At 54.0% G+C, this 115,343-nt stretch carries 81 protein-coding genes and 1 riboswitch (2 of these 82 cut by a window edge); of the genes, 59 read left to right on the forward strand and 22 right to left on the reverse strand.

Going from position 1 to position 115,343, the window contains the following annotated elements:
* Positions 1–1,502, forward strand: the 3' portion of a protein-coding gene (locus tag BN3795_RS10750) for a glycoside hydrolase family 127 protein (protein WP_408635024.1). Its footprint begins 505 nt before the window's first position; 1,502 of the gene's 2,007 nt are visible here — the last part of the coding sequence; the start codon falls outside the window, past its left edge; it ends in the stop codon at positions 1,500–1,502.
* A gap of 51 nt (positions 1,503–1,553) precedes the next feature.
* On the opposite strand, the gene BN3795_RS10755 is transcribed toward BN3795_RS10750, so the two are convergent.
* The gene (locus BN3795_RS10755; protein ID WP_332835604.1) at positions 1,554–2,081 is read right to left on the reverse strand and encodes an MFS transporter; all 528 of its coding nucleotides are present in this window, start codon (positions 2,079–2,081) and stop codon (positions 1,554–1,556) included.
* Between the two features lie 115 nt (positions 2,082–2,196).
* Between BN3795_RS10755 and BN3795_RS10760 the strand changes: the two genes are divergently transcribed.
* The 8 genes from BN3795_RS10760 (at position 2,197) to BN3795_RS10795 (ending at position 16,399) form a co-directional block, all read left to right on the forward strand.
* Positions 2,197–5,913, forward strand: a complete 3,717-nt coding sequence (locus BN3795_RS10760; RefSeq protein ID WP_068784684.1) for a WIAG-tail domain — start codon at positions 2,197–2,199, stop codon at positions 5,911–5,913.
* Between the two features lie 378 nt (positions 5,914–6,291).
* Positions 6,292–8,550 (forward strand): FMN-binding protein, encoded by a 2,259-nt coding sequence (locus BN3795_RS10765; RefSeq protein ID WP_068784685.1) that lies wholly within the window; start codon positions 6,292–6,294, stop codon positions 8,548–8,550.
* Between the two features lie 158 nt (positions 8,551–8,708).
* A riboswitch (cyclic di-GMP riboswitch) is annotated at positions 8,709–8,794 on the forward strand.
* A 141-nt stretch (positions 8,795–8,935) separates the two neighbouring features.
* Positions 8,936–11,032 (forward strand): chemotaxis protein CheA, encoded by a 2,097-nt coding sequence (locus BN3795_RS10770; protein WP_068784686.1) that lies wholly within the window; start codon positions 8,936–8,938, stop codon positions 11,030–11,032.
* 24 nt (positions 11,033–11,056) lie between these two features.
* Positions 11,057–11,551 (forward strand): chemotaxis protein CheW, encoded by a 495-nt coding sequence (locus tag BN3795_RS10775; protein WP_068784687.1) that lies wholly within the window; start codon positions 11,057–11,059, stop codon positions 11,549–11,551.
* A 21-nt stretch (positions 11,552–11,572) separates the two neighbouring features.
* A complete protein-coding gene (locus tag BN3795_RS10780; protein ID WP_110945131.1) occupies positions 11,573–13,387 on the forward strand; it encodes a methyl-accepting chemotaxis protein in 1,815 nt (604 codons plus the stop codon).
* 3 nt (positions 13,388–13,390) lie between these two features.
* Positions 13,391–14,206 (forward strand): CheR family methyltransferase, encoded by an 816-nt coding sequence (locus BN3795_RS10785; protein WP_068784688.1) that lies wholly within the window; start codon positions 13,391–13,393, stop codon positions 14,204–14,206.
* A 24-nt stretch (positions 14,207–14,230) separates the two neighbouring features.
* Positions 14,231–15,286, forward strand: a complete 1,056-nt coding sequence (locus BN3795_RS10790) for a protein-glutamate methylesterase/protein-glutamine glutaminase (RefSeq protein ID WP_068784689.1) — start codon at positions 14,231–14,233, stop codon at positions 15,284–15,286.
* A 156-nt stretch (positions 15,287–15,442) separates the two neighbouring features.
* Complete coding sequence (locus BN3795_RS10795) at positions 15,443–16,399, forward strand: 3'-5' exoribonuclease YhaM family protein (protein WP_068784690.1); 957 nt, start codon at positions 15,443–15,445, stop codon at positions 16,397–16,399.
* 27 nt (positions 16,400–16,426) lie between these two features.
* On the opposite strand, the gene BN3795_RS10800 is transcribed toward BN3795_RS10795, so the two are convergent.
* A complete protein-coding gene (locus BN3795_RS10800; protein WP_198524693.1) occupies positions 16,427–17,260 on the reverse strand; it encodes a M15 family metallopeptidase in 834 nt (277 codons plus the stop codon).
* Between the two features lie 195 nt (positions 17,261–17,455).
* On the opposite strand from BN3795_RS10800, the gene BN3795_RS10805 reads away from it, so the two are divergent.
* From BN3795_RS10805 to BN3795_RS10840, 7 genes are all read left to right on the forward strand, one after another.
* Positions 17,456–18,646, forward strand: a complete 1,191-nt coding sequence (locus BN3795_RS10805; protein WP_068784691.1) for a GntR family transcriptional regulator — start codon at positions 17,456–17,458, stop codon at positions 18,644–18,646.
* Between the two features lie 795 nt (positions 18,647–19,441).
* Positions 19,442–20,770 carry an ABC transporter substrate-binding protein gene (locus BN3795_RS10815; RefSeq protein WP_068784693.1) on the forward strand — a complete coding sequence of 443 codons (1,329 nt, stop codon included), beginning with the start codon at positions 19,442–19,444 and terminating at the stop codon, positions 20,768–20,770.
* Between the two features lie 28 nt (positions 20,771–20,798).
* Positions 20,799–21,686, forward strand: a complete 888-nt coding sequence (locus BN3795_RS10820) for a carbohydrate ABC transporter permease (RefSeq protein WP_068784694.1) — start codon at positions 20,799–20,801, stop codon at positions 21,684–21,686.
* Entirely contained in the window at positions 21,683–22,609 is a 927-nt protein-coding gene (locus BN3795_RS10825; RefSeq protein ID WP_110945133.1) for a carbohydrate ABC transporter permease, read from the forward strand. Before BN3795_RS10820 ends, BN3795_RS10825 begins: the two co-directional genes overlap by 4 nt.
* A gap of 27 nt (positions 22,610–22,636) precedes the next feature.
* Positions 22,637–23,725: a glycoside hydrolase family 76 protein gene (locus BN3795_RS25540; protein WP_068784695.1), complete on the forward strand. Its 1,089-nt coding sequence runs from the start codon at positions 22,637–22,639 to the stop codon at positions 23,723–23,725.
* Positions 23,725–24,828, forward strand: a complete 1,104-nt coding sequence (locus BN3795_RS25545) for a glycoside hydrolase family 76 protein (RefSeq protein WP_068784696.1) — start codon at positions 23,725–23,727, stop codon at positions 24,826–24,828. The genes BN3795_RS25540 and BN3795_RS25545 overlap by 1 nt, the downstream gene beginning before the upstream one ends.
* A 21-nt stretch (positions 24,829–24,849) precedes the next feature.
* Positions 24,850–26,118, forward strand: a complete 1,269-nt coding sequence (locus tag BN3795_RS10840) for a glycoside hydrolase family 125 protein (RefSeq protein ID WP_068784697.1) — start codon at positions 24,850–24,852, stop codon at positions 26,116–26,118.
* Positions 26,119–26,431: 313 nt separating this feature from the next.
* Here the strand turns inward: BN3795_RS10840 and BN3795_RS10845 are convergent, their stop codons facing one another.
* Complete coding sequence (locus tag BN3795_RS10845) at positions 26,432–26,773, reverse strand: cupin domain-containing protein (protein WP_068784698.1); 342 nt, start codon at positions 26,771–26,773, stop codon at positions 26,432–26,434.
* Positions 26,774–27,025: 252 nt separating this feature from the next.
* Between BN3795_RS10845 and BN3795_RS10850 the strand changes: the two genes are divergently transcribed.
* Positions 27,026–27,199, forward strand: coding sequence for a hypothetical protein (locus BN3795_RS10850; RefSeq protein ID WP_198524694.1), 174 nt, complete (start codon positions 27,026–27,028; stop codon positions 27,197–27,199).
* Positions 27,200–27,342: 143 nt separating this feature from the next.
* On the opposite strand, the gene BN3795_RS10855 is transcribed toward BN3795_RS10850, so the two are convergent.
* The 3 genes from BN3795_RS10855 to BN3795_RS10870 form a co-directional block, all read right to left on the reverse strand.
* Complete coding sequence (locus BN3795_RS10855) at positions 27,343–28,830, reverse strand: UxaA family hydrolase (RefSeq protein WP_068784700.1); 1,488 nt, start codon at positions 28,828–28,830, stop codon at positions 27,343–27,345.
* A complete protein-coding gene (locus BN3795_RS10860; protein ID WP_068784701.1) occupies positions 28,818–30,263 on the reverse strand; it encodes a tagaturonate reductase in 1,446 nt (481 codons plus the stop codon). Before BN3795_RS10860 ends, BN3795_RS10855 begins: the two co-directional genes overlap by 13 nt.
* Positions 30,264–31,770: 1,507 nt before the next feature.
* Positions 31,771–32,649, reverse strand: a complete 879-nt coding sequence (locus tag BN3795_RS10870; protein WP_068784703.1) for a helix-turn-helix domain-containing protein — start codon at positions 32,647–32,649, stop codon at positions 31,771–31,773.
* A 116-nt stretch (positions 32,650–32,765) separates the two neighbouring features.
* Here BN3795_RS10870 and BN3795_RS10875 point away from each other — a divergent pair, with 116 nt between their 5' ends.
* From BN3795_RS10875 to BN3795_RS10890, 4 genes are all read left to right on the forward strand, one after another.
* The gene (locus BN3795_RS10875; protein WP_068784704.1) at positions 32,766–35,804 is read left to right on the forward strand and encodes a glycoside hydrolase family 2 TIM barrel-domain containing protein; all 3,039 of its coding nucleotides are present in this window, start codon (positions 32,766–32,768) and stop codon (positions 35,802–35,804) included.
* Between the two features lie 245 nt (positions 35,805–36,049).
* Positions 36,050–36,487: a MarR family winged helix-turn-helix transcriptional regulator gene (locus tag BN3795_RS10880; RefSeq protein WP_068784705.1), complete on the forward strand. Its 438-nt coding sequence runs from the start codon at positions 36,050–36,052 to the stop codon at positions 36,485–36,487.
* Between the two features lie 16 nt (positions 36,488–36,503).
* Positions 36,504–38,147 (forward strand): DHA2 family efflux MFS transporter permease subunit, encoded by a 1,644-nt coding sequence (locus tag BN3795_RS10885; RefSeq protein ID WP_068784706.1) that lies wholly within the window; start codon positions 36,504–36,506, stop codon positions 38,145–38,147.
* 523 nt (positions 38,148–38,670) lie between these two features.
* Positions 38,671–39,837, forward strand: coding sequence for a response regulator (locus BN3795_RS10890; protein ID WP_068784707.1), 1,167 nt, complete (start codon positions 38,671–38,673; stop codon positions 39,835–39,837).
* Positions 39,838–39,860: 23 nt separating this feature from the next.
* Here the strand turns inward: BN3795_RS10890 and BN3795_RS10895 are convergent, their stop codons facing one another.
* Complete coding sequence (locus BN3795_RS10895; protein ID WP_068784708.1) at positions 39,861–42,956, reverse strand: ATP-binding protein; 3,096 nt, start codon at positions 42,954–42,956, stop codon at positions 39,861–39,863.
* A gap of 133 nt (positions 42,957–43,089) precedes the next feature.
* Here BN3795_RS10895 and BN3795_RS10900 point away from each other — a divergent pair, with 133 nt between their 5' ends.
* The 15 genes from BN3795_RS10900 to BN3795_RS10970 all read left to right on the forward strand — a co-directional run bounded on the left by BN3795_RS10900 (position 43,090) and on the right by BN3795_RS10970 (position 67,545).
* Positions 43,090–43,449: a response regulator gene (locus BN3795_RS10900; protein WP_068784709.1), complete on the forward strand. Its 360-nt coding sequence runs from the start codon at positions 43,090–43,092 to the stop codon at positions 43,447–43,449.
* Positions 43,450–43,461: 12 nt separating this feature from the next.
* Entirely contained in the window at positions 43,462–44,553 is a 1,092-nt protein-coding gene (locus tag BN3795_RS10905; RefSeq protein ID WP_110945134.1) for a GGDEF domain-containing protein, read from the forward strand.
* Positions 44,554–44,558: 5 nt separating this feature from the next.
* A complete protein-coding gene (locus BN3795_RS10910; protein WP_068784711.1) occupies positions 44,559–45,389 on the forward strand; it encodes a GGDEF domain-containing protein in 831 nt (276 codons plus the stop codon).
* Positions 45,390–45,501: 112 nt separating this feature from the next.
* A complete protein-coding gene (rbsK, locus tag BN3795_RS10915) occupies positions 45,502–46,809 on the forward strand; it encodes a ribokinase (RefSeq protein ID WP_198524695.1) in 1,308 nt (435 codons plus the stop codon).
* 427 nt (positions 46,810–47,236) lie between these two features.
* Positions 47,237–49,543: a helix-turn-helix domain-containing protein gene (locus tag BN3795_RS10920; RefSeq protein ID WP_068784712.1), complete on the forward strand. Its 2,307-nt coding sequence runs from the start codon at positions 47,237–47,239 to the stop codon at positions 49,541–49,543.
* A 205-nt stretch (positions 49,544–49,748) separates the two neighbouring features.
* Positions 49,749–50,681, forward strand: coding sequence for an ABC transporter permease (locus tag BN3795_RS10925; RefSeq protein ID WP_068784713.1), 933 nt, complete (start codon positions 49,749–49,751; stop codon positions 50,679–50,681).
* A 13-nt stretch (positions 50,682–50,694) separates the two neighbouring features.
* Complete coding sequence (locus BN3795_RS10930) at positions 50,695–51,579, forward strand: carbohydrate ABC transporter permease (RefSeq protein WP_068784714.1); 885 nt, start codon at positions 50,695–50,697, stop codon at positions 51,577–51,579.
* Between the two features lie 38 nt (positions 51,580–51,617).
* Positions 51,618–53,159 carry an ABC transporter substrate-binding protein gene (locus BN3795_RS10935; protein ID WP_068784715.1) on the forward strand — a complete coding sequence of 514 codons (1,542 nt, stop codon included), beginning with the start codon at positions 51,618–51,620 and terminating at the stop codon, positions 53,157–53,159.
* Positions 53,160–53,286: 127 nt separating this feature from the next.
* Positions 53,287–57,087 (forward strand): Ig-like domain-containing protein, encoded by a 3,801-nt coding sequence (locus BN3795_RS10940; protein WP_068784716.1) that lies wholly within the window; start codon positions 53,287–53,289, stop codon positions 57,085–57,087.
* A 553-nt stretch (positions 57,088–57,640) separates the two neighbouring features.
* The gene (locus tag BN3795_RS25860; protein ID WP_232729904.1) at positions 57,641–58,546 is read left to right on the forward strand and encodes a hypothetical protein; all 906 of its coding nucleotides are present in this window, start codon (positions 57,641–57,643) and stop codon (positions 58,544–58,546) included.
* The gene (locus BN3795_RS10955) at positions 58,525–61,611 is read left to right on the forward strand and encodes a glycoside hydrolase family 2 protein (protein WP_232729905.1); all 3,087 of its coding nucleotides are present in this window, start codon (positions 58,525–58,527) and stop codon (positions 61,609–61,611) included. Before BN3795_RS25860 ends, BN3795_RS10955 begins: the two co-directional genes overlap by 22 nt.
* Positions 61,523–62,239, forward strand: a complete 717-nt coding sequence (locus tag BN3795_RS25865; RefSeq protein WP_232729906.1) for a hypothetical protein — start codon at positions 61,523–61,525, stop codon at positions 62,237–62,239. The genes BN3795_RS10955 and BN3795_RS25865 overlap by 89 nt, the downstream gene beginning before the upstream one ends.
* Positions 62,240–62,493: 254 nt before the next feature.
* Entirely contained in the window at positions 62,494–64,872 is a 2,379-nt protein-coding gene (locus BN3795_RS10960) for a GH36-type glycosyl hydrolase domain-containing protein (protein WP_068784718.1), read from the forward strand.
* 36 nt (positions 64,873–64,908) lie between these two features.
* Positions 64,909–66,066, forward strand: coding sequence for a glycoside hydrolase family 88 protein (locus BN3795_RS10965; RefSeq protein ID WP_068784719.1), 1,158 nt, complete (start codon positions 64,909–64,911; stop codon positions 66,064–66,066).
* A gap of 201 nt (positions 66,067–66,267) precedes the next feature.
* A complete protein-coding gene (locus BN3795_RS10970; protein WP_198524696.1) occupies positions 66,268–67,545 on the forward strand; it encodes a BNR-4 repeat-containing protein in 1,278 nt (425 codons plus the stop codon).
* 62 nt (positions 67,546–67,607) lie between these two features.
* On the opposite strand, the gene BN3795_RS10975 is transcribed toward BN3795_RS10970, so the two are convergent.
* The 5 genes from BN3795_RS10975 to BN3795_RS10995 form a co-directional block, all read right to left on the reverse strand.
* Positions 67,608–68,282, reverse strand: coding sequence for an SOS response-associated peptidase (locus tag BN3795_RS10975; RefSeq protein WP_068784720.1), 675 nt, complete (start codon positions 68,280–68,282; stop codon positions 67,608–67,610).
* Between the two features lie 55 nt (positions 68,283–68,337).
* Complete coding sequence (locus BN3795_RS10980) at positions 68,338–69,420, reverse strand: sensor histidine kinase (RefSeq protein ID WP_068784721.1); 1,083 nt, start codon at positions 69,418–69,420, stop codon at positions 68,338–68,340.
* Positions 69,417–70,133, reverse strand: a complete 717-nt coding sequence (locus BN3795_RS10985) for a response regulator transcription factor (protein WP_110945136.1) — start codon at positions 70,131–70,133, stop codon at positions 69,417–69,419. Before BN3795_RS10985 ends, BN3795_RS10980 begins: the two co-directional genes overlap by 4 nt.
* Positions 70,134–70,203: 70 nt before the next feature.
* Positions 70,204–71,139, reverse strand: coding sequence for an ABC transporter permease (locus tag BN3795_RS10990; RefSeq protein WP_068784722.1), 936 nt, complete (start codon positions 71,137–71,139; stop codon positions 70,204–70,206).
* Positions 71,136–72,062 (reverse strand): ABC transporter ATP-binding protein, encoded by a 927-nt coding sequence (locus BN3795_RS10995; RefSeq protein ID WP_068784723.1) that lies wholly within the window; start codon positions 72,060–72,062, stop codon positions 71,136–71,138. The genes BN3795_RS10990 and BN3795_RS10995 overlap by 4 nt, the downstream gene beginning before the upstream one ends.
* A gap of 245 nt (positions 72,063–72,307) precedes the next feature.
* Here BN3795_RS10995 and sigK point away from each other — a divergent pair, with 245 nt between their 5' ends.
* Complete coding sequence (sigK, locus tag BN3795_RS11000) at positions 72,308–73,006, forward strand: RNA polymerase sporulation sigma factor SigK (protein WP_059044522.1); 699 nt, start codon at positions 72,308–72,310, stop codon at positions 73,004–73,006.
* Between the two features lie 93 nt (positions 73,007–73,099).
* Here the strand turns inward: sigK and BN3795_RS11005 are convergent, their stop codons facing one another.
* Positions 73,100–74,344 carry an MFS transporter gene (locus tag BN3795_RS11005; protein WP_068784724.1) on the reverse strand — a complete coding sequence of 415 codons (1,245 nt, stop codon included), beginning with the start codon at positions 74,342–74,344 and terminating at the stop codon, positions 73,100–73,102.
* A 34-nt stretch (positions 74,345–74,378) separates the two neighbouring features.
* Positions 74,379–75,284 (reverse strand): serine hydrolase domain-containing protein, encoded by a 906-nt coding sequence (locus BN3795_RS11010; protein WP_068784725.1) that lies wholly within the window; start codon positions 75,282–75,284, stop codon positions 74,379–74,381.
* Between the two features lie 383 nt (positions 75,285–75,667).
* On the opposite strand from BN3795_RS11010, the gene BN3795_RS11015 reads away from it, so the two are divergent.
* From BN3795_RS11015 to BN3795_RS11065, 11 genes are all read left to right on the forward strand, one after another.
* Positions 75,668–76,678, forward strand: a complete 1,011-nt coding sequence (locus BN3795_RS11015; RefSeq protein WP_068785355.1) for a LacI family DNA-binding transcriptional regulator — start codon at positions 75,668–75,670, stop codon at positions 76,676–76,678.
* Positions 76,679–76,710: 32 nt separating this feature from the next.
* A complete protein-coding gene (locus tag BN3795_RS11020) occupies positions 76,711–77,460 on the forward strand; it encodes an alpha/beta hydrolase (protein WP_068784726.1) in 750 nt (249 codons plus the stop codon).
* A gap of 135 nt (positions 77,461–77,595) precedes the next feature.
* Positions 77,596–78,468, forward strand: coding sequence for an ABC transporter permease (locus BN3795_RS11025; protein WP_110945174.1), 873 nt, complete (start codon positions 77,596–77,598; stop codon positions 78,466–78,468).
* A gap of 17 nt (positions 78,469–78,485) precedes the next feature.
* Positions 78,486–79,373: a carbohydrate ABC transporter permease gene (locus BN3795_RS11030; RefSeq protein ID WP_068784728.1), complete on the forward strand. Its 888-nt coding sequence runs from the start codon at positions 78,486–78,488 to the stop codon at positions 79,371–79,373.
* Positions 79,374–79,439: 66 nt separating this feature from the next.
* Positions 79,440–81,074, forward strand: a complete 1,635-nt coding sequence (locus BN3795_RS11035) for a type 2 periplasmic-binding domain-containing protein (RefSeq protein ID WP_068784729.1) — start codon at positions 79,440–79,442, stop codon at positions 81,072–81,074.
* Positions 81,075–81,155: 81 nt separating this feature from the next.
* Positions 81,156–83,345, forward strand: coding sequence for a beta-glucosidase BglX (bglX, locus tag BN3795_RS11040; RefSeq protein ID WP_068784730.1), 2,190 nt, complete (start codon positions 81,156–81,158; stop codon positions 83,343–83,345).
* A gap of 45 nt (positions 83,346–83,390) precedes the next feature.
* A complete protein-coding gene (locus BN3795_RS11045) occupies positions 83,391–86,753 on the forward strand; it encodes a GH36-type glycosyl hydrolase domain-containing protein (RefSeq protein ID WP_068784731.1) in 3,363 nt (1,120 codons plus the stop codon).
* Positions 86,754–86,778: 25 nt separating this feature from the next.
* Entirely contained in the window at positions 86,779–87,672 is an 894-nt protein-coding gene (locus tag BN3795_RS11050; RefSeq protein WP_068784732.1) for a metallophosphoesterase family protein, read from the forward strand.
* A 131-nt stretch (positions 87,673–87,803) separates the two neighbouring features.
* Entirely contained in the window at positions 87,804–88,661 is an 858-nt protein-coding gene (locus BN3795_RS11055) for an ABC transporter ATP-binding protein (RefSeq protein WP_068784733.1), read from the forward strand.
* Complete coding sequence (locus BN3795_RS11060; RefSeq protein ID WP_068784734.1) at positions 88,654–89,310, forward strand: ABC-2 transporter permease; 657 nt, start codon at positions 88,654–88,656, stop codon at positions 89,308–89,310. Before BN3795_RS11055 ends, BN3795_RS11060 begins: the two co-directional genes overlap by 8 nt.
* Positions 89,307–89,672 carry a GntR family transcriptional regulator gene (locus BN3795_RS11065; protein ID WP_068784735.1) on the forward strand — a complete coding sequence of 122 codons (366 nt, stop codon included), beginning with the start codon at positions 89,307–89,309 and terminating at the stop codon, positions 89,670–89,672. The genes BN3795_RS11060 and BN3795_RS11065 overlap by 4 nt, the downstream gene beginning before the upstream one ends.
* A 191-nt stretch (positions 89,673–89,863) precedes the next feature.
* On the opposite strand, the gene BN3795_RS11070 is transcribed toward BN3795_RS11065, so the two are convergent.
* From BN3795_RS11070 to BN3795_RS11095, 6 genes are all read right to left on the reverse strand, one after another.
* Positions 89,864–90,862 carry a LacI family DNA-binding transcriptional regulator gene (locus BN3795_RS11070; RefSeq protein WP_068784736.1) on the reverse strand — a complete coding sequence of 333 codons (999 nt, stop codon included), beginning with the start codon at positions 90,860–90,862 and terminating at the stop codon, positions 89,864–89,866.
* 43 nt (positions 90,863–90,905) lie between these two features.
* Positions 90,906–91,994 (reverse strand): glycoside hydrolase family 172 protein, encoded by a 1,089-nt coding sequence (locus tag BN3795_RS11075; protein ID WP_068784737.1) that lies wholly within the window; start codon positions 91,992–91,994, stop codon positions 90,906–90,908.
* Between the two features lie 30 nt (positions 91,995–92,024).
* Complete coding sequence (locus BN3795_RS11080) at positions 92,025–92,858, reverse strand: carbohydrate ABC transporter permease (protein ID WP_068784738.1); 834 nt, start codon at positions 92,856–92,858, stop codon at positions 92,025–92,027.
* A 1-nt stretch (position 92,859) separates the two neighbouring features.
* Positions 92,860–93,735: a carbohydrate ABC transporter permease gene (locus tag BN3795_RS11085; RefSeq protein WP_068784739.1), complete on the reverse strand. Its 876-nt coding sequence runs from the start codon at positions 93,733–93,735 to the stop codon at positions 92,860–92,862.
* A gap of 104 nt (positions 93,736–93,839) precedes the next feature.
* The gene (locus tag BN3795_RS11090) at positions 93,840–95,189 is read right to left on the reverse strand and encodes an ABC transporter substrate-binding protein (RefSeq protein ID WP_068784740.1); all 1,350 of its coding nucleotides are present in this window, start codon (positions 95,187–95,189) and stop codon (positions 93,840–93,842) included.
* 68 nt (positions 95,190–95,257) lie between these two features.
* Positions 95,258–96,721 carry a glycoside hydrolase family 32 protein gene (locus BN3795_RS11095; protein ID WP_068784741.1) on the reverse strand — a complete coding sequence of 488 codons (1,464 nt, stop codon included), beginning with the start codon at positions 96,719–96,721 and terminating at the stop codon, positions 95,258–95,260.
* Between the two features lie 197 nt (positions 96,722–96,918).
* Between BN3795_RS11095 and BN3795_RS11100 the strand changes: the two genes are divergently transcribed.
* The 7 genes from BN3795_RS11100 to BN3795_RS11130 all read left to right on the forward strand — a co-directional run bounded on the left by BN3795_RS11100 (position 96,919) and on the right by BN3795_RS11130 (position 106,139).
* On the forward strand, positions 96,919–97,794 hold the full coding sequence (locus tag BN3795_RS11100) for an ROK family protein (RefSeq protein WP_068784742.1): 876 nt from the start codon (positions 96,919–96,921) through the stop codon (positions 97,792–97,794).
* A 320-nt stretch (positions 97,795–98,114) separates the two neighbouring features.
* Positions 98,115–99,722 carry a response regulator transcription factor gene (locus BN3795_RS11105; RefSeq protein ID WP_068784743.1) on the forward strand — a complete coding sequence of 536 codons (1,608 nt, stop codon included), beginning with the start codon at positions 98,115–98,117 and terminating at the stop codon, positions 99,720–99,722.
* 9 nt (positions 99,723–99,731) lie between these two features.
* On the forward strand, positions 99,732–101,516 hold the full coding sequence (locus BN3795_RS11110; RefSeq protein ID WP_068784744.1) for a cache domain-containing sensor histidine kinase: 1,785 nt from the start codon (positions 99,732–99,734) through the stop codon (positions 101,514–101,516).
* A 177-nt stretch (positions 101,517–101,693) separates the two neighbouring features.
* The gene (locus BN3795_RS11115; protein WP_068784745.1) at positions 101,694–103,103 is read left to right on the forward strand and encodes an ABC transporter substrate-binding protein; all 1,410 of its coding nucleotides are present in this window, start codon (positions 101,694–101,696) and stop codon (positions 103,101–103,103) included.
* Between the two features lie 119 nt (positions 103,104–103,222).
* Positions 103,223–104,122, forward strand: coding sequence for a carbohydrate ABC transporter permease (locus BN3795_RS11120; RefSeq protein WP_110945175.1), 900 nt, complete (start codon positions 103,223–103,225; stop codon positions 104,120–104,122).
* A complete protein-coding gene (locus tag BN3795_RS11125) occupies positions 104,119–104,952 on the forward strand; it encodes a carbohydrate ABC transporter permease (protein WP_068784747.1) in 834 nt (277 codons plus the stop codon). The genes BN3795_RS11120 and BN3795_RS11125 overlap by 4 nt, the downstream gene beginning before the upstream one ends.
* Before the next feature lie 29 nt (positions 104,953–104,981).
* Positions 104,982–106,139 (forward strand): glycoside hydrolase family 172 protein, encoded by a 1,158-nt coding sequence (locus BN3795_RS11130; RefSeq protein ID WP_068784748.1) that lies wholly within the window; start codon positions 104,982–104,984, stop codon positions 106,137–106,139.
* 916 nt (positions 106,140–107,055) lie between these two features.
* Here the strand turns inward: BN3795_RS11130 and BN3795_RS11135 are convergent.
* Positions 107,056–109,356 carry a hypothetical protein gene (locus tag BN3795_RS11135; protein ID WP_068784749.1) on the reverse strand — a complete coding sequence of 767 codons (2,301 nt, stop codon included), beginning with the start codon at positions 109,354–109,356 and terminating at the stop codon, positions 107,056–107,058.
* Positions 109,357–109,484: 128 nt separating this feature from the next.
* Positions 109,485–110,345, reverse strand: coding sequence for an AraC family transcriptional regulator (locus BN3795_RS11140; protein WP_068784750.1), 861 nt, complete (start codon positions 110,343–110,345; stop codon positions 109,485–109,487).
* 195 nt (positions 110,346–110,540) lie between these two features.
* Here BN3795_RS11140 and BN3795_RS11145 point away from each other — a divergent pair, with 195 nt between their 5' ends.
* The 4 genes from BN3795_RS11145 to BN3795_RS11160 form a co-directional block, all read left to right on the forward strand.
* On the forward strand, positions 110,541–111,863 hold the full coding sequence (locus BN3795_RS11145; RefSeq protein WP_110945137.1) for an ABC transporter substrate-binding protein: 1,323 nt from the start codon (positions 110,541–110,543) through the stop codon (positions 111,861–111,863).
* Positions 111,864–111,955: 92 nt separating this feature from the next.
* Positions 111,956–112,831: a carbohydrate ABC transporter permease gene (locus BN3795_RS11150; protein ID WP_068784752.1), complete on the forward strand. Its 876-nt coding sequence runs from the start codon at positions 111,956–111,958 to the stop codon at positions 112,829–112,831.
* A gap of 16 nt (positions 112,832–112,847) precedes the next feature.
* Positions 112,848–113,705, forward strand: a complete 858-nt coding sequence (locus BN3795_RS11155) for a carbohydrate ABC transporter permease (RefSeq protein ID WP_068784753.1) — start codon at positions 112,848–112,850, stop codon at positions 113,703–113,705.
* A gap of 306 nt (positions 113,706–114,011) precedes the next feature.
* Positions 114,012–115,343 carry the 5' portion of a glycoside hydrolase family 172 protein gene (locus BN3795_RS11160; protein ID WP_232729907.1) on the forward strand. 21 nt of this gene lie beyond the right edge of the window, so 1,332 of the gene's 1,353 nt are visible here — the first part of the coding sequence; its start codon is at positions 114,012–114,014; the stop codon falls past the right edge of the window.

Consider the following 115,343-nt stretch of genomic DNA (forward strand, 5'->3'; position numbering starts at 1 on the left):
GGGCCACGGGAAAAAGAAAGCTGCTGGACGTGGTTGCCAAGTTCGCAGATTACATCGACAGCGTGTTTGGCGCCGAGGCCGGCAAGCTGCCCGGTTACGATGGCCATCAGGAAATCGAGCTGGCGCTCGTCAAGCTGTACGAGGTCACCGGACAAGAGCGGTATTTGCGCTTAAGCCGTTATTTTCTCGATCAGCGGGGTCAGCAGCCTTCCTTCTTCGAGGAGGAGCTCCAACGACGGGGCGGCAAGACGCACTGGGCAGGGAGTGCCAAACACATCGATCACGCTTACCATCAGGCGCATCTTCCGGTGCGAGAGCAGGAGACCGCTGTGGGTCATGCCGTTCGGCTGTTGTACATGTTAACCGGAATGGCCGATGTAGCGGCATTGACCGGGGATGAGTCGCTGCTTGCGGCCTGCTGCAAGCTGTGGGACAACATCGTCGGCAAGCAGATGTACATTACCGGCGGGGTGGGTTCGATGCCGCAGGGCGAGGCGTTTTCGTTCGATTACGATCTGCCGAATGACACGGTATATGCGGAAACCTGCGCCTCGATCGGGTTGATTTTCTTCGCCCAGCGGATGCTGCGGATTTCGCCGGAATCCAGATACGCCGACGTGATGGAGCGTGCCTTGTACAATACGGTTGTCGGCGGAATGGCCCGGGACGGCAAGCATTTCTTCTACGTGAACCCGCTGGAGGTGGATCCGAAAGCTTGCGGAGGCGCGAATCACAAGGTGGACCATGTCAAGCCGGTCCGTCAGGAATGGTTCGGCTGCGCCTGCTGTCCGCCGAATATCGCCCGGCTGCTGGCTTCCTTGGGCGAATACATTTATTCAGTCCAAGGCGACACGGTATATGCGCATCTCTATATCGGCGGAGAAGCTGAACTAGAGACCCGCGGCGGCAAAGTGAAGTTGACGCAAACGACGGATTACCCATGGGACGGCAGCGTACGTTTCGAAGTGGAGCCGGAAGGAGAAGGCCGGTTTACGCTGGCGCTGCGGCTGCCGGATTGGTGCCCGGAGGCGGGACTGAAGGTGAATGGGGAGGTCGTGGCGCTGGATCCTGCTTCGATTCAGGACGGATATATCCGGCTGCAGCGACAATGGAGTACGGGAGACCTCGTGGAGCTCAAGCTGGCGATGCCGGTAGAGCGCATGTATAGCCATCCGCTTGTCCGGGCAAACGCCGGAAAGGTAGCGCTGCAGCGCGGACCGCTTGTCTACTGTCTGGAGCAGGCGGATAACGGCGCGAACCTGCACGAGCTGGTGTTGCCGAGGGAGGCGGAACTTCGCGCCGAGCGCGAAGCCGGCCTGCTGGGCGGCGTCGTCACAGTGCAAGCCGAGGCCATCCGGCTTACCGGACCGGATTGGGAAAGCGAGTTATACAGACCCTCAGCCCCCCGGATCGAGGAGCCGGCGATGGTCAAGTTCATTCCTTATTACGCCTGGGCCAACCGCGGTGAAGGTGAAATGACGGTCTGGGTGCGCGAGCGCTGATCGAATAAGCGTCCGGCTCCAATCGGGACAGCCGGCGCGAGCTCCGGCACCTTACTGAACCTTCCATAGGCGGGTCCGCACGTATACGACTAAGGCGACCAGATTCCATACGACACAGGCGAGCGGCTTATTGGCGCAGAAGGCGCGCCACCCCTCCAGAAACTCCGCGGTGAATTGGGTCCGCGGGGTTTCTTTTTCCTCGTCCGCATTCAGCTTCATAAACAACCCCATGCAGATGAAATAACAGGCCGATGTGAGGAGCAATCCGTCAGAGATGTCGGGCAACATCAGGATCAATCCGGACAAGGCGGGTCCCATGATGCCGACGAAGGTCTCCGCGAAGCTTAGCTTGGCATTGGCTGCCGTCAGCTCACGGTTCGGGACGCTCAGCTTGATGAGGCTGATCTCGGCGTTGAAGTATCCATAATTGAACGTCATCAGCATAAAGCCAATCGCATAGTAGACCGGCAGGTTATGAACCCCGCTCCGAAACAGGAAAGCAAAGGCCAGGAGCAAAATCGCCTGCAGCCCGATGGCGTACGCGCTAAAAAACGGAAGAGTTCGGCGGTTAAATTTTATCTTTTTTTAGGTTCCGACAAGCTGCCGAGATCCCGCCCCAAAGCAGTGACATGAGCCTACACGCCCGCATATGATACCGCAGATGTTCATCTTTTGGCAAAGGAGAGGGCGGCTCTTGAAGAGACGAAAGCCAACAAAAGCAAACAGACCGCGGAAAACGCTCTATTTTGTAGATAACCCGGATATTAATGAATTAACGCTGTTGGAGGAACGAAAGAACTCGTCGCCATCCGGGGACGGGGAGCTCCGGCTGCATGAAATCGCAATGCCCGCGCTGCCGGAACAAGACGAAGAGCGCGCGACCTCAGCGCCGGGGGCAGAGCCGGAGCACGAGAAGGTTGACGTAAATCGGGCGCTGCAGGATCTGTTAGTTGAGAAAACCGCTCCGCAGCAAGAACAAGGCATCATTTATACCGACGATATCATTGATGAGGCGGTGACCCGGGAGAAAATCGCTCCATTCACCATCGACGCTTCGCGGATGAGGCGAGGCACGATCGACACCGCCTGGATCGCCGATTATGCCGTGGAGACGATCAAGCTGGCCGACCGGTCGGTAACTTCCTCCAAAATCGCTCCTTCCTCGGTGAACGGCAGCCATTTGGTGGACGGCTCGATCGAGGGACGTGCAATTCGGGAGCACTCCATTGGCGGGGAGAAACTGGTGGACGGCAGCATTACACCGGAGAAGCTGGCCGACCGGGCGATCACCGGGGAGAAGTTGGCAGAGGGGACGGTGGAGAGCCGCCATTTGGCAGAATGGATCGTCACGGCCGATCTGCTTCAAGATCATGCCGTCACGGGGGATAAAATTCACAGCGGAGCCGTGAATGCGCATCACCTGGCAAACGGGGCGGTCGACACCTCCAAGCTGGGAGAGGCTGCGGTGACGACGTCGAAGCTGCGCGACAGCTCCGTGACGGGGGAGAAGCTGGCGGAAGGAGCGGTGGAAAGCCGCCATCTGGCGGATCAGACTATTATGTCCCATCACTTGACGCCGGGACTGATCGGTCAAGAGCTGCTGGCTTGGTCCAGTGTTGGTGCGGAGCAACTGCAGGAGGGGATCGTCACGTCAGCTCACTTGAGCGGGGCGGTGGTAGAATCCCGCCATCTTGCACAAGGCGCGGTAGGTAGTGAACATGTTCAGCCGGGCAGTATTGGACAGGAGCATATCGCCGACACGGAGATCAAAGCCCGGCATCTCGCCGATAAGTCGATCCCCTCCACGAAGCTCGCCGACCAGTCGGTGGGGACCTTGCAGATCGTCGAGCAGGCGGTGACCTCCTCCAAAATCGCTGATCAAAGCGTGCTGCCGGGGAAAGTTGCCGATGAAGCTATATTGACCCGGCACCTGGCCAAAGGCGCTGTCCAATCGACGCAGCTTGCCCGAGGGGCGGTTACGAGCCAACATCTGACCGAAGGGGCGGTGCATAGCGGTCACCTAGCTCTGGAAGCCGTGCAGGAATGGCATTTGGCCGATTCCGCAGTGACCCGGGAGAAGCTGGCGTTCGCAGAGGTGATCGCGGAACATCTGGCCGAGGAAGCCGTTGGAGCGGATCATCTGCAGCCGGAGAGCGTCACGGCCGAGAAATTGGCTAAAGGCAGCGTGACGGCTTGGGCCATCGCACCGGGGGCGGTGACGGAAGCCGCCATCGCCGCACAGCAAATTACGGCGGAACATTTGGGCCCCGGCATCGTACAGACCCGGCATTTGGCGGAGGGCTCCATTACCCGCAGCCAGATCGGAGCCGGCGCCGTTCGTGAGGAGCATCTGGGCGTTGGCGTCGTCTTCTCGCCGCATCTCCAGGATCATGTGGTCACCAGCTTGAAGCTGTCGCCGGAATGCGTAACGACGGATAAGCTTGGCGATCTGGCGGTAACCGCCGCGAAGCTGGCGGAGAGCAGCGTGACCGGGCCAAAACTGGCGGCGCAAGCGGTGGACGCCGGGCATTTGGCACCCGGTGCCGTCGGGGCCGAAGCGCTGGCCGCCGGCTCCGTGCAGGCGAGTCATTTGGCTGCCGGCGCGGTGGGCGGTGCCCATTTGGCCGAAGGCAGCGTGACCGATCGCCACCTCGGCGTGGCCGTGATCGGCTCTTACCACATTGCTGCGGAAACGATCAGCGCCGCCCACATGACGCCCGCTCTGCGCCAAAGCGGTCTGCTGCCCGCCGCCGGAGTCGATGGGGAAGCGCTGCAGTCGGCCTCCATCACGAGCCGTCATCTGCAAGCTGGCGCGGTTGGCGCCGAAGCGTTGGGCGAGCAGGCGGTCGGCAGCGTTCATCTCCAGGCGGGATCGGTGCAGAGCGGACATCTGGCGGAAACGTCCGTCCAAAGCCAGCACCTGGTTGAAGGTGCGGTTCAGAGCAAGCATGTGGCCGAGGGCAGCATTACGTCCCAGCAGCTTGGGGAGGCGGCGATCGAGTCCCGCCATCTTGCTCCCAAGGCCGTAAATGTAGGGCATTTGTCCGCTGAACTGCAGCAGCGCGGCCTGTTGCCCGCCGCCGGCATTAGCGGGGAGGTTCTGCAGCCGGCGTCCATTACGAACCGACATTTGCAAGTCGGCGCGGTGAACGCCATCGCCCTGGGCGAGCAGGCGGTCAGCAGCGGCCATTTGCAGAGCGGTTCCGTGTACAATCGCCATCTGGCGGATGCCTCCGTCCAAAGCCGGAATCTAGATGAGGGTGCGGTGCAAGGTGAACATTTGGCTGAAGGCAGCGTCAACTCCCGACACCTTGGAGAGGCGGTGGTTGGGTCCCGCCATCTTGCCCTGAAGGCCGTAAATGCAGGGCATTTGTCCGCTGAACTGCAGCAGCACGGTCTGTTGCCTGCCGAGGGTATCGGCGGCGAGGATCTGCAGTCCGCCTCCATTACCAGCCGTCATCTGCAAGCCGGCGCGGTGAACGCCATCGCCCTGGGTGAACAAGTGGTCGGCAGCGGACATCTACGGGGCGGTTCGGTGCAGAACCGGCATCTCGCAGACGCGTCCGTCCAAGGCCGAAATCTAAGCCAAGGCGTAGTGCAGGGTGAGCATTTGGCCGAAGGCAGCGTTGGCCCTCGTCAACTCGGGGGAGCGGCGGTTAGCACCCGCCATCTGCAGGAGGGTTCCGTGCAAAGCGGCCAACTGGCTAATGCGGCTGTCCAAAGCCGGCATCTGGCCGAAAATGCCGTGCAAGCAGCGAATTTGGCTTCGGACAGCGTGGAGTCCCGCCATCTGAGCGATGCGGCGGTAAATGCCCATCACCTCTCTCTCGAAGCCGTCAATGTCTGGCATTTGTCCCCTGAGATCCAGCAGTACGGTCTGCTGCCGGAGGAGGGGATCGGCAGTGAAGAGATCCAGCCGTCCGCCATCGGGCGGGGGCATTTGCAGCCTGGTGCAGTGGATGCCGGGGTATTGGCCGCGGGAGCGGTGGGGGCGGATCATCTGCAAGCCTTGTCCGTCGGGAACCTCCATTTGGCACCAGACGCGGTTGGCAGCAACCAATTGGCCGAGGAGGCCGTTGGAACCCGTCACTTGCAGCCGGGTTCTGTCGGGGTGGAGCAGTTAAGCTTTGCTCCGGTTCAAACGTCGTTCGGCCAGCCCGCGGAGTTGCAATTCGGCATGATTGCGTTTCTGTTGAAGCATCATGAGGAGGAAACGACAGTCACAATCAACTTCGATTCGCCGTTTACTTCGTCCAACTACGTGGTGGTCGCGATGACCAACCATTCCGCGTATTATGCCTCGCTGAAGGAGCAGTCGGCTGAATCGGCAGTCGTCACGATCTCCAAGCTGAAGGACAGTAGCGTCAACTACGGCTTTGTGACGTGGATGGCGATCGGCAGCATGCGATAATACTCTCATTAATACACCAGCCGCCGGGAAGGATTCCGGCGGCTGATGATTTGCTGCAATCCGGCGGGGAAAGTGACATATCTTTCAGGCTGTGTGATTTTGCGTACAGCATTTTTGCGACTAATTACCTAGTATTTACTCGAAACCGCAGCAATGAACTTATTTTAATCTGCATTCATGTGAAATAATTCACAATAAAGTGAATTGCGGTTTCCGGGATTGATATCGTGCAAGAGGGAGGGGCGCGATTGCTTGGAAAGGGATTTATCGGTTCTCGGTTCTGAGCACAGTCGAAAAACAAAGAGAAGGAAGCATTAGGAAGAAGCGGGTTATGTATCTTACATAGCTTGGTGAATTTTACAAGGGAGAGGATCGCATTTGAAAAAACTAATTAGCCTTACCGTAAGCGCAACGCTGGTGTTATCGTCCTTGTCGCTTACCGTTGGTACATCCGGTTTCAAGCTGACTGGCATTGATGTGGTGTCTGCCGCATCGGAAACCGAAGTGCCGTTGAAGGAATCGGCGCCAAGCAAGACCACGACACCAAGCAAGACAACAACACCAAGCAAGTCGACAACAACGCCAAGTAAATCGACAACGCCAAGCAAGACCACCACGAAGACGCCTAGTAAGACGACGGCTCCAACGACGACGCCGACGAAGCCGACCAAGACAACGACGACGCCTGCGAAGTCTACAACGAAACCGGCAGCAACTCCAGCGAAAACGACAACCCCCGTCGTAAAGCAAGCTGAGAGTCCTTATGCCGACGGCGTATATGTTACGTATGGCAATGCCTATTCGAAAGGGACGGAAGGGGCCAAAGTCACAATTAAGGACGGGAAAGTTGCTGCCCTCGAATTGCTACGAACAAGCCCCAAGCTGATTGACAGAGACGTGCGCAACAATTACAGCGGTCTCTGGAATGCTTATGAAACGATGAGAACTAACCTGCTCGGCAAAACGCAGGAAGAGGTTGCCAAAGTGGACGTGGTGTCCGGCGCGACTCGTTCCAGCGAGGGCTGGAAGTTGTCCGTTGATCGCGCTTTCCAAAGAGCCTTGAAGGAGAAGCCGAAGGAGGTAACCTATTTTGCCGGGGAGCATATGGGGGTAGATCCGGAAGGCAAATATATGGTCTTCGTAACCTTTGACGCTACGAAGCGTACGGCTGTGAAGGTATATCCGCTGGATGCCAATGGCAATGCCGTCGAGGAAGCCAATCTGACCGAAGAGCAATCCGCATCGGCGAAAGCCATTGCAGCCGAGCTGTTGGCCAAAGGTACGGACGCTGTAAGCCCTAAAGGCCAGGAAGCTGAATTCAAAGCGGCAGTGAAGGCCTATTGGGATGCGGAGCAAAATGCAAAGGTCAACAACGACTCGAAATATATCGACGGGTTCTACTCTGCCTACGGCGCAGCCCGTGATAAGGGTGTGGAAAGAGCCGATGTCTACATCCGCAACGGCAAGCTGGTTGACGTGAAGCTGTATCGGCTGGGCTCTAACCTGATTGACCGGGGCGACACGGCGTATGCCGATGTGGTAAAGGCCAATGCGCCGATGACCGCCAAACTGCTTGCCAACGGTTCCTACCTCGCGAACTACAGCGATGACGTCGATGCGATTGCCGGCGCAACCGAAAGCAGCCACAGCTGGAATTTGGCCGTGGAGAGAGCTTTTGAGAAGGCGCTGAAGGCTCCGGGCAAAGCGAAGTATTTTGAAGGCACGTTCGCCGGGGTTGACAACCTCTCCCAATTACTGGTGCTGGCCGATATCAAGGCGGACCAAGTCTCGAACGTCAATGTGAACCTGTTTGGCGCGGACGGGAAATTAATCGCCGCCGACAAGTTGACGGAAGAGCAAAAAGCTCTCGTTGCCCAATTAAACGAAGGGTTGACGCAAAAGGGTGCCAACATGACGCCGATCGTATGCCAAGAAGGCTTATCGCTTGCGGCCAGAGCGGCGTTTGCCGACCTGTTGAACAACGCCTCGAAAACGCAAGGCGCATACAAGGATGGCACTTACACGGCTTATGGCGACGCTTATGACAAAGGGACGAACCGTGCCGATGTCACGCTGCGCAACGGCGTCATCGTCGGATTGAAGCTGTATCGTGTTGGCGTGAATATGGTGGACCGCGGGGCCTCGGCATATGCCGATGTGATCAGAGCGATCCCGATCCTGACCCGCGACATGCTGTTTGCCGGAACGAGAGAACAAGCGGCTAAAGTGGATGTGGTCACCGGGGCAACGAGCAGCAGCACCGCTTTGAAAGCAGCTGTGGAAAATGCCTATAAGAAAGCAGAGATTACCGAATCGTATAAAACGGCTTATATTAACGGTATTTTTGCCGGGATCAATAAGGACAAATCCGTTTATGTCATGGTCACCGTTCAAAACAACATTCCGTTCAAAATGGAAGTGTTCTATCTCGACGCCTCCGGTAAAATCAAGACCGAAGATCAATTATCCGCTGACGAGAAGACCGTCAAGACGGAGATTGAGACCCCAACAACCGAAGGTTCCCTGCATAAGTACGGGTATCGTCCGGCTGCCTTCGGGGAAACCGATGGCGTGAAGGCCGTATCGGCCCAAGTGATCGACGCAGTGAAGAATGCATTGGAGAACGCCGGAAGATAATCGGATTTCCCAAATCCGCGAGCCCTAAGACCTGGTTCTAAAGCCTCTCAGATTCGTTCTGAGGGGCTTTGATTTTTGCCGCCGGATACGCTTCAAAATTCCTTGTTTACAACTTCTGTCCTGACATGCTAGTATGAATTAACTAAAAAATAGCAATTTTACTAGAAAGGCAAACTTGCCGAAAGTCAAGGACGCAAAGCCACGGGCCTAACGTAACATCTATCAGGGCGGCCGGGTTTCATGGTAACTTGTGGCTACGATTCGATCTTTCATAGGTTCTCTTTCATCGAAAATCAAGCTGTCTCGAGAAAGAGTTTTTTTATGCGATAAATTTGTCGAAATAAAACTAAATTTGTCGAACTTTGTATTATAGGGGAATCATGTCATGGCAGAATTCGGTACTTCGGATCCTTTATTGGAGATCTATCTTCATGAAAACTCGCAGCTGTTAGAGCAACTGGAGCAGAGCATTTTGGAATGCGAGGAAGCCAACGTGTTTTCCTCCGCCGCAGTCGATGTCATTTTTCGCATTATGCATACGATTAAAGGGTCCTCTACGATGATGAGCTTTGACAATATTGCGGCATTGTCACATGTCATTGAAGATCTCTTTGCGTTTATCCGCGAACATCAACCCCGACTGACCGATTATTCGGCCTTATCCGATTTGGTGCTCCAGGGCGGTGATTTTATCAAGCTTGAGCTATATAAAATCAGACAAGGCGATATGCCTGACGGCGACAGCTCGCCGCTGGAGAGCAGCATTCATCTCTACTTGGAGGAGCTTAAACGTCGGCACGTTAGCCGGGAGGATGCTCCCGACTCCGAACCCCTTGACCGCGGCATCCTGGACGGGAGCCTCGCCCCTGCTGCCCAGGCTGTCCATTTGAAAGCGGTTCTGTTCTTCGAGGATGACTACAACATGGAAAATGTTCGTGCCTACCAGGTGGTGCATAGCCTGAAGGACTTGACCGAACATTTCAGCTACTGGCCTGAAGAGATAGACAGCAACCCGGATACTGCAGCAACGATTAAGGAGCAGGGGTTTCATCTGTTTTTTCGCAATGGGGAAAGTGTTGAAACCATCACCTCGCTGCTATCGCAAGCTCCTTGTCTCAAGCATCTTGAGGTCAGTGAACAAACGGCGGCAACCGAGGGACGGGAGCTGTCTACCGAACCTAAAGCGACGGTTGAGCCCGTCTCCGTCACAGAACAATCGTCTGTTGCTAAGCCCGAGGAACCTTCGCGTCCTTCTGAACAAAGGTCATCCTCGCCCGCCAAATCAACCCTCTCCGAACCGGCGGGTACTCAGCAGTCCAGTTTCATCAGCGTAAACCTGGCCAAGCTGGACGAGCTGATGGATCTGGTCGGGGAACTGGTGATCGCCGAATCTATGGTCACGCAAAATCCCGAGCTGGAGGGACTTGAGCTGGAGCAATTCCGGAAGGCGGCTCGGCAACTGCGTAAAATTACCGGAGAGATTCAGGATAAGGTCATGTCCATCCGTATGGTTCCGCTGGTGAATACGTTTCAGAAAATGCACCGTATCGTCCGCGACATGTGTAAGAAACAGGAGAAGCTGGTCCGGCTCCAGCTTGTTGGCGAGGATACGGAAGTCGATAAGAATATCATCGAGCACATCTCCGATCCGATTATGCACTTGGTGCGTAATGCAATCGATCACGGCATCGAAGCGCCGGGCGAGCGGGCGGCCGCCGGAAAGCATGAAACCGCAACGCTGACGCTGGAGGCTAAAAATGTCGGCGGCGAAGTCTTAATCCTCGTTCGCGACGACGGCCGTGGATTAAACCGGGAGAAAATCATGGAGCGAGCCCGGGACCGTAATTTGATCTTCCGAGACGAAGCGGAGATGAGCGACCGGGACATCTACAATCTGATTTTTTTGCCGGGGTTTTCAACCAAAGAAGTGATCACCGAATTCAGCGGTCGTGGCGTGGGGATGGACGTTGTGCTCAGGAATATTGAAAGCGTTGGCGGCAGTGTATCCGTGGACAGCGCCGAAGGCGAGGGAACCACGATCACGATCCGCATCCCGCTTACGCTGGCGATCATTGACGGGATGAACGTCAAGGTGGGGAAATCCCGCTATACGATCCCGACGACGGCGATCAAGGAGTCGTTCCGTGCTGACCGCTCCAGCGTTGTGGTGGATCCTGATGGGAACGAAATGGTGATGGTGCGGGGACAGTGTTATGCCGTGCTTCGCTTGTACGATCGATTTAAAGTTGCGACCGACGTCAAGGACATGGAGGAGGGAATATTGATCATGGTGGAGCAAGATAACCAGACCTTCTGCATTTTCGCTGATGAATTGATCGGTCAGCAGCAGGTTGTTGTCAAAAGTTTGCCCTCCTACATCCGAAGGATTCGGAACATTCGGGGATTGGCCGGCTGCACGATGCTTGGGGACGGAAGCATCAGCCTGATCCTGGAAGTAGGTGGACTTGCCTATATATCTTAGAATGGAAAAGGAGAGAATCAGGTCATGACAGACCCAACCGCACAGCTGCAGAACGAGCAAGAGGATGATACGCAAACCGGAAAGTTCCTTACTTTTCTGATTGGGACCGATGTCTATGGCATCGAAATCCGGTATGTCACGGAAATTATCGGGATTCAGGCGATTACGGAGGTGCCGGAGCTTCCGGAACACATTCGGGGGATCATTAATTTGCGCGGCAAAATCATTCCGGTCATGGACGTCAGGCTGCGTTTTAAGAAGCCGTTCCGCGAGTATAACGACCGGACCTGTATCGTTGTCGTGGATTTAAGCGAGGTGTCCATCGGTTTGATCGTCGACAGCGTGTCCGAGGTCGTCCAGATCGCCGAGGAGGACATCGTCCCGCCGCCGGACATCAAATCCGGGAACCCGCAAGGGTTCATCAAGGGGGTTGGGAAGGTAGGAGGAGAAATTAAGCTGCTGCTGGACGGTGACAAGCTGCTTCAGCATGAAGAAGCTGAGCATTTAGGTCATCTATGAAATCCTAACGGGGGTATACACATGTTGAAGAAGCTGACGATTCGAACACGCTTAATTTTATCCTTTTCCATGATGGTGATTGCGCTGGTGGGACTTGGTCTGTACTCGATCAATTCGCTCAGCAAGGTTAATCATCAATCTACTTTAATCAGCGACGAATGGATGCCGGCGATGGACGCGGCGCATACGTTGAATACATTGACCTCCGATTATCGCATTTCCGAGCTTCGCTATGTTATGGCGGGAGAAGACGCGGACCAGTTAGCCCAGATGAAGGAGCAGCTGGGAGAGGAAGGCCAATTGTTGGAGCAGCAGATCGCGGACTATGAAACAAGGTTGCAAGGGGAAGAAGATAGGCAATTATATGAGAAGTTTAAGCAGCAATGGGGCGAATACACGAATTCGGGCGAGCAGGTACGCTCTTTCATGGCTCAACGCAAGATCCAAGAAGCGATGGATTTAATGACCTCCGAGTCGAAAACCCAATTTGATGAGGCCTCGGATACACTCGTGAATCTCGTCAAGTTTAATCAGACCCGCGCGGAAAAAGAAAGCAAAGATGGCGATAAAATGTACAGCAGAACCTTTGACGTCCTGCTTACAGTCATCATCGTGATGGCGCTGGTGGCCATAGGCTTGGCGATATGGATTGTGCAGAGCATTACGCGACCGATCGGCAAGTTGTCGAAAGCGGCCGAAGCTCTCGCACTTGGGGACGTTAACGTCAACGTAGATACGACCAGTCGGGATGAAATCGGCCATTTGATGCTGGCTTTCTCCCGCATGATCGCCAGTATTCGCGACCAGGTTCGGGTCGTGGAGCAGGTGGCCAACGGCGATCTGACCGTTCAGGTGAAGGTGAGATCGGAGCAGGATCTGATGGGGATCAAGCTGCAGGAGATGGTGGAGCGCAACAACGAAATTCTCGCCAGCATCAATACGGCGGCAGATCAGGTGGCTTCCGGATCGAAGCAGGTGTCCGATTCCAGCATCTCGTTGTCCCAGGGCGCCACTGAACAAGCCAGCTCCGTCGAGCAGCTCACCGCTTCCCTGGAGGAAATCTCCACGCAGACGAAACAAAATGCGCAATACGCCAATGAAGCCAATAAACTGGCGGCCGATTCCAAGCAAAGCGCACTGCAGGGCAATGAGCAGATGAAAGATATGCTGGGAGCGATGCGTGAAATTAACGAAGCATCCAGCAGCATCTCGAAGATCATTAAGGTGATCGATGAGATCGCGTTCCAGACCAACATTTTGGCTCTGAATGCTGCGGTAGAAGCGGCGCGGGCCGGGCAACACGGCAAGGGCTTCGCGGTCGTCGCCGAAGAGGTCCGCAATCTGGCGGCTCGCTCGGCGAATGCCGCTAAAGAGACCACCGATATGATTGAAGGCTCGATTAACAAAGTGCAGGAAGGCACTCGTATCGCAGACCAAACGGCCGATGCGTTGAAGTCGATCGTAGGGGATATCGAACGGGTGGCCGGCTTAGTCGGGGACATCGCGATGGCTTCCACGGAGCAAGCGGCTGCAATCACGCAGATCAATCAAGGAATATCCCAGGTATCCCAGGTCATTCAGACGAATTCAGCGACTTCGGAGGAAAGCGCTGCGGCGAGCGAGGAATTGTCGAGTCAAGCCGGGCTGCTGAAGCAGCAGGTGGCGAGATTTAGGCTGAAGCGCGGCGGATTTGCCGATTATACCGCCAAGGAGGATATGAATCCCGAGGTTCTGCGCGTATTGGAACAGATGAATGAGCCCCGGAAATCCGAGTTTGCCAGCGGAACGGGCGCCCCGAAAATATTGCTCAGCGACTCGGAGTTCGGAAAATATTAAGCGATGATTGCCATTACGAGTGAGGAGTTTCGGCAGCTGTCGGACTATATTCGCCATCATTACGGGATCAATCTGAAAGACGAGAAGCGCGCGCTCGTGATGGGCAGGCTGCAGCAGGTTCTCGTCAGCAAGCAATTCTCCAGCTTTAAGGAATACTATCAATATGTTATTTCGGACCGTACCGGAGAAGCGGTCATGACGCTGGTAGATAAGATTACGACCAACCATACGTTTTTTATGCGGGAATATGATCATTTCGAGTTTCTGCGGGACCGCGTCCTGCCTTATCTGGAAGCCGTGGTGAAGGACCGGGATTTACGGATCTGGAGTGCGGGCTGCTCATCGGGTGAGGAGCCTTATACACTGGCGATGCTGCTGGACGAATACTTCGGCGCAAATAAGCCGCTTTGGGATGCCAAGGTGCTGGCTACAGACATTTCGACGGAAATTTTGGCCAAAGCGCAGCGAGGGGAGTATGGCATTGACGATATCTCGGCATTGCCCTCCTCGTGGCGAATGCGGTACTTTAATGCCCGGGACCGCGATCGGTTCACCGTCCAGGATAAGCTGAAACGGGAAGTCATTTTCCGCAAGTTTAATTTGATGGAGCCGTCGTTTCCGTTTAAGCGCAAATTCCACGTCATTTTCTGCCGGAATGTGATGATCTACTTTGATAATCCGACAAAAGAAGCGCTGGTCGATAAGTTCTATAAGCATTTGGAGCACGGAGGCTACTTGTTCATCGGCCATTCCGAATCGCTGCAGCGGGAAACGACGCCGTTCAAGTACGTCAAACCGGCGATCTATCGGAAGGAATAGCAGGAGAACGGAGGAGGGAAGTTTATGGGGGACAACCGGGCCTTACGCGTGCTGATCGTCGACGATTCCATGATGTACCGCGAGGTATTGGCGTTAGGGTTGGCTTCGGATCCGTCCATTGAAGTTGTGGGTAAAGCGGTGGATCCGTTTGATGCCCGGGACCAGATCTTGCGGTTTCATCCGGACGTGATGATCTGCGATGTGGAAATGCCGAAGATGAACGGAATCGAATTCCTCCGCCGTTTGCTTCCGCAGTATCGGCTTCCGGTCATTGTTGTCAGCACGATCAGCAACGCCGTCTTCGAGGCTATGGAGGCGGGGGCTGTTGACTTCGTATGCAAACCGGATCCAAGGTCGCCCCAGAGTGTTGAAGGGTTCATTCGTGATTTAATCGATAAAGTAAAAATGGCAGCCAAGACAAACGTGGCTTCCCGCAGCTATCCAGCAGAGCCGATGAACACGGTCTCGCCGATGCCGGAGCGCCGATTTGACGCCGACCGAATCGTTGCTATAGGCGCCTCTACCGGTGGAACTGAAGCGATCTCCTATTTGCTGAACCGATTGCCTTCGTCGTTTCCCGGAATCGTAATCGTTCAGCATATCCCGCCAATTTTCTCCCGGATGTTCGCGGACCGCTTAAATCAGACTACTCCTTTTACCGTGAAGGAAGCGGCTTCCGGCGACATGGTCGAACCGGGGAAGGTGCTGATTGCTCCGGGGGACCGCCATATGCGGCTGCGCAAGGCGGGTGGACGCTATCGAATCGATTGCTTTGAAGGTGAGAAGATCAACGGACATTGTCCGTCGATCGATGTCTTGTTCGAATCGGTATCGAGGGAATGCGGCCCGCGGGCAGCTGGAATCATCCTAACCGGCATGGGGTATGACGGGGCTAAGGGCTTACTGGCGATGCGCCGTAAAGGTGCACGGACCCTGGGTCAAAATGAAAGTTCCTCGGTCGTGTACGGCATGCCCAAAGTTGCTTACGAGTTAGGTGCGGTGGAGAAGCAGATTTCGCTGGAGCTGATGCCGCGGGCTTTATGCTCCTTATTGCTAGAGGAACCCAAGCGGGAATCATAAGATGGTGTAAAGGGAAGGACGCTGGCTCCGTGGTCGTCACGGGGGCGGCGTTCTTTTTTTATACTTTGCTAAGCAGGCAGAGGTGGTGAAAAGACGCTGAGGTTTTGGCGGTCCCATAGTATAATGGGTCTATCAAGGGATTTGGAGGAATTTTGGGTGACGCAAATTAATCAATTAAGAAACCAGGATGAATTCGTTGGCTTTTATTTGCTTAAGGAGCTGGAAGTGAAACAGACCAACGCCAATCCGCCTAAGGATTATTTGGATATCGTGTTATGCGATGCAACCGGCGAAATGCCGGCTAAGTTCTGGGATGCCTCGCCAACCGACAAGGAAACGTTCTTCCGGATGGGGCTGGTCAAGGTGCGGGGGATCGTGCAAACTTACCGGGAGAAGCTGCAGGTCAAGGTGATGCAGATCCGGCTGGCCAAGCCGGAAGACGGCGTGAGCCTGACGGAATTCATCCGCTCTGCGCCGATTTCATCCGAAGCGCTGATTCATACGATCCAAGGGGTTATCAACGATATCGCCGATGCGGAGATCCAGGCGATTGTCCGTTATTGCGTGGGCAAGGTGGAGGAGAAGCTGGCCCATTATCCTGCCGCCAAAACGCATCATCACGCCTATTTCGGCGGACTGGCTTATCATATGGTGCGAATGCTGGAAATTGGCGATTTTCTGTGCGGGCAGCGTTCCTTCTTGAACCGGGACCTGCTGAAGGCTGGGATTATCCTCCACGATATCGCCAAGCCGGAGGAAATGGTGGCCGAGCTGGGCATCGTGTCCGAGTACAGTACGGCGGGCAAGCTGCTGGGACACATCTCCATGGCGTCACAGTGGATCACCGAAGCGGCGATTCGCCTTGGCATCGCGTTAGACTCGCCGAAGGTGCTGGGGCTGCAGCATTTGGTGTTGTCCCACCACAACTTGGGGGAATGGGGCAGCCCGGTGCAGCCGCAGACGCCGGAGGCGGTCGCCCTGCATCATATCGACGCGTTGGACGCCAAGCTGCAGATGGTGGAGGACGCTCTGGCGACAACGCCGGAATCCGAAGCGTGGACTCCGTTGATTCGGGGGCTGGAGAACAAGGGGATCTACCGCTTGAAGTGGTAAACGATAGCCCGGCGAAGGCGCGGCGGGTTACTCCACGTCAAAATCGAAATAGGTCGACGGGTAAGGCTCGTTCTTCAGCGTATAATGCCACCATTCCTTACTGTAAGGCTTGAAGCCCTGCTTGACCATTGCGGTCTTCAGAATGTACCGGCCCGTGCGTTGGGACTTCGTTAAGCCCTTCGCTCCATGCGCTGAAATCGGGCCGAGAAAATCAACCCGGCTGCCCATGTCGACCTCTTCGCCGGTTTTCTTATAAACCAGGGTAAGGTCCACCGTACTACCGCGGGAATGGCCGGATTTGGAGGACAAGTAGCCTTGCTTGAACAGATTTTTCTTGTCCACTTCAGGGTAGAACCGTTCCTTCATCTCGGTATCCAGCGGATCCTTGGACCAGCGGGCAAAATGATCAACCGCTGTCTGCGGGCGGTAAGCATCGATAATTTTCAAGCGGTAACCTTGGCTGTCCAAGTCATCGTTGACTTTCTTTAAGGCGCGGGCCGCCCGCAGGGTCAGAATCGCGAACGGGCCATTGTATCCGTCGATCCGCTCTCCGATGAAGTTGTCGCCGGTATAATAACGCAGATCGTAAACGGCATCCGGGATCACCTCGTCAAGATATACGAAGCCCTTCCCCTTGGGAAGTTGAGATTTTTTGGGGATTTCACCAGTACCGGCAGGGTTGGCCGGCGGCACGGTAGGCTTGGAGGCGGCCGCGGAAGAAGCGGGGCCAGTCGTGCTCACGCAGGCGAACAGCAGCAGGGCGGCCAGGGTGAGGAGAACTAATCTCCGGCTTGTCTGAGATAAACGGTTACTGGACTTCGCAGGCGCATCGTGCGCAGGTTTGCGGTTAAGAGAAGGCAACAGGATCATGCTCCTTACATAGATAGGATGAAGAATAAGATACAGCGATTGAATTCTATGATTATAGCATAGCATATTCTCAATCTTCGAAGGTGAGAATTCGATGCGGATCACACAGGATTCGACAATCGCGATATATCATGATATATTATAATATATATCATGTCCTTTTGCAGGGAACGTGGGAGGAACGTCATGAGTGAAAGTACCTCATCTAAACCGATGTACGAGAAGATTTTCGATGATGTGAAACGGCAAATTCTGGACCAAAACTATAAGCCCGGGGACCGGATTCCGTCGGAGAAAGAGTTGGCGGAGGAATATCAGGTAAGTCGGATTACGAGCAAGCGAGCGCTGGAGCTGCTGGCCGCCGAGCGGATCATCGTGCGAAAACCGGGGCGCGGCTCATTTGTGACCGACCCGGAAGCGGATGGGATCGGCACGGTGGAACAGGGTCATGCTCGGCCGGATGGCGTCTTCGGCGGGGACGGAACGAGCCGGGAAGCAGCCGGGAAGCTGATTGGCGTCGTGCTGACGGATTTCGCCGGCAGCTACGGAACCCGGCTGATCTACGGGATGGAGGATGCCGCGCGGGAGCAGGATTGCTTCCTCGTCCTGAAGCGGACGTTTGGGATTCAGGAGAACGAGGAAGCGACCATTCGCAAGTTGCTGCAACTGGGGGTCGACGGGTTGATTGTATTCCCCGCTCAAGGGGAGTATTTCAACGCCGAAATCCTCAAGATGGTGATCGAACGTTTCCCGCTGGTATTGATCGACCGGGAGCTAAAAGGCGTAGCGGCGGCATCCATCAGTACGGATAATGTGAAAGCGGCGCAGGAGGCAACGGAATACTTGTTTGATCTTGGGCACGCCCACATTTCCTTGTTATCCCCACCGCCGATAGATACTTCGGCTGTTGAAGAGCGGATTGAAGGGTTCGTGCAAGCGCACGCTGGCCGTGGCATCGCTGCAGAGCGGGAGCTGTGGATCAGCGACTTGACTTCCACGCTGCCGGACTCTTTCTATGACGAGAACATCGAACGAGACATTCACAAAATCATGCTCCATTTGCAGGCCCATCCTTCGATTACGGCCTTCTTCGCCATCGAATACAATATCGCGCTGTTGGCCAAAGCCGCGGTCACGCGGCTCGGGCTTCGCATTCCCGAGGACGTGTCGATCCTCTGCTTCGACAGCCCGCAGTTTCGGATCGGCGAGGGCTACGCCTTCACCCATATGCGCCAAAGCGAAGAGGACATGGGCAAGCTGGCTGTGGAGAATGTGCTGGCTTTGCGCGAGAACCGGCCGGCAGCGAACAAAATCAAGCTGCCCGCCGTGCTCGTTCCCGGGGAGTCCACCGGCCCCGCGCGGGAGGCGCGCACGTAGCGAGCCTCCCGCCTGCAGGGACGGCTTCGTGCCGCCACAGGCGGCGGATGCCCTTGCCGCCTCGCGGGGCAAAGGCAAACGCCGGCGCGCGGTGCGTCGCCGCTCCGTGGGAATGGCCATCTGCGGCTACACGGTGCTGGGCTGGGGGTGCCGTTCGCGGCGCAGTAAGGCGCCTGCCGCCCCGTGACGGAGGCAACCGCAGCTATGCGCGCGATGGCGAGTGCCGTCTCCGCAGTGCGATGGCAGCCGCTCGTTTGCGTATTAAGGTAACTTCCACCACCCCCCCACATGCCGAGTCCCAACTGCAAAAGTGCAGTTGAGTCTCGGCATTTTTACGTTCGTGGGCCTTTGAGATGTAAAAGTGCATCTGATTGACGACAATTTGGCTGAAAAAGGCGATTTGAGCAAATTTGAACTGCACATTTACATTTGAAGTCTCTTTCGAGAGCCGTTTAGGGCAAATCAACTGCACTTTCGCATTTGAGCACACTAGTCGAGCATTTTGCTGTATATCAACTGCACTTTCGGCTTTTGCATTTTGGCGGACGGACGAGGGAGAAATCATATCGAAATTTCCGAACATGAAGCCCATATTCAAATTTCCGAACAAGGCCCCTGTACAAAGGGGTTTTTTGTCGTACAAAAAAGTAGAAGAGGACGTTTGATATGTATGTTATATATCAGCAATATCGACCATTTTCCTTATTGACATAATGATATGATGCCAATATACTATGCTTATTGAAAACGCTTTAATTACTATGTTGATCGAAACGAAAAGGGGAGGTTTACGAAATGAAAAAGTGGATGCTGGTGATGCTGGTGACCGTCCTGTTTGGTGCGATGCTGGCTGGTTGTGGAGGAGGCGGCAACGGCGGCAGTGCAGGTGATGGCAGCAGTGGTAGCAGTGGCGGCAAGAGCGGTGGCAGCGACGACAGCGGCAGTACCCAAAAAGTGAAGCTGACGTTCTGGGGCGACTGGGGCGGAGAAGGGCAGAAGCAATTCGAGACCATGGTTAACGCCTTTAACCAGTCACAGGACAAAATCGAAGTCAAATACGTGCTTCAGCAGGACATGGTCACGAAGTTCCTGACAGCCGCAACAAGCGGCGGTGCGCCGGATATTTTGTTCTGGGATCGCTGGAGAACGGCGCTGTACGCCCCGAAGAACGTACTTCGTCCGATTGATGAATATATGGAGCGCGACGGGGTGAACAAAGGCGATTTTTACGAAGAGTCCTTGAAGGAATTGACCAATAGCGATAAATTGTACGGCCTGCCGTTGACGGTGGATGCCCGCGCGTTGTTCTACAACAAGAAGATGTTTGCGGATGCGGGTCTGGAGGCGCCGACGACGTGGGATGAACTGGAGCAGGCTGCCAAGACGCTGACGAAATGGAATGGCAGCAAGCTTGAAACCGCCGGTTTCTCCATGGCCGACCCGGGTCTGTTCAACATGTATCTGCAGCAAGCCGGCGGGCAAATGCTCAGCGACGATGGCAAAACCAACTTCAACAATGAACAGGGCAAACAGGTTCTGGAGTTTTGGCAGCGCTTACTAAATGAAGACAAAGTGTACAAAGTCGGGTTTGAAAAAGGTCTCGGCGAAGGCACCGACGCGTTTGTGACCGGCAAGGTAGCCATGCTGTATACCGGACCGTGGATGATGAGCACCTACAATAAGTACGGCAAGGATCTGGAATACGGCATCGTTCCGCCGCCTGCAGGACCTAACGGAGATAAGGGCAGCGTCATGGGCGGCTTCGGGCTCGTCATCCCGCAAGGATCCAAGCACCCGGATGAAGCGTGGGAGTTCATCAAGTGGTGGACGGCGAACAAGGATAACGCGTTGCTGTGGGCCAAAACAAGCTTGAACCTGCCAGGCTTCAAGCCGGCACTGGAGGATCCATTCTTCACTGAGGATCCGTTGTGGAAGCCGTTCACCGAAACGCTGGAATTCGCCAAGACGCGTCCGACGCATCCGGGATATTCGGTGATGGAGGAGAATGCGCTGATTCCGAATCTGGAGCTGCTGCTGCAGAACAAGCAATCGATCGACGATACGTTGAGAAAATCCCAAGAGCAAGGCGACAAGCTGCTTGCGGAAAACGCGGTTGTGAAGTAAAAATCGGCCTCTGAAAGGGGAGCGAAGAATGGCATCCGTCCATAAGCTCGAACGGCATCAGGCCCGAATGGCCTATCTGTTCATTACACCAACCATGCTGTTGTTTGCCGTATTCATGGTCATCCCCGTTGTGATGGCCCTCTACCTCAGCTTTACCAACTATGACGTGCTAAGCAGCAACGATTGGGTCGGGCTGGACAATTACCGCCGCCTGATCGGCGACACGCTGCTCTGGCAGACTTTTGTGAATGTGTTCTACTACGCGGTTGTTTTCGTGCCACTCAATCTGTTGATTTCCTTGCTGCTGGCGATGCTGCTGAACAAAAAGAAAGGCGGGGTCAAGCTGTTCCGCACGTTTTATTACCTGCCGACCTTGACCTCGGCCGTCGCTGCGGCCACCGTGTGGATCTGGATGCTGCATCCCGAATACGGGCTGATCAACGGATTGCTCTCGTATATCGGCATCACCGGCCCGGCTTGGGTGTCGCAGACGGAAACGGCCATGCTGTCGATCATCGTCATGACGTTATGGCAGTCGGTCGGCTCCAATATGATCATTTATTTGGCCGGCCTCCAGGGCGTGCCGGATTACCTGTACGAATCGGCCCGACTGGACGGGGCGTCACGGTTCGCGTGCTTCCGCTATATCACTTGGCCGCAGCTTCGCCCGACGACGTTCCTCGTCAGCGTCCTGTCGATCATCGGCGCCTTGCAGCTATTCGACCAGGCGTTCGTCCTGACGCAAGGCGGGCCGGCCAACGTCACCAAAACCCCGGTGTACCTGATCTACCAGCAGGGCTTCAATCAACTGCAAATGGGGTATGCTTCGGCACAAGCGTTTGTGCTGGCGATGGCGATTCTCGTATTTTCACTCGTTAGCATGAAAATCACCAAAGCGGAGGAGCCGATCGTATGACCAATCAAGAGACGACAAGAACAAGCGTCGGCACCCGTCATGTGCAACTCGGCGTACCGATGCAGAAGCGATTGGCGAATGCGTTGTTTTATACGGTTGGCGCCATCATCGCTGTGATTATGTTTTTGCCCTTTTACTGGAGCGTGCTGACCTCCTTCAAGCCGGATGAAGAGATGTTCTCCATGCCGATTAAATGGTTCACGACGAACCTCACTTTCGAGCATTATTACAACGCGTTTACGACCGTGCCTTTTGGATTGTATTTCTGGAACTCCTTTTTGCTGGCGGCGGTCGGGGTGCTGTTCAACCTGTTCTTCGGCTCGCTGAGCGGTTATGCGTTCGCCAAACTGAATTTTCGGATGAACCAGCCGTTCTTCCGCATCTTGCTCGTTTCCATGATGGTGCCGGGGATCGTTACGATGATCCCCAGCGTATACGTGCTGCGCCATATCCCGCTGGTCGGGGGGAATGACCTGTTTGGGAGCGGCGGGAACGGGTTGATGAACTCGTTTTGGGGGATTATTTTGCCGGGGGCGTCCGGGACGTTTGCGGTGTTCTTCATGCGCCAGTTCTTTCTGACCCTGCCGAAAGACATGATGGAGATGGCGAGGATCGAAGGCTGCGGCGAATTCAAAATCTTCTGGCGCATTTATCTGCCGCTGACCAAGCCGGCGCTGGCTACGCTCGGAATCTTCACGTTCCAAGCCGGCTGGAACGGCTTCCTGTGGCCGATGATCGTGCTGAACGATCCGGCGAAGGCGACGATTCAGATGGGGCTGCAGGCTTTTTCGTACAACTATCAGACGGATTACGGGCCGATGATGGCGGGGGCGCTGGTGGCGATCCTGCCGATTCTGGTGTTGTTCCTGCTGCTGCAGCGGTATTTTATCCAGGGCATTGCGTTTAGCGGAATCAAGGGATAGGACAGAAGGACAGATGGGAGAGATCACATGAATACCACCACGAGGGAAACCGACGTGCGGCGGCAGCGGGCAGATCTGGCTCAAACCGCGCTGGATGAAGGGTTCTGGAACGAAACGATCCAGATGTACAATATACAAACGCCTTGCGAAAACGGGGCGTGCAACGAGATTTTTCATTATTGGTGGATGGCGCATGCGGTTGACGTGCTGGTTGACGGACTGCAGCGTACGGGAGATTTGCGGTATGCCCGGCGGTTGGAGGGGCTGTACGACGGCCTCCTTCGACGCAATGGCGGCGCTTGGCCCAATGAGCTGTACGACGATATGGAATGGATGGCGCTCGCTTGGCTGCGGGCTTATCAGGCTACGGGCGAACCGCGTTACAAGGAGGCCTCCCTGCTGCTGTGGCAGGACATTCAAACCGGGTGGAACGAGCAGATGGGCGGCGGAATCGCCTGGCAGAAATCGCAGCTGGACTATAAAAATACCCCGGCCAACGCTCCCGCCGTCATCCTGGCGTCCAGGTTGTACCAAGCGTTTGGAGATCCGGACGATTGGGTTTGGGCGCAGCGGATTTACGACTGGCAGGCGGCGAACCTCGTCGATCCGGCCACCGGGCTGGTGTGGGACGGCATGAACCGAACCGGTGACGGGGCGATCGATAAGGATTGGAAGTTCACTTACTGCCAAGGCGTCTTCATCGGAGCTTCCGTCGAGATGTACCGGGTAAGCGGAGAGAAGTCCTATCTGGAAGCGGCGCTTCGCACGTTTCGCATCGTCCTCCAGGAGTTCACCGATAGCGAGACCGGTCTGCTGCCGGAGGAAGGGGACGGCGACGCCGGGCTGTTCAAAGGCATCCTGATCCGCTATTTGGTGCAGCTGGCTAAAGCGGCCCCGGACCATCCCGAAGTCGCCGAGTACGTGAGCCTTCAGGCAGCGCAGGCGTGGAGCCGGCTGGCCGCTCCGCAGCAGCCGCGGTTCGGCACGGATTGGAGCCGCGGCCCGGCACCGGAGGCGACCGTGTCGCTCAGCTCACAGCTAAGCGGCGTCATGCTGATGGAGGCGGCGTTCTCAAGCTTAACGCCGGATGACACGCCTGAAGAGGTGACGCCGTGATGGACCGCCGCGAACTAGGCTGGGCCCATCTGGCCGAGCGTATGCACCGCGACTTATTCGAGCGCTACGGGAATGAGGAAACCGGCATCCTGGACCAGTGGTATCCGCGCACGGCGGGCCAGGCAGGCGAGAATTTCTACTACTGGTGGCAAGCCCACGTCCTCGACGTGCTGGTGGACGCCTACGAGCGGACCGGCGACCCGGCGCTGCCGGGGCAGATGCGGCAGTTCTGCCGCAGTCTGGAACGCGTGAACGGCGAGACGTTCCTGCACAATTATTACGACGACATGGAATGGACGGCGCTGGCGCTGCTGCGAGCTTATCGGGCGACCGGCGAGACGTGGTACGAGGAGAAGGTTCAGGAGTTGTGGGCGGATATCCAAACCGCCTGGAATGAGCATTGCGGCGGGGGGATGGCTTGGAAGAAAGATCAGCTCGATTACAAAAATACCCCGGCCAACGCGCCCGCTGCAATCCTTGCGGCCCGGCTCTTCGGCTTGTTCGGCCGACCTGAGGATCTGGCCTGGGCCAAGCGGATTTACGAGTGGAACCAAACCCATCTGGTGAATCCCGATACCGGCTTTGTCTGGGACGGCATGAACCGCACCGGGGACGGGGCGATCGACAAAGACTGGCGATTTACTTATTGTCAGGGCGTCTTCATCGGGGCGGGGGTTGAACTGTACGTTTGCACCGGTGAACCGGTGTACTTGGGAGATGCCCGACGGACCGCTTCCGCCTGCTTCGAAGAGCTGGGCGAGCCCGGCACCGGGCTGCTTCCCGACGAGGGGATCGACGATACCGGCTTATTTAAAGGGATCCTGATTCGCTACCTCGTCCGTCTTCTGGAGATCGATCCGGCATGTCCGCACGTTCGGGAAGTTATTCTCGCCAATGCGGAGAAGCTTCGTTCTGACGGGCTGCTCGAGGACCCTCTCTTGTGCGGTCCGTCCTGGAAGGAGCCGCCGACCTTGCCGGTCCAGCTTAGCGTCCAACTGAGCGGCTTGATGCTGCTGGAAGCGGCGGCAAAGCTGGAAGCGCAGGGCGAAGAAGAGGCCGCACGGAAGACCCCCGAACTCTCGAACGAACTTAACGACCACTAGACGACACGGAGGAGATTAACCATGACTGAGCAACTGACTCAAACCGACATTATCGCCCTGGTTGAGGCGAACATGAAGCACCGCCCGAAAATCGTGGAGATGTTCAAACGGTGTTACGAAAATACGCTGGAAACTACGATCCATCGCCATGAGGACGGGACGGTGTTCATGCTGACCGGCGACATTCCCGCCATGTGGCTGCGCGATTCCGTGAACCAGCTCCGGCCGTATCTCATTCCGGCGGCGAGTGATGCCGGCTTGCGCGAGATCATCGAAGGCGTACTGAGGACGCAATGCCAATCGATCCTGCGGGATCCGTATGCGAATGCGTTTAACGAATTCGAGAATTTTCGCGGCCATCAAACGGATTTGACCGAAATGTCCGGCTGGATTTGGGAGCGCAAATACGAGGTGGACTCGTTATGTTATCCTGTGCAGCTAGCGTACCTGTATTGGAAAAATACCGGGGAGACCCGCCACTTTACGCCGGAATTCAAGCAAGCAGCCGAATTGATCCTGCAAACCTGGCGGATAGAGCAGCACCATGAGGAACGCTCGAAATATACGTTCGTCCGGGAGGACAGCGGGGAAACGGATCGGCTCCCCGGACCGGTGGGATACACCGGCATGACCTGGTCCGGCTTCCGCCCGAGCGATGATGCCTGCAAATACGGTTATCTCGTTCCGTCGAATCTGTTTGCAATCGTGGTGCTGGGCTACTTGCTGGAGATCAATGAGCGGTTTTACGGGGATGACGATTTTGCCGGGGAAGTGGGTGCGCTGCGGGAGGACATCCGACAGGGGATCGAACGGTACGCTATCCTCGAAGACGAGGAGTTCGGGAAGGTGTATGCATACGAGGTTGACGGCCTCGGCGGGGTGAATCTGATGGATGACGCCAATGTGCCTAGCCTGTTGTCGCTGCCTTATCTCGATTACTGCAGCAAGGACGATCCGATTTATCTGAACACGCGCCGGATGATCCTTAGCCGCCGCAATCCTTACTATTATGAAGGAACCTATGCCAAAGGGATCGGCAGCCCGCATACTCCCCCGGACTACATCTGGCATATCGCCTTGTCCATCCAGGGGATCACTGCACGCGAAGAATCGGAGAAACTGGACATTCTGGGCATGTTCGAACGAACCGATGCCGGAACGAATCTGGTGCACGAAGGTTTCCATAAGGATAACCCTTCAGAATACTCGCGGGAATGGTTCTCCTGGTCCAACGCGATGTTCGTTGAATTTGTGCTCAGTTTATGCGGTCTGGAGATTGCCATGCGTTAGCTTGGTTGGGTACAAAAAAGTGAATTCATAAATGAAAGTTTGCCCGCCGTGAACCGGAATTAGAGAATCCGCTGGGAGACCTCGTTAAATGTTTTGCGCATATTCCGGCGAAGGGACTTTGGTCAGCATGACGTACAGGCTGGCGGGTTCTGTTTCGTTTTTGCGGGAGGAGAAAGCTTCCGCTCCCTCCCGATGCAGCACNTGCGGTCTGGAGATTGCCATGCGTTAGCTTGGTTGGGTACAAAAAAGTGAATTCATAAATGAAAGTTTGCCCGCCGTGAACCGGAATTAGAGAATCCGCTGGGAGACCTCGTTAAATGTTTTGCGCATATTCCGGCGAAGGGACTTTGGTCAGCATGACGTACAGGCTGGCGGGTTCGGTTCCGTTATTGCGGTAGGAGAAAGCTTCCGCTCCCTCCAGATGCAGCACTTCGCCTTGAACGAGCGGCGAGGTGGCTCCGTCCACTGTGACAGCCCCGCCGCCTTGCAAGGCAAGGATAAACACATCGGTATTCGGGTGCGTATGGGTCGGCAGCTCTTGCCCCGGCATAAAGTTGAGGACGAATACGACACTGTCCCCTTTTTTAAAGGCGATGCGCTTGGTGAATTTCTCCGCCTGGTAGTCTTGAAGCTCGGATAACGTTAACTTTTCCATGGATAGGTTCCTCCTTGATCGTCCGTGCGGACCGTAATATGTCTTGGGTTATTGTGCATTCTTGTCTGAATTACCGTCTTCTTGTCTCCTATGTTAACATCCATCCGCCGACTTATTCTTGATCCAGATCAAGTTTGTGAAAAAATACTCGCTATTTCAAAACTCCATGAAACGGCCTCTACTGCAAAATGAAGTAAATTGGAGTAAGGTCAATGGATGTTTTTTGAAAATGTGGTGAAAGGAGTAACGCTCGTGAAACGTTATCCGGGGATGGATCAAGAAGCGGTCATGATGGAGATCAAGCGGCTTAAACAGAAAGCCGACCGGCTGCTGGCCATGTCGATCCGGCTGGATCAACCCAGCTTGGCGGACGAGGCAGAGCGGTTATACCAGCAAATCGACAGGTTGGCTTTGCTCACCGGTTGACTTGGCGATCGTACACCTATATGAAGGCGCGTTCATACGAGGCGGCTTGCCTAATGACATACAGAATCACAAAGCCAGGGACTGACCGATGACGGCAGACCCTGGCTTTTTTTCTTGGACGGCAAATGAATTGTCAGGTAGGGCTACAACGTGACCCCGGTTTTGAAGATTGCCAACTCGCGGACCTCGTTCTGTTCATTGCGGGTGTTCTGACCACTCGCCACCGCGATGACGTAGGCGATAAATTCCTCCAGCACATCCTCCATCGGCGTATCCAGCAAAATGCCGGCGTTGAAGTCCATCCAGTGCTGCTTGCGAGCGAACAGCTCGTTGTTGGTGGCGACCTTTACCGTTGGAACAAAGCTGCCGAACGGGGTTCCGCGGCCGGTTGTGAAGAGGACCAACTGGCAGTCAGCCGCAGCCAGCGCGGAGGAAGCCACCAGGTCGTTGCCCGGGGCCTGCAGCAAGCTGAGGCCTTTCTTGCGCAGTTTCTCACCGTATTTCAGGACGTCGACTACTGGAGCGGTCCCGGCTTTTTGCGTGCAGCCGAGCGATTTGTCCTCCAGCGTACTGATGCCGCCGGCCTTGTTGCCCGGCGATGGATTCTCATAGACGGGTTCCCCATACGACAGGAAGTACTGTTTGAAATCGTTGATGAGGGAGACGATTTGCTCGAACACCTCCGGGCTCTCCGCGCGAGCCATCAGCATCTGCTCGGCTCCGAACATTTCAGGAACCTCGGTTAAGATCGTGGAGCCGCCCTGGGAAATGAGGAAATCGGAAAAAGCGCCAAGCAGCGGATTGGCCGTAATTCCCGAGAATCCATCGGAGCCGCCGCACTTGAGCCCAACGTTCAGCTCGCTGAGCGGCACCGGCTCCCGGCGGTCGTCCCGCGCGGCCTCAACCAGCTCTTCGAGCAGCGCCAGCCCCGCCTCCAGCTCGTCTTCGACCTCCTGGGCGACGAGGAATTTGACGCGTTGCTCGTCGTAGTCGCCGAGCCGCTGGCGAAATTCGGCTACGATGTTGTTCTCGCAGCCCAGGCCAAACACCAGCACGCCGCCCGCATTGGGATGCAGTACGGCATCCGCGAGGATGCTGCGGGTCATGAGATGGTCTTCGCCCAACTGCGAGCAGCCATAGGGATGTTTCAGCACGGTGATATTGTCGAAGGGACCAAGATCCGGATGCTCCGCCTTAAATGCGCGGATCATTTGCTCGGCAATCCCGTTTACGCAGCCGACGGTCGGCACGATGTACAGGTCGTTGCGGATGCCTGCCTTCCCATTGCTCCGTCGGTATCCCTGAAACGTTAGCGAACGTTTCGGATAACTCACGGGATGCAGGTTGGGTTGATATTCGTATTGCTCTTCGCCGGCCAAATTTGTCTTTACATTATGCGTATGCACCCAGTCTCCCGGGGCGATGGTTGTAACGGCATGGCCGATCGGGTAGCCGTATTTGGTCACGAACGAATGGGCAGGAATCTCGGTTAATGCGATTTTGTGTCCCTGCGGAATGTCCTGTTTAGCCTGAACGGTTATCTCATCCAACTTAAGGGTCTCGCCGGCTGCGATGGGTCGCAGAGCGACCGCAACGTTGTCGCGCGGATTCATTTTCATTAATCGCCGCATGGGCTGCCGCCTCCAATCGATTGTAACGTGGCCCGGGCGCCGAAAGCGTCCAACTTCCGGACATATTGCTCCAGGGTGTTGACCAGTTCTGGGATGCCGGACAGATCTTCGCCCCACAATTTGACCTCCTGCATAAGGGTTGGAATCACCTCAGCGGGCTGCTGTGCCCAGGCCTTGTCGAAGTGGCTCAGCACATCCGGACTGTCCTTCCGCTGCAGGCGATCGCCCCGGTAGCCGACCAGCAGCGCCGCCAAAGCCAGGGTGATCCGCTTCGGCAGTTCGCCGCGTTCCCGCTGGTAACGCAGAAGCACAGGCAGCAGCCGAGTCTGGAATTTGGCGATGCTGTTCAGCGAGATCGAAGCTAGCTCGTGCCGTATAAACGGGTTCATGAACCGTTCCCGCACGGCCTCGGCGTAGGCTTGCAGCCCGGCCTTGGGCAAATCCAACATCGGAATGGTCTCCTCCTCCATCAGCTCCCTGACGAACACGGACAAATCCTCGTCCTTCATGACGTCCTCCACGGTCTCTAAGCCGGCGAGCAGGCCTAAAGCGGCCATCGCCGTATGGGGGCCGTTCAGCAGGTGAACCTTTTGCTCGCGATACGGGTGCAGATCATCGGTAAAAATGACGTTCAGTCCCGCCTCGGCCAGCGGCAGCCGCTCGGAAAGCCCTGTCGGCCCTTCGATGACCCACAGCAGGTACGGCTCAGCGGTTACTATCAAGCGGTCTTGGTAGCCGAGCTCCTGCTCGAGCTGCTCCGCTTTGTCCTGAGGATAGCCGGGGACGATGCGATCCACGAGGCTGCAGCAAAACGTATTATCCCGTTCGATCCACTTGGCGAATCCGTCGCCGAGATCCCAATCCGCCGCGTGGCGCAGCACGATCTCACGCAGCTTCTCCCCGTTGCGGTCGATCAGTTCGCAGGGGAGGATTGTGAATCCCTGTTTTCCCAGTTGATATCGACGATAGAGCAAGGCGGTCAGTTTGCCGGGAAAGCTGCGCTGCGGTCGGTCTGTGAGGCGGTCGTCCGGGTTGTAGACGATGCCGGCCTCGGTGGTATTCGAGGTGATGAACTCCAGCGAATCCTGCTCAGCCAGAGCGAGGAATTGCTCGTACTCGGTATACGGGCTGATCAGTCGGCTGACGGAGGACAGGATCTCGTGTTCGCGGACGACTCGCTGCTCGGCAATCCCGTTAATGAGCACCGTGTAGAGGTGATCCTGCTTGGCGTAATGTTCGGATACCGGGCTGGCCTGCGGCTTGATCATGACCACGCTGCCTTCAAACTGGCCCCGCTTGTTCATCTGCTGTACCTGCCAGGTAGTGAAGGCGCGCATAAAGTTGCCCTCGCCGAACTGGATCATTCGTTCCGGGTAAGTAGGCAAATCGGGGAATAAAGTTCGGGATAAGAGCGGATGATGCGGCGTATTCATCGAAACGTCAGCTCCTTTATAAAATGATAGTTGCAGCCAATCCCATTTATGCACACGTGAACAAAAAAGGATGAAACGATGCGCCCCCAGGCTCAGGAGAGAAGTTCAGGCGAACCTGAAGGAAGGCGGATGCACCGGGTTAGTCGGAAGTTGATCAAGTTAGATTTGAAGGCGGATGTGTGGGCTAAGATGAAAGTTGATCAGGTTGGACTCGAAAGCGGATGTGCTGGCTAAGATGAAAGTTGATCAAGTTAGACTTGAAGGCGGACGCGCAGGCCATCGAGACGGATCCGATGCGGGCGCAATGGTGAGCTAGTACTGACGGGTGGCCGGTGGATGTGAACCCGAAACAAGGGCGGATTGGACTTCTTCTAGATGCGACAGCGATGAGATAGTTGCTATAATGCACCTAATTTCTCCTAATTCGCCATTTTTGGGGAAATAACGCCCAGAGTGCATCTAATTTAGTCAAATTCCTTGGTTTTTGCGATATCGAGCCGAATTAACTGCATCTCTGCAACTAATTGCCAAGAACCCGCCGAATTCCCGAAAATAACTGCATTATAGCCCTTATTAATATGCCGGGGGCATAACTTCGACGGTATGACCGCTGGCCGCCGCCGACAATCGCCCGCAGACTCGGCCACCATTGGCAACTGCTCGCAGATCTCGGCTGTCGCCGACAATCACCCGCTAGATCCCAGTCGCTGCCAGCGTCAGTCTGCTAGACCTCGGCCTCTGCCAACGGACCTGGATGTGGGCGACAAGCGTGAGCTAGTACGGGCGTCCGCGGTCGGTGGATGTGAGCCCGAAACAAGGGCGGATTGGACTTCTTCTTCTAGATGCGACAGCGATGAGATAGTTGCTATAATGCATCTAATTTCTCCTAATTCGCCATTTTTGGGGAAATAACGCCCAGAGTGCATCTAATTTAGTCAAATTCCTTGGTTTTTGCGATATCGAGCCGAATTAACTGCATCTCTGCAACTAATTGCCAAGAACCCGCCGAATTCCCGAAAATAACTGCATTGTAGCCCTTATTATCATGCCGGCGGTATAATTCCGACACAATGACCGCTAGCCGCCGANAAAACTCCGAAACTCCGAAACTCCAAAACTCAGAAACTCCAAAACTCAGAAACTCCAAAACTCCAAAACTCAGAAACTCCGAAAATAGGAAAGCCCAAAAATCCGAATATCCCAATATCCTAATATCAAAAAAAACGAAAGTCCAAAAAACCGAAACCCCGAAACCCCGAAACTCCAAACCCCAAAACCCCAAAACCCCAAAATCCCAAAATCCCAAAATCCGAAAAGCAGTCCCGGCCCAACTACTCAAGCAGGAGACGGCTGACGGATTTGTGCTGGAGGCGTTGCTGCTGGATTTGACGGACGGGAGCTCGTCCCGGTGAATTTGGCCAAGCCGCTGCCGGAGGAAGGCCGGGGACGTACCCGTTGGGTCTGTTCAATCATTCATTCGCACCGTGGAAATGATGGCAACGGCCGCCTAGCGCTCGCCGCGAAGCTCCTCTGACGGCAGACGGCGGAACTCGCGTTTATACAGCCGGGCGAAATAAACCGGCTCCAGGCCGACATAAGCGGCTGCTTGCCGGATCGTCATGTCGGGATGATCGAGCAGCAGATGCCGGGCCGTGTTCAGCCGGATCTGATGGAGGTATTGCAGCGGCGTTAACCCCATCGATTGCCGGAACAGCCGAGTGAGCTGCTTCTGCGAGTAGCCGACATGGCCCGCCAGAGCGGCGATCGTGATCGGCCGGTTCAAATGGTCGTGCAGGAAGCGAACCGCAACATCGACAACGGACGCCCGATAGGAGGCAGGGGGAGGAGCCGACGACGGTACCGGCGGGAGGGCCGGAGAAGGCTGCGAGCTTCCTTGGCCGGCCGTATCCTTGAGGATCGTGAGCAGGAGGGAGTACAGCAGCTCGGTGGTTGCCCAAGGGTCATGTTCGTTGCCGGACAGCCGCCAGATGGCTTGCAAGCGGTCTGTAAACAAGGAGACATCCGAGAGCTGAAGCCGTCGCGGGCTATCTCCAAACCCCCACCGCCCTAAGACTTCGCCGAAATTCTCCAACAGCGTGACATATCCGACGAACCACGGCTGTTCCCCGCAGGGCATATATTCATGAGCGCAGCCGGCCGGGATAAAGAGCAGCTGTCCCGGATTTAAGATGTCCCATTTGTCCTTGTCAACATCCAACCTGCGGAACTGCCCCGCCCCGGAGAGAGTCAAGAACAACTGGTGTGCCGAAAATCCTCTCATTCGCGTAATCGGCGGCTGAATTTCCGTCCCAACGGTATAAACCGAGAGCGGCAGAACTTCGCGATGGGAAGGGGTTAAATTGCTTCTGAGCGGAAGCAGATCCATGGGGGATTCCTCCATTTTGTCCATTTTGTCTGGTGGATTGTCCGATTTGTGGCTTCCGCCCGATTATATCCCACCTCTATAATGAGAGCAAATTCGTTGTGGGAGAGTGAATTAGGTTGGAACTGAACCATGAATGGGAAAATCTGTCGTGTCTGCACATCGGCCGGCTGCCGGCCCGGGCCTCCTATGTTCCCTATGGCAGCGCGGAAGCAGCCCGTGCGGGAAAACGCGGACGCTCGCCGTATTACCAAACCTTAAACGGGATGTGGAAGTTCCGGTACCATCGCAGTTTTCGCGAAGTGGACGGACGTTTTTTTGAGACGGAAACGGATGTAAGCGCTTGGGACGATCTGATCGTGCCTTCCTGCTGGCAAACCAACGGTTACGACCAACTGCATTATACGAACGTGAACTACCCGATCCCTTACGATCCGCCGTACGTACCGGACGACAATCCGGCTGGCGCGTATGCGAGAGAGTTCAATTTACCGGAAACGTGGACGAAGAGGCAGACACATCTCGTGTTCGAAGGGGTCAACGCCTGCTTCTATTTGTGGGTGAACGGCCACTTCGTCGGGTACAGCCAGGGCAGCCGAATTCCGGCAGAATTCGATCTCACGCCGTTCGTGACGGCGGGCCGCAATCGACTTGCCGTTCTGGTGCTGAAATGGTGCGACGGCACGTATTTGGAGGATCAGGATGTCTGGCGGTTCTCCGGAATCTACCGTGACGTCTATTTGCTGTCCAGGGAAACAGCGCATATCCGCGACGTATTCAACCAGCCGCAGCTGTCGGCCGATCTGTCTGAGGGCAAGCTCTACTCGGAGATTGTCACGATGGGCAGTCTGACAGTACAAGCGGAATTGCGGGATCCCGCGGGCCAACTGGTTGGGCAACAGGAGGCACAAATCGACGGCAAAGGGGCGATCGAGCTGGACTTGCCGCAGCCGCAGTTGTGGAATGCCGAGCAACCTCGTTTGTATGAGCTGCTGCTGAAGGCTGGGGGAGAAGTACTTCGTTTTCGCATCGGTTTCAAAAAGGTAGAGATCGCAGACGGCATCTTCCGCATCAACGGCCGCGCCGTGAAGTTGAAGGGAGTCAACCGGCACGACTCTCATCCGGAGCTGGGGCAGACGATCCCGTTGAACCATATGGTTACGGATCTGAAACTGATGAAGCGGCATAACGTAAATACGATCCGCACCTCGCATTATCCAAACGACCCGAAGTTTCTTGATCTGTGCGACGAATACGGGTTCTACGTGATCGATGAAGCGGATCTGGAGTGTCACGGGGTGACGAGCACGGGCAAACTCGAAGAGGGGGCGTTCCATCTGCTGTCCGAGAACCCGGATTGGCAGGAAGCGTTCGTGGAGCGTGCGGTCCGCATGGTCGAACGGGACAAAAACCACGCCTCCGTGATCATCTGGTCGATGGGGAACGAATCCGGATACGGGGCGAACCATAAGGCTATGGCAGAATGGACGAAAGCGCGCGACACCTCCCGGCCGGTCCATTATGAAGGTGCGGATGCCCGGTATTACGGCGATCCGGATACTGCATGCCTCGACCTGGACAGCCGCATGTACGCTTCGGTGAAGGAAATCGAGCGTTACGCCCTGGATGAGAACAGCACCAAGCCGCTGTTCCTGTGCGAGTACAGCCATGCTATGGGCAACGGACCGGGGGATTTGCAGGATTACTGGAACGTCATTTATCGGTATCCGAAGCTGATGGGCGGCTGTGTCTGGGAGTGGTGCGATCACGGCATCGCCGCGGAAACGCCGGACGGGCAGCGCTATTATGCCTACGGCGGCGATTTCGGCGATCGGCCGAACGACGGGAACTTCTGCATCGACGGGCTCGTCTCGCCGGACCGCCGGCCGCACACCGGGCTGCTGGAGCTAAAGCAGGTTATTGCCCCGGTTCGGATCGAAGCGGGGGACGCCGCCCAAGGCCGGTTCCGCGTGCGGAACCGTTATGACTTCAGCAATCTGTCGCATCTCTCGGTCAACTGGAAGCTGGAGCGGGAAGGAGAAGTGCTGCGGCAGGGACGGACGGCTTCGCTCACGGCGGAACCGGGCGAGACCCAAGAATTGTCCCTTCCCTTCGATCTGCCGCAGGATATGCCGGGACCGTTCATATTGACCTGTTCGGTCCGGCAGCAGCAGGACACGCCTTGGGCGGAGGAAGGTTACGAAATTGCCTTTGATCAATTTGAATTGACGGGGGCGAAGGGGCCGGCATCCCCAGAGGAGCATTCACAAACCGGAGAATATGCAGCCTTTATGAAAGCGGAGGAACGCGACGGTCTGCTTCTGGTGAACGGATTTGATTTCGAATATGGGTTTGACCTGAACAAGGGATTGCCGCAGCAAGTGTCGAAACATGGCGTTCCGCTGCTCGCCGGTCCGGTCCGGTTTAACCTGTGGCGGGCACCGATGGACAATGATATGTACATTCGTAAGGAATGGGAAGCGGCGGGGCTTGATCATGCGGCCATGAAGGTGTACGCCAGCCGCTGGGAGCGCAAGCCGGACGCATCGGTCGAAATCCGCGTTGACTTCTCGCTCGCCAGCTACAGCTATGAACCGCTCGTGCGGGGCAGCGCCGTCTGGACGGTTGCGGCAACAGGTGAAATCAAGCTGGCGGTTCATGCCGACGTGCGCGAGAATCTTCCTTATCTGCCGCGCTTTGGCTTGGAGTTGACGATGCCGAAGGGGACCGAGGAGATCGAATATTGCGGCTATGGCCCGCATGAGAGCTACGTGGACAAACGCGCAAGCGTACGCAAAGGAAAATATCTGCTCTCGGTGGACGACATGTTCGAGAACTACGTCATGCCGCAGGAGACCGGTTCCCGATACGGCACCGATTGGGCGATAGCCTCCACCCTTCAGGGCATGGGGCTGAAGTTCACGGCAGGGCAGCCGTTCTCGTTCCAGGCGCTGCATTATACGGCCGAGGATCTGACGGCGGCCAAGCATACGTACGAGTTGAAGCGGCGTCCCGAAACGATCGTTTCGCTCGATTACCAGATGAGCGGCGCGGGATCGGGCTCCTGCGGACCGCAGCTGGCAGAGCCTTATCGGTTCGCCGAGAAGTCGTTTGATTTCGAGGTGACGATCCAACCGGTATTTAAGGAAGAAGAATAGAGGTCATCAACAATCGACGTAAAGGAGCTGTTCCTCAGGCACCGCTGGGGAACGGCTTCTTTATTATGCGCAAGGGAGCTTGAATGACGGGAAAATTTATTCTCCATGGCAAATTTTTGCGGGGAGGAAAGCTTGACGGGCGATTCGTTAGGGAGTATATTATTAAGCGCTGAAATATTTAAATAGTAAAGTAATTAAATGATTAAATAAACGAACGGCTCAATACAGGGAGGAGGAGGAGCGCGTTGGTGAAAAAAGAAGAGCTGTTCGAAGTGACCTCGATGTTTCGAACGCTGATCAAGGCGATCTCTCAGGAGTGGAAAAAACGGGGCGGCGATTTTAACCTGACCTTCCCGCAATATAAAATGCTCTACATGCTGAACGCCACGGGGACACATACGGTATCCCAGTTGGCAGAAGCGCTGGGAATTACCTCGGCGGCGATTACGGGAATTACCGACCGGCTGGTTACGGAAGGTTTCGTCACCCGGGAACGCGGGGAGAACGACCGCAGGGTGGTGAACATTACGATCACCGAACGGGGCCGGGAGATGATCAGCCAGGTCACCGAACGGCAGAAGGAAATGCTTGAGGGAATTTTTGATCAACTGCAGGAAGAGGATTTACAGCATTTGCGACGGATTTTTGGCGTGGTGCTTGCAAATATAGACAATAATTTATAACGGAGATGGAGACCATATGGAACACCTATCAATGAAACGTAAAGTTTCAATCATGATCGCAATTATGGCCGCGATGTTCTTCGCTGCCATTAACCAGACGATCGTGAGCACAGCGATGCCGCGAATCATCTCGATTCTGGACGGCATGGACTATTATACCTGGACGATTAACATTTATCTGCTGACGTCTACGATCGCTACTGTTCTGGTCGGCAAGCTGTCCGACATGTACGGGCGGAAGCCGTTTTTGCTGATCGGGATCCTGCTCTTTATGGCGGGTGCTTTTATGACCGGGACATCCTCGGACGTGTTCCAGTTCATCACCTATCGGGGGATTCAAGGGATTGGCGCCGGCATCATCCAGTCGACCGCCTTCACGGCTGTCGGCGACTTGTTCCCGCCGCGGGAGCGCGGTAAATGGATGGGCCTTATGACGGCGATTTTCGGCTTCTCCAGCGTCCTTGGCCCAACCTTGGGCGGTTACCTTGTCGATCACATGGATTGGCACTGGCTGTTCTGGATTTTCCTGCCGCTTGGCATTGTGGCGTTTGTCATGATCCTGTCGCTGTTTCCAAAAATGGAGCGCGGCAGCTCCCAAAGCATCGACTATCTAGGTTCGCTGTTTATGACGACGACGATCGTGCCGATGCTGCTGGCCTTCTCCTGGGCGGGAACGACGTATGCCTGGGGTTCAACGCAAATTATCGGTCTGCTTGTGGCTTCAGTCGTATCCGCATTGATCTTCGTGTTCGTGGAATCGAAAGTGAAAAATCCGATTTTGCCGCTTCACCTGTTTAAGAACGATGTCGTTACGATTTCCAACATCATCGGCTTCATTATGAACTTCGGAATGATGGGCGCCTTGATTTACCTGTCGTTCTTCGTGCAAGGCGTGCTTGGCATTTCGCCGACTTATGCCGGTTATGTCACGATGCCGATGTCGATCGTCATGGTTGTCGCGAGCGCCATCACCGGGCAAATGATCGCGAAGAAAGGCAAATACAAGCAATTCGCGTTGTTTGGCATTCCGATTATGATCGCAGGGATGGCCATTATGGTCTTCATGAACAGCGTGCCGGTCGCCATCCTCAGCATGATTGTATTTGGCTTGGGTCTGGGCGTCGGGATGCCGGTGTTCTCGCTGGCTACGCAAAATGCCGTGCCTCATAAAGAGCTGGGCGTCGTTACCGCTTCAACCCAGTTGTTCCGTAACCTCGGCGGTACGATCGGGATCGCCGTCATGGGGACGGTCATGTCCAACAATTTGACGAAAAACCTGAAAGAGTCGCTGCAATCCGCTTCGGCTCCGGATATCAGCCAAATGGATCCGCAGATGGTACAGCAAATGACCGCGTTTGCGAACCCGCAAACGCTGATGAACAAGCCGCTGCTGGAGCAGACGCAAGCCGGATTGCCGGCGGACGCGCAGCCGTTGTTCGCGCAGATGATCCAGGGGATCCGCGATGCGCTGGGCAACACGTTGTCCACCGTGTTCCTGACCGGAACCCTGGTGCTGGTCGTGGCCTTCGTGCTGGTCTTCTTCCTGAGAGAACTGCCGCTGCGGTCCACCAACCAGGCGCCGGCTCCGCAGACCTCCAAGGAAGGCGGCGAGGAAGGGGCGGCGCAAGGGGCACAGGCTTCCGCGACGCAACAAGCTTAAAGCTAAAGCGAATAGAGAACGAATCTCTAAGCCAGAGTAATCGCATCTTGATGCGAATGCTCTGGCTTTTTTTGCGGTCAGAGCCCCTCCTCCGAGGGGTAAGAAGAGGCGAACTCCTGCAAAGGGGGAGGGACGTCCTCTTCTCGCTGTCATGTTTTAACTCACGCTTCTATAGTCCGCAGTCTGCGAAACTCGCCAAACTGACTCTAACGCTTGCTGCAAACGTTAAACCGGGCAAACTTGCCGTCTTGCCATTCTAACGCGGATCACAGAGCTTATTGCATCGTTTTAGGGCTAAAAGGGGGAGTTTTCGCTAAAATAGCGTGGCTCAGCGTCGTTAGAATTCAACTCGCGCTCAAATGGCCCGCTTAACGTTTCTCATCCGCGTTAGAGCAGGCAGTATTACAAAGCGCTGACCATCGTCCGCGGCGAATTGATAAGAATCTCGCATTTTCGATGGAAATCATCATAATCTCAGGTATACTAAAGGATAAGATTGAAGATCAAACAAGGGGAGTTGCCGATGAAGGTAATCTTGGTTGATGATGAACATCTGGCCTTAAATTATATGGAGCATCAATTGCAGCAGGTATCGCAAATTGAAATCCTCGGCAAATTCTCCGATCCGATTGAAGCCAAGCATTATGTGCTGGAGAAGGAAGCGGAGGTGGATGTAGTGTTCCTAGACATCCATTTGCCCGAAATCAACGGCATTGAACTCGCCGAGCAACTATTGCAGGACAGGCCTCACTTGAACGTGGTGTTCGTTACCGCATATGACGAGTACGCCATCAAAGCGTTTGAGCTCAACGCGCTGGATTATATAATGAAACCGGTCCCTAAAGCGCGGATGGAGATCACGCTGCAGCGGATTCAGGAACGTTTAGAGCTCCGAAAGCAGCAAGAGGACCCCCTGACTGTCCAGGGAGAGCAAATGAAAATCCGAATGTTTCGGCAATTTCAGATTGAAACGGCGAACCTGCAGCCCGTACCGGTGCGCTGGCGGACAACGAAAGCCCAGGAACTGTTCCTGTACCTGCTCCAGCATCGGGAACAGCTTGTTCGCAAGTCTGTGCTGATCGAATTGTTGTGGCCGGAATATGAACCCGGCCGAGCCTATTCGCAGCTGTATACGGCAGTCTACCATATTCGCAAAACGCTTGAGCCTTTCGGTGAAGTTCTGCATATCAACAGTGAAACGGACGGTTATGTCCTGCAGCTCACCAACGCCGAAGTGGATGTGGAAGCTTGGGATCGGTTTGCCGGTTCCGCAACTCCCGTCAACGCGCAGACCGCTGCCGAATACGAAGCGGCACTGGACCTTTACCAAGGGGATTACCTGCAGGATTATGACTATTGGTGGGCGGAGAGCGAACGTTACCGGTTAAAATCCTCCTGGCTTCGGATCGCTTCCCACTTGGCCGAATGGCTTATGGCGCAGGGAAACCAGGAGAAGGCAATCGAGTGGTACCAGTTGATTTGCGAACGCCATCCGCTGGAGGAGGAAGCTCATTTCGCGCTGATGAAGTTGTACGCCTCCTTGGATAAACGCGCTCTGGTCATGCGCCAATATCGCAACCTGGAGGAGGCGCTTGACGCAGAGCTGAACGAACCCCCCAATCCTTCGATTATTCAGTGGTATACTGAGTGGTCGCTTAAGCAAAAAAGCCTTCCCCAAAGCAGTTCCTAAAACTGCGGGGAAGGCTTTTGAAGTCATCCGGGGATGGTGAAGGATACCGATGTCCCCTGGTCAGCAGAGCTGCGAATGGTTAATCCCTGCCCATAGTACTGTCTGAGGCGGCGGTCTGTATTGCGTAAACCGACTCCCTTCCCGGGCCGGAAGGAAGGCATGAGCACCTGTTGCTGCGCTTCCTCACTCATGCCGACCCCGTCGTCGATGACCGACACCTCGAATCCCTCTGCGGTACGATCGAGGCGTATCTCCACGGTGCCCCCTTTGGAACGCCGGAGAATTCCATGATGGACGGCGTTCTCCACCAGCGTTTGAATGGAGAGCGGCGGCAGCATGAAGGTGGATTCTACGTGGAGTGCCCAGCGAATATTCAACCGGCTGCCAAAACGCTCCTTTTCAATAAAGAGATAAGAACGAACCAGTTCCAATTCCCGATTCACCGGAACGACCCGGTCCGAGTTGTGAAAATCGAAGCTTGTTCGCAGATATTGGCTGAATTCCTCCAGCAGCCGCTGCATTTTGCCCGTATCCATGGTGCTGAGCGCAGCGATGGAATTGATGGTGTTATGGAGGAAATGCGGCTGGATTTGGGCTTGCAGCCAAGCGGCCTCCAGACGAAGCCGTTCCTCGATCGATACTTTTAATGCGGTCAACGCCCGTACCCGCGATCTCAACTCCCATGCATCCACCGGCTTGGTCACGTAATCGTTGGCGCCGGATTCGAAGCCGGTAAATAGATCCTCCGGCCGGTTTCTGGCCGTTAACAGGAGGACCGGAAGCTCGGAGAGGGTGTATCGGCGGCGAATCGCGCGCGTCAGTTCATAACCTGACACGCCAGGCATCATGACGTCGGTCACCACGAGATCATAACTTCCCTGGTTCAAGAAACGAAGGGCTTCCTCCGCATTTGTCGCGGTCGTGATGGCATATTCCGCCGGACCGAGCAAATCGGTCAGGATCTTCAGATTCACCGGATCGTCATCGACCGCGAGGATGCTCGGTTTGCCGCTGTTCACAAGCGGCTGGGGTTCCGGTTGCAACGGAGGCTCCGACACACGCGCGGCCGCCGCCTCGGCGAAGGCGTTCTGCATGTCGGGCAGCGTGGCTTCCGCCGGATCCAGGGATGCCGGCAGCTCCGCTTCCGAGGCGGAGGCAAGCGGCAGCGTAAAGGTAAAGACAGAGCCGCGCCCCGGGGCAGATGATACCTCCAGTGTCCCGTCATGCAGGTTGACGAGCTGGCGGCAGATGCTCAGTCCAAGACCGAATCCGCCGGCGGCTCTCTCCATGTTCGACGGACCTTGCTCATAGGGCAAGAAGATGCGCCGGCAAGTTTCCTCATCCATCCCGATCCCCGTATCCTTCACACGAATGTAGGCGAGTTCCCCGTTCGTTTCAGCCTCCAACGTGATTTCCCCCTGATCGGTGAACTTAATCGCGTTATGAAGCAGGTTATAGAGCACTTGGATGATCCGGTTCTCGTCGGCACGTACGGATGGGAAATCCTCTGCGATGGCAACTCGCAGTTGAACCGGTTTGCCATCGAGCAGATATCCCAGCATCTGCAGGAGGCCGGGGATGACGTTCTGCAGTTGGATGCGGGTGAACTCCAATCGAAGCCGATTCTCTTTCAACCGGGCTGCATCCATTAAATCGTCAAGCAACCGGGACAGTCGTCTGGCTACAGACAGCTGAACCTCCAGCTTTTGGCGCTGGGGTTCGCTTGTCGGGTGCTCCCGATCGTCCAGCACGCTTTGAGTGATGTTCATGATGCCGTGCAACGGGTTTCTTAACTCATGCGACGTATTGACGAGAAAATCGTCCTTCTGCTGGTTGGCCTGCTGCAGTTGACCCGCCAGTCGTTGGGTTTGCTGAGCGGTTCGGAAATACCGCCTGAACCAAAATGCCGCAAAGGCCAGCACGGTGAAGATCAAATCAAACGGGTAGTGCATTCGATACAACCCCAGCCGACTCTGGACAATGGTCCAAACAATGTTGGTGCCCAGGCTTGTACAAGCCAGAAACAGGAAGATCACATCCTCCTGCTTGCGGATCGCTTTGCGCAGCAGCCAGGCCGTGATGAATACGGCGGACAGCAGTACGGTTGTCAGCATCACCCGCTCAACCTGCAGCGTGATTCGGGTTGGAAAGATCAGGACAAACGCCGCATACCCCCCAGAGAACCAGGCAAATATCTGAAGCAGCTTGGATTGGGCAGTACCGGGGAACATATTCTTCACCAGCGGCGGGATAAAGGACACGACTCCAACATACGAGGCGACGATAAGCCTTATACCCACCTCAAAGGGGAAGTCAGGCAGCCAAAGATACAGCAGTTTGTCGTCGGCCCCGATGACGGAAACAATCGCGCAGAAGATTACAGCGGCGAAGTATAGCAAGCCTTTGCGAGGAGCCCCCAGAAAATAAAGCATGACTCCATAAAGCGCGTGCACGAGTAAAACGACAAAGAGCAGCCCTTGCAGACTCATGGACATCCCGATGCGGTGATTCACCGCAGTCGTTGTACCTAAGCGGATGGGCTGGATGATTCCGCCCTCCCCCACATGAGAAGCGGCTTGGATGACGATGTCCAGCTTCGTCGCCCCTTGGGGAATCGGAATCGAATAAGGTACGTATTTGGGTGTGAATTCGGCTTCGTTCTCCGCTAGAACTCCCTGACCGGCTACCCATTTGCCGTTAATGTAAACGGCCGATGCGCGTTTGATTTCTCCCGTACGCAGCAGATAGGAAGAGGCGGAAGCCTCTTCGTCCATTAAAATTTGCAATCGGTAAGTTCCGACATGATAGGAGCCTTGATGCGCTGCCGGAAAATAGTTCCGCCAGGTTCCAGGTACGGGAATGGAGGTTTTTTCGCTAACTTCCCGGTTCAAGTCTTCGGTGTCCGAAGAAGGAACGATCAGCGCGTCCGGGTAAAAATCCCATTCCCCCTCCAGCGGAATCGTGTGATTCGCCGGAAGCTTCCAGCCTCGAAGGTCCAAGATGCCGCCTGATGCCTGCGGATGGTCGATGGTACGATTCAATCCGAGCCAGGTCAGCCGAATACCGGTAATGGCGATCACGAACATGACAATAATGAGCAGTGTTTTTTTGTATTTCATAATCGATTTAAATTCGATACGGGGGCTCGTTTTTCCTTTTTTGCGAGGAAAGTCTGCTCTTGTCGATAAATTGTAGAGTTGAATAAGTGAAAATAGGATAGATGTGTCATATTGACCGCAGGGAGAGATGGGGATGGCACGCGTCATGGTTGTCGATGATGCCGCGTTTATGCGTATGGTTATCAGGCAAATGCTGCAGGAGGACGGCCACGAGGTCGTCGCGGAAGCGAAGGACGGACTGGAAGCGGTCCGATTCTACGATACATGGACCCCGGACCTGGTCACGATGGACATTACGATGCCCGAAATGGACGGGATCGCAGCGGTGCAAGCCATCAAAGGGATAGATCCGAATGCCAAAATCATTATGTGCTCCGCAATGGGCCAGCAAAAAATGGTGGTTCAAGCGATACAGGCCGGGGCGCTCGATTTCGTCGTGAAGCCGTTCCAAAAGGAACGAGTGACTGAAGCAATCCGGAAAGTGCTGAGTTAGGATTGGTGGGTTATGGAGATATCAAAGCGACTTGCTGCTGGATTTGTCCGGTTGGCAAGAGGTTCTGCGGGGTTAAATTCAGCCCCCCGCAGTCGGAAGGATAACCTGCGGGAACTGCTTGAACAGCAGAGCCGTATCTTGGATATGATTGCGATGGGAATTCAATTGAAGCGCATCCTGCAGGAGCTTGCCGGATTCATCGAACGGCAAACCGATGCGAGTTGCGCCATTTTTCTGCCGGACACCGAGAATGGAGCGCACCCCTTAGGGTTAGTTGCCGCGTCCGGTCTGCCGAGGGAATATGTTCGCCGGATTCAAGGACTGGAAATGGCACCGATGCTGGGTGCCTGCGCTGCTGCGGCATATGAGCAGCGGTTGATCGTTGTGCCGGATGTCGGTGATGACCCGCGATGCGCTTATTATCGGGATCTGCTCTTGGATCATCCGCAACTGAGCTCCTGCTGGGCAGTCCCGATATTGGCTCCCGAGGGAGGCGTGGCCGCGGTCATTGAGCTGCACCGCGAGCAACATGCCCCGCCGTCAGCCGACACCTTGGCATTCCTTGATATGGCGGGCCGTTTGATATGGCTCGCGGCCTGGCGTCTGGAGATGCGCGATGAGCTTCATCGCCGCCTTTACCACGACGAGGTGACCGGGCTGCCGAATCGATCGTTCTTTCGGGAACGGCTGGAGCAGTCCATGCGGCAGGAAGAAGGAGGACAACGGCCGTTTGCGGTCCTCTATATCGAAATCGCAGGATTGCAGGCGGTATATGAACGGTTGGGCCAGGTAGCCGAAGATGACTGGCAGAAGCAAATCGCCGACGTGCTGTACAGCCGTCTGCCGGCTGCGGCTGTGCTGTGCCGCATGGGGGAATGCCGGTTCGCGGCGATCGCATGGGATCTGACGGAAGCGGAGGCGGTGTTGCTTGGCCGAGGACTGGCGGCGGCGATCGGGGAAATCTCGTACCCTCTGGCTCCGGAGTGTCGTCTGACCGCGGCTGTGGGTATCGGCGTGTTCCCTTTGCACGGAGAAGGGGTGTTTCAGGCCGCGAGAGCTAACCTGTACCTGACGAAGGATTCGAAGGATCGAATGGGAAGGTGAAATTTATGGGATTGAAGAGCAGCGGATTGGATTGGAATTTGGTCGGGGTTCCGGCGGCCTTGGCGATCCTGGCCTCTTTTTCCGCGCTCGGCATTGCCGCGGGTATCATCAAATCGCCGCGGACCGACCGGAAAACAAGGGCGCTGATGATTTGCGGCATTGCTTCGGCGATCGGTGTGGCGATCTGGGTCACACACATGGCTGAAATGCTGTTGAACGGCAACCGAAGTGCACAAGATGAAGCCACCGTCGATTTTTTTGCCGTGTATGGCGTGGCCGCGGTGTTGTTTCTCGTGTTTCTCTTCTCCTGGCTGACTCTGGTCGCCGATCGGAGAATGTTAGAACAAATGGCTTTTCGCGATGCGCTGACCGGTTTGCCGAATCGAAACGGATTAAACCGTTATTTCGATTCGACCAAAGCCCGGGAACCGCTAGCGCTGCTGTTTCTGGATTTGGATCAATTCAAGTCGGTTAACGATACGATGGGGCATGATATGGGGGACCTGCTCATCCAGGAGGTTGGAATTCGGCTGCATCCCTTCACGCGCGGGAATCAGCGGGTGTATCGGATCGGCGGAGACGAATTTCTGATCATTCTCGAAGACGGCAGCCGAGAACGGGCCGAGCGTGCGGCGGAGGCCGTGCTGCGAACCCTTCAGCACCCGTTCGTGCTGGGGGACCGGGAGTTCCCTGTAACGGGAAGTATCGGGATTCGGCTGGGTTCGCCCCGGGATACGGATACTTCCATTCTGTTAAAAACGGCAGACCATGCGATGTACCAAGCGAAAAAGCTGGGGAAAAACCGCTATGTCGTCTACGAGGAGGAGGTTAGTTGATCCTTCCCTGCCGCGAAGCGAACGGAACAACACGAAGGGGAACCCGCCGGCTTGCTGAAAACCGGGTTCTGGCATACACTTTAAGGCAACCCCCTTAAAGGACGGATCAATGATGTCAAAACCCAAGGTGGCTGTCATCGGCAGTTTAAATATGGATATCGTCGTAGAGACGCAACATCTTCCGCAAAAGGGAGAGACTCTGCTTGGCGACCGGATTCGATTGATTCCGGGCGGGAAAGGTGCGAATCAGGCGGTGGCCGCCGCCCGCTTAGGAGCGGCGACTTCGATGATCGGTGCGGTCGGGACGGACGCCTTCGGCGGCGAGCTGCTGGCTGCCCTGAACCGAGAAGGCGTTGATACCGGCGGCGTTAAGCGGCTGCGAGGCGCTTCGTCGGGCGTCGCTTCGATCTGTGTCGCCGAGGGGGACAACAGCATCATTGTGGTTCCAGGTGCAAATGACCGGGTGACGCCCGCGGATATCGATTTGCACCTGGACAAGCTGAAGCAGGCCGACATTGTGCTGCTTCAGCTGGAGATTCCCGTGGAGACGGTGCTTCACGCCGCCCGCACCGCCAAGTCGCTGGGGAAGAAAGTTATCCTGAACCCTGCCCCGGCCCGAGAGCTGCCGCAGGAGCTCTATAGCTGTATCGACTTTATTACGCCCAATCGCACGGAACTTGGGCGGTACGCAGGGATGGAGCCGGCGGCAGACCGCGTACCGCCTGGCGATTTTCTTGGCCCGGCGATGCGGCGTCTGATGGCGCTAGGCGCAGCCCAGGTTGTAACAACTCTGGGAGCTGCCGGTTCGGCTTATCTGGATGAGGCCGGGGAGGTTCGCATCGTTGAGGGCAACGCGGTGCCCGTCGTGGACACGACCGGGGCCGGCGATTGCTTCAACGCCGCGTTAGCGACGGCGCTCGCGGAGGGGCAGGATCTCGAAGGAGCGGTGCGCTTCGCATCGCTGGCTTCTGCACTGGCCGTAACGAAGTTTGGCGCCCAGGCGGGGATGCCGACAGCGGATGAAGTCCGGCAATTTGCGTCCGGTTCGCCCACCGCAGCGCTAAAAGAGCAGATCCGTGTGAAGCGGATCTATGAACCCGCAGCTCCGGAGGACGGGTATCGCATCTTGGTCGATCGCTTGTGGCCGCGCGGGATGACCAAAGCGGATGCCGCGATCGACGAGTGGATGAAGGCGATTGCGCCCAGCCCGGAGCTGCGCAAGGCATTCGCCCACCGGATGGAGCGGTATGCGGACTTCAGCGCAAGCTATCTCCGGGAGTTGAACTCAAGCCCGGAGAGCGCCGCACTGGCCGGCCGTATCCGCGATCTTGCGCGAGAACGCCCGGTCACCTTGCTGTACGCCGCCAAGGACCCGGTGTATAATCACGCGAACGTGCTCCGGCGCTGGCTGGTCGAGTGAATCCCGAAAAAAGCTGCTTCCTCGCTTTCATAGCGACGAAGCAGCTTTTTTTGGGCGATGAGGAAAGGTTGCATTTTATGCATCATTCTCATCAGTTACTCCCCCCTCGGAACGTCATTGTTGTAAAATCTGCAACATTTTCTTATATCCGGGTGGACCTTCGGTTGAGAATGCTGCACTTTATGCAAGATTTGGGGGTAACCCCGCGGTTTCAGGCTCAAAATGCTGCACAAAAAGCAACAATTTAGGGCTCGGAGCCTGCGGTCAGTCTAGGATCGATCATGCGATCGGGCAAGCGGCAAGATGACGATTGACAACCCCAAAAGCGAACGATATATTTAGGGCACCCGAACCCAAGGCATTCTCCCGATGCCGAGATCGAAACGATGAATCGCAATCCCAAGCTATTCGCAGGGAGTGAAAACCGATGAATGTGCTGCAAATGCTCCGTTCGCGCAAATATTTGCAGCGAATCTTGCTCAGCTTTATGCCCGTTGTTGCGATGTTTGCCATTGCTTCCCTCGCTCTGAACTCCGTCGCGCGCGATAAGGTGCTGAGCCTGCAAAATGACGCTGACCGCAAGCTGCTTACACAACTCAACTACAATATCGAGAACATGAACGGCATCGTCAAAGATCTGGCGGTCTCTCTCTACAACGATGAAGAGATGATCGCACTGAAGTCCGGGGGGGACTATAAACAGAGCATTTTGAAAATCGAACGGCTGAACAAAACGGTGGCCACCTCCCCTTATTTGCACGCCATTGTATTTTACAACGGGAAGCAGGGGCGCTTCTTCTCGTCGCTGAACCACGGGATGGATAACGGTCAATTATACGGCGCCTTGGAAAAAGCGATGGCTGCAGACAACGAGCTGCCCAAGCTGCAGCTGCTGCCGCTCGACCTGGACGGCGGGAACGAAGGTATCGATGTGTTTGCCTTTTTCGTGTATGACGGGCTTTCGCTGGGTTCCGTTAATAATGACGTGTTGATTTTGACCGTGAAGCCCGGCTGGATGCTGGATAACCTGAAAGCGCTTAATCGGGTGGTGGACCGAGAGAATGATCTGCTGTTCGTCACCGACGCCGAAGGGCGGCTGCTGATGTCCAATGATCGTTCGCTGCCCGCAGGGCTCGATACCAAGGAGGTTCTTCGGCAGATCGGCGGCTCGAAGCATTCCTTGGACTCCTTTATCTACGCGCAGGACGGAAGGAAATACAAGGTTACTTATTTGAGCAAAGCTCTAAACAATTGGCAGATTATCAGCCTGCAGGACTATGATCATGTGTTGGGCAGCGTTCGGCAGATGAGGTGGACGGAGATCGCGGTGACGTTGTCCGTGGCGCTTCTAGCCGTACTGTTGTCTGTGTTCTTTGCCCTGCGGCTGTACAAACCGGTGGGCCATTTGCTTACGCTGGTCCCGCCGGGAGGAGCCCGGGCGACATCGGCCAAGGATGAGCTGTCGCTCATCGCCGATAACGTGACGGAAATGCTGGGGAAACTCAAGGGATTGGAGCAGGAGCGGGCCTCGCAGTGGAATATCGCCAAACAGTATCACCTGCGCAGTTTGATCACCATGAGCGACAGTTTGGAGGAGTCGGCCTTTCTAAGGCTTCAAGCGCAATATGGCATCGACATCGGCTATCCGTCGCCGCTTCGGCTGGCGTTGGTGCAGATCGATGATGCCCATGAATTGGCCAAACAGCAAGGCTCTGCGGCGGAGTCGCTGCTGTACTTCGCCGTCGCCAATATCGGCCAGGAGCAGCTTGGCAACGGCGGTTCCTGCGAAGCGGCCGACATGAAGAGCGGTCATCTCGTCTTCATCGTCGGCGGGGAACGCGATTCGCTCGAGAAGCTGAGGGACCGCTTCGGCGAGCTGCAAAGCACGATCCTCCGCTATTACCGGATTACCTTCACGGTCACGTTAAGCGAAGTGTTCGAGGATTACCGCCGGATTACGGAGTATTACAACCTGGTGGTTCGACGCGCCAACTACCGCATGATTTTTGGCAAAGGAGCGATTCTTGAACCGGAACGGCTGCGCGCCAACGAAACCAATGAGGCGTTCCGCGTCCCGCAGGAGCTGGAGCGGCGGCTGACGGATGGATTGAAGGGCGGCGATCCGGAGGAAATGGAGCAGGCGATCCGCAGCTGGATCCAGCTCCTTGGAGGATTCAGCTTCGAGAATATGTATTCCGGGCTGCTGCATTTGACCGCGGCGCTGAGCAATACGCTTGGAGAGATGAACCATCACAACGTCAACCCGGTGTCGGTGAACCTTCAGGCGATCAACCGGCGGATTTTGGAACAGGAAACGCTTCAGGAGATCGAGGCCGTGCTGCTGGAAGTCGTACGGGAGGTACTGGAACAACGCCGCAGCGGGCGGGAGAACAAAAACCGGCTGCTGGCCGATACCGTCAAGGAAATCATCGACAAGCATTACGCCGACCCCGACCTGAACGTGCAAAGGATCGCCGATATGCTGAAGATGAGCTCCGTACATTTGGGGCAGGTGTACAAGGCGGAGGAAGGCTTGTCGGTCGTTGACCGGATCAACGAAGTCCGGTTGGCTCAAGCCCGGTTGTATCTGGAGCAGCAGCAACTGACGGTGGCGGAAATCATGGAGAAGGTCGGCTTCGGCAATGAAAGCTATTTCTATCGGCTCTTCAAGCGGCGTTACGGGGCAACGCCGAAGGAATACCGGCTGAAGGCGGCCATCGATCGCAATACGTGAATCCCCTTCTAACTCACGGACCCGCAGCGGAAAGCTACCGCCTGCGGGTTCTTGGCGTTTCGGTACAGGAATCCGAAATACTTACAGCCTTCCGGTACAGCAATCCTGAAATTGTACAGTAACGATTGGGCCCGCAGCTGCGCTATCGTTAATCATGCAAAGCCATTGTCGCAGGCTAGACGGATGGAAAGGAAGGGGCTTTGAAATGTTGAAAAGGGATTCATGGATGCGAAGGGAGCTTCACCATTTTCGAAACAACCGGGAGCTCTTTGTATTGTCGTTGCCGGGGATTGTGTACAAGCTGATCTTTGCTTATCTTCCCATGATTGGACTGATTATTGCCTTTAAGAATTACAGGTACGATCTGGGCATGTTCGGCAGCAAATGGGTGGGGCTGGACAATTTCCGTTACTTGTTCTCTACCGATGCGGCCTTGCGGATTACGCGGAACACGGTGTTGTACAACGCCGCCTACATCTTGACCACGGCGGCTGCGGCGCTCCTGCTCGCGATTCTGCTGAATGAAGTGAAGGCGAGATGGAGCAAGTATTACCAGACAGCCTTGTTTTTACCCTATTTTTTATCCTGGGTACTGGTGGGGTATGTGGCCTATGCCTTCTTAAATCATTCGGACGGCTTCATCAACCGCACGCTGGAGACGTTCGGCCTGGAGCCGATCAGTTGGTATCAAAATGCCGGGCCGTGGCCGGTGATTCTGATTCTGGTTCAGCTATGGAAAGCCGTCGGGTTCAACACGCTGATCTATTTCGCCGGCATTGTCGGCATCAACGGCGAGTATTACGAAGCGGCGAAGATGGACGGGGCCACGAAGCGGCAGATGGCGCTGAAAATCACGATCCCGCTGCTGGCGCCGCTCGTGATCATCATGCTGATCTTGTCGATCGGCAACATGTTCCGCGGGGACTTCGGGCTGCATTATTTCATTCCGAACAACTCCGGTTTCCTGTACGGCTCCACGGATATTATCGATACCTACGTCTATCGGGCCCTGCGCGAGGTAGGGAACGTGAGTATGTCCGCAGCGACGGGATTCTATCAATCGGTGGTCGGGTTCATCCTGGTGCTGTTGGCTAACGGCATCGTGCGCAAAATCAACCCCGATCATTCGCTATGGTAAGGGGGATACAACCATGCCGAAAACAATCAAACTGTCCCAAGCGGGTCTCCATCTCCTGTTCATTGTCTTGTCGCTGATCGTCGTTCTGCCGTTTCTGCTTGTTGTGGCGGTATCTTTGACGGATGAAAAAGCGTTAACCGAATACGGCTACCAGTTTATTCCTAAATCGTTCAGTCTCGATGCGTACCGGTATTTGCTGGACGCTCCGGATATTCTGCTGCGAGCCTACGGGGTGACGATCACGGTGACCGTGATCGGGGCCTTAACCGGCTTGCTGTTAACCGCGATGACCGCTTACGTCATCTCCAGGCCGGACTACCGGTATAACCGGATCACGACGTTTTACGTGTTCTTCACGATGCTGTTCAGCGGCGGGCTTGTGCCTTCGTACATTCTGATGACGCAATACCTGCATCTGAAGGACAGCTTGTTGGCGCTAATTCTGCCGGTGCTGCTGTCGCCGTTTAATATTATGGTCATGAAAGGCTTCATGTCGAAAATCCCGATTGAAATCATCGAGTCGGCTAAAATCGACGGGGCACGGGAATTCCGCATCTTCTTCCGCATCATCTTGCCGCTGTCTACGCCGGCGCTGGCCACGCTGGGCCTGTTGATCTCCTTCACCTATTGGAACGAATGGTTCAACGGGATGCTGTATATCGACGACCCAAGCAAGGTGCCGCTGCAGTTGCTGCTGGTGCGAACCTTGAATAGTATCGAATTTCTTACCTCGAACTCCGAGTTTACGCAGCAGTTGGGCATCGATTTGTCGAGCTTTCCGAACAATTCGGCGCGAATGGCCATCGCCGTTCTGGCCGGCGGACCGATGCTGGTGATCTTTCCGTTCTTTCAGCGGTTTTTCGTGAAAGGGCTTACGGTTGGCTCCCTCAAGGGTTAACATATACCAAATCTAATTGAAACACAGGAGGTCAAGACATGAGAAGAAGGCTAATCGGGATTTTGGCGTTGGTGCTGCTGGCGGCGTCCGTACTGGCGGCCTGCGGCGGCAAGGGTGGCGGCGGCAACAACGGGAATGCCGGCAACGGCGGCGGGGAAGGCGCGAACGCCCCGACGACGGAGACGGGGGGAACAACCGAGCTTGAGCCCGTCACCTTGACTTGGTATTATCCGCTCTCCCAACTGCAGGCGGATCAAGCGAAGGTGGAGGAAGCGGTCAATAAGATTGTGAAGGAGAAGCTGAACGCCACCGTCAAAATGATGCCGATCGCGATCGGCGACTACGTGCAGAAGATGAACACCGTGCTGGCCGCAGGCGAGAAGTTCGACATTCTCTGGACCGGCTACATGCTGAAGCCGGAGGAACTGGTGCGTAAAGGGGCGATCCAGCCGATCGACGAGCTGCTTGACAAGTACGCCCCCGAGCTGAAAGCGGACGTTCCGCAGGTGATGTGGGACGGCCTGACCGTCGACGGGAAAATCTACGGCATTCCTAACCAGCAGATCAATGGCAACCGTTACGGTTATATCGTGCAGAAGCGGTTTGCCGATAAATACGGGCTGGATCCGGCATCGATCCAAAAAATAGAGGACATCGAACCGTTCCTGGCGCAAATCAAGGCAAACGAACCGGATATCATTCCGTTCGGCAACTTTGGCAACTACTTCGACTTCATTCCGCAGGTTCATGACGACGAATATTGGGGCGTTCCCGGCGTCGACAACCATTTTTACATCAAGACGAACGATCCTACCTATGCCTTGCAGCGGTATCCCGAAGCGGAGCTGAACAATTACCGGCTGGTCAGCAAGTGGTATAAGCAAGGATATATTTACAAGGATGCGGCGACGGCCAAATTTGAAGACTTCCAAACCAAAGGCCAGATCGCGGTGGAATTCAACGTTACGTTGAAACCGGGTGTGGAAGCGGAGGTGATGGCGAAGAACGGCGGCAACGAAGTGATCACCGTTCCGATCAGCAACTGGTATTCCAACGGTTATTCGGCGGCGACCAACCAATCGATCAGCCGCACTTCGCCGAATCCGGAGCGGGCGATGATGCTGCTCAATCTGATCAATACCGACAAAGAGCTCTACAACCTGATTTGCAACGGGATTGAGGATGTCCATTACAAAAAAACGTCCGGCGATTACATCGAGGCCTTGCCGGATACCCGATACCGCCCGAATATGGACTGGGTGTTCGGTAGCGTGTTCAATTCCTATCTGAAGGAAGGACAGCCGGAGAACATCTGGGAAGAAACGAAGAAGATCAATCAGGAAGCCGAAGTCAATCCGATTGGCGCCTTCAAGTTCAATTCCGAACCGGTGAACACGGAGATCGCCAACCTGAACGCCGTGTGGGGCGAGTATAAACGAGGGATCCTCACCGGTACGCTGGACTTCGACGAAACGTGGCCCGTGTTGTACGGCAAGCTGAAGGAAGCGGGCGAGGATAAATATGTGGCAGAGGTGACCCGTCAATTTGAAGCGTTCCTGAAGGAACAAGGATTAAAGTAACGGGATTCGCCTGGACCAAGGGACGTGGAGCGGAGATAGGGAGAGACCGCTGTGAAGGACGGCTTTGCCGCAGCGTATTGATGAGGCAAAGCCGTTTATATCGCAGGGGAAAGGATGAGGAAGAGCGATGAAGAAAAAGAGTTGGCTCGCATGGATGATCGCCAGTCTGTTATTCACGTTAAGTCCTGTAGCACCGTCCGCCGTTTTTGCGGCGGAAAACGGCCATCCCGGAAATTCAGGCCATTCCCGCGCCACGGTTTATTACGTAGCCACAAACGGCAACGACGCCAACAACGGGACCAAGGAGGCCCCGTTTCGGACCCTGGAGCAAGCGAGGGATGCTATTCGGGAACTGAAAGCAGCCAACGGGCTGCCGCCTGGAGGTGTCACGGTCTATCTCCGTGAAGGCCGCTACGAGCGATCGGCGAGCTTCGAACTGCGGGAGCAGGATTCGGGTACTGCGGGCAAACCGGTCACCTATACGGCATACCCCGGTGAGAAGGTGATATTGTCCGGCTCCAAGCGCCTGGAGAAGTCGGCCTTTGTACCGGTTGTCGACGAGGCGGTACGAAGCCGGATCATCAGTCCTGAAGCGCGGGAGAAGGTGCGGGTAGCGGATTTGGCGGCGCTGGGCATCACGGACTACGGGAACCTGAGCCGTCACGGATATTACCTCGCCAACGATCTAAGCGAAGTCCCGCCGATGGAATTGTACGTCAACGGGCAAGGCATGACGCTGGCACGCTGGCCGAACGAGGGCACCGTTCAGATGGACGAAATCCTGGATCCCGGCCCGACGCGGAAAGACCCGAACGGGGAAGTGCATAAGCGAGGGGGGACGTTTACGTACACGTATGATCGTCCGCAATACTGGACGCAGGCGGACGATATTTGGCTGGACGGGATTTTTGGATATAGCTGGGAGTGGTCGTACAACAAAGTCGCCTCGATTGATCCGGCCGCCAAAACCATTACGCTCCGTTACGGAGAGATGAGCGGAATTTTCAAGAACTGGTACCCCGATTTCCATTTCGCACAAAACCTGCTGGAGGAAATCGACATGCCCGGCGAGTACTACATCGATCGTCAGGCGGGCAAGCTGTATTTCCTGCCGAACGCGGAGTTTATGACGGTCGATCCGACGATTGAAGTCACGATGCTGAAGTCGCCGATGATCAACGCGCTGAACGCTTCTTACATCAACTTCTCCGAGCTGATCCTGGAGAATGGCCGCGATTCGGCGGCGGTGTTCATGGGCGGCCGCCATATGAAGATTCAAAACAGCGAAATTCGCAACTTCACCAACAGCGGCGTACTGGTGAATACGCAAAGCCGGTTCTACTACAACGACTTCAACGGGGTTCCCGGCACGGACCACACGATCGAAAACACGCATATCCATCATATCGGCGGGACGGCCGTCACCCTGACGGGCGGCAACAAAACGACGCTCTCGCCGGGCCGAAACATCGTGAAGAACTCGCATATCCACGATTTTGCCTATTATCACAAGGCTTACAATCCCGGCGTCCTGCTGTCGGGCGTGGGCAATCGGATGGAACACAACGAGCTGCATGATGCGCCTCATCCCGGCGTGCTGATCTTCGGCAACGACCATGCGGTGGAGTTCAACAACATTTACGATGTGTGCAAAACCTTCTCCGACCTCGGCGCGATTTACATGAATGCCGGCGAAACGCCGCAGGAGCGCGGAACCGTAATCCGGCGCAATTATTTCCATCATATCGGGGAAACGAAACCGGGAGTTGAAGGCGTGTATCCCGACAATTTTACGATGGGGCTGACGATTGATGAGAACATTTTCTACAAAATGGGCAACTCGGCGATCAAAAACAACGGCGGCTCGCACATTCTGACGCGCAACAATATCTTTGTGGACAGCAAGGTGCCGTACGATTACGCGGACTTGTATCTCGGCGACGATCCGGACGATCAGGTGCCGAAGAATTACATGCCGAAGTGGCTGGCCCTGTTCGCGGCCAACAACAACTTTGAGGGTACGCCTTATTTGGAGAAGTATCCGGAACTGGCCGATTTCTTCACGGAAAATCGCTACTATCCCGACACGAATACGTTCCAGGGGAATGTGGTCTACAATCCGGTAGTGCCGCGCAGCTCGACCACCAATGAAAACGGGGCGTACGACAAATTCGGGCTGGTTCAGTACGCCAACAACTGGGTGACGGCGGAGGATCCCGGCTTCGTGGATCTTGCAGGAGGGGACCTGTCGCTGCGGCCGGATGCGAAGGTGTTCGAACGGATCCCGGGATTCCCGGATATCCCGTTTGATCAAATCGGCATCCAGGGCAAAGCGGGCACGACCCTTGGTCAAGACCGTTACCCGGTGCAGGGGGTCGCGGTTTATGACGATACCGTCACGGTGGACCGCTGGAAGACGGTGAAGCTGCGGACGGCGGTCCTGCCCTGGAATGCCGACAATCCGGCGCTGATCTTCACTTCGGCCGATCCGGCCATCGCTTCGGTTGATGGAAGCGGCGTTGTCACCGGCCAGGCGGTAGGTCAGACGAGGATCACGGTGGCCTCGGCGGAGAACCCCCGGTTCACGGCCACGGTAAACGTTACGGTGGAAGCCGGCGACGGCGTGATGGACTTCACCGATTTCGAATCGGGGGCGGGGGGATGGCCGCAGGATGCGAACCGCAGCATCGTCAAGGAAGGCGATAACCGCTGGTACAAGGTGCTGAACGGCGCAACGGCGCTGAGCTCCAAGTCGTTCTCCGAATACGAGCTGAGCTTCAAGCTGAAGACGCCAGAGACGATCGGGAACGCCGCGACCTTATACCTCTTCGACCGTCAGGTTGGCAGCGGGTCCAGCCGGATCGGTTACAAAACCCGGGCGGACGGCAGCTCGGCCTGGCTGCTGTACGATCCCGCCTGGGCGATTCTGAAGGAAGTGAAGCTGCCGGGCCCCGATTTGCAGCCGAACACGGAATATGAGGTGAAAATGCTTGTCAAAGGCGGCGACATCAGCGTGTATGTGGACGGCGGACTTCGGCTGAAGGGCCACGATCCCGGACACAACGCCGAGGGGAAGGTCGGGTTCTACGTCGCCGGCGTCAGCCACATGCTGTTTGACGATATCCGGTTTAAGGCGTTGTCGACGGAGTTGGCCAGTATTCTTCCCGTTGAAAGCCGGATACGGATGGCTCCCGGGGAACAACGGCCTTTGAAGCTCAGCTTCGACCCGTCGGATACGCCGGATACGGAAGTTGCGTGGCAAACGGCCGATCCGGCGGTGGCGACGGTGGATGCCAGGGGCGTGGTGAGCGCCGTTTATGAAGGGGAGACGATCATCACGGCGGTCTCCGCGGTGAATCCGCAGGTGAAAGCGGACATTTCGGTGACCGTGTCGAGCGTAATGCATGAGGCGGATTTCGAAAACGGGGGCAACGGCTGGCCGGTCGATCCGAACCGGAGCATCGCGGCCGATCCCGACGGCAACCACCGCTACAAGATCTTAAACGGTGCTACCGGTTTACTGGATCGCGACTTTGCATCATCCTACGTGCTGGAGTTCACGCTCAAGACGCCGGCGGTGATGCCGGATAACGGCGGTGTGATGTATATTTTCGACCGACAGGACTCGGCCGGTTCTACTCGCATCGGCTACCGGACGCGGGCGGACGGAACCTCCGGCTGGATCCTGTACGACACCAACTGGCAGAAGCTGGCGGAAGCCGATGGGCCGGGCCTTGATCTGCAGCCGGATACGGAATACGCGGTGAAGGTGGTCGTGAAGGATGGCGACATCGCCGCTTACGTAGACGGGGCGCTGCGCATCGCCGGTACGGATCCGAACCACCGGCCGCTGGGCAAGGTTGGATTCTATGTCAGCGGGTTCGACTATCTGTTGTTTGACGAGATTCGGGTATCGCTGAATCCTTGAGGTGGGTTAGGGGCAGTGCAGTGTAGGTAAGGTAAGGTAAGGTAAGGTAAGGGCGACGGGGGGGGGCGAGGAGTTGGAGGAGTTCTAGGAGGTCGAGATGTTCGAGTAGTTTGAGGGGGTCTAGGGTCCGAGGAGTATGAGGAGTACGAGTAGTACGAGATGCTCTAGAAGTTCGAGGGGGGCGAGGGGGCTGAGGAGTTCGAGGAATTCGAGGAATTCGAGAAGTTTGAGAAGTTTGAGAAGTTTGAGAAGTTTGAGAAGTTTGGGAAGTTCGAGTAGTTCGAGGAATTCGAGAAGTTTTAGAGTTCGAGAAGTTCGATGGGGCCAAGGGGCTGAGCTCATTGTCTGATTGTATTCGATTTTTCGAGTATATTTCTTCGACGGGAGCCAGAAATCGGGATTATATATGATTTTTCATATAGATTAGGGGCTTTCGTCTTCCAGAAGCCTTAATGTGTATGAAATTTCAAGTACATTCCTTTGAAATCGACGTAAACGGGGAAATCTATGCGATTTTTCGAATAGATTTCCCCGATCTATTGGGAGGTTGGCCATGAAACGGTGCATTTACCGGGCCGAAGGGAAAGATCAAGCGGAGACGGCCGAGATCTGGCGGTTGCCGGAGGTTTCGCATGGGCTCGCCACCGCGATGGAACGGCTGGAGGTCGATCAGCTCAGCTTGTTTGCCGACGGGAATCGGTTCTATTTGTACTATGAATGTCTGCGGGAGAAGGCGGTTACGCCGGAGCAGTTGCTGATGGCGGCATGTGAGCGGCTGGCCGTTTGGCCGGGAGGGGAGACGGTGATGGAGGCGGAGATAGAGATAGAGACGAAGATGGTGATGGAGACGCAGACGAAGACGGAGATGAAGATGGGGACGGAGCTGGAGAAACAGGTGGAGAAGGGGATGGAGCAGGAGACGAAGATGGGGATGGAGCAGGAGACGAAGACGGGGATGGAGCAGGAGACGGAGACGGGGACGCAGACGAAGACGAAGACGAAGATGGAGACGGAGCGGCGGTGGGCGCCGATGACGGATATTTTTCATTATCATCAACCCGCCCCGGGTACGGTCTGGCGGCATCCGGGGCGGTTGACCGAACCTTACGGGAGGCTGGCCAGGTTGAAGCCCGAAGAGGCTGCGAGCTACATTTACCACCATTATCAATATCAAGAGGAGAAGCCGGGCGACGGGGATAAGTACGGGATGATCGGGCTGCATGAGAATTTGTTGTTCTTCTATTCGGAGCAGCCTGCGACCCTGGAGCCGGCAGCTTACCCAGGAAAGCTGAACACGTCGCTCAAGCCGGAACGCTGGGCTGAAGCGATGGAGCCGCATTTTATCCCGTGGACGGGAGTTCCGGCTGGACAGGAGCTTTGGCGGAAGCTGGAGCTGGTGCTGCACGCGGCATTTGACCGGATGGAGGAGGAGACACGATGCGTCATACGTTATGCCTGAACGGAGATTGGGATTTTACGCCGCTGTATGGCGAGCCGCGGCGCCGCACGCTGCCGGAATCTCTCGAATATGAGGCACAGAAGGTGAGGGTTCCTTCCAGTTGGAGAGCTTCTTACGCGCAGGCGGCGGGCAAGCGGTTTGGCGAAATCCCGGAGCACGGCTTTGTTCCGATGGATCTGTACGGTTACCCGAGGGAATGGGACGACGCCGAGGCGGGGGTGCTGCATCGCCGCTTCCGAGTGCCGGAAGAGATGGCCGGTCAGCGTATCGTGCTGAGATTGGACGGGGTTATGCAGAAAGCCGTCATCTATTTGGACCGAAAGGAGATCGCCGTGTGGGAGGACGGCTATCTGCCGCTACGGCTCGACGTCACCTCTTGCGTGATGCCGGGGCGGGAGCATGAGCTGCACCTCGTCTGCGGGAGCTTCGATCAAACGACGCTGCCCTCCGGTGCCAAGAAGGTGACGGGACTGGTCGGCTCCTGGTTTGGCAGCGTATGCCGGGGGATTTGGCAGGATGTTTATCTGGAGAGCTACCCGCTGCTGGCTATTGAAGACGTCACCCTGCGCACGTCCATTCGGCACGGCCGGATGGAAGCGGAGGTAATCATCGGCGGGACGGAAGGTGTGGCGGCGAACGTTTGGGATGGGCCGCTGCATGTCCGGCTTCGCGTGCGTGAGCTGGGGGTGCTGGCTTCGGGGCCGGATGGCGGGCGACCACTCGGTCTCGGAACGACAACGGGGGTTGGGCCGCAGGTTCTTACGGAGGAACGACCGATTGAAAGGACTTCGGCTGAATCGGTCGAAGCGGTCGAAGCGGTAGAAGCAGCCGAAGCGGCTGAATGGCTGCGACTGTGCGAGAACGCACGGAGCGGGGAAGTTTACCGCGCTTCGTTCTGCTTGGACTGGACGGACGCGAACTGGTGGAGCCCGGACTCGCCGTTTCTGTACCGGGCTGAGTTCGAGCTAATGGACGGGGAACGGGTGATTGACCGACGCGAGGAATCGTTTGGGTTTCGCGAGTTCTGGTGTGAGGGCTCGCAATTTAAGCTGAACGGGATTCCGCTGAACCTGCGCGGCGACTCGTGGCATTTTCAAGGCGGGGCGCAGCAGACGGAAGGTTATATTCGCAACTGGTATCGGATGTGCCGCTCCGCCCAGGTGAACAGCATCCGATTGCATGCGGAGCCTTATCCGGCGGACTATCTTCGAATCGCCGATGAGGAAGGGATGCTGATCGTCGATGAAACGGCTATCTACGGCTCGAGCAAATCGATGCTGGCGGATCATCCCGACTATCTGGCGGCATGCCGGCAACATATCCGGCGGCTGGTGCGGCGCGATAAAAACCACCCGTCCGTCATCCTTTGGAGCGTGCAGAACGAAATGCGCTGGGTGGACGGACGGGAGGGTTTCAAGGTGCATCTCCCCGGGTTGATGGCTCTGATCCGGAAGCTGGACCCGACGCGGGCGATCCTGACCGAAGGGGATAACCGGCTGCTCTCCAAGGCGCATACGGAGGTGGAAAGCCGCCATTACAACATCGACGGAACGATCGGGCAATGGGATCGCACTGTACCGTTAACTTTTGGCGAACACGGCGGCTGGTGGTACATCTGCCCGCAGAACAGCAGCATGTACGTTGGGCTGCAGGCTTATCGGGGAACCGATGAAAGCGCCTTGGGTCTGGCGGAGAAGGAGCGGCTGTTCGTGGAATATGCGCGCCGCCAGGGGGTTTCCGGCCTGTCGACGTTTAATTTCGCCCACTATTTCATGCGGGCGATGCCGGAGCAGGACGTGGTCCTCCCGCCGCCGGTCCGGTTGGACCTGCCCGGCGTGAAGCCGAAGCGGATTCCGGCTTATTCGCTGACGATGCATAACGGATTGCTGCCGGAGGAAGAGCCGCCGTATCGGCCGAATCCCGCTTTTGCCGTCCTGGCGGAGGCGTTCAAGCCAACGACGATCATTGCCGCCGAATACGATCGCTGCTTCTATGACGACCAACCGATCGAACGTAGCTTTGACGTGTACAATGACACGCTTTCGGGGCGAAGCGTCGTGGTGAAGTTTACCGTGAAGCAAGGGGAAACGCTTGTTCATGAGGAAAGCTTCGAGTTCACGCAAAGCCCGGCTGAACCGAAGGGGCTCCGGATCAAGTGGCAGCCGCAGCCCGTCCAGTCGGAGGGGAGAGCGGAGCTTGCGGCCACGCTCCTTCACGACGGACAGCCGGTGCATGAGCTGCGGTTGAACTACCGGATCCTGACGGCCAGCTTGCGGAGCCGTCCCGTTCCTGTCCAGCGGCCGGTGGTTTATTGGGGGAATGACGCGGATTATGAGACCGTCCGCAGATTCATTCCCCGCTGTGAACGGGTGAATCGGGAGCAATTGGCCGACCGCCGTCTGCCGACCGAGGGGCTCCTGATCATCGGAAGCTACGCCGAAGATGCGGACGGCGCGTTGGAGCGGCAGCTTCAGGCGTACGTCGCGCAGGGCGGCCGGTTGCTGCTGCTGGAACAGAACCAGCTGTCGCTGGGGAAGCTGACGCTGTCGCGGCGTCCTTTCCAGCGCGCCCATGCCGGCGATTACGGCCATCCGGCGCTCTCCGGGATCGGCGACGACGATCTGATGTTTTGGCGTCCGGAGCTTGCGGAAGAAGGTCCGCTGCCGATCATCCGCGCCGCCTTCGAGAAGCCGGTCTGCGGCGACTTCACGCTGCTGCTGGAGTGCAGCGCGGGCGATTTCGGCGACGGCGGCGATCTGTGGTCGCCGCTGCTGGAATACCGGCGCGGCCGCGGCCTGATGGTGGCCAATCAGCTGGAGCTGATGGCCCACGCCGATCGCGTGCCGCAGGCGTGCTTGCTGCTGCGCAACCTGCTCGCATATGCTGGTGTCTNTCCTCGCCGCCCACCGCCTGGAAGCGGCGGACGTCGCCGTCCTCTGCACCAGCGTGGAGGGCACCGCCTGGAAGGATTACTTCGTGCAGGGGTACACCGCAGAATACAGCCGCCAGGCGCTGGTGGAGCTGAACCGCCGGAAAGCCCGGCCATCCGGCGCGTTTCTGATTGAAGCCAAGGTCGGGCGCGGAATCGTGGTATGCTCCCAGCTGTTGCCGGACCCCGATAGCGACAAGGCGCAACGCTTGTATAGTCGCTTGCTTGCTAACTTGGGCGCTTCGTTTGACGATGAGCTGCTGAACGAGGAGAAGGGCGACGGGGAGTGGGCCGTGGAAGCCATGATGGCGCTGCCTTGTCCGGCTTACGTCGATTATGGCGCGATGAGAGCCTACTACACCGATCCGGAGTTTTCGCTGAACAATCTAGGCGAAGGCCTGTACGGCTGGATGCAGAAAAAAGAACGCCGCCCCACCGGTCTGCTGCATCTCGCCAATGCGGGGCAGGATCCGTGGTTTCTGAGCTGTTTCGTCACGGTACCTGAAGAAGGGGCGGCTCCTCGCCGAGGGCGGCTGCGCGTGCTCACCGATGCCTCAACCGCCGTTGAAATTGTGCTGAACGGCGAAGTAGTTCCGAATCCGGAACAGACGCTGGACTTGAACCCGGGCCTAAACCGATTGATCGCCATCGTGCGCGGGAGCGGCGAGGATCTCGACTTGGGTTTGGTCTTCCTTCATCCCGACGGCCGCTATATGAAGGACCTGTCATACCGCTTGACGCTGGACGAGGTCGAGCCTAAATAACCAGCAGACTCAGCCGGTCTCGGGTGAACGGTAACGGATCTGAAAGACCTTATTCGACGGGCAGGGTGGCTATTTCGCTGATTTTACTCCGAATAAGGCCTTCCCGTTCCGTTAGAATCGGGGGCTCCTTTTTTCTGAGTGAATAACGTCTCTGGGTTCCGCTAGAACCCCGCTGTTCCCGTGAACGGCCGATTGATCCCGATCCCGATGGATGTAAGTCTTATTGTTTTTTTCGCCTAAAGGAGTGGATTCCCATGAAACCGATTGACCCGCAAAGTTACTATTCCTTCCGCGACGCGGAAAAAGAAATTGAGTTCCACCGGCACGACATGCCGACCCCGTGGATGAACTATTTGTCCAACGGCACGTTCCATACGATGTTGTCCCATGCAGGCGGCGGGGTCGCCTTTTACAAATCACCGCAAATCTGGCGGATTACGCGCTATCGGTTCTTTCACTTGCCGATGGATCGCTCGGGCCCTTATATCTACATCCAGGACGCGGACTCAGGGACCTATTGGTGTCCCACGAACGAGCCGGCTGCCGACAAACCGGAAGCTTGGAAAAGCGCCCACGGCCTCGGTTACACCCGGTTTGAAGCAAAGCGGGACGGGGTCGCGGCTCAAACGCTGTATTTCGTCGGCCCTTACGAAAATTCGCTGATTTGGAAATTAAGTTTGTCTAATGATACCGCGGTCGTCAAGGAGCTGAACGTTTACGCTTATGTGGAGTTCGGGATGATGGAATTTATGCGCGAGCTGCAGTGGCAATGTTACAACAAACATCAGGTCTCCGTGCAGTATCATCCGTCTGAGGCGCTGGTGTACCGGTATGGCGTCGAAAATCAACCGAAGCCGGAGGAGACGCCGCTCGTCTATTTTGCCTCCGATGCACCGTTGTCCAGCTATGACGGCGACCGCGAGGAATTTATCGGCAGCTATCGCAGTGAGGCCAATCCGGCGGCGATCGAAGAAGGAGGCTGCCGCGGGTCAACGCTGATGGGCGGGGATCCGTGCGGTGCGCTGCAGTTCAAAATCACGCTGCAGCCGGGCGAAAGCAAAGTCCTTCATCTCTTCCTGGGCACGGCCCGGGATGATGGCGAGGTTGCGGAGGCCCTTGCGCGCTCCCGGGAAGCCGGGTTCGCGGAGCTGTCCTTTCAAGGGCTTCGAACCTTTTGGGACGGGTATCTCGGCGCTTGGGAATGCCGGCTGCCGGATCCGGACGCCGAGCGGATGCTGAACATCTGGAACCCGTATCAGGCGCACCGCAACTTTCTGTTCTCGCGCAATATTTCCTTCTACGCCACCGGAACGTTTCGCGGTGTCGGGTACCGGGACACGTCGCAGGATATTCTGGCGGTCGTGCCGTTTGATGCGGGGCAAGCGTTGGGCAAGCTCCGGCTGCTGCTTGGCCAGCAGTACCGGGATGGGCATGCGAATCACTATTTTTTCCCGCATGAGGGTTGGGAACCGGTGACGAGCGTCCATTCCGACGATCATTTATGGCCGGCATTGGCGGCTTGGGACCTGTTGGCCGAAACCGGAGATCCCGCGTTCCTGCATGCGGAGGTGCCCTACTACGATGGCGGTCAAGGCACGGTATACGAGCATTTGAAGGCTGCAATCGATTTTACGGCATCGAAGCTGGGGCCGAACGGCTTCCCGTTAATGCTGCGATCGGACTGGAACGATCAGCTGTTCCGGGTGTGCCGCGAAGGCCGGGGAGAGAGCATCTGGACCGCTATGCAGCTTGGCTTGGTGCTGCAGCGGATGGTGGAACTCGCCGTCGCCGCCGGTCACCCCGAAGATGTGGCGAAATACGAGGCGATGTATGCGCAGCAGCGGGAGCTGGTCAACCGCCTTGGCTGGGACGGGCGTTGGTTCCGCCGCGCCATTATGGATGACGGCCGCTTCCTTGGCAGCGACGAGCACGATGAGGCGAAAATCTGGCTGAACGCTCAGACCTGGGCGGTTCTGTCCGGCATGGCCGATCCGGAAAAAGGGCGGCAAGCGATGGACAGCGTACGCGAGCTGCTGGACACGGAGCTTGGCATCAAGAAAATCCATCCTTCGATCAGCACGTTCCCTGATCCCGCCGATCCGTTGACGAATTACAACAAGGGGACGGGGGAGAACGGGGCGGTCTTTTGCCACGCCAATACCTGGGCGATCATTGCCGAATGCCTGCTCGGGCGCGGGGATCTCGCCTACAAATATTACCGCCAGCTGCTCCCGAACGTGGCGATGGACAAAGCGGGCTTGTGGCGCTACAAAGCGGAGCCTTATGTTTACGCCTCCAACTTGTTTGGGCCGGAGTCCGACAAGTTCGGATTGGCCAATGTTTCCTGGCTGACGGGGACGGCCGCCTGGATGTACGTTGCTGCGACGCAATATATTCTGGGCATCAAGCCGGTGCTTCAAGGCTTGTCCATAAACCCCTGCATTCCCGCCGAATGGGAAGGGTTTAGCGTGAAACGCAAGTTCCGCGGCTGCGACTATGAGATTACGGTTCGCAATGAAAGCCGGGTTTGCCGGGGCGTCAAATCCATCACCGTTGACGGCCAGCGGCTGGAAGGCACGGTGCTGCCGGCTTATCCCGGACGTTCGTCCGTAAGAGTCGAAGTTGTCATGTAATCGGATTCTATCCCGCCAACCTACAGGAGGATAAACATGAATTGGAATCAACTGATCGAGCAAACGCTGGATCTCACGCGAACGAATATTTCCCGTTTTCAATCCGGCTTTCCGCATGTCAGCCAAGGAGACGGCAAGTACCAGTTGGTGGAGCATACCGATTGGACCGAAGGCTTCTGGTCCGGCATCTTGTGGCTCAGCTACGAGTACAGCCGGGACGAAAAGATCCGTCAAGCAGCCGCTGCGGCCACGGCGTCTTTTCAAGCTCGGCTTGCGAAGCGGAGCCATTTGGACCACCACGACATCGGGTTCCTGTATCTGCTGTCCACCGGGGCGCAGTGGATCGTAGAGCATGATGAAGCCGCCCGGCAATCGACGCTGGAAGCGGCCGGTTTGCTGAGGGAACGGTGGAGACCGGCCGCCCGTATTCTGCAAGCCTGGGGGCCCGAGGGCGATGAAATCAACGGCGGCCGCATCATCATCGATTGCCTCATGAATTTGCCTCTGCTGTATTGGGCCAGCCAGCAAACCGGGGATCCGGGGTATGCCGACATCGCCCGGATTCATGCCGAGCAAAGCCGGCGATTCCTGGTGAGAGGCGACGGCTCGTCGTATCACACGTTTTACTTCGATCCCGCGACGGGCGATGCGGTCCGGGGCGGCACGCATCAGGGCTTTCGCGACGGCTCGACCTGGACGCGGGGGCAGGCTTGGGGAATCTACGGTTTTGCACTGGCCTACCGTTATTTCAAGGATGCGGCTTTTTTGGATACGTCCAAACGCCTGGCCCGTTATTTCATCGAGCATCTGCCCGAGGATCAGATTGCGTATTGGGACTTTGATGCGCCGCAAACCGATGGCGAACCGCGGGACAGCTCGGCTTCTGCCATCGCCGCGTGTGGGGTTCTGGAGCTTGCGGAGCATCTGCCTGCCGATGATCCGGACCGGGCGGAGCTTCTGGCCTTTGCCGAGCGTTCCGTGGCGTCGCTGGCGAAGCATTGTTTTTCAGACGGCACGAACGGGGCCAGGGAGGGCGAAGACGAAGGCGAAGGTTTCCTGCGCCACGGCTCCTACTATGTGAGGGGCGGCATCGCAACCGATGATTATGTGATCTGGGGGGATTATTTTTTTCTCGAAGCGTTGATGCGCCTTGGACACGGAATCCCGGGATATTGGTACGAACGCGGGCGCTAATTCGCGGAATCCGGCGGATGCCGTATGAAAACGGAGAAATGTTCTATTATTGGCAATAATGTGTAATTTCGTTCTATTTAAACGTTGTTTTGTTTCTATTTCGGCTTGGGGTGGCGTGATACGCTTGTATCGGTACCGGGAGAACCAAGGTGATCGGGGGATGGATTTGTAAACGATTTCAAATTGAGGAGGCGGGAAAACGTGAAGAGGGGAAAAGGTTGGCGAATCGGGCTTTGGTTTGCGGCGTTGATGACGCTGCTGCCGGCAACGACGGGATATGCGGCTGCGGAGCTTACGGAGGTTCCTTACCCGATGGATTCCAGCAATCAGGCGGGATGGTGGTCGCCGCTGGATACGTATGGAACGGGGAATGAATATGCTTATATGGCGTATAATGCACCGGGGAGCACCGCAGGTATGCATACGGTATATATTGCACGAAGAGACGGTACCGGGGCTTGGAGCAATATCCCGGTCATGAACGGTTCCGTCGTGGCTGAGTATCAAGACGATGTGGGGCATAACCAACCCTCCATTGCGAGGGACGGCAGTGGCCGGTTCCATGTGTTTGCCTCGATGCATGATAACAACTGGCGGTATTTTCGCTCGGACACGGTGGGCGGGGCTCCCCAGAATCATTCGGCGAATCTGCCCGGCCCGGATATGAAGATTTCTTATCCGATCGTCAAAACCGCGCCGAACGGGGATTTGTATCTCTTCGCACGGGCCGCCAAGGATCCTGCGGGCAAACGGGAAGGCGTCCTGTTCCATTGGGATAATGCCGCCTCGACCTGGAGCCAGATCGGAGTGGTTGCATCCACGCTGAATCGGTCCGTTTATCCGGACGACTTGGCTTTTGATGCCAACGGGGATATGCATATTTTGTTCGAGTGGGCGCATTTTGCCGCCAGCGCCTTGCGCCATGAGCTGTCGTACCTGAAGTACAGCCCGGCTACAGGCGTCTTCACCAAGGCGGATGGAACGCCGGTGTCTATTCCGGCAACGTTGACTACGGCCGATATCGTCCAGCCTTTAGCTCCTGGCGAAACTTACGTGCAGAGCGGCGACGATCCGGGCGGACCTGGCGTGCAAAGCGCCAAACTGACGATGGACTCCGAAGGACGGCCGATCATCGCTTACCGTTACCGCGAGGCAGGAAGCGCGAATTTCGCCGTGAAGCAAGCAACGTACGGAACGGGAGGATGGGAGCTGCAGACCGTCTTTGATGCCTCTGCGACGCGGGCTGCGGTGGATGTCACCTGGACCGGCACGGAAACCCGAATTTATTACGTGAAGCAAAGCGGAACGGATCGGGCTTTTGTGGCCGTGAATTCAGGCGGAACCGGCTGGACCGAAACCTCGTTGGCTCCCGGCAAACCAATCGAACGACTTGCGGTGGAGCGCAGCGCCAAAGGCGTCGATATCCTGTACCTGGTGGATATCCCGAATCTCAAGCTCTATTACGGCAGGAATTACTGAAGCAGAAAATACAAAAGCTCTTGGACGGGTGTCCAAGAGCCTTTTTTTACCTTTTCCAAGTCTCAACGCTTCACCCAAGCCAGCTGCAAATCCATCTCACGGATGCATTCGTCGGTGTCGTACCGGTTGTTGTCGATCAGCGGCGTTACCGCGTAGGCCTGCATTTCTTCCGCCGCATGCGGTCGCAGGATCGGGTCCAGCGAGTCGAGATCATTGATCTCTTCGTCCAGCCACCGGGTCATGTCCTCGGGGGACAAAATCGCCGGCATGCGGCGCTCAAATTCTCCGATCAGCGGATTGGCGTCCGTCATGACGAGGGTGCAGGTGCGAAGCGGCTCGCCGCGCGTATCCCGCCAAATTTCATACAGGCCGGCCACGCCGAACATGCCGCGGTTTTTCAAAACCACCCGAACGGGGTACTCTTTCTTACCTTCCTTCTTCCAATAATAGAAGCCGTTGCAGGGGATGACGCACCGCTGCGTGCTGATGATCCGGCGATAAGTCGGATTCTGGTGGACATTGCGGAGATCGGCGTTAACCGCATCTTTGCCCCAATAAGGAACGAACCCCCAGCGGAACTCGTCGAGCACCCGCTCCCCGTCTTGCTGAAGCACAACCGGTGTGGGCTGCGTAGGGCTGATGTTGAAGCGGTTCTTGTAATAACTCATCACTCGCCCGATTTGAAAATGCTCCTGAACCTCCGGCAACTCGGCCGCCATCGAAAACCGTTGACACATGAAAGTTTTGCCTCCTTTACTCAGTTGTCCTGTAGTATTTGCTAAAGGAGGAAAATCATGCTTGACTGCTAGGCAGTTGAACGGTGACCGAAGTGCCATGGCCTACTTTACTTTTGACATCGATGGTTCCTTGATGCGCGGTGACGATCTGCTTCACAATCGCCATTCCTAATCCAGTGCCGCCTGCAGGAGTATCCGTTGAAGTCCCCCGGTAATACCTCTCAAACAGATAGGCGATGCTTTGTTCATCCATTCCTTTTCCATTGTCTGTAATCTGTACTTGGATATGAGAGCTCCCTTGGATGTGCACAATAATGGATGTACCTGCTGGATTATGAACAACGGCATTGACTAATAGGTTTGAAAAGGCTCTTTTCAGCAGTACGGCATCCCCCTCTACATAAAAGGGGTTCTCCCCGCCCCATATTTCAAAGTGGTTTGCCTTATCCGGAGGCATATTCGCTGCTTCAGCAACCGTTCGGCGAATTAACTCCACCAACTCGATCCTTTGTGGGGAAAACTTAAAACCAATGGACTGGTCCATCTGAAAAGCGATTCCAAGGTCATTGATAAGTTCTTCCATATAGTTGGCTTTATCTCGAATCAATTGTAAAAACTCGTTTTTCTCGTTTTGGCTCCACTCATGTTCACCCGATAAAAGCATGTCCGTATAACCCGTGATATAAGACAAAGGGGTTTTCAGATCATGGGTAACGCCCGCCGCCCATTCCTGTCTTAATTGTTCAAACTCTTGCCGTTTACGCTCATTGTCCTGCAAGGTCAGGGAAAGAGATTCAAGATTGGCGTAGACCTCCCTGTAAAGTCGGCTAGAAAGAGAGAAAAAGCGCTTTTTCCTGTCAAGGGCCAGATATTCCCCATTTGATAACTTTTTGATTTTCATTAAAATATCAGCCATCGGCCGCGCAACATAATAACCATAAAACAAACAATACAGAAAGTAAGCCAAAATAATGATTCCCGTTGTTAGGTTAACGAAGAAGAGCTTCTCCGGCTGCCTCAGCACGACAATATAGAAAACAGCAGGCAACGAGACGGTCAAGAACAGCAGGATCTGATGTATGATAAAATTCAATGTAAAACGGACGACCAACTTGCCATTTGTAAAATTTACTTTCATATCAAGTCACCTTGTTTGGGAGGGACAAACTTGTAACCAATCCCTCTTAGAGTAACGATCCAAGAGGGCTGTTTTGCGTCTTGCTCGATTTTTTTGCGCAGGCGCATGATATGAATGGCCACCGTCTTCTCGTCTCCAATGCTGTCATAGCCCCATACATGCTCGTACAATTGCCCTGCGGTAAATATCTGATTAGGGTGGCCGGCGAAAAACAGAAGAAGCTCAAATTCTTTAGCCGGACAAGGAATTTCCTCTCCATTTACCCATAATGCAGCAGCCTTTTTATCAATGACAACAGAACCGAAACGATAAATCTCCGTTGACGGCGCAGTTCCTTGATATTGTTCCAGCCTTCGAAACTGGACATGGATACGTGCGGCTACTTCCAAGGGATTAAATGGCTTTGTTATATAATCGTCCCCTCCAATCCCAAGTCCGGTTAATTTATCCAAATCACTGGAGCGGGCAGTCAAAAATAGAATAGGGACGGCGGTATACCGGCGGATTTCCTGACACAATTGGAATCCGTCCATATCGGGTAACATGACATCCAATACAATTAGGTCGTACGGATGATGGCTTATTTTCTCCAAGGCTTCCTGACCCGTAAAAGCACTGCTGATGGCCGTATACCCTTCCTTGCGAAGGATGGTTTCAAGCATCTTGACAATGCCGGGTTCGTCATCGATGATGAGTATCTTTTGTAAGCGCAACCTTCCTTCCTCCTCTCTTGCCAGGGTGATCTCAATATTCTATTATCTAACGAAATGGATTACATGACCACTAAATCGATACGTCGCGTTTCTTGAATACGTACCAGCTTAGAAGTGTCAGTACAGCGATGTATGCAAGCAACACGGCGATGGAAAAGTTCAGCGTCATTTCGGGTCTAGCCGGTAGGTGGAAAATGTACAGGCTTATGTCGCTGTTGGCAAAAGGAAGGAACTTTAACCATTTCATTTTGGCTGTCGCTTCAATCATGGAATTGCCCACGATCATAATAAACAACGAGATTCCCAGCGCCAAGGCACTGTTGCGCAGAACCGTGGATACTGCGAAAGCCAGGGTGACGTAGCCCATGACAGGGAAAATACTTAAGCCGTACATTTTTATGATCTGCATTAAAACATTCAACTGTACAACTTGTCCCTGCGGGTTCAAAAATAAATCAGTCATGTGGATGTTGCCCCATCCATAAAACAAAGCATTTGCGGCATAACCGCATACGACCAGGAGCGTCAGCATAACGATGGCGAACAGAGACACCGCAATATATTTGGAAAACAGAATTTTAGCGCGGCTGTGCGGGCGGATCAGCAAGAGTTTCATCGTTCCGGTCGTATATTCCCCGGCTACCATATCCGCAGCCATGATGATTGCGAACACGATGACCATTTCGATTAAGCCGGAAAAAGTGAGCAACGCTGACCACGGATTATCAGAGGGGGCCGGAAAGTCGTGTTCCAAGCGATACTTCGCAATCTTCAACTTATTTTCCGCATCGGCACGTAACGTAGGAGATAACTCCGTAATTTTCAAACGTTCTTCATACTGCTGAACGAGTTGTGTTGTTTCAGCCCGCCAATCCGGGGAATTCGTGTTGTTGATTTTGCCTAAGATCGAAGAGCTTATAGTGATGACAAACAGTAAGATCAAAAGAATCCATGTTAATTTCCGGCTATATATTTTCATGCTTTCGTTGGCAACCAATCCGATCATTTTTCCCCCTCCGTTATCTCCAAAAATTTATCTTCCAAGGTCTGCTCCTGCACTTGAATGCCGTATACCTGAATACCCGCTTGCAAGAGGAGCTTATTGACGGTTGGTATTTCATCTCGGTTCAACGGAATCAACAACTGCCCCGGCTGTCCAGCCGGCAAAGCTGTCTTATTTAAAGCGGCTAACAGATTTTTTGCCTGTTCGATTTGGGAAGGTTCAACGGTGATGCAAACATGAGAACTTCCGCTATTATGGACAAAGTCTCGTATGCTTTGGATACGGACCAGCCTTCCGTTTTGCAGAACACCCACTCGATCACACATTAATTCCATTTCGGACAGTAAATGGCTTGAAACGAAAACAGCAACGCCTTCTTCATGAGCAAGTCTCTTTAAGTAGTTCCGCAATTCGTGAATCCCGGCGGGATCAAGCCCGTTCGTCGGCTCATCCAATATAAGAAGAGACGGACGGTGCAGAAGGGCTTGAGCAATTCCCAGCCGTTGCCTCATGCCAAGGGAATAGGTCTTCACTTTGTCGTAAATCTTGTCCTTTAGTCCAACGATTTCTACAATCTCTTCAATACGGGCTTTGGTTACGCCGGGAATCATCCGTGCATAATGCTTTAAATTTTGATCCCCTGTCATGTATTTGTACAAATCCGGATTCTCAACAATGGCTCCTACATTCCGAATCGCCTTGTTGAAGTCTTTGGTAATACTGTGTCCCTTAATGAGAATATCTCCCCGAGTGATCTTGATCAAACCTACCATCATGCGAATGGTGGTCGTTTTCCCCGCTCCGTTGGGGCCTAAGAAACCAAATACCTCTCCGGCCGGAATATCGAACGACAGATCGTCCACGATCGTCTTTTTTCCGATTCTTTTCGTTGCGTGCCGAAGCTGTACTACCGGTGTCTGATTCATAAATTCATTTCCTTTCTATCGGGTTTAAAACCCTTTCCTGCGATTTCAAGCCAATTATAAAAAGCAAAAGTAAACGGAAGGTAAATAGGGAACAAACCTGTCGCAAACTTTGTAGATCCAACCTGGATTCATTTTCTTTTCTCGCTGTACAGGCACGCCTAGGCCTCCGCCCACATACAATGAAATGACCCAAAATGAAGCGAGGTTGTATTCATTGTGATGTGAATCAGCAGGAGGTGTCATCTTTGCCTGGATTGTTTACCGCAATTGCTTTGTTCATTAAACAGCTGACTTTGCTCGTATCGTATGTGAAAAATAATGCGTTTCCACAGCCCCTGACCGAAGAGGAGGAAACGAAGCACCTGCAGCGAATGGCGGAAGGGGACGCGGTGTCCCGCAATATTCTGATCGAGCATAACTTGCGGCTGGTGGCGCATATCGTGAAGAAATTCGATAACACCGGCGAGGATCTGGAGGACCTGATCTCGATCGGGACCATCGGTTTGATCAAAGCCATCGAGAGTTTCCGGCCGAATAAGGGGACGAAGCTGGCGACCTTTGCAGCCCGCTGCATTGAAAACGAAATCCTCATGCATCTGAGATCGCTGAAGAAAACGCGCAAGGACGTATCACTGCATGATCCGATCGGAACGGATAAAGAAGGCAATGAAATCACCTTAATTGATATTTTGGGGACGGAAGCAGATGATGTGGTGGACCGGGTCCAGCTCAAGATGGAGAAGAGCAAAATCTATCGTAACCTGGACATTCTGGACGCGCGGGAGCAGGAAGTGATCAAAGGGCGGTTTGGGCTGGAGCATGGGGGAGAAGAACGGACCCAGCGCGAAATCGCCAAGGAGCTCGGCATCAGCCGGAGTTACGTGTCGCGAATCGAGAAAAGAGCGCTCATGAAGCTGTATCATGAGTTTTATAAGAAAAAGTAAGGGTCAGCAACACTATAGCTAGACTGAAGCAGGCTCGACCTGTTGCCAAGGCTCGCCGATAAGGCGAGCCTTTTTAAATTCATGACTCAACCATTAAGCTGCTTGTTGCAATTCAGTCCGTATAAAATGCCCCCATTTTCGCATACAGGCGATGCATATGACCAAACCTGCCAAGCTGAGGATGCCCCAGGTTATCATCGTGATTTTCCAACCTGAATGTTCGCTTAATACGGCGATCCCGTAAACAGAAATGGCGCTTCCTACGTAAGTAAATGCATTCAGAATGCCGGAAATCGTGGAGGCCCGATTGAATTTGGCGAAGTATAACGGCAGTTGGTTGATAAGCATTAAATTGATCCCGTGCATACATCCCGTAATGAGAGCCATGAGCAGAATCGAAAATCCTGCGCTCGTTGTAAACAAGCCTGCAAGCAGTGCGGCGGACAGACACGCGAGTCCCCATAGCCAAGAAGAAACCAGTAATTCATTGTTCAGCCATCGATGAATTCTTGCGGCAGTCGCGACACTCAATATCGTAAATAGGGGGAGCACAGCAGTGCTTAATATCGAAATGGAGGTGCTGTAGTTGAAAATATCGTTCACGTAGGTAGGCACCCATGTTGTAATTCCGTCCCGTAATGCACCTTGAAGGATGACGACCAGCATGATCGGTAGTAAGCCTGATGTAAGGAGCAAGGTGCTTGTCTTCAAAGTTTGCGTAGATGTATTGGTTTTCTTTGGGGTCACGGTTGTCTGCTGCAATGTAAAACGCTTCATGCTTGTGAACCAAATCAAAGCAGTAACGATCCCCAGAATTCCGGGAATGATAAAGGTTAGGCGCCAGTTCGCTATCCAAATACAGAAAGGGGCAAGCACGTAAGAAACGATGGTTCCTATGGAAGCCGAAGAGGCGACATAGACGTTGGCTTTTCGATAATCCGTATAGGATAACGTTTGAGACATCACCCGTACGAGCGGTGGCCAGAGCATCGCTTGGAACACGCCGTTGATACACCATAGAATGGTCATCAGATCAATCCGACTCATCGATGAGACGATGAAATTACATAATGAGGTTCCGAATAAACCGATCAAAATCATAAGTCTCGGTTTAAATTTGTCGCCTAATATGCCGAAAATCGGTTGACAAATGCCATAGATGATGGAGCTGCCAACGATGGCCATACCCGCTGCCTTGTTGGATACGCCTAGGGAATGCGTAATTTCTGAGATGGCTACTGTGAAGTTAAGTCGGGTCATATAGCTTGTGAAATATACGAGGCAGCATAACATGCTGATCGTTAAGAAGGTTTGATTCGCTGCTTTGATTCTAACCATGATGAGTACTCCCTATGATTGAATTCGCTGCAAACTACAGCAATGGATATATTTCAGACCAGATTACGTCTAAGATCTCCTGCATACGTTCCTCGTGGCTGTTGACGGCAATAACTGCTTGGTGATGAGGGATAACAATACAGAATTGACCATACATGCCGTCCGCCCGAAAGGCATCGTGAGTGCATCTCCAGAATTGTGCGCCATACCCTTGATTCCAATCCGCGCTTCCGGCGGTATCCATCTTCTTGCTTGTCACGAAGCTGATCCAGTTCGCTGGAACAAGTTGTTGTCCATTCCACGCCCCTTGTTGTAACAGAAATTGCCCGAAGCGGCTTAATTCCTCTGTGCTGATGTATAATCCAGTGCATCCAAGCGTTCGGCCTAATGGACAGGTGTCCCATTGAATATCCTGCATGTCAAGCGGCTCGAACAACCGAGGCATTAAATAGTCGCGCACCGTTTCGCCTGTGGCAGCCTGCAAAACAGCCGATAACATAAAGGTGTCGCCGCTGCTATAAATAAAACGCGCTCCAGGTGCATGGTCTAAAGGGAGCGACATGTAATGCTTTACCCAATCCCTTTCTGTGAGATGCGCACGTTCTTCATAGGATAATGGACCTGTATCATGCCCCGATGACATCGTGAGGAGATGAAGCAGGGTTATTTCTTCTGCGAAATGGGTGCACTCATCCCGAGGCAAAGCTTTGTATTCCGGGAATACATCGCCAAGCTTCGTACTCAAGGATAGCTTACCTTCGTGAATGGCCATGCCAATGGCGATACACGTGAAAGATTTACTAACGGAGTGCTGTAGACGGCGTTGATCTTTCGAGAATTCAAGACGGCCCACGGGAACCCCGTGTTGCCGAATAAGGATGTTAGAAATATTCAATTGTTGCGCTTGAATGCGTATTATGAGGTCGTTAAGCGGCAGCATGAAATTCCTCCTCACAAATGGGTGAAAGCGTGCAGATCCCTTATGTAACAGTCATAGAAACGTTTCCACATAAAAGTTTCATTTTTCGTTCCTTGATCAGTATACACCAATAATTTCCCAAAAACCAAAACATATATCACGATTGAATTCATAAAAACATACTATCATATGTTAAAAATAGATTTTTTTGTTATAATTCTGCATAACCTCTTTGGATATTTAAAATATTAAGTGTTGACTGTAACGCGATAAGAGGAGTAATATTGTTTTTGCAAACGGATTCAGCAAGAAAAACAGAATGATTATGAGGATTGTGGAATCGTTTCCTCATCATTTTCATGGTTTTCTATAAGGAAGTACAAATGGGGGTACGAATCAACCAAATGAATATTAAAGATATTGCAAGGTTATCCGGTGTGGGCATTTCAACCGTATCTCGAGTTCTGAATAATTCAGGATTCGTGAGTGAGGAGACCCGCGCCAAGGTTATGGCGGTGGTGAAAGAGCATAATTATGTCGTCAACCGCAATGCTCGCAATCTCAAATCTCCGCAGTCAAAGACGATCGGGCTGATGGTTAAAGGGATCGCCAATCCCTTCTTCTCGAATATGATTCGCGAAGTGGAGAAGCAAGTGAACTTGAGAGGATATCCTCTCCTGATCCAGCATGTGGAGGACGGGAGCGATGAGATCAGCGTTGCAGCACAGCTCGTCAAGGAGAAGAACTTGCAGGGGGTGATCTTCTTCGGGGGGACCTATGATCACTCGGCAGAAAAATTCAGACAGTTATCGATTCCTTTCGTATTGACGACGATTACGACGAATCAGGACGTAGATCCCAGCCTCTTCTCCAGCGTCATCATTGATGATGTATTAGAAGCTTACAAGGCGACGAGCTACCTGATCTCGCTGGGCCACAAGAAGATTTGTTTCCTGGCCAGATACCCGTTGTTCGAGAACACGACAGGGAACAAACGTTTTATTGGGTATAAGCAGGCATTGGAGGAGCATGGAATTGAGTTCGATCCTGCATTAATTGAGGATTGCGAATATAGTCCAAGCTCGGGATTTGCGGCAACGAAGCGTTTATTGAATAAGCAGAAAGGTTTTACAGCTATTTTTGCCGCGTCGGACGCCATTGCGATTGGGTCGGCGAAGGCGTTGCTCACCGCAGGCTTGTCCATTCCGGATAATGTATCCATCATCGGGTTTGACGGGATTGAGATGGCGGAGTATTACCATCCCGCGCTGGATACCATTATTCAACCGGGTGTTGAGATGGCAAGCAAGAGCGTGGAAATTTTGTTTGATTTGATGAACCGCCAATCCGAAAACAAACACATCGTGTTTGAATCAAAGCTTGCCAAACGGGGTTCCTGCAAGAAAATGAACTAGCCTGATCATGCGAAGGAAGGAGGGGATCTACTGTGGCTTTGTTAACCATCGAAACAGGTTCTCCCACCTTGCGCATGACAACCAGCATTCACGTCATTTCACCGTTTGATGCGGGGCGTCAAAATAATGGAACGCTTTATCTATTACACGGCGCAGGAGATAATGCCAGCACCTGGCATCGACTGACGACGATCGAGCAATATGCCGCACAGTATGGATGTACCGTGATTATGCCAGGAGTAAATCGCAGTTATTACACGGATATGTCGTATGGTTTGGATTACTTCACGTATGTAACCCAGGAGCTGCCCGACTTGTGCAGTCGAGTCCTGAAGTTCAATACGGATCCGGAGAAGACGTTTGTGGCCGGGCTCTCGATGGGAGGTTATGGCGCCTTGAAATGTGCCTTAACCTATCCGGAGCGTTATCGCAAAGCGGTATCACTATCCGGTGTGACCGATATTCAAAGGCGATTGCGGGACCCGGCAATGACTCCTGAAGGAATTCGAGAGATGCAAGGGGTTTTCGGTGAGCAGCTTCAAGTTGAACCGCGAGATGATCTCTATGCATTGGCAGTCAAGCTTCTGCAAGATGGCGGGAAGCGGCCTTCTCTACTTGCATGCTGTGGTGCAGAGGATCCGTTCGTTCAGATGAATCGGGAGTTTGCACAATATATGAGTACGACGGCATTCCATTATCGATACGTTGAGACGCCTGGAACGCATGATTGGCGATTCTGGGAACAACATTTAAAGACAACATTTGAGTTTCTCTTTGGGTAATCCGAGATTGGATGCTCGAGATCTGACTCAACCAGGGTGAGGGGATGTACATTGAAATCGGATGCTGCAGTGGTACCTGTTAAAAGATCGGAATCGGCAACGCGAGCGCTGTTCAGGAACATCTGGAAGAACCGGATGGTGTATACCTTGTTGATTCCAGGATTGGTTTGGTTATTCCTGTTCGCATACATGCCGATGGGCGGCTTGTCACTGGCGTTTAAAGAATTTAAAGCGAACTTAGGCATTTGGGGAAGTCCATGGATTGGCTTCGAAAATTTCAAATACGTTTTCCGCGATCCGGCTTTTAGTGCCGCGGTATGGAGGACGATTTACGTTAATGTGATTAAGATGGCTATTACGTTCCCGTTTCCCATCTTACTCGCCTTATTACTCAATGAATTGCGAATGAAACGCTACAACAAAATGCTGCAAACGGTATTTACGTTTCCGCAGTTTCTCTCGTGGATTGTAGTTTCGGGGATCGTAATCAATCTGTTAGCGTATGACGGTTTTGTTAATAGTATTTTGACGATGCTTGGGTTTCATACAATTAATTTCTTGGGATCAGAGAAGATGTTTCTGCCCTTGTTAATTATTTCAGACATATGGAAATCGACCGGATGGGGAGCCATTATTTATCTGGCTGCGATCTCCGGGATTGATATGGACCAATATGAATCAGCACAAATCGATGGGGCTACCCGACTTCAACAGATGTTTAAGATTACGTTGCCGAATATTATGCCGACGATAACGATCATGTTTATCCTTGCTGCAGGCGGGTTGATGTCTTCCGGTTTCGACCAAATTTTCAACTTGGCGAATGCGGCGACGAAGAATGCTTCCGAGGTACTCGATGTGTACATCTATCGAATTACCTTCCAGTCTTCAACTGATTTCTCATTCTCAACCGCAGTCAGCTTGTTCCGGTCTGTGATCAACATGGTTCTGCTTCTAGCAGCAGATAGGGCCGCGAAGTTACTAGGCGGAGATGGTTTGTTCCGTTAGAAAGGAGGGGTTAAGAAGTGGCACATGAACTTAGGAAAAAGAAGAAGTACACCACCCTGGATTACGTCATTTTCGCCATTCTTACCATTTGCGGGCTGGCGATTATTATTCCGTTCTGGAATGTGATCATGATCTCGTTCTCGACCCAGAAGGAGTATGCAAGCAATCCGTTAATGCTGTTCCCTAAGCATCCTACCTTAAAGAACTACAGTATGCTATTTGCGGATGGACGCATTATTACGGGTTACTTGAATACGTTCAAATTGCTTCTGCTCGGCTTACCGATCAGCATGTTCTTAACGACGAGTATGGCGTATGGTTTGAGCCGCAGGACGTTTCCAGGCAAGAAGCTGATCATGATGCTTGTTCTGTTTACGATGATTTTCAATGGAGGAATTGTCCCTCTTTATCTGGTCATGAAGTCTTTATCGCTTACAGGGACCATATGGGCTGTTGTTCTGGCGGGTTCGTTCAGCGCCTTCAATATGATTCTTATGATGAACTACTTCTACGGTTTGCCGGAAGCGTTGATGGAATCCGCCCGTATCGACGGTGCCGGGGAATGGAAGATTTTGTTTAGAGTGATTTTGCCGCTATCTGCGCCGATTCTAGCAACCATTACATTATTTTATGGCGTAGGGATTTGGAATAGCTGGTATGATGCGATGGTCTTCCTGCGGAAGGCGGATCAGATGCCTCTACAAAACGTACTCCGCAGTATTATCGTGGAATCTCAGACAAGTTCAGCGAATGCAACCAGTATGGGGGCTGTCACGAAGGATACCTTCTCGACAGGGATGAAAATGTCGGCCGTATTCGTCACCATGGTGCCGATTATGTGCTTCTTCCCAATGTTGCAGAAGCACTTCTCCAAAGGGGTTATGACTGGGGCTATTAAGACCTAGATCATGATAGTCATATCGCAACACGGTGTTTTACGCAATTCTCACTAAATCCTAAGGGGGATACAGATGAACTCGACGAAAAACAGCACGGCAAAAAGAATTCTTGTTATGTTATTCTGCCTTACACTCGTTGCATCATTAGCCGCATGTGGTAGTAAGCAAGAGGCAAGTGACAGTAAAGACTCCGGCACCTCGACATCCACGGATTCGGGAGCAACAGGAGAGAAAAACTACGACAAACCACTTACCATTTCGATTGCTTCGCTTACGGAGTTGAAGGATGGCGCGCTGGATAATCCTTTCCACAAATGGTGGACAGATAAATACAATATTAAATGGGATTACAACTACGTGCCTTGGGATAACTGGGATGAGAAATTGCGTCTCTGGATTGTTTCCGATGACTTGCCGGATGTAGCTTCCTGGAACTATAACCAGGGGGATGCAGCGAAGTATGTAGATCAAGGGATGCTGTACAAATTCCCGGATGATTGGAAAACGCGATGGCCGAATGTTGCAAAGGCGTATGAATCAACAGGTCTAGGTGACCGTTTGGAGGAGCAGTTCGGCGGTACTTATATTTTGCCTAAGCCCGTCTACTTCGAGAACAAGCCGGCTGATCCATTGATGAACCAAATTGGCGTTATTGCCCTGCGCAGCGATTGGGCGAAGGCCGTTGGCTTCCCATTGAAGGATGCTTACACCGTACAAGAGTTGTTCGATTTCGCTCGTCTAGTGAAAGAGAAAGATCCAGGTAAAGTGGGCTCCAAGCTCGTTCCGATCGCATTCGATGCCGGAGATGCCTTGACGGAGATTATTATGGCGAACGCTGCGCATTCCCGTGTGGAATCTGCATTCTACAAAGATGCAAGCGGCAAGTATGTATGGGGGCCTGCGGATCCAGATACATTGACCGGCTTGAAAGATCTGCAACAAGCCTACAAAGAAAAATTATTGTCTCCAGAATTCTATACGTATAAAAACGGGGAGACGGGTCAGAAGTTTGCCACTTCTGGTGAAGCGGCAATCACGGGTCTTGGCGGCTTGGCTTCCTATCGTCAAGATATGCACAAACGCTTCAAAGACGGCTTGAACATCGACAGTAAAGAAGTTGTACATTCTGCGCTTGTGCTTGGGGATGATGGCAAATATCGCAACTTGGAACAGCCAAACTACTGGTCGTCCTTGATTTTCTCGCCCAACATCTCGGAGGAGAAGTTTGAACGGATCATGGATTTGATCGATTACTCCACAAGCCATGAAGGTCAACAAATCGTAAACATGGGCTTTGAGGGCACGGATTGGAAAATGAACGATCAGAATGAAATGGAGAGCATTTTGCCAGAAGGAACCACGCTTTCTTCGAAATATCCGGGGATCTTCGAAGGTTTATACGTACTTGGTGATGACTTTAGTGTTATAAACCCAGCGATCGATAAAGATTTCCGTGATCGTGCAGTGAAAATGTATCAACTTAAAGCTGAATTAGGCAAGAAGGATGAGGCCTACTCGAAGTATGACTGGGACTTCCAATTATATGCTTCTAAAGCGAAAGATCAAGCCTCCTTCGACTATGCGACAGAATATACCAACTTGATTCTGCAACCGGGAGATTTAGAAGATAACTGGAAAAAATGGGTTGAGAGCAAACAAACGCTGGTACAACCTCTTCTCGACGAACTTAACAATATGAAGAAGTAAGGCAAATGAAAAGGACCTGAAGTGCGGGACATGGACTCTGGACTTCAGGTCTTTTTGTAGTAGTGCATTGGAGGATTTCGAATGAATAATCAGCAATTACTCGATATCATCAGTCAGATGACTTTAGATGAAAAAATCGCTCAACTCCAGCAGCTTACCGTTAATTTCTTTGAAGGAGCTGAAGGGGAAGGCGAGTTTACAGGGCCGCGCGAAGAGATGGGAATTAATGAAGAGGTTGTTCATAATGCAGGCTCGATTCTAAACTATGTGGGTGCCGAAAAAGTGAAGGCCGTCCAGGACGCGCATTTGAAGAATAACCGTCATGGGATTCCGCTCCTGTTTATGGCGGATGTGGTGCATGGTTTCAAGACGATTTTTCCGATTCCACTTGCCATGGGCTGTTCTTGGGATATGGATCAAGCGGAGCAGAATGCGAGGGTCGCTGCGAAGGAATCCGCCGTATCCGGATTGCATGTTACTTTTGCGCCGATGGTTGATCTTGTGCGTGATCCTCGTTGGGGCCGTGTCATGGAGTCTACGGGGGAAGATCCGTATTTAAATAGTCTATACGCACGTGCTTTTATTCGAGGATTTCAAGGCGGCGCGCTTTCGGATGATCCTGAGCGGATCGCTGCATGCGTGAAGCATTTCGCTGCTTACGGTGCCGTGGAAGGCGGGCGTGAGTACAATACGGTTGATCTTTCGGAGCTGCAGCTTCGGGAGAGTTATCTTCCGTCCTATCGCGCAGCTTTGGATGAAGGGGCGGCTATGGTTATGGCCTCCTTCAACGTGTTGGATGGGATTCCGGCAAGTGGAAATGTGAAGCTGATGCGTCAGCTTCTTCGTGAGGAGTGGGGGTTTGATGGAGTTCTAATCTCGGATTGGGCATCCATTAAAGAGATGATTGCTCACGGCGTAGCTGAAGACGAGGCGGAGGCCGCGCTTAAAGCGATGCGTGCAGGTCTGGATATTGAAATGATGACGCCGTGTTATGTGCATCATTTGGCAGCTCATGTGACCGCGGGTCGCATCGAAGAGCAGCTTATCGATGAGGCCGTACTTCGTATTTTGCAATTAAAGCAGAGGTTGGGATTATTCGAAAACCCTTATCACGGCGCGGATCCGGTTCGGGAAGCGGAACTTATTCTGTGTGAAGAGCATCGTCAGATCGCCAGACAAGCTGCGATCAAATCGAGCGTACTTTTGAAAAATGAGAATAACGTGTTGCCATTAACGGCGAGTTCACGCATCGCCTTAATCGGACCGTTTGCGAGCAGCAATGACATCTTGGGGCAATGGTCATGTGTGGGAGATAAGGAAGATGCGGTGATCCTGATGGACGCAATGATCCAGCGTGCAGGTGCCGAACGGATTATTGTGGCTGAGGGATCCGGCATCGATGAGATGACAGAAGCGCAGTGGAGAGAGGCAGAAGCGGCTGTAAAGGATGCAGATGTCCTTGTCCTGGCGCTGGGGGAAGAATCGCTGATGAGCGGTGAGGCGCGTTGCCGCACGGATATTACGTTGCCGGTTGCGCAGCGTGAGCTGTTACGTCGGGCTAAAGGGCTTGGCAAGCCTGTAGTTGTGGTGCTCTTTAATGGCAGACCGCTTGATTTAAGCGGTGTGTATGATGTGGCGGATGCGCTTCTAGAAGTTTGGTTCCCAGGCACGGAAGGCGGTGCAGCGATTGCGTCACTCCTCTATGGCGATGCGGAGCCAACGGGACGCCTGAGCATGTCCTTCCCTGTTAGCGTGGGTCAGATTCCGATTTATTACAATACGTACAATACAGGGCGTCCATTGCTCTCTCCGTACTCAGGGGAAGTCTATGTGAGCCGTTATTTGGATGCTCCCAATGAGCCGTTGCTCCCCTTTGGTTATGGACTTGGCTACACGACATTTACGTATAGTGAACCGAAATTATCCAATCCAGTTATGAGTGCTGAAGGTTTATTGAAGGTGACGGTTTCCGTGACAAACACCGGCGCTCGAGCAGGTGAAGAAGTCGTTCAACTGTATGTCCGTGACTGGTCGGGAGAGGTCATCCGACCGTTGAAAGAGTTGAAGGACTTCGCCAAGATCAAACTTGCTGCAGGGGAAACGGGCGAAGTTGTATTTGTTCTGACAGAGGAGCAGTTAAGATATACGCATTCTGACTTATCCTTTTCTAGTGATAATGGCAAATTTACAGTATTTGTCGGGCCGAATAGCCGGGATGTCCAAAGTATTGATTTTATGCTGGATAAGCAAAAGGTGCCGCAGTTCGTTTAGCAGACTGCGACTCAATATAGATATGGAAAAGAGATGAGATAGAACATGGCGAATCATGCGTCCAATAGCGTTATACACGCGCCGCATTACGTGCTTGAGAATGGCGGACTCACGTTCTCCTTCTTGTATAGTGGCGATGTGTATGAGATGAAATCCGGAAGTACGATGATGAATCAGCTCCTTTCACATTCCGTCGACGGTTCTCTAAATAATCTGTACTTGCGTATTCATGACGAAACAGGAATTCATGCCGTTCCTCTGCTGGGCATTCGTTCAAATTCAACCGTTTGCCGCGTGGGTCATCGGATGATTTGGCAGGGCGAAGCGGAGGGGATTTCTTATCGAGTCGTATTTACCTTAACTGCACAAGCGATTTGGTTCTGGGAAGTAGAACTGGAAGGTGCAGGGAAATGGGTAGACGTGATCTACGGTCAAGATGTTGGGATCGCTTCTCCCAGTGCTGTACGCAGTAATGAAGCTTATCTGTCGCAATATATGGATCATTCCGTATTTAACGATGAGCTGAAGGGGTATGTCGTCTGTTCGCGCCAGAACCAGCCCCAGGCGGGTGAGTTCCCTTATCTGCAGCAGGGCTCGTTAACGAAGGCGGTTGGCTATTCAACGGATGGCTTCCAGTTCTTCGGTCTATCGTACAAGGAAACGAATCAACCGGAAGCGCTAGCGCAGAAGACGCTTGCTAATGAAGTCTATCAATATGAATTTGCGTATACGGCATTACAATCGGAGCTCGTTGCGTTGAACGGGAAAGCGAACTTCGTATTTTACGGATTGTTCCAATCCCATCATGCTTCGGCTGTTCAGGAATTGGAGTTCGCATCCGAAGTAGCTGCCGCTTGGGTACAAGTGAAGCAGGAGCCTGTCGTTGCGGGAACAGAGTTCGTCCGTGCAACATTATCGCCGCAGCTTGGTGAGCCGGTACGGACGGAGTCCTTTACGACAGAAGAGCTGAATCAGTTATTCCCGAATCGCCGCCAGGAGGAGCGGGAGGGCGATACGCTGTTATCCTTCTTTACGGATACGTATGAGCATGTCGTGCTGAAGGAGAAGGAATTGCGCGTTGAGCGTCCGCATGGTCACATTCTGATGAGCGGCAGCAACGATCGGGTGAACAGCAATGTAATATCTACGACGGCTTATATGTACGGCGTGTTCAACTCGCATATCGTTGTCGGGAACACCAATTTCAATAAACTGATGAGCAATACAAGAAATGCATTAAATGTCGCGAAGATGTCCGGACAGCGTATTTATGTCCGCATGGAGGGTCAGTACCGTTTGTTAACCATGCCGTCGGTGTTCGAGATCGGGTTTAACTATGCGCGTTGGTACTATAAAATGGCTGACGATGTATTGGTCATTACGAATTATTCCATGGCAGATGCGCCGCAATTGTCGTTGGAATTCCATTCGTTGAAAAGGCGCGAATATTCCTGTCTGGTGACGAACCAAATCACGATGAGCGTGAATGAATTCGAGGTTTCTTACCATCAACGGACGGAATCCCATGCGGTCATTTTCACGGCGGATGCATCCTCATTAAGCCATAAATTCTATCCTGCATTGAAATATCGGCTTGAAGTGCTAGGCACAACCATGAGGGTATGCGACGAGAAGAAGTTGTTAACGCCAGCTCCGGCGCATCTCGCGCCGTTAACTGTATTGGAGTTGGCGGCCAGCTCCCAATGGACTCTATCGATTCAAGGAAATGTCGATGGCCGGCTCCAAGAAGTGAAGCAGCCGGAAGCAACGGACGAGATTGAGAAATATCGTTCGTTCCTCGCCGACTTGATGAATGGCTTCCGTTTAACGGAGCAATCGGAAGAGGGTTCACTCTTTAAGATGAACGCGCTCGCATGGTGGTATACGCATAATATGCTGGTTCACTACTCGATGCCGCATGGTCTGGAGCAATATGGCGGCGCGGCTTGGGGAACACGCGATGTATGCCAAGGTCCTGTGGAGTATTTCATGTCGATGGGAAAATATGAACAGGTTCGCGAGATTATATTAACCGTCTTCATGCACCAATATGAGGACGACGGGAACTGGCCGCAATGGTTCATGTTCGATAACTATAGTACGATTCAGCAGGAGGAGAGCCATGGCGATATTATCGTATGGCCTTTGAAGGTGCTTGGCGATTACTTGTCCATTACGCAAGATTACGGCATTCTGGAGGCAAAGATTCCGTATACTGTGAAAGGCTCCTTCGAGTTCACCGCGCATCAGGCGACATTGCTTGAGCATGCGATGAAGGAAGTTGACTATATTAAGGGGCATTTCTTGCATGACACGTACCTCTCCTCCTACGGCGATGGAGACTGGGATGATACATTGCAGCCCGCCAATGCGCAGTTGAAGAAATACATGGTGAGCAGTTGGACGGTTGCTTTGACGTACCAGACAATAAAGAGATTCGCCCAGGTAATGAGTCAGGTTAATGCAGCTGCAAGTGCGGAATTGACCCAAATGTATGAAGGGATTCAACGCGACTTCAATCGTTATATGCTAGAGACCGAGGTGGTGCCCGGCTTCTTGTATCTGGAAGATGCGGATAAACCGAAGCCGATGCTGCACCCGACCGAGAGCGAAACGGGGATTCAATACCGCCTGTTGCCGATGACGCGCAGTATGATCGGTGAGCTGTTCACGCCAGAGCAAGCGGCAGCGCATTATGATCTCATTCATCGCGAGCTGCTCTGCCCTGATGGCGTACGCCTGATGAACCGTCCTGCACAGTATGCCGGCGGTGTGAGCACGCATTTTAAACGCGCGGAGCAAGCCGCCAATTTTGGCCGCGAGATTGGACTTCAATATGTTCATGCGCATATCCGCTATGTCGAAGCTTCAGCGAAATTAGGCCGTCGCGATCAGGTGTGGAAAGCCCTTGAAGTGATTAATCCGGTGGGGATTCGCGAAGTCGTTCCGAATGCGGAGCTGCGTCAATCGAATTCCTACTTCAGCAGCTCGGACGGAAAATTTAACAACCGTTATGATGCACAGGAGCAGTTCAACAAGCTGCGCACAGGAGACGTTGCCGTGAAGGGCGGATGGAGAATCTACTCCAGCGGTCCGGGGATCTATATAAATCAGCTGATCTCGAATGCATTGGGGATTCGGCAAGAAGAAGGCCATCTGGTTATTGACCCGGTTTTGCCGGAATCGTTAAACCATATGCGCTTTCACTTCATGGTTCAAGGCGTCAAGGTCGAATTTGTTTATCATCTGACCAACCGCGATTCCATTGAGCGCATTACGATGAATGGTCAAGAGCTTCACTTCGAATATACCGCTAATCGTTATCGTGCAGGCGGCGCGTGCATCCAGCCTGACGAATTTGAAAGTTTGGTTCAAGCGGGCCGGAATATCATTGAAATTTACATGTAGATGAGACGGGAAGGAGATGGAACGCATGAGTATACCCTTGAAATTTCGCGAGGACGGTTCCTTTAAGATTTTGCAGTTTACAGACCTTCATATCGGGGAAGGCGCGGAGAAGGACGAGAAGACGATTGCATTAATGAAAAGGCTGATCGCTGAAGAAAAGCCTGATTTTATTGTGCATACAGGCGATCATATCTGGTCTCACGTCAGCGAGGACCCGATTCCGAGCTTCCGTCTTGCGATTTCCCCTGCGGTGGAATCGGGTATTCCATTCGCAAGTATCTTCGGCAATCATGATGCCGAAGTTAATGTAACGCGACAGCAGCTGCTGGATATATTGCTTGAGCATGACACCTGCTTGACGCAGACGGGTCCTGAAGATATTTCGGGATTGGGCAACTTCCTGCTTACCGTCCATGGATCGAAGGAGGATGATGAGAAATTAGCGATGTATTTTCTGGATTCCGGCATAGAGGCGGCGAAAGAGATCGGCGGCTATGAGTGGATTCATACCGATCAAGTTGCGTGGTACCTCTCGGCATCGCGTCATATGACGAAAAAGCACGAAGCTCCATTACCTTCCTTAGCGTTCTTCCATATTCCGATTCCGGAGTATGAGACCTCGTTAATCCGCGGCAGAGCCGTCGGACACAAGTTTGAGAAGGTCTGCTGTCCGGATCTGAATTCGGGGCTATTCACCGCCATGCTGGATCAAGGCGATGTTTTTGCTACCTTTTGCGGGCATGATCATGATAATGACTTTATGGGCTGGCTCCATGGCATTCAACTATGCTATGGACGCGTAACAGGCTACAACACCTATGGTCGATTGCAGCGCGGGGCCCGAATCATTGAGCTGCAAGAAGGATCACGTGAGTTTAGGACATATTTGCATTTGGATGACGGCACGATTGTGAATTAGCACGTGAACAAGCAATCTCCTGGCAGCAGGGGATTGCTTATTTATTATCCAGCAGAGTATTGACGTTCCCCATAATCGATGTTATATTGTGCATACACGATATGCACAATTTATTTTTGAGGAGGTAGCGGATGCTGGCTTTAGATGTTCGAAATATTAACAAGAAATTTCCGAGCTTTGAGCTCAAGGATGTTTCGTTCCAGCTGGAGAAGGGATTTATTATGGGCTTTATCGGGGTAAACGGAGCGGGGAAAACCACCACGATCAAATCGATTTTGAATATGACTCGCGTCGACAGCGGTGAAATCCATATCCTGGGGCGAAATTTGAATGAACACGAACTTGAATTGAAGCAAGACATCGGTTTTACTTTTGGAGGCATCGATTTTTATACGCGCAGCAAAATCAAGACGTTGACCGGGACCATCAAAAAGTTCTATCAGAACTGGGACGACAAGAAGTATTCCTACTATCTGCGGAGATTCCGATTGGATGAGAATAAGAAGATCGCCGATCTGTCGACCGGCATGAAGGTGAAGTACAGCCTGGCTCTTGCATTGTCTCACGGAGCGAAGCTGCTCATCCTCGACGAACCGACGAGCGGGCTTGATCCGGCTTCGAGGGACGATCTGCTGGAGATCTTTCAAGAGCTGATTGTGGACGGCGAAGTCAGCATTTTGTTCTCGACGCATATTACCTCGGACTTGGAGAAGTGTGCGGATTACATTACCTTTATTGCGAATGGGCAAATTGTTCTTAGCGGCGAGAAGGAAGAATTCAAAGAAGCTTATCTCCTGTTGAATGGTTCCGAGAGCGAATTGAAGCGGGTGAAGGATCGATTGATTTCTTATAAAATGAATTCATTTGGTTTCACCGGGTTAATTCGTGCGAAAGACTTCCATCCGTCTTCCGGCATCAAAGCGACAACGCCAAGCCTAGAGGATATCCTGATCTATTACACGAAGAAGGGGGAGGAAATTCATGGTTAACTTGATCAAGAAGGATCTCAAGCTGGGTGTGCATCCTCTGTTTTTGATCATGCCGGTGTTGACTGGGGCTTTAATGTTTATCCCCGGCTGGATTTACTTTATTGTGATTCTGTATTTCTGCTGGATTACCGTTCCGAATATGTTCAATCAATTTCGTTCGCAAAATGATTTGATGTTTACCTCGATGATGCCTGTCAGAAAACGGGACATTGTCAAAGCCCGAGTATTCGTGATCACAGGTCTGGAAATCGCGCATATCGTAGTTGCCTTGGTCTTTGGCATGATCACCTTCCGCTTATATCCGGATGTGAACTATATTTTCTTCCCGCCGAATTTAGGTTTCTTTGGTCTCTGCTTTGCCATGCTGGCGATCTTTAACCTTATTTTTCTCCCTATATATTACAAAACCGCTTATAAATTTGGCATGGCATTGCTTGCCTCTGTCGTGGCTGCCACGCTGTTCGCCGGAATAGCCCAATGGCTCGGGATTCAAAATTCGAGGCTGAACGGGATCTTTTATGGTACGGAGGCGCATCACGTAGCACAGCAGGCCTATATTCTCATCGCGGGGATCGCCCTCTTCCTGGCACTTACGGCTATTGGATACCGGATTGCCCTCAAACGATTCCTTCAAGTGGAGATCCAATGAATGTAGCTATTTCGAGCACCTCGGAGAAACCGATCTATCAACAGCTGTTCGAGCAAATCAGCGCTCAAATTCTGAAGGGGGAGCTGGAGAGCGGCTACAGTTTGCCCCCGATCAGACAAGCCGCCCATGAGCTGCGGGTCAGTGTCATTACCGTCAAGAAGGCTTGGGAAGAACTGGAACGGCTTGGCTTAATCCATACGGTCACCGGAAAAGGCTGCTTTGTGGCCGAATTCTCGCCGGAGGAGATGCAACGCAGACGCGACGAAATGGTGATGAAACAACTGGCGAACGAGGTGGACTACTACAAGTCGTTTGGCCTATCCTTGGATGAAATGATCGAGGTATTGAAGAAAGTTTATTAAGAAGCCGCATCAGCGGCTTCTTTAGTTCCTGCAAGGAAAGCTTCACGTTTTCAAGTTTGACCCAACCTGGGAATCCCGGGCTGGACGCTTTGCATGATTATCCCGTTTGATCAGAAGTAGAGAACCTGAATGAAAGGGATAATCGTACAAAGCAGCGTGCAGGCGACTCAAGACACGAACCCGGAAAAAAATCAGCTGGTGCGCCGCACCATCAGTTCTGTCGGGAACACTTCTTCGACCGGAGCGACCGGATCCCCGTCGGATTCAATGGATTTGATCATCAGCTTGGAAGCGGCCTCGGCCAATTCGTTGATGGGGTGGCGTATGGTCGATAAGCTCAACAGTTCGGAAACGGTTGGCATATCGTCGATGCCCAACACGGCGAGTTGTTTCGGGACGGCCAGGTCCAAATCCTTGCAAGCCTTCAATGCCCCAATGGCCGAGATGTCGTTCAAACAAAACAACGCTTGGGGCAGTTGGTTGGATTGGGCCAGATTCACCACGGTATCGTATCCGAATTGCTCCGTCATATCGCCCGTTAACACCGTCGTCAGCCTGCCCTGCTGCTGCAGGGCCTCGCTGGCTCCGTTCAGCCGGTCGTCGAATCCGGGAACATGCCCGTGCGGATACGTCAAAATGATCAAATTGTCATAACCGCGGGACAATATGTGGTTCACCCCGATTTGCCCGCTCTGATAGTCATTGACGCGCAGCACATGCGCGCCGTAGGGCAAATTATGACGGCCTACCGTAATGACCGGTACGTTGAGACTCATCAGTTTGGGCATGAATTTCTCCGTTTCCATCGTGGCTTTGACGATAATCCCGTCGACCATCTGGACGTTCATAAAGATTTCTTCAAAGTCCAGCAGGATGATCTTATACCCCAAGACCTTTAGCTGCTGCTTGATGACTTTGGCGAAGTGGAGAAAGTATAAGTCTTCGAAATACCCGTCCCCGTCATAAATACTATCGGATAATACAAGCCCGATGGTATGCATTCTGCCGGTAATCAGGCTTTTGGCCACCGGGTTGACTTGATACCCCAGCTTTTTGATCGAGAGACGGATCTTCTCCTTTGTCTCCACGCCCATTTTCTGATAGTTGCCGTTTAGAAAATGGGAGACCGTCGCGGGCGATACCCCCGCGTCTTTGGCGACTTGAACCAAGGTAACCCTTTTATTCGTCATGTTCAAACCTCTATTTCTTTATGTTTTGCAAAGTGTCTCCAAATTAGCGCGGGCGTCTGTCCAGCACGCCGGGCAGTTCGGGAAACGCTTGATGCGGCTCAGTCTGATACCAGTAAGATACGGAGCTCACGTCGTCGCTTCTTTCGAACAACGCCTTGCCGTCATGCCCGATCTGCTGAACGGTGACCCGCAAATCCTCCTCAAATAAAATGGGATCAAGTATATGCCAACGATAGAAACCGCGCATCGGACAAGCGGCTCCATCGTAAATATGCGCTCTTGTCGTATCCGTTACTGCAAAATACGGAAAACCCATAAATGGGGTGGAGTACGTCTGCTCATGAACCGGATTGCCGTTGTCGGGTCTCACGAACCCCCAGGCGCCGCCGAAGTAATCCTCCGCCCCCGTGCCGCAAATCGTCGGCCAGTCCTTGTCGCCGTCCAGGTAAAATTTCACTTCTCCTTCGCCGTACCAATAGCGGGACAGGGAGGTCCAGGCCATGTAGGTGCCGATGTATTTCCCTCTTCCTTTAATTCCATCAAGAATCGTATAATCCTGCTTAAGCTTCGTCGGATTTTCCCGACGGAATTGAGCGTGGAAATATTCCGTGTCCTCCGGAAGCTCATCGACCAGCATGTAATCAAATTGGTAGAAAAACGCCTCGATTTCCTGAGGATGTTCATTCGTAATGGTTACTTTGGCCGCCTTTCTAAAAGGCATCGCAAAGTAGCTGTTCATGCCGCCAACCGGATTGACCACGATCGGTATGGAATTGACGACCGCTCTGGCGCCAAAGCCGTTGCAAAAGAAATCGCCGAGCGGAGCTTCAACGGACGGGGATTCTTCGCCGTCCCAATACATCCGCAGCACCAGGTCGCGCAATACGAACCAGCCGGATTCGGTCTGATCGGTTACGGTCATCCAGATATGCTGGATAATGCCGGGGCCTTCGATATCGACGAGCGTGGCCGTCTCGCCCTGGGCCAGCGGGATGAAGGCTTTGCCTTTCCGGGCCACCCCTAGCGGGCCGGCCGCTTGTCCGCCTTCGCCTTTCAAGCCGCGCGGATTTTCCGCTGTGATTGCTCTGCTTCTCCCTTTCATTCTGCCAAAAAGTTGATTCATCGATTGCATGGGGATCTCTCCTTTGTCTCTGCTGGTCTCTTATCCTTTGACCGCGCCGTCGGACACGCCGGCCATCACATATTTATTCAGGAACAGGTAAGTGATGATAATCGGGATGATGCTGATGCAGATGGCTGCAAACGTCTGGCCCCAATCCGTCGCGCCAAACGCCCCGATGAATTCCTGGAGCCCGACGGCGATCGTTTTGTATTGCTTGTCGTTCGTAAAGGTGTTGGAAAATATAAAGTCGTTCCAGATGAAAATAAAGTTGATCGAAGCGACCGTAACCGTCGTGTTGATAGTCAGCGGCGAAATGATTTTATAGAACACCTGATAGATATTGCAGCCGTCGATCACGGCGGCTTCGATCAATTCATTAGGCACATAGCTGTAGAAGCTGGTAAAGATCAGAATCGATAGCGGCAGGGCAAAGCCGACTTGCGGCAGGATCAATGCCAGATAGGAATTCAGCAGCCCGTAGTCTTTGTACATGATAAACAACGGAATCAGGGTGACCTGAATCGGGATCATGATGCCGATCGTAAAGAACAGCAGCAGCTTGGAATTCAGCTTCACCTTCATTTTGACGAGAGCAAATCCCGCCGTTGCGCTGAGGAAAACGATCAATACCAGGCAACTGAAGGTCACGATGGCGGTATTTTTGATATACAGGAGCAGATCACTTTCCCGAAATACGTCAGCATAGTTGGCGAACGACCATACCGTCGGCAGCGAAAACGGCTTTGTCGTCAATTCGATGCTCGATTTGAAGCTGGACAACAACAGCCAGACGACCGGATAGATTTGGACGAGCAGGATCGCGATCACGATAAAATAGAGCAGGAAGGACAGGGAAGTCTTCTTGGATTTCATGTTAGGCTTCTCCTTTCCTGGAATTAAAGATAGCCCGGATGATCAGGACGGCAAGCAGGCTTTCGAGAACGATAAAGACGGCGATCGCGCTTCCGTAACCGTATTGAATTGTGGAGAACGCTTTTTTGTACATATAGGTCGTGACCAGCTCGGTCGTCGAACCCGGCACGCCGATGATATAAGGGATATCAAAGCCGCGCAGCGCCCCGGTGGTGCACATGATCAGCGCCAGACTCAACACGTGCTTGATGCTCGGCAATTTGATGTAACGGATTAGCTGCCAGCCGTTCACGCCGTCGATGGTGGCGGCTTCCTCGATTTCTTTCGGAATGGCGATCAGCGCCGCATAGAAGATCACCATGTACATCCCTGTGAAACGCCAGCCTTCGGGAATGGAGACGGCGATCAGCGCGGTGTGCGGGTCGGATAACCAGGCGCTTTGCAGATGGCCCAGCCCGATCCACCCCAGGAACATGTTGAGCAGGCCGAGCGGCTGCAAGGAATAGAAGTTGCGGAACATCTGGGCGATGGCGACGGTGACCACGACAGCCGGCAAGTAATATAACGTTCTGAAAACGCCGGCCCCTTTTTTGACGTACGAGAGCAACAGCGCGAAAAACAACCCGATGAACACTTGCATCAACACGACGATGATGACGTAGACTAGATTGTTCTGCACGGAGTTCCAAAAGTAAGGGTCGTGAAACATCTTGATATAATTGCCCAGCCCGATATATTTGGCGTCCTTGATGCCGTTCCAATCTTGAAAGCCGTAGTTCAGCGACTGAATGATGGGGACAAAGACGGTTCCCAAATAGAAGAGCAGGGCGGGCGTGATAAATACCAACCATGCTTTCTTATCTTTGAGTACATTCATGTGGAATCTCTCCATTGATTCAGATTGACAAACTTAGGAGGAAAAGTCCCCGCCCGGACCTTGAACGGACCGGGCAGGAGGACAGAGAATATGAACGCAACGATTTAGTTGCTTGCGTTTTGGGCGACGGTGTCGTCAACTTGTTTGGCGAACTCTTCTGGCGTCATGCCCCCCATGGCCAATTTCATGATCAAATCGCTCATGACGGAGTTCGTATTGGCATCCAGCAGCGTATCCCAAGGCTTGGCAAATTCCGAACCGTAGTTGTCCATATCCTGTTTGATCCGCAGGAACAGCTCGGAGAATTTGGACTCGTCTTCAATCGTGAACTTCAGCGGGGACATCTGCTGTTTAGCCACGTAGACGTCGCTGTAATTGTTCAGAACGAAGCTGAGGAAGTCCTTGGCGGTGCCTTCAAATTTGTCCGCGGTTGCCGCCAGGCCGATCCCGCTGTTGCCGAAAAATTCGTTATCCGGCGTCTTGGCGCCTTCCATCGTCGGCAGGTAGAAATAATCGACGTTCCCCTTCATATTATCCGGCAGATTTTCGTCCACGAAGGACGGGATTTCCCAAGTGCCCATGCGATACATGGCGGCTTCGCCGTTAAGGAACATGTTAAGGGCGGTCGTATAATCCGTCGTGGCGAATCCTTGCTGGAAGTACTGGCCGATATCGGAAACGAAGTTGGCTGCCTGCATGCCGACTTCGTCGGTCATTTTCGCTTTCCCTTGGCTCAGATTCCGGGCAAATTCATTCCCGGTGGCGCGGAACGGAATCATCGCCGCATAACGCAGCACGGGCCAGACATCCACGCCGTCAACGGCGATCGGAGTGATGCCTTTGTCTTTAAGCGCTTTGCTGACGGTAAGCATATCGTCGATCGTTTTCGGTACGGACAGATTGTTGTCCGCGAAGATTTTCTTATTGTACCAAGTCATCTCCAAATGATATTCCAAAGGGAGGAGATACAAGCTGCCGTCAGGCAGTTCCTGGTATTTCAGCGCAGGTTCATAGAATTGATCGTACAAGCCCTGCTCGTCCAAGAATTGCTTCATATCAACCAGCATGCCGGCTTCCGCCAATTCCTGAGCGTAGGGATCGGCATCCGTATCGATAAATTCCGGAACCTCGCCGGAAGCGACAAGCGTTCTCAGCTTGGTCAGATACGAAGGTCTGTCGGCCGTTACTTGAATATCCAGCTTGAAGCCGGGATGATCTTCCGCGTAGCGGTCCGCCAGCTCCCGAACGGTTTGAATGATCGCTCCGTTCTCCGGCCGGGCTGTCAGCCAAGTAATCGTTTTACCCTCGCTGACTGCGGACGAATTCCCCTGATTCTCGGCGCTGTCTCCGGCGTTTTTGTTCGCCGAACCGCCGCAGCCCGCGAGAGCGGTGCCAAGTAAAGCGGAAATGACGATAAGAGAGAAGAGCTTAAACTTTCGGCTGTTTTTTGCCATTTCAAAACCCCCAATTTTTAATTTTATCTTTAAAAATCTCATGAAGAGACTTTTAAATTCGCAACAGATTAACGCAATTCCCCGGTCTTGATCTTGACGTCTTGAACTTTAACGGAACCTTCATTGGCATAAAAACCAAGATAGCCGGTTTGGAAGTTATAGATCCGCGTGGTCATCGCAACTCTGTCGTTCACGTAAAGGCACAAAATATCATCCTCTAAAATCAGCTTGACGCGGATTTGATCGTGCTCCGCAAAGCGGAACGGACGCTCCAATTCGATCATTTGCGGTTTGTCGCCGGCGATTTGCCATTGAAAGAAACCGGGCTCGGTCCGAGGCCACATATCGAAAGCAATCCGGTTGTGGAACGGATCGAATTTGATGAAATAGCCGGTATCGAGCGCCTTGTCGGTGCGCAGCGCGATGCCGAAATCCTTCGCCTCGTTCCAATCTGTAAACGCAGCTTCGATCAGGACTTGGGCGGGAAGTTCATTCAACACCCGGTAGGCCAGTCCATCTTGAGAAGCCAATTCGAAGCGGCTGCCGTCATCGCGGCAGTTGCTCTCCGCCTCGAGAGAGAGTGCGGTCTCGGTAATAAAATGCTCATAGATGGCTTGAGGCATCCTAACGAGCAGATCGCCGTCATCATTTTGGTAAATTTCATGCACGACCAGAGTCCCGGCCCATTCCCAATCGCCGTAATCGCTTGACCCCTTCTTGGAAGGAACCCAGCCGAACGCGTACCTTTGCGATCCGTCCGAGGCCGTCTTCGCCGCGTAAAATCCTCTGCCGTCAAAGGTGTCCGGGATCGGGGAACTGTACGCGCCCAGAGTGCTCTTGCTCTTCTTATAATGCGTGACGAACTTCTCGCTGAACGTCGAGTAGACCAGGTAATGCCAGTCTCCCATTTGAAAATAATCCGGACATTCCATCGTGATATATTTGTCCGGACTGTAGAACGGTTCGCGATAATTCCAGTGCACCAGATCATCGGAAGTGAGAAGGGCGATGCATCCGCCTTTCTTCTCGGAGGAGTTCATTAGTCTGGAGGTCACGAGCATCCAGTATTCTTGCCGTTCCTCGTTGAAGAACACGAACGGATCGCGCCAATCGAACTTCTCGTAAATCACCCCGTCGCCGTACAGCTTGAAATCAGCGTCCTTCGTCCAATGAACTCCGTCGGTCCCGGTGGCCTTCAATACAACCTGCAAGGGCTTGCCGTCCACGCAAAACTCGGCGTTGGGATTGTGCCCGGTGTAAAAAAGGTGGTACAAGCCGTCATGGTCCTTGATCACGGAGCCGGTATAAGCGTTGCGGTCCGGCTCGTTTTCGCCGCCGTTGGGCAGCACGACGCCGTAATTCTCAAAATCCAGGCCGTTTTTGGTGGTGATCAGGTTCCACGTCGTATGATTTCCGTAATCGCCGCCAGCTCTTTGATCATGGAGATAATAGAGCTTATACTCTCCACGGTCATAGAACGGGATGACGTCTCCTACCCATCCGTCTTGCGGTTTGAAAAACACTTTTCTCATCTTGTCATCTCCATTTAGTAAAACGTTTTACAAGGATTATGATAAACGCCGTTTTTGGTTTTGTCAACGGTTACATTGCTGTTTTATAACGAATAAAATGATTGTGCTAAAGAAAATATCGAAACGGTATAGTAAAACGATTACCAAGCAAGTAAAATAAAAGAGAAGCACTCACCAAACTTTGAGGAGGAGATCCTATGCGAATCGGTGCGATTGAAGCCGGGGGTACGAAATTCATCTGCGGGGTCGGAAATGAACAGGGGGAAATTCTCGAACGTATCAGCTTTCCGACGGAAACGCCGGAGACGACGTTGGAGCAAGCGGTTGCGTTTTTTCGGGACAAGGGCGTTGAGGCGATCGGGATCGGGTCGTTTGGGCCGATCGATCTGGACCGTTCCAGCCCTGCGTACGGACGGGTGACCACAACGCCGAAGCCGGGATGGGCGGGGTTTGACTTCGTTGGGTATATGAAACGATCCTTTCCGGTGCCGATCGGTTTCGATACCGATGTGAACGCGGCGGTATTCGGCGAGGCGAAGTGGGGCGCGGCCAAGGGGCTGGATAGCTGCGTTTACTATACGATCGGGACGGGCGTCGGAGTCGGAGTGTATGCGGAAGGCAGATTAGTGCACGGGCTGGTCCATCCGGAAGGAGGGCATGTCTTGATCCGCCGGCATCCGGAAGATTCTTTCGCAGGGGCTTGTCCGTTTCATGGCGACTGCCTGGAGGGGATGGCCAGCGGACCGGCGATCGAAAAGCGCTGGGGAGTGAAAGGAAGCGAATTGCCGGACGATCATCAGGCATGGGAGATGGAAGCCTACTATCTGGCTCAGGCTCTTTCGGGAGTTATCCTGCTGCTGTCGCCGAAAAAAGTGATCCTTGGCGGCGGGGTCATGCATCAGAAGCAGTTGTTCCCGCTGGTTCGCAAGCGAGTGGCCCGGAACTTAAACGGCTATGTAGCGGCTCCAGCCATTCTTGACGAAATGGACAGCTACATCGTGCCGCCGGGCTTGGGCGATAACGCGGGATTATGCGGCGCCCTGGCTTTGGGGATCGAAGCGAGCTTGCGCTAACGATGATGCGGAGGCGGCCTTTGCACGATTATCCCTCTCAATCAGGGGGAGCCTCATCCAACAGGAGGAGGCTGATCCAACGGGAGAGGCTGACCCAACGGGATAATCGTGCAAAGCGTCCGGCAGCGTAAGCTTGCGCTAACGATGATGCGGAGGGAGCCTTTGCACGATTATCCCTCTCAATCAGGGGGAGCCTCATCCAACAGGGAGAGGCTGATCCAACAGGAGAGGCTGACCCAACGGGATAATCGTGCAAAGCGTCCGGCAGCGTAAGGGGTCTTTGAAAAAATCTAGTATCGACGCTTCGGGGGAGGGATATGATGTATCACGTGCTGGTAGCGGACGATGAACCGCGTCACCGCCGCGGCATCGCGGAGATGATCAAGGCCTATCGGCCGGATTATCGGTTGTTTATGGCCAGGGACGGAGGGGAAGCTTTGCGTATTGCCCTGGATAACCGGATCGATATTCTTTTTACGGATATTCGCATGCCTCATATGGACGGCCTTGCATTGATCGAGCAATTGAGAGCGCGCGGCGAATCGACAAAAATCGTCATCCTCAGCGTGTACGGGCATTTCGATTACGCCAGGCAGGCGCTTAAGCTCGGCGCGTTCGATTACTTGCTCAAACCGCTGGAATCCAAAGATATCGCGGAGATGCTGGACAAACTGGACGCTGCGATTGAAAAAGAACGGCTAAGCGTCCAAGACCGGGCGCAGCTCAAGGAGAAGCTCAGTTCAGCCATCCCTGTCTATGAGCAGCATCTGTATAGCCTTTGGCTGCGTTCGGCCGCGAACGAAGACGAGCTTCGGGAAATCGAACGGCGGGTCCCGCCGGGACAGGCCGGATTCGTCATTGTTGCCAAGTTCTCCAGATCCGAGATCGATGAGAAGTATCGGGGCGAGGAATTCGCGGAAGTGAAGACCAGCCTCAAGGACTGGATGAGTCAGGTGACCGAACCGATCGGTCCGGCTTTATCCTTTTACCTGGACGGGGATGAGCCTATGCTGGTCTCTGTCCTTACCCCCGCGCATTCCCTGGAATGGCTGATGAAGAGAGAGGCCGAGCGGTTAACCCGATTCATCGAGCAGATTCGCCAGGAATTCGGGCTTACTCTATCCATCGGCGTGGGCGACGGCGTAACCGATCTCTATCGCGAGGCTCCCCGTTCCTTCAGGCAAGCTTTGCATGCGTTGGATTACGCTTTTTACTGCGGGAGCGGGAAACTGATCGTTAATTACGAAATCGCTTACAATCCGTCCAAGCCTTCGCTGGAGCTGATTCCCGCCGATACCGGAATCGCGGCCGCCGTGGCGAACAGGGACCGAGAGTCGGCGCTGGAAGCCTTGAACTTGTTGATCCGGCAGCTGTTGGACGGCGACTATCCTTCTCCCGCTCATTTGAAGCGCTGCCTTCTGTACGTGCTGGTGAACCTGGTCAAAGCCAGCGAAACGTCCATCCGGAGCGAAGAAGCCGGCAATTTCGTTTCCGAGATGGAATTTCAGATTCCCGCTTGCGCGTCGCTTGACGAAGTCAAGGAGAAGGCAGGTTATTATTTGCATCGGATTATCGACAGCATCGAGAGCCGGAAGAACAATAAAAACGAGCGGATCATCGCGATGTGCAAAACGTATCTCGCGGAGCATTACATGGAGGACCTGTCGCTGGAGTTGGTCGCCAAACGGTTCTTTTTCAGCGCCGCTTACTTCAGCAGCTTCTTCCGGTCGCATACTTCGATGACGTTTACCGAATATTTGCTGCGGCTCCGGATGGAGAAAGCCAAGGAATTGCTGAAGGACGGAAACCGGAAGATTTCCGAAATTGCCCTAAGCGTGGGCTTCAGGGATGCGGGGTATTTTACCCGAATCTTCAAGCGGGAAACCGGCCTGTCACCGGAGGAATTCCGCAAGAAAGATCTGCTGTAGGTGACGCCCATGCGACTAAAACACAAGCTGATCTTATCCTACATCGTATTGATAACGCTTCCCCTTGCGACCTTGGGGACGGGCGCCTTCTATGCCAGCAAAAATATCATGCTCAAGCTGGCCCGGGACAACGTGACGGAAATCGTGCATAAGAACAATCAAATCATCGACGAACGGTTGAAGATCATTCAGGACGACAGCCTTTCCCTGATGGTCGAATGCGATCTGTTCCAAGTTTTTAGCGGTTCCGCGCCTGCCCAAAGCGAACTGCTCGCGACCAATAAACGGGTTACGGAGATCCTGAACCGTTATTTCTCGCAATCCCGGGATTTGTATTCGGTGGAGCTCGTCACCCGCGCCTTCGTATACGGAAGCAAAGCGCGCAATACGTACCCGCCGGATCATTTTTACGAGTCCGAGTTATATCGGCAGGCCGCCGAGCAGAAGGGACGTTTGGCCTGGGTGCCGACGTATAATTACAGCTTGATGCATCAATTGCCGGATTTGGCCGGCGCCGATATCGAATACCGTTATTTATTCTCCGCCGTGCGGCAAATGAACCCTTCCTGCGTGCGGGGGGACTCCATTGTGCGGGCCGGGGAAGGGGCGGAGAAGCCGATTCTGGTGATGAATTTCCGGGATCATGTCTATGCTGACCTTTTTCGGAACAGCGTTCCGATCGAGGGTGCGTTTTTTTTGGTAGCCGGCACGGACGGCACAATTATCTCCCATGCGAACGCGGAACTCGTCGGAAACCAACCCGACTTGCCATGGCTGGGCGAGGTGCAAAATCGCGGCAGCGGATCCTCTTATGTGACGGTGGACGGAAAAAGGATGCTCGCTTGTTACGCGACCTCCGCCATCACGGGTTGGACGTCGGTTGTGCTCATTCCCCCGGGCGCATTGACCCAAGATATCGCGCAGACGATCACCTTCTTTATCCTGACCCTGGGCGCTTCGCTGCTGCTGCTTTCGCTGCTGTTCGCCTACCTGATTTCCATGCGGATCACCTCGCCGGTCAGCAAACTGCTGCTCGCCATCAAACGGGTCGGCGGCGGCGACTTCAACGCCAAAATCAAAGTGGAGGGAAAGGACGAGCTGGGACATGTGCTGATGAAGTTCAACAGCATGAACGAGAAGGTGAAACAACTGATCGACGAAAACTATGTGGCCAAACTCCGGGAGCGCGAAACGGAAATTTTGGCGCTCAACATCCAGCTTAACCCCCATTTTCTGTACAACACCCTGAATATCATCAATTGGATGGCCGTTTACGGCGAGAAGGAGCAGGTCAGCCGGATGCTGGTCAGCTTGTCCCGCATGCTGCATTATACGACGGACAACCGCAAGGATTCGATGCCGCTGTCCGAGGATATCGGGTGGCTGAAGGATTATATCGTCATCATGTCCAACCGGTTTGAGCATCGTTTTCGGGTTGACTTCAACATTGAACCGGAACTGATGGAAGTTAGCGTACCGAAGCTGTTTCTGCAACCGCTGGTGGAGAATACGATCATTCACGGCTTCCGGGATATGGAAAGCGGCGGCCTCATTACGATCTACGGGCGCAAGCGGGGGGACGATATCGAGTTCTGCGTGGAGGACAACGGATGCGGAATTGAGCCGGAACATTTGAAGGAGGTGCTGGAGGAGAACTCCTCTCACATCGGGATCCATAACGTCGACAAACGGATCAAGCTGCTTTACGGCGAGCGGTACGGCATCAGCATCGAGTCTGTTCCGGAGCTCGGGACCCGGGTCAAACTGGTTATCCCTCAGGGAAAACCGGAATAAGGAAGTTATCTTCCCGTGACCAAGCAGGTTCAGGGAGCGGAATCGACGTCGAATCTTGAATTGAGCGAAAAATCGTACAGGAAACGAAAAAACGTCCCATAGGCTTTCACGAGCGGCGCTTTTACAATGAGAGCAAGCGGCTGCAGCGCTTACTTTGAAAATCGGGGGGAGCATTCCATGACAAACCGAACGGGAAAATGGAAGATCGCATTTATGATCCTCATGATCATGGCTTTATTTGTAACCGCTTGCGGAACAGGGGGCGGAGGCTCGCAAACGAACGCGGGCCCAGACGGCGACGGAAATAACGCGGGGGCGAATAACGGAGAAAAGGTAACGCTGAAATTCACCTTCTGGGGCAGCCCGGAGGAAAAGAAAGCGGTCGAATCGGCCATCAAGGCGTTTGAACAAAAAAATCCGAACATCACTATCGATCCGGTGCACATTCCCGGCACGGATTTTCTGCAGAAGCTGAATGCTATGATCGCCGGCAATGAAGCGCCGGACATCAGCTATTCGGCCGCCTGGAAATTGAAAATGGGCGAGGAAGGGCTGATCTACAACTTCTTCGATTTAATGAAAGACGATCCGAGCATCAAGAAAGAGGATTACCTGGAGTATGCCTGGTGGAACTGGGACAAGGACCAGAGCGCCGGACCGTACCAGGCCTCCGTCGTCCCTTCCCTGATGTACAACGTGGATATGTTCAAGGAAGCGGGGGTAGAGCTGCCGCCTACCAAGGCGGAGGAAGCGTGGACCTGGGACGAGTTCGTCGACGCCGCCAAACGGCTGACGCTCGACCGGAACGGCAAGCATCCGGACGATCCGGGCTTCGATCCGAAGAACATCAAGCAATACGGTGTTAAACTCAATCTGGCTTGGTCGTCTTACATGCCGCTGGTTCTCTCCAATGGCGGGGATTATCTGACGGCGGACGGCAAGGAATTCGGATTGTCCAAGCCGGAGGCGACCGAAGCGCTGCAAAAAGTAGCCGATCTGATCAACGTACACCACGTCTCGCCTTCGCCGGTTCAGGCCAGCAGCATTCCCGCTCCGGCCACCGCCTTGCAGTCCAAAAAAGTGGCGATGATCATCGACGGCAGCTGGAACCACCTCGATTTAAGCAAAACCAACATCAACTGGGGCGTTGGCGTACTTCCGGTGATCAAGGACTACAAAACGTTTTTCCTCGGCGGTTCCCTGATTATTTTCAAAAGCTCGAAGCACCCGAAGGAAGCTTGGGAATTCTCCAAGTTCCTCACCGATCCGCAAAACGTGCTCGATTTGCATCAAGGGTTGTGGATGCCGCAGCTCAATAAATGGTACGAGGATCCGGAATTGATCGATCAATGGGCGAATGAGGAACTGCCCGGAAGACCGGCCGGTTTCCAGGATGCCGTGATGCGCTCCACCTATGAACATGCCGAGCCGTCACCGGAAAACAATGTTAAAAACTTCGTCGAAATCGATGCTGCGGTCGCAGCAGCTCTGGATCAAGTATGGCTCGGCGAAAAAACGGCGGAAGCGGCGATGAAAGAAGTCGAAACGAAAGTGAAGCCGCTGGTGCAGGGCACCTATCTGAAATAACGGACGTTTGTCCGAAGGCGGCGCCGCGTCATTGCTTGTAACGGCGCCGTCGTTCGGCAGCGTTTTTGACGGAGGGGAACTAGCTTATGGAAGCCATCACTTCCCAGACCGGGAACCGTATGCAAAAGAAACGCCGCACCCAAACAGAACTTTACGGCTGGCTGTTTGCCATGCCGGCGATTCTGGGCTTGCTTATCTTCACGCTGGGCCCGATGCTGTACAGCTTGTACATGAGTTTTACGGACTACACCGGATCCAATTCGCCAACCTTCACCGGGCTCGACAATTATAGACGGATGTTTGGCGGGGCGGACCCGTATTTTTACAAGTCGCTGGCCGTTACTTTTTACTTCGTCCTTCTTAGTGTGCCGACCGGTATCATCTACTCCTTTCTGCTGGCGATCCTCTTGAATCAGAACGTCAAAGGAAAGTCGATCTTCCGCACGATTTTTTATCTGCCTTCGATCGTGCCGATCATCGCCATTTCGTTTATTTGGCTGTGGCTGCTGAATCCCGATCTCGGCCTGGCCAACGAGCTGCTTCGCTCGCTGGGCTTGCCGGGAAGCCAATGGATTTTCGGCGAGAAATCGGTGGTGCCTTCTCTGGCTTTAATGAATCTGTGGACGACGGGCGGAACGATGATTATTTTCCTGGCGGGTCTGCAGGATATTCCTCGCTCGCTGTACGAAGCGATTGAGATGGATGGCGGGTCAAGGCTGGCCAAGCTGCGGCATATTACGATTCCGTTGATGACGCCGACGATCTTCTTCAACCTGATTATGGGCATCATCAACGGCTTTCAGGTGTTCTCGCAGGCGTATGTCATGACGAACGGCGGACCGAATAACGCCAGCTTGTTCTATGTGTTCTATTTGTACCGGGAAGCCTTCCAGTTCTCGCGGATGGGGAGCGCCAGCGCGATTGCCTGGGTATTGTTCGTGATCATTATGGTGTTGACGTACGTTGTGTTCCGGACATCAAATAAATGGGTTTACTACGAGGGGGATGGCGCGCGATGAGAGCCAAGGCTTGGTTTGAAAAAGGGCTGATCTATCTGGTGCTGGCCGCCGGGGGGATCTTCAGTCTGCTGCCGTTGGTGTGGCTCATACGCAGTTCCTTGATGAATATGGGGCAAATTTTCGAGCTGCCGCCGGTGTGGATTCCCAATCCTGTTCAATTTTCCAATTACAGCGAGGCGCTGACGATCCTGCCTTTTGGACGGTATTTCGTGAATACGGCGATCATCGTCGTCTTTTCGGTGCTGGGCGTCATTATCACCAGCTCGATCAGCGCCTACAGTTTCGCCCGGATGAAATGGAGAGGCAGGAACCTCGTGTTCGGCTTGCTGCTGTCCAGCATGATGTTGCCGTACGCGGTTACGCTGATCCCGACGTTTATCGGCTGGAGCCAAGTGGGCTTAACCAATTCCTTTATCCCGCTGATCGCTCCGGCCTGGTTTGGCGGCGGTGCGTTTAACATCTTTTTGCTGCGCCAGTTCTATCTCAGCATCCCCCGGGATCTGGATGAAGCGGCTTACGTGGACGGCGCGGGCCATCTGCGGATTTTTCGTTCGATTATTCTGCCGCTTACCAAACCTGCGCTGATCGTTGTCGGTTTGTTTTCGTTCTTGGCCGCGTGGAACGATTTCCTGGGTCCGCTCGTTTATTTAAGTGACGAAACCAAATATACGCTGGCCCTTGGGCTGCAGCAATTCAAAGGCATGTATTCGGCGGAGTGGCATTTGATGATGGCGGCGGCGACCGTGGTGCTGCTGCCGGCGATTGTAGTCTTTTTCATCGGGCAGCGTTATTTCATCGAAGGGATTACGTTGACGGGGATTAAGGCTTGATTCTGGAATGCGAGGGAGGAGAGAGTAGTATGAACGAGTTATATTTGCGTAAGGAAGGGACGTCCCGGCGGCTGTCGAGCTGGGATCAAACGGGCGGCAACCGGGACTTCATGGTGATTGGTGCCGGGCAAACGGCGGCGATTGCGGAAATCGCCGGTTCGGGGGTGATCCAGCATATCTGGATGACCCTTGCGGCCAGGAACAAATACGCGTTCCGCAAAGTATTGATCCGCATGTATTGGGATGACGAACAGGAACCCAGCGTGGATTCGCCGGTCGGCGACTTCTTCGGCGTCGGGCACGGTGTGGCCAGCCATTATGTGTCTGCACCGCTTAATATGATCACGACCCAGGGCGTAATTGAAGACAAAGCGGCGATGAACTGTTTTTTCGAAATGCCGTTTCGCAAGGGAGCCCGGATCGAAATTATTAATGAGTGCGAAGACGAGTTGATTTTGTACTTTTACGTGGACTATGTGGAGAAAGAGGTGCCGGATGACAGTTTCTACTTCCACGCGTCCTGGCGCAGGGAGAATCCGACGCAAGGATTGGTGGACTTGGCTGCGCTGAAAGTAGAGCACGATCGGCAGGACAAGGCGAATTACGCCGACCAGAAAGTTTACGAGTTGAAAAACTTGACCGGGGACGATAATTACGTCCTGCTGGACGCGGTGGGGGAAGGCCACTATGTGGGCTGCAACCTGAGCATCGACCATCTGAACCCGATGCCGGGCTTCAGTTGGCCGGGGGAGGGGGACGACATGTTCTTCATCGACGGCGAACCGTGGCCACCCCGGCTGCACGGGACCGGGACGGAGGATTATTTTTGCGCCGCCTGGGGATATCCCGCCGGAAAATATGACGCTCCGTACCACGGCTTGTCGCTGTATGCGCCGATCCGGGAAAACGGCGATGCGTGGAAAGAGAGCAACACGATTTCGTTTAATGACTATTCCGGCAAAATGACGCAATACCGCTTCCATATCGTCGACCCGATCATCTTCCGCAAGTCGCTGCGCTTCAGCATCGAGCACGGGCATGGGAACGCCCAGTCGAACGACTATTCGTCGGTCGCCTACTGGTATCAGCGCGAGCCGCACAAGGCGTTCCCGCAGATGCTGCCCGTCTCGCAGCGTCTGCCGATCCCGGAGAAGGTCAGCGCAAGGTTGTTCTACCGGACGTTCTAGCGACGGCGGGGAGGGCGAGGGGGAGGGCGGTCAGCGCGATCGAATGTGGTCTAGGCGTTTGAAAGATCAGGGCGATCAATGTGATCGATGCAGTGGAAATGATGAAAGCGATCGAAGCAGTGAAAGCGGTTGAGCTTCAACGCGCTATGACACCTTCAATTTTCGCACTGCCCGCCGCCCGTCGTCCCGCCCCGTGCGCAATTATTCTAACGCTTGCCAGAGAGCTTATTTGGCCAAAAAGCGGGTAGTTTTCATTCTAACGCTGATCAGAGAGCTTATTTAGGCGAAACTGCCCCTTTTTTGCACCGAAACCGGGAAATAAGCTCGCTCATAAGCGTTAAATTTTGAACGCCCCCGTTTTTGGGCAAATAACGTTTCCTGCAAGCGTTAGAGGTTCCGCATTGTTGCTGTGTCCCCGTCAAGCGCCGATTTCGGCTTTGAGTTCTGAGTCATTTTCTACGCTCAACCTGCAAATCGGCGCTTGATGAACGAGGCGGTGCATGCAGGGCGCGCTCGCACCGGGTGCACTCAGGGCGTGGTGCACGCAAGCGGGGCCTGTCCCGCCGCCCCGTCCCGCCCCGTGCGCAATTATTCTAACGCTTGCCAGAGAGCTTATTTGGCCAAAAAGCGGGCAGTTTCCATTCTAACGCTGATCAGAGAGCTTATTTAGGCGAAACTGCCCCTTTTTTGCACCGAAACCGGGAAATAAGCTCGCTCATAAGCGTTACATTTTGAACGCCCCCTTTTCTGCGCAAATAACGTTTCCTGCAAGCGTTAGAGGTTCGCGCACGGGTTCACACGCGGATAGAAAACAGAGGCAAGCTCGGGAAATTCCGAACTTGCCTCTGTTTTTTGGGGTTGCGCGCCCGAAGCCGCAAGGCTAGGGGGCTAGCTGCGGCCCATGCCCACCTCGCTCTTATTCGTTGGGAGAGTAGGTCGTAATGATAAAGGATTTGCTTTCCCCGGGCAGCAGGGTTTCCTGAAAAATAACGGTGGTACAGCCGTTGTAATAACCGTTGTCCACGCGGCCGACAGGCGGATTGCCGTTGACGAACGTCCGGGCGCTGGCCGCTTGTTCGCAGGGAAGCTCCACCAGCACGGTCACCGCCTTGGCGCCGAAATTGGCTGCAATCGCTTCGGCGACATTCCCCTCTCGGCGGAAAGAAAGGTTGAACACGCCGCTGCCAAGCCGGACGTCTTCCCAAGCGAAGGAACCGGCGGCGTGCAACGGGCGGAAGGACAGCCGGCGTGCGGGCGCGTCATAGGCGATCCCCAGGATCCGCGAGGCGAACAGGCCGGCAAATACCCCCGACGCCCAACCGCTTTTGCCGCAGTTGTGGTGCCGGACCACATCGCCGTATCGTGCGCCGTTAAGGTAAGGCCACCACCAAAGCGAGCCGTCGGCATCGGTTAGCTTGCGGATTTCCGTCAAATAGCCATCCGTTCCGGACATGGAAGCGAAATCCGTCAGCATGCCCATTCCGCTCATATAACCCGGGAACGTGCAGGCGGCATGATCTCCCCATTGAATGCCTCTGGATTCCGGATTATAGGTGGGATTGTGCGTGCTCAGCGAGAACTGCATATAGTGCCGGTACGCCGGATCGTCATAAGCGGCGTATCCGTACAACGGCATGAGAATCGTATCGGATTCCTCTCCGTCATGGTGGAGCAAATCGACCGCCCCGTCTTTTGTCAGCCGGCCGATGAATTGCATGCCGAAATCGTCGTATGTTCCTTTGTACTTGCTTGCATCGTCTTTGAGCGCATCGCTTCCGGCGCTTGTTCCTTCCGTATACTGAAGGCCAAACGGGCCCTCCACCGTATTGTGTTGCTGTAAATCCTCCTTGAGGTTTGCGGCGATGGTCCGATAACGTTCGGCGGTCTCCGTATCCCCGAACACCTCGCGGACGATGCGGGCGTAATGGTGGAACGCCGCCCAGGCCACGACGTTGGAGCCCGTGTGGTAATCGCCGAGCGAATACGCGTCGGACAACCAATCCGAGGGGAACAGCCACGGGCCGTCAGGCCTCCGCGTCCGCAGCGTTTCCTCGAGCAGCTTGCGGATGCGTAGATCGATATTCGGCCGCTCCAGGAACCACCGCTTATCCCCGGTGCTTCGGTAATACAGCCCGGCCATCACAACGGAAGAGAGGGAGTTGCTGAGCGAGTGGGAAATCCCGCCCGGGTAGCGATTGCCGGCCGGCCGCACCCCGTGCTCCAGAAACCATAATGCGCCTTGCTTGAACAACTCCGGTTCGGCCGTGTGGAAGGGGAGGAGGGAATAGTACATATCCTTGTTCCAGGTGAACTCCGTCGTCGGATACGTTCCCCAGTTCGACCCGACGATGGCCCCTTGGCGATCCATAGCGATCGATCCCAGGGACTGCAGCATCGCCCGTTCATAGAATTCCGCCGCGAACGGATCGTCTTTCATTTCAAGCCGCCCGAGCAAGCTGCGGTAATAGGCCCAAGTTTCGTGAAGCCAATAGAGCGTGCCCTTCTCATTGACGAGCCGAGGCGTCTCCTCCCCAGGCGGACAGAGGACCACCGGTATCCAGACGTCTCGCCCCGGAGCCAGACGGAAGGATACCGCCCCGCTTGCCGCATACCAATCTTCTCTTTCTACAGGATAGACGCAGACATCGGGTCCGGAAAATACCTGATCCGCATCGGTATCCGCACGCGGAAGCCGTACCTCGCCATGGATCTCCTGCCCGGACCGGTTCTCGAGATGCAGGCCGTATACCGTTCCCCGCAGGCGCACCGCACCATCGGCGGAGACTGGAGCATAGACGAGCAACGTCGCCTGAACGTCCCCAAACCGGAACTCGGTCATGGGGAACAAATTATCCAACAAGGAGGTAGCATAAGGAAGATCATCCTGACCCAGATCAAACTTCTGCCCGCCCAGCTTCAACCCAAAAGCGTACGGCCCCGTCTTGCGGAAGTCTTTGCACATCCAGACGCCGGGAATATTGTCGCTGGCATATTGGCCGTTATAAACGGTAATATACTTGATCGATCCGTTCATATTTACGTTGACGAGTGTTTGGTTATTGGAAATATCGAAAGTCAGTTCAGGGTCGGGCAGCTTGCGCCCGAAGAAACTGGCCTCGTCGTTAGCGGCATACCGTCCGTTCTCGTAGACGACGCCAAAGAAACGGCTTTGGGGCAACGCCAATGCCTCGCGGATGGTTTTGAAGGTTAGCGTCATTTAAGTCATTCTCCTTTGCTGGTAAATTTAGCGGCCTGCGGCGCTTTCCTTCATTATTCGGGAGGCGGGGCGCCGAAAGATATAGGAGAATTTTTGGATTATGGGATTTTGTATAGCGCTTTCATAAATTAGTTCCTGTAAAAAGAAGGGGGAATCCCGTCCACCGTTTTGAACGCCCGGCTGAACGCGTGGATGTTCGGGTAGCCCATTTTCTCAGCGATGGCGTCAATGGAATCGTCCGTAAACTGGATCAAGTGCTTAGCGCGTTGAATCCGGATAAATTGGTGATATTGCAGCGGGCTCATGCCGAAGGCTTTCTTGAACAGCCGGATTAAATAATGCTTGCTGATTCCCGACATTTTGGAGATTTCCTCCAGGGTGACTTTGCGTTCCGGCGTGTTCATCAGAAAGTCCTTCACCTTAAGCAAGGTCTGGAAATTGGTGATGAGATGCGGATGAAGGTTCCAGTAATTTTCCCGCAAAATTTGAATCCATAATTGAATGAACAACCCTTTGATTTTAATTTCGAAGAACGGCATTTTCAGATCGAACTCGTTGATCAATTGAATGAGCATCTGTTCGATCAGCAGTGGATTCTTGAGGCGGAGATGGCTGGATAAAGGGACGGGCATCTGGTCCATGATGTCATCGCGGAACCATTGCTTCTCCTCCTCCGAGATTTTATCCCAGGAGCGAAAAGAGACCTTAATCCCCGGACTGTCCGCTTGATAAAAAAAGTCGAAATGAATATGGGGCTGACGCAGCTTGGGACTGGTTTTGCGCAAGGAATGGCGTTGCCCCGGGCGAAACAGAAAGATATCCCCTTGCTTCCCCTCGTAAACCTCGTCTTCGATGGTTACCAGAAGCTCCCCTTCCATCACATAAAGCAATTCGTAATCAAATAATACCCGTTCCTGAATAAACCACGGTTCCGTGTTGATGTCGTCCATCGCCACCCGAATATACGGCGACAAGCTGTCCAAGATCATCAATCCGTACCTCCTCCAATCCAAATTTTCCCCTACGAATCGAAGCAACTTTTGATAAATAATCCATAACATCTGCTAAATACAACCGCTTACATTCGTAATAGAATGGCATTGTTAGAAGGAGGCCAACCTTCAACTTAGATTAATATTTGCACAATTCATGCAAGTCTTCAAGATGAAAAAGGGGGAATGAAGATGAAGAAAGGTTTGTCCGGATTGCTAAGTGTGTTGATATTGTTGACCTTGTTGGCGGCCTGCGGCAGTCCGAAAAATGAAAGCGCTGCGAATTCGGGGAACGGGAGTTCCGGCGAGGCGGACGCGCCGTCCGTCACTTTGGATATCGCCATGCACGTCGCCAATGTCAAGGATCAGGAACCGGCGATGTATAAGGCAATCGAGGCTTTTCAGGCCAAGTACCCCGAGATTAAGGTTAATTTGACCGGGGCAGACACGAATGATCATATCAAGAAGATGAAGATTCAGGCCCAGACCAGTGAAATGCCCGATATTTTCTGGATGCTGCCCGCACCCGCCAAAGAGTTGAACCAGGCCGGCCTGCTGCTGGATTTAAGCGAAATGGTGAAAAATACGCCGGAACTCGCCGCCATCGATCCGATGATGCTGAAAAACTACGAGGACGACGGCAAGTTATTCGGCCTGCCGTATCAATCGCTGGTGACCGGACTTTGGTACAACAAGGCCCTGTTCGAGCAGTACAACGTCAAAGTGCCGGAAACCTACGAGGAACTGGCTGAAGCGGCCAAAGTGTTTAAAGCGAACAACGTGGTCACGATCGCACAGGGCGCAAAAGACAATTACAGCATTTGGGCTTTCCTGGGCATGTTTACTCGTTACGGTTACTTCGATAAGATCGACGCGATTTTGGCCGGGGAAGAGAAGTTCAACAATCCCGACTTCCTCCGCTTCTTCGAGAAAATCGCCGAACTGCAAAAACTGGGGGCATTCCCCGAGAACGTGACGACGCTGAGTTATTTTCAGGCGGTGGAGATGTTCACTTCCGGCAAGGCGGCGATGCTGGACGCCGGAGCTTGGGAAACGGGCAAGCTGGAGGCGAGTCCCATTGCAAAGACGATCGGCTTCTCCTGGGGCCCGACGTTTAGCGATGGTGTAGGGAATCAGAAGATTTCTATGATTTCCGCCTCCGCCCCGCTAGTGGCCGGAGCGAAGGTGAAGGAAGACCCGGCGAAATACGACGCCGTCCAGAAATTCTTCGCCTTCTATTACAGCCAGGAGGGCATGCAGATGATGGTGGATAACCAATTGCCGCCGATCACCCCCGTTGAGACTAATGTTGACGCAGAGGCGCATCCGGTGTATGCCGAGTTGATCAAGGCCATGAACGAACCGGGATGGGAGAAGCCGCTGGCCCAGCCGGACCTGGTGGTTTCCGACGCGATCGGCAACACCCTGTACGACAGCATCTACGGAATCATCAACGGGTTCTACACGCCGGAACAAGCGCTCGATCTGATCGACAAGAAAGTCGGACAGCAATAACGAAGGCAGGAAGAAGGGGGTTATGGGCGCGGGGCGGCTTGTTCGTCCGCTCCTCCCTTCGTCTTTTGTCAGGATAGGAGGAACCTAGAGAAGTGATCTGGTTAAGCAAAAGAAGAAGCATTTTCCTGATGCTGTTTCCGACCTTGCTCCTGTTTACCGGTTATATCCTGATTCCGATCCTCATTTCGTTTTACTACAGCACGACGAAATATACGGGCATCGGGATCGCGGAGTTTGTGGGATTGAACAACTACAAGCTGCTATTGGGCGATTCGTTCTTCTGGGTCTCCCTGAAAAATACGTTCATTATTCTCGGCGTATCGCTGATCCTGCTGGTTCCGCTGTCGTTCCTGCTGGCCCTGCTGCTCAACCGATCCTTCAAAGGCAGCGGCGCGCTGAAGGCGCTGAACTATACGCCCAGCATTATCGCGCCGATCGTAGTCGGTCTGATCTGGGTGTTCGTGCTCGATCCGCAAATGGGCCTGATCAATATGCTGCTCACCAAGCTGGGGCTTGGAAACCTGACCCAGATGTGGATCGGCGGCAAGGCGCTGGCTCCTTACTCGATTGGCGTCGTGTTTGTCTGGCAGCAGCTGGGATTTATCGCCACGATTTTTCTGGCCGGACTGAAAATGATTCCCCGGGACGTGTACGAATCCAGCGCCATCGACGGCGCCGGGTCCTGGCAGCAACTGCGGCACATCACGGTGCCGATGATGAACGAAACGAACAAGATCGCCGTCGTGTTGGTCATCACCAATGTGTTCAAAATTTTCGAAACCGTATTTATGCTCACCGGGGGCGGGCCCAACCATCAGTCGGAAGTGTTGGTCACCTACATGTACAATACGACCTTTACCTCGGCGGAATACGGCTACGGGATGGCGATTTCAACCGTTACTTTCCTGCTGACCGTGCTGTTCTCCGTCGCCTATTTGAAGCTAAGCCAATCGAACATTGAGGATTAAGGGGGGAGGGATGAGGATGGGTGCAACGACGAACGCTCCTTCGAGCCGCAGATGGACAACGCTAGGCGGGTACCTCTTGGCTTATGGGGTGACTTTGCTCATTTTACTGCCGGTGCTGTGGGTAGGGTTTCTCTCTTTTCGCAACAGTAGCGAGATATTGAACAACCCGTTCAGTTGGCCCGAGTCGTGGAGCTTGGAAAATTACACGCGGGCTTTCGCCACATTGGATTTTTTCACCTTATATAAAAATACGATCATCGTCGCGGTCCTTACGATCGTGATCGAAATCATCATCACGTTCATGAGCTCGTTTGCTTTAACGCGTATGGTGTTCAAGTCGAAGAAGCTTCAGAATCTGATCCTGCTCTATTTCATTTCCGGCCTGGCCATTCCGGCGTTTATTCTGATCTTTCCCGTGTACCGGATCACGATCCTGCTGGATTTGCTGAACAGCTACTGGTCGCTGGTGTTGCCCTATATCGCAACCTCGATTGCATTTAATACGTTGCTGTTCACCGGATTTCTGCGCGGATTTCCGAGGGAAGTGGAGGAAGCTGCGATTATCGACGGCAGCGGCTTATATACGCTGTGCAAATCGATTGTGTTTCCGATCATTACGCCGGTCGTGTCTACCGTATTCATTTTCAATATTCTATATATCTGGAATGAGTTTCCGTTTGCCGTGACGTTGATCAGCGATGCGGCGAAATATACGATCTCGCTGGGCATCTCTCAGTTTAAAGGGGCGTTCAGCATCGATTACGGCGGGACTTTGGCCGCCGGCATTTTGATCATTGTGCCGCAGCTGATTTTTTTCGGCGTGTTCCAACGGTTTATTATCGAGGGCATGACGGCCGGAGCGGTCAAAGGATAAAAGGGAGTTCAAAAAGTCATCTTTGGATCACGAAGCTATCCTCGGAAGGTTATTCGACGTCGAATCTTGAATTCAGCCGGGCCAAGCGGATGCTTCCGAAGCATGTTTCCTGCGGAAACATTTCAGTTGCTCACGTACCTCTATGTACGCTGCGCTACTCAGTCCCTAGCTTCATCCAACCTTCTCGGTGCTGAAAACCTGACTTTTTGAACCTTCATTGGAACGGTAGTTCAAAAAGTCATCTTTGGATCACACTTTTATATCCATGGTTTCACCCAAATTTATGATAGATGAAGGAGAGAACTCATGATGCAACATCAAAGCGCAAATTTTCTGGGGCAGCTCACCCAAATCAAACAAGTCCGTACGGCCCGCGTATCCAGCTGGGACCAGGAAGGGAAGAACCAGGATTACTGGATGATCCCGGCAGGTGAAAGCGTCGTGCTGGGCGATATCGAAGGACCCGGCAGCATCTCGCACATCTGGATGACTTCCTTCTGCCGCCGGGTGCTGGGCCCCAGCGTGATGCGTCCGGATCTTGGTGCCAACATCGCTCCGGTCAACGAAATTCATAACGCGCTGGGCGTAACGTGGGAGATGGCCGATCCGGCCTGGTACCGCAAGGTGCTGATCAAAATGACCTGGGACGATCAGGCCTATCCCAGCGTGCTTGTGCCGCTTGGCGACTTCTTCTGTATCGGCCATTCCATGCCGGGGAACTTCGCTTCGCTGCCGTTCACGGTGTCCGTCAAACCGGAGGAACAGTTCAAATTCGGCGGCGTTGCTTCCGTAAACTGCTATTTGCCGATGCCGTTCAACAAGCGGGCCAAAATCGAAATCATCAACGAAAACGATGTGCCGTTCGGCCTTTATTTCCATATCGATTACGAGCTTTACCGCCAGCCGCTGGATGCCGGCACCGCCTACTTCCATGCGCAGTGGAGACGCGAATATCCGTGCGACGGATGGGGTGCGAATTTGCAGGTCAATACGCCGGAAGTCAATCGCGTGGCTAATCTGGACGGAGCCGGGAACTACGTGGTTCTGGAGACGGAAGGGGAAGGCCATTATATCGGCTGCAATTTATCGGTGACGCACTTCCAGGGCAGTTGGTGGGGGGAAGGCGACGACATGATCTTCATCGACGGGGAAGAACTGCCGAGCATCGTCGGAACCGGAGCGGAAGATTATTTCAACCACGCCTGGGGCATGCAGAAAAATGCGTTTCCGTTCTGCGGATCGATCGTGCATGAAAGCGATGTGCCGGGTTATCAGGTCTCCTATCGGTTCCATCTCACCGATCCGATTCACTTCTCGAAAAGCCTGAAAGTGACGATCGAGCATGGTCATGCCAATCACCTGGCCGACGACTGGTCCTCGACCGCCTATTGGTACCAGACGTTGCCTTCCAAGCCGTTTGGCATTCTGCCGGTCGAGGAACGAATCCAACTGATGCCGCAGATTGCCAATATCGCCAAGCCGCAAAACGTGTCCTTAAATCCGGAGATGCAGCAGTCGCAGGAGATGGCCAAAGAGCGTATGAACGCCTACTCTGAAGGAAGAAACGCCGAACTGCAGAAGAAGCTGGACCGTACGCCTTGGCATTCCGAGGGCAACGTGAAGCAAGCGAGACAAGTA

The organism is Paenibacillus phocaeensis (assembly GCF_900021165.1).
GTDB classification, from domain to species: Bacteria; Bacillota; Bacilli; order Paenibacillales; family Paenibacillaceae; genus Fontibacillus; species Fontibacillus phocaensis.

Excerpts from the sequence above, each read along its gene's own strand:
- BN3795_RS10770 (WP_068784686.1), top strand. The coding sequence starts at position 8,936 with ATGGCAGAATTCGGTACTTCGGATCCTTTATTGGAGATCTATCTTCAT.
- BN3795_RS10775 (WP_068784687.1), top strand. The coding sequence starts at position 11,057 with ATGACAGACCCAACCGCACAGCTGCAGAACGAGCAAGAGGATGATACG.
- BN3795_RS10780 (WP_110945131.1), top strand. The coding sequence starts at position 11,573 with ATGTTGAAGAAGCTGACGATTCGAACACGCTTAATTTTATCCTTTTCC.
- BN3795_RS10785 (WP_068784688.1), top strand. The coding sequence starts at position 13,391 with ATGATTGCCATTACGAGTGAGGAGTTTCGGCAGCTGTCGGACTATATT.
- BN3795_RS10790 (WP_068784689.1), top strand. The coding sequence starts at position 14,231 with ATGGGGGACAACCGGGCCTTACGCGTGCTGATCGTCGACGATTCCATG.
- BN3795_RS10805 (WP_068784691.1), top strand. The coding sequence starts at position 17,456 with ATGAGTGAAAGTACCTCATCTAAACCGATGTACGAGAAGATTTTCGAT.
- BN3795_RS10815 (WP_068784693.1), top strand. The coding sequence starts at position 19,442 with ATGAAAAAGTGGATGCTGGTGATGCTGGTGACCGTCCTGTTTGGTGCG.
- BN3795_RS10820 (WP_068784694.1), top strand. The coding sequence starts at position 20,799 with ATGGCATCCGTCCATAAGCTCGAACGGCATCAGGCCCGAATGGCCTAT.
- BN3795_RS10825 (WP_110945133.1), top strand. The coding sequence starts at position 21,683 with ATGACCAATCAAGAGACGACAAGAACAAGCGTCGGCACCCGTCATGTG.
- BN3795_RS25540 (WP_068784695.1), top strand. The coding sequence starts at position 22,637 with ATGAATACCACCACGAGGGAAACCGACGTGCGGCGGCAGCGGGCAGAT.
- BN3795_RS25545 (WP_068784696.1), top strand. The coding sequence starts at position 23,725 with ATGGACCGCCGCGAACTAGGCTGGGCCCATCTGGCCGAGCGTATGCAC.
- BN3795_RS10840 (WP_068784697.1), top strand. The coding sequence starts at position 24,850 with ATGACTGAGCAACTGACTCAAACCGACATTATCGCCCTGGTTGAGGCG.
- BN3795_RS10845 (WP_068784698.1), bottom strand. The coding sequence starts at position 26,773 with ATGGAAAAGTTAACGTTATCCGAGCTTCAAGACTACCAGGCGGAGAAA.
- BN3795_RS10855 (WP_068784700.1), bottom strand. The coding sequence starts at position 28,830 with ATGCGGCGATTAATGAAAATGAATCCGCGCGACAACGTTGCGGTCGCT.
- BN3795_RS10860 (WP_068784701.1), bottom strand. The coding sequence starts at position 30,263 with ATGAATACGCCGCATCATCCGCTCTTATCCCGAACTTTATTCCCCGAT.
- BN3795_RS10870 (WP_068784703.1), bottom strand. The coding sequence starts at position 32,649 with ATGGATCTGCTTCCGCTCAGAAGCAATTTAACCCCTTCCCATCGCGAA.
- BN3795_RS10885 (WP_068784706.1), top strand. The coding sequence starts at position 36,504 with ATGGAACACCTATCAATGAAACGTAAAGTTTCAATCATGATCGCAATT.
- BN3795_RS10890 (WP_068784707.1), top strand. The coding sequence starts at position 38,671 with ATGAAGGTAATCTTGGTTGATGATGAACATCTGGCCTTAAATTATATG.
- BN3795_RS10895 (WP_068784708.1), bottom strand. The coding sequence starts at position 42,956 with ATGAAATACAAAAAAACACTGCTCATTATTGTCATGTTCGTGATCGCC.
- BN3795_RS10900 (WP_068784709.1), top strand. The coding sequence starts at position 43,090 with ATGGCACGCGTCATGGTTGTCGATGATGCCGCGTTTATGCGTATGGTT.
- BN3795_RS10905 (WP_110945134.1), top strand. The coding sequence starts at position 43,462 with ATGGAGATATCAAAGCGACTTGCTGCTGGATTTGTCCGGTTGGCAAGA.
- BN3795_RS10910 (WP_068784711.1), top strand. The coding sequence starts at position 44,559 with ATGGGATTGAAGAGCAGCGGATTGGATTGGAATTTGGTCGGGGTTCCG.
- rbsK (WP_198524695.1), top strand. The coding sequence starts at position 45,502 with ATGTCAAAACCCAAGGTGGCTGTCATCGGCAGTTTAAATATGGATATC.
- BN3795_RS10920 (WP_068784712.1), top strand. The coding sequence starts at position 47,237 with ATGAATGTGCTGCAAATGCTCCGTTCGCGCAAATATTTGCAGCGAATC.
- BN3795_RS10925 (WP_068784713.1), top strand. The coding sequence starts at position 49,749 with ATGTTGAAAAGGGATTCATGGATGCGAAGGGAGCTTCACCATTTTCGA.
- BN3795_RS10930 (WP_068784714.1), top strand. The coding sequence starts at position 50,695 with ATGCCGAAAACAATCAAACTGTCCCAAGCGGGTCTCCATCTCCTGTTC.
- BN3795_RS10935 (WP_068784715.1), top strand. The coding sequence starts at position 51,618 with ATGAGAAGAAGGCTAATCGGGATTTTGGCGTTGGTGCTGCTGGCGGCG.
- BN3795_RS10940 (WP_068784716.1), top strand. The coding sequence starts at position 53,287 with ATGAAGAAAAAGAGTTGGCTCGCATGGATGATCGCCAGTCTGTTATTC.
- BN3795_RS25860 (WP_232729904.1), top strand. The coding sequence starts at position 57,641 with ATGAAACGGTGCATTTACCGGGCCGAAGGGAAAGATCAAGCGGAGACG.
- BN3795_RS10960 (WP_068784718.1), top strand. The coding sequence starts at position 62,494 with ATGAAACCGATTGACCCGCAAAGTTACTATTCCTTCCGCGACGCGGAA.
- BN3795_RS10965 (WP_068784719.1), top strand. The coding sequence starts at position 64,909 with ATGAATTGGAATCAACTGATCGAGCAAACGCTGGATCTCACGCGAACG.
- BN3795_RS10975 (WP_068784720.1), bottom strand. The coding sequence starts at position 68,282 with ATGTGTCAACGGTTTTCGATGGCGGCCGAGTTGCCGGAGGTTCAGGAG.
- BN3795_RS10980 (WP_068784721.1), bottom strand. The coding sequence starts at position 69,420 with ATGAAAGTAAATTTTACAAATGGCAAGTTGGTCGTCCGTTTTACATTG.
- BN3795_RS10990 (WP_068784722.1), bottom strand. The coding sequence starts at position 71,139 with ATGATCGGATTGGTTGCCAACGAAAGCATGAAAATATATAGCCGGAAA.
- BN3795_RS10995 (WP_068784723.1), bottom strand. The coding sequence starts at position 72,062 with ATGAATCAGACACCGGTAGTACAGCTTCGGCACGCAACGAAAAGAATC.
- BN3795_RS11005 (WP_068784724.1), bottom strand. The coding sequence starts at position 74,344 with ATGGTTAGAATCAAAGCAGCGAATCAAACCTTCTTAACGATCAGCATG.
- BN3795_RS11010 (WP_068784725.1), bottom strand. The coding sequence starts at position 75,284 with ATGCTGCCGCTTAACGACCTCATAATACGCATTCAAGCGCAACAATTG.
- BN3795_RS11015 (WP_068785355.1), top strand. The coding sequence starts at position 75,668 with ATGAATATTAAAGATATTGCAAGGTTATCCGGTGTGGGCATTTCAACC.
- BN3795_RS11025 (WP_110945174.1), top strand. The coding sequence starts at position 77,596 with ATGGTGTATACCTTGTTGATTCCAGGATTGGTTTGGTTATTCCTGTTC.
- BN3795_RS11035 (WP_068784729.1), top strand. The coding sequence starts at position 79,440 with ATGAACTCGACGAAAAACAGCACGGCAAAAAGAATTCTTGTTATGTTA.
- bglX (WP_068784730.1), top strand. The coding sequence starts at position 81,156 with ATGAATAATCAGCAATTACTCGATATCATCAGTCAGATGACTTTAGAT.
- BN3795_RS11045 (WP_068784731.1), top strand. The coding sequence starts at position 83,391 with ATGGCGAATCATGCGTCCAATAGCGTTATACACGCGCCGCATTACGTG.
- BN3795_RS11050 (WP_068784732.1), top strand. The coding sequence starts at position 86,779 with ATGAGTATACCCTTGAAATTTCGCGAGGACGGTTCCTTTAAGATTTTG.
- BN3795_RS11055 (WP_068784733.1), top strand. The coding sequence starts at position 87,804 with ATGCTGGCTTTAGATGTTCGAAATATTAACAAGAAATTTCCGAGCTTT.
- BN3795_RS11060 (WP_068784734.1), top strand. The coding sequence starts at position 88,654 with ATGGTTAACTTGATCAAGAAGGATCTCAAGCTGGGTGTGCATCCTCTG.
- BN3795_RS11065 (WP_068784735.1), top strand. The coding sequence starts at position 89,307 with ATGAATGTAGCTATTTCGAGCACCTCGGAGAAACCGATCTATCAACAG.
- BN3795_RS11070 (WP_068784736.1), bottom strand. The coding sequence starts at position 90,862 with ATGACGAATAAAAGGGTTACCTTGGTTCAAGTCGCCAAAGACGCGGGG.
- BN3795_RS11075 (WP_068784737.1), bottom strand. The coding sequence starts at position 91,994 with ATGCAATCGATGAATCAACTTTTTGGCAGAATGAAAGGGAGAAGCAGA.
- BN3795_RS11080 (WP_068784738.1), bottom strand. The coding sequence starts at position 92,858 with ATGAAATCCAAGAAGACTTCCCTGTCCTTCCTGCTCTATTTTATCGTG.
- BN3795_RS11085 (WP_068784739.1), bottom strand. The coding sequence starts at position 93,735 with ATGAATGTACTCAAAGATAAGAAAGCATGGTTGGTATTTATCACGCCC.
- BN3795_RS11090 (WP_068784740.1), bottom strand. The coding sequence starts at position 95,189 with ATGGCAAAAAACAGCCGAAAGTTTAAGCTCTTCTCTCTTATCGTCATT.
- BN3795_RS11095 (WP_068784741.1), bottom strand. The coding sequence starts at position 96,721 with ATGAGAAAAGTGTTTTTCAAACCGCAAGACGGATGGGTAGGAGACGTC.
- BN3795_RS11100 (WP_068784742.1), top strand. The coding sequence starts at position 96,919 with ATGCGAATCGGTGCGATTGAAGCCGGGGGTACGAAATTCATCTGCGGG.
- BN3795_RS11105 (WP_068784743.1), top strand. The coding sequence starts at position 98,115 with ATGTATCACGTGCTGGTAGCGGACGATGAACCGCGTCACCGCCGCGGC.
- BN3795_RS11110 (WP_068784744.1), top strand. The coding sequence starts at position 99,732 with ATGCGACTAAAACACAAGCTGATCTTATCCTACATCGTATTGATAACG.
- BN3795_RS11115 (WP_068784745.1), top strand. The coding sequence starts at position 101,694 with ATGACAAACCGAACGGGAAAATGGAAGATCGCATTTATGATCCTCATG.
- BN3795_RS11120 (WP_110945175.1), top strand. The coding sequence starts at position 103,223 with ATGCAAAAGAAACGCCGCACCCAAACAGAACTTTACGGCTGGCTGTTT.
- BN3795_RS11125 (WP_068784747.1), top strand. The coding sequence starts at position 104,119 with ATGAGAGCCAAGGCTTGGTTTGAAAAAGGGCTGATCTATCTGGTGCTG.
- BN3795_RS11130 (WP_068784748.1), top strand. The coding sequence starts at position 104,982 with ATGAACGAGTTATATTTGCGTAAGGAAGGGACGTCCCGGCGGCTGTCG.
- BN3795_RS11135 (WP_068784749.1), bottom strand. The coding sequence starts at position 109,356 with ATGACGCTAACCTTCAAAACCATCCGCGAGGCATTGGCGTTGCCCCAA.
- BN3795_RS11140 (WP_068784750.1), bottom strand. The coding sequence starts at position 110,345 with ATGATCTTGGACAGCTTGTCGCCGTATATTCGGGTGGCGATGGACGAC.
- BN3795_RS11145 (WP_110945137.1), top strand. The coding sequence starts at position 110,541 with ATGAAGAAAGGTTTGTCCGGATTGCTAAGTGTGTTGATATTGTTGACC.
- BN3795_RS11155 (WP_068784753.1), top strand. The coding sequence starts at position 112,848 with ATGGGTGCAACGACGAACGCTCCTTCGAGCCGCAGATGGACAACGCTA.